This is a genomic window from Alteromonas sp. G5_S2_22_S1 (genome assembly GCF_054968525.1).
The window spans coordinates 1-115,343 of record NZ_JBQKUJ010000011.1 but is presented as its reverse complement, the minus strand read 5'-3'; the positions used below and the strand labels follow the sequence as shown (position 1 = coordinate 115,343).

Annotated in this window: 103 protein-coding genes, 1 pseudogene and 1 other annotated feature (1 of these 105 running past the window's edge); of the genes and pseudogenes, 36 read left to right on the top strand and 68 right to left on the bottom strand. The window is 44.7% G+C overall.

The features are described 5' to 3' along the window. Together ACTRWF_RS12995 and ACTRWF_RS12990 are read left to right on the top strand one after the other, a co-directional pair. Nucleotides 1-97, top strand: the final stretch of a protein-coding gene (locus tag ACTRWF_RS12995) for a YhdH/YhfP family quinone oxidoreductase (RefSeq protein WP_278385574.1). It extends 893 nt beyond the left edge of the window; only the last 97 of its 990 coding nucleotides appear in the window; its start codon lies beyond the left edge, outside the window; the stop codon is at nucleotides 95-97. Nucleotides 98-493: 396 nt separating this feature from the next. After that, entirely contained in the window at nucleotides 494-922 is a 429-nt protein-coding gene (locus tag ACTRWF_RS12990; protein ID WP_278385573.1) for a ferritin-like domain-containing protein, read from the top strand. Nucleotides 923-1,049: 127 nt separating this feature from the next. Here the strand turns inward: ACTRWF_RS12990 and ACTRWF_RS12985 are convergent, their stop codons facing one another. From ACTRWF_RS12985 to ACTRWF_RS12975, 3 genes are all read right to left on the bottom strand, one after another. After that, entirely contained in the window at nucleotides 1,050-1,952 is a 903-nt protein-coding gene (locus ACTRWF_RS12985) for an SDR family oxidoreductase (RefSeq protein WP_278385572.1), read from the bottom strand. A gap of 404 nt (nucleotides 1,953-2,356) precedes the next feature. Further along, nucleotides 2,357-4,426, bottom strand: coding sequence for a catalase (locus ACTRWF_RS12980; protein WP_462835672.1), 2,070 nt, complete (start codon nucleotides 4,424-4,426; stop codon nucleotides 2,357-2,359). Nucleotides 4,427-4,705: 279 nt separating this feature from the next. After that, on the bottom strand, nucleotides 4,706-5,719 hold the full coding sequence (locus ACTRWF_RS12975) for a zinc-binding alcohol dehydrogenase family protein (RefSeq protein WP_015067517.1): 1,014 nt from the start codon (nucleotides 5,717-5,719) through the stop codon (nucleotides 4,706-4,708). A gap of 100 nt (nucleotides 5,720-5,819) precedes the next feature. On the opposite strand from ACTRWF_RS12975, the gene ACTRWF_RS12970 reads away from it, so the two are divergent. After that, a complete protein-coding gene (locus tag ACTRWF_RS12970) occupies nucleotides 5,820-6,737 on the top strand; it encodes a LysR family transcriptional regulator (RefSeq protein ID WP_015067518.1) in 918 nt (305 codons plus the stop codon). A gap of 28 nt (nucleotides 6,738-6,765) precedes the next feature. On the opposite strand, the gene ACTRWF_RS12965 is transcribed toward ACTRWF_RS12970, so the two are convergent. The 4 genes from ACTRWF_RS12965 to ACTRWF_RS12950 form a co-directional block, all read right to left on the bottom strand. Next, nucleotides 6,766-7,245, bottom strand: a complete 480-nt coding sequence (locus ACTRWF_RS12965) for an invasion associated locus B family protein (RefSeq protein ID WP_015067519.1) — start codon at nucleotides 7,243-7,245, stop codon at nucleotides 6,766-6,768. A gap of 56 nt (nucleotides 7,246-7,301) precedes the next feature. Further along, the gene (locus ACTRWF_RS12960; protein WP_015067520.1) at nucleotides 7,302-8,555 is read right to left on the bottom strand and encodes a nidogen-like domain-containing protein; all 1,254 of its coding nucleotides are present in this window, start codon (nucleotides 8,553-8,555) and stop codon (nucleotides 7,302-7,304) included. 174 nt (nucleotides 8,556-8,729) lie between these two features. Next, nucleotides 8,730-10,325: a S10 family serine carboxypeptidase-like protein gene (locus ACTRWF_RS12955; protein WP_462835671.1), complete on the bottom strand. Its 1,596-nt coding sequence runs from the start codon at nucleotides 10,323-10,325 to the stop codon at nucleotides 8,730-8,732. Nucleotides 10,326-10,501: 176 nt separating this feature from the next. Then, entirely contained in the window at nucleotides 10,502-11,107 is a 606-nt protein-coding gene (locus ACTRWF_RS12950; RefSeq protein WP_015067522.1) for an acyl carrier protein phosphodiesterase, read from the bottom strand. 166 nt (nucleotides 11,108-11,273) lie between these two features. Between ACTRWF_RS12950 and miaE the strand changes: the two genes are divergently transcribed. Then, nucleotides 11,274-12,056 carry a tRNA isopentenyl-2-thiomethyl-A-37 hydroxylase MiaE gene (gene miaE, locus ACTRWF_RS12945; protein ID WP_015067523.1) on the top strand — a complete coding sequence of 261 codons (783 nt, stop codon included), beginning with the start codon at nucleotides 11,274-11,276 and terminating at the stop codon, nucleotides 12,054-12,056. 206 nt (nucleotides 12,057-12,262) lie between these two features. Continuing rightward, on the top strand, nucleotides 12,263-12,862 hold the full coding sequence (locus ACTRWF_RS12940) for a Yip1 family protein (RefSeq protein ID WP_015067524.1): 600 nt from the start codon (nucleotides 12,263-12,265) through the stop codon (nucleotides 12,860-12,862). A 59-nt stretch (nucleotides 12,863-12,921) separates the two neighbouring features. Here the strand turns inward: ACTRWF_RS12940 and purF are convergent, their stop codons facing one another. The 11 genes from purF to ACTRWF_RS12885 all read right to left on the bottom strand — a co-directional run bounded on the left by purF (nucleotide 12,922) and on the right by ACTRWF_RS12885 (nucleotide 27,820). After that, nucleotides 12,922-14,445 (bottom strand): amidophosphoribosyltransferase, encoded by a 1,524-nt coding sequence (gene purF, locus ACTRWF_RS12935; protein WP_462835670.1) that lies wholly within the window; start codon nucleotides 14,443-14,445, stop codon nucleotides 12,922-12,924. Between the two features lie 14 nt (nucleotides 14,446-14,459). Continuing rightward, nucleotides 14,460-14,948: a CvpA family protein gene (locus ACTRWF_RS12930; RefSeq protein ID WP_015067525.1), complete on the bottom strand. Its 489-nt coding sequence runs from the start codon at nucleotides 14,946-14,948 to the stop codon at nucleotides 14,460-14,462. A 130-nt stretch (nucleotides 14,949-15,078) separates the two neighbouring features. Then, nucleotides 15,079-15,690, bottom strand: a complete 612-nt coding sequence (locus ACTRWF_RS12925) for an SPOR domain-containing protein (protein ID WP_278385566.1) — start codon at nucleotides 15,688-15,690, stop codon at nucleotides 15,079-15,081. A gap of 48 nt (nucleotides 15,691-15,738) precedes the next feature. After that, complete coding sequence (folC, locus tag ACTRWF_RS12920) at nucleotides 15,739-17,070, bottom strand: bifunctional tetrahydrofolate synthase/dihydrofolate synthase (RefSeq protein ID WP_462835669.1); 1,332 nt, start codon at nucleotides 17,068-17,070, stop codon at nucleotides 15,739-15,741. Beyond that, complete coding sequence (gene accD / locus ACTRWF_RS12915; RefSeq protein WP_012518833.1) at nucleotides 17,070-17,915, bottom strand: acetyl-CoA carboxylase, carboxyltransferase subunit beta; 846 nt, start codon at nucleotides 17,913-17,915, stop codon at nucleotides 17,070-17,072. The genes folC and accD overlap by 1 nt, the downstream gene beginning before the upstream one ends. A gap of 281 nt (nucleotides 17,916-18,196) precedes the next feature. Beyond that, on the bottom strand, nucleotides 18,197-19,009 hold the full coding sequence (locus ACTRWF_RS12910) for a substrate-binding periplasmic protein (RefSeq protein ID WP_012518834.1): 813 nt from the start codon (nucleotides 19,007-19,009) through the stop codon (nucleotides 18,197-18,199). Between the two features lie 27 nt (nucleotides 19,010-19,036). Then, nucleotides 19,037-19,831, bottom strand: a complete 795-nt coding sequence (gene truA / locus ACTRWF_RS12905) for a tRNA pseudouridine(38-40) synthase TruA (RefSeq protein ID WP_012518835.1) — start codon at nucleotides 19,829-19,831, stop codon at nucleotides 19,037-19,039. A 155-nt stretch (nucleotides 19,832-19,986) separates the two neighbouring features. Beyond that, complete coding sequence (locus ACTRWF_RS12900) at nucleotides 19,987-24,126, bottom strand: FimV/HubP family polar landmark protein (protein ID WP_462835668.1); 4,140 nt, start codon at nucleotides 24,124-24,126, stop codon at nucleotides 19,987-19,989. A 443-nt stretch (nucleotides 24,127-24,569) separates the two neighbouring features. Continuing rightward, a complete protein-coding gene (locus ACTRWF_RS12895) occupies nucleotides 24,570-25,586 on the bottom strand; it encodes an aspartate-semialdehyde dehydrogenase (RefSeq protein WP_012518837.1) in 1,017 nt (338 codons plus the stop codon). A gap of 29 nt (nucleotides 25,587-25,615) precedes the next feature. After that, nucleotides 25,616-26,824 (bottom strand): DUF3410 domain-containing protein, encoded by a 1,209-nt coding sequence (locus tag ACTRWF_RS12890; RefSeq protein WP_462835667.1) that lies wholly within the window; start codon nucleotides 26,822-26,824, stop codon nucleotides 25,616-25,618. 240 nt (nucleotides 26,825-27,064) lie between these two features. Beyond that, nucleotides 27,065-27,820 (bottom strand): class II aldolase/adducin family protein, encoded by a 756-nt coding sequence (locus tag ACTRWF_RS12885; RefSeq protein WP_039225270.1) that lies wholly within the window; start codon nucleotides 27,818-27,820, stop codon nucleotides 27,065-27,067. A gap of 176 nt (nucleotides 27,821-27,996) precedes the next feature. Between ACTRWF_RS12885 and ACTRWF_RS12880 the strand changes: the two genes are divergently transcribed. After that, entirely contained in the window at nucleotides 27,997-28,686 is a 690-nt protein-coding gene (locus ACTRWF_RS12880) for a cyclic nucleotide-binding domain-containing protein (RefSeq protein ID WP_462835666.1), read from the top strand. A 41-nt stretch (nucleotides 28,687-28,727) separates the two neighbouring features. Here the strand turns inward: ACTRWF_RS12880 and ACTRWF_RS12875 are convergent, their stop codons facing one another. Both ACTRWF_RS12875 and ACTRWF_RS12870 read right to left on the bottom strand, forming a co-directional pair. Beyond that, nucleotides 28,728-29,024, bottom strand: coding sequence for a type II toxin-antitoxin system RelE/ParE family toxin (locus tag ACTRWF_RS12875; RefSeq protein WP_462835665.1), 297 nt, complete (start codon nucleotides 29,022-29,024; stop codon nucleotides 28,728-28,730). Next, on the bottom strand, nucleotides 29,021-29,251 hold the full coding sequence (locus ACTRWF_RS12870; protein ID WP_012518842.1) for a type II toxin-antitoxin system ParD family antitoxin: 231 nt from the start codon (nucleotides 29,249-29,251) through the stop codon (nucleotides 29,021-29,023). The genes ACTRWF_RS12875 and ACTRWF_RS12870 overlap by 4 nt, the downstream gene beginning before the upstream one ends. Nucleotides 29,252-29,713: 462 nt before the next feature. On the opposite strand from ACTRWF_RS12870, the gene ACTRWF_RS12865 reads away from it, so the two are divergent. After that, nucleotides 29,714-31,435: a serine hydrolase domain-containing protein gene (locus ACTRWF_RS12865; RefSeq protein ID WP_012518843.1), complete on the top strand. Its 1,722-nt coding sequence runs from the start codon at nucleotides 29,714-29,716 to the stop codon at nucleotides 31,433-31,435. Between the two features lie 116 nt (nucleotides 31,436-31,551). Here the strand turns inward: ACTRWF_RS12865 and fabB are convergent, their stop codons facing one another. Further along, a complete protein-coding gene (gene fabB / locus ACTRWF_RS12860) occupies nucleotides 31,552-32,766 on the bottom strand; it encodes a beta-ketoacyl-ACP synthase I (RefSeq protein ID WP_012518844.1) in 1,215 nt (404 codons plus the stop codon). Between the two features lie 701 nt (nucleotides 32,767-33,467). Here fabB and ACTRWF_RS12855 point away from each other — a divergent pair. Both ACTRWF_RS12855 and mnmC2 read left to right on the top strand, forming a co-directional pair. Beyond that, nucleotides 33,468-34,742, top strand: coding sequence for a Kelch repeat-containing protein (locus ACTRWF_RS12855; protein WP_462835664.1), 1,275 nt, complete (start codon nucleotides 33,468-33,470; stop codon nucleotides 34,740-34,742). A gap of 3 nt (nucleotides 34,743-34,745) precedes the next feature. Then, nucleotides 34,746-36,971, top strand: coding sequence for a tRNA (5-methylaminomethyl-2-thiouridine)(34)-methyltransferase MnmC2 (mnmC2, locus tag ACTRWF_RS12850; RefSeq protein ID WP_462835663.1), 2,226 nt, complete (start codon nucleotides 34,746-34,748; stop codon nucleotides 36,969-36,971). A gap of 108 nt (nucleotides 36,972-37,079) precedes the next feature. Here mnmC2 and ACTRWF_RS12845 read toward each other — a convergent pair whose 3' ends face one another. The 7 genes and pseudogenes from ACTRWF_RS12845 to ACTRWF_RS12815 form a co-directional block, all read right to left on the bottom strand. Continuing rightward, nucleotides 37,080-37,820 (bottom strand): FlgO family outer membrane protein, encoded by a 741-nt coding sequence (locus tag ACTRWF_RS12845; protein WP_020746178.1) that lies wholly within the window; start codon nucleotides 37,818-37,820, stop codon nucleotides 37,080-37,082. 10 nt (nucleotides 37,821-37,830) lie between these two features. Then, nucleotides 37,831-38,595 (bottom strand): FlgO family outer membrane protein, encoded by a 765-nt coding sequence (locus ACTRWF_RS12840; protein ID WP_020746179.1) that lies wholly within the window; start codon nucleotides 38,593-38,595, stop codon nucleotides 37,831-37,833. Nucleotides 38,596-38,599: 4 nt separating this feature from the next. Continuing rightward, nucleotides 38,600-39,265, bottom strand: coding sequence for a FlgO family outer membrane protein (locus tag ACTRWF_RS12835; RefSeq protein WP_012518851.1), 666 nt, complete (start codon nucleotides 39,263-39,265; stop codon nucleotides 38,600-38,602). A 411-nt stretch (nucleotides 39,266-39,676) separates the two neighbouring features. Then, nucleotides 39,677-40,096 (bottom strand): GNAT family N-acetyltransferase, encoded by a 420-nt coding sequence (locus ACTRWF_RS12830; RefSeq protein ID WP_024016517.1) that lies wholly within the window; start codon nucleotides 40,094-40,096, stop codon nucleotides 39,677-39,679. Beyond that, nucleotides 40,093-40,471: pseudogene (locus ACTRWF_RS12825) on the bottom strand (VOC family protein). The gene ACTRWF_RS12830 and the pseudogene ACTRWF_RS12825 overlap by 4 nt, the downstream one beginning before the upstream one ends. Before the next feature lie 47 nt (nucleotides 40,472-40,518). After that, complete coding sequence (locus ACTRWF_RS12820) at nucleotides 40,519-40,956, bottom strand: GNAT family N-acetyltransferase (protein WP_012518853.1); 438 nt, start codon at nucleotides 40,954-40,956, stop codon at nucleotides 40,519-40,521. A gap of 86 nt (nucleotides 40,957-41,042) precedes the next feature. Next, entirely contained in the window at nucleotides 41,043-41,528 is a 486-nt protein-coding gene (locus tag ACTRWF_RS12815) for a DUF2938 domain-containing protein (protein WP_278385402.1), read from the bottom strand. Between the two features lie 91 nt (nucleotides 41,529-41,619). On the opposite strand from ACTRWF_RS12815, the gene ACTRWF_RS12810 reads away from it, so the two are divergent. Next, nucleotides 41,620-42,033 carry a helix-turn-helix domain-containing protein gene (locus tag ACTRWF_RS12810; protein WP_012518855.1) on the top strand — a complete coding sequence of 138 codons (414 nt, stop codon included), beginning with the start codon at nucleotides 41,620-41,622 and terminating at the stop codon, nucleotides 42,031-42,033. Between the two features lie 67 nt (nucleotides 42,034-42,100). Here ACTRWF_RS12810 and ACTRWF_RS12805 read toward each other — a convergent pair whose 3' ends face one another. The 3 genes from ACTRWF_RS12805 to ACTRWF_RS12795 form a co-directional block, all read right to left on the bottom strand. Continuing rightward, nucleotides 42,101-43,279, bottom strand: a complete 1,179-nt coding sequence (locus ACTRWF_RS12805) for an alcohol dehydrogenase family protein (RefSeq protein ID WP_020743865.1) — start codon at nucleotides 43,277-43,279, stop codon at nucleotides 42,101-42,103. Between the two features lie 130 nt (nucleotides 43,280-43,409). Continuing rightward, a complete protein-coding gene (locus tag ACTRWF_RS12800) occupies nucleotides 43,410-44,477 on the bottom strand; it encodes a YcbK family protein (protein WP_023559756.1) in 1,068 nt (355 codons plus the stop codon). Nucleotides 44,478-44,491: 14 nt separating this feature from the next. Next, a complete protein-coding gene (locus ACTRWF_RS12795; RefSeq protein WP_462835662.1) occupies nucleotides 44,492-45,877 on the bottom strand; it encodes a L,D-transpeptidase family protein in 1,386 nt (461 codons plus the stop codon). A gap of 351 nt (nucleotides 45,878-46,228) precedes the next feature. On the opposite strand from ACTRWF_RS12795, the gene ACTRWF_RS12790 reads away from it, so the two are divergent. After that, the gene (locus ACTRWF_RS12790; protein WP_462835661.1) at nucleotides 46,229-47,707 is read left to right on the top strand and encodes an ATP-binding cassette domain-containing protein; all 1,479 of its coding nucleotides are present in this window, start codon (nucleotides 46,229-46,231) and stop codon (nucleotides 47,705-47,707) included. Between the two features lie 109 nt (nucleotides 47,708-47,816). Here ACTRWF_RS12790 and ACTRWF_RS12785 read toward each other — a convergent pair whose 3' ends face one another. Together ACTRWF_RS12785 and ACTRWF_RS12780 are read right to left on the bottom strand one after the other, a co-directional pair. Further along, nucleotides 47,817-49,124 (bottom strand): short-chain fatty acid transporter, encoded by a 1,308-nt coding sequence (locus ACTRWF_RS12785; RefSeq protein WP_012518862.1) that lies wholly within the window; start codon nucleotides 49,122-49,124, stop codon nucleotides 47,817-47,819. 74 nt (nucleotides 49,125-49,198) lie between these two features. Continuing rightward, a complete protein-coding gene (locus ACTRWF_RS12780) occupies nucleotides 49,199-53,254 on the bottom strand; it encodes a hybrid sensor histidine kinase/response regulator (RefSeq protein ID WP_012518863.1) in 4,056 nt (1,351 codons plus the stop codon). A 326-nt stretch (nucleotides 53,255-53,580) separates the two neighbouring features. On the opposite strand from ACTRWF_RS12780, the gene ACTRWF_RS12775 reads away from it, so the two are divergent. Further along, the gene (locus ACTRWF_RS12775; protein WP_012518864.1) at nucleotides 53,581-53,928 is read left to right on the top strand and encodes a carboxymuconolactone decarboxylase family protein; all 348 of its coding nucleotides are present in this window, start codon (nucleotides 53,581-53,583) and stop codon (nucleotides 53,926-53,928) included. A gap of 53 nt (nucleotides 53,929-53,981) precedes the next feature. On the opposite strand, the gene ACTRWF_RS12770 is transcribed toward ACTRWF_RS12775, so the two are convergent. The 4 genes from ACTRWF_RS12770 to ACTRWF_RS12755 all read right to left on the bottom strand — a co-directional run bounded on the left by ACTRWF_RS12770 (nucleotide 53,982) and on the right by ACTRWF_RS12755 (nucleotide 59,071). Further along, complete coding sequence (locus tag ACTRWF_RS12770) at nucleotides 53,982-56,735, bottom strand: insulinase family protein (RefSeq protein ID WP_462835660.1); 2,754 nt, start codon at nucleotides 56,733-56,735, stop codon at nucleotides 53,982-53,984. Nucleotides 56,736-56,920: 185 nt separating this feature from the next. Next, nucleotides 56,921-57,214, bottom strand: a complete 294-nt coding sequence (locus ACTRWF_RS12765; RefSeq protein WP_012518866.1) for a YfcL family protein — start codon at nucleotides 57,212-57,214, stop codon at nucleotides 56,921-56,923. 88 nt (nucleotides 57,215-57,302) lie between these two features. Next, complete coding sequence (locus ACTRWF_RS12760; RefSeq protein ID WP_287148586.1) at nucleotides 57,303-58,451, bottom strand: ATP-NAD kinase family protein; 1,149 nt, start codon at nucleotides 58,449-58,451, stop codon at nucleotides 57,303-57,305. Beyond that, nucleotides 58,448-59,071, bottom strand: coding sequence for an elongation factor P hydroxylase (locus ACTRWF_RS12755; RefSeq protein WP_348680961.1), 624 nt, complete (start codon nucleotides 59,069-59,071; stop codon nucleotides 58,448-58,450). The genes ACTRWF_RS12760 and ACTRWF_RS12755 overlap by 4 nt, the downstream gene beginning before the upstream one ends. Nucleotides 59,072-59,224: 153 nt before the next feature. Between ACTRWF_RS12755 and ACTRWF_RS12750 the strand changes: the two genes are divergently transcribed. From ACTRWF_RS12750 to ACTRWF_RS12740, 3 genes are all read left to right on the top strand, one after another. Then, nucleotides 59,225-59,935 (top strand): DUF8198 family protein, encoded by a 711-nt coding sequence (locus tag ACTRWF_RS12750; protein WP_015067548.1) that lies wholly within the window; start codon nucleotides 59,225-59,227, stop codon nucleotides 59,933-59,935. A gap of 66 nt (nucleotides 59,936-60,001) precedes the next feature. Continuing rightward, nucleotides 60,002-60,448: an acyl-CoA thioesterase gene (locus ACTRWF_RS12745; protein WP_348680963.1), complete on the top strand. Its 447-nt coding sequence runs from the start codon at nucleotides 60,002-60,004 to the stop codon at nucleotides 60,446-60,448. Next, on the top strand, nucleotides 60,448-61,665 hold the full coding sequence (locus tag ACTRWF_RS12740) for a retropepsin-like aspartic protease family protein (protein ID WP_348680965.1): 1,218 nt from the start codon (nucleotides 60,448-60,450) through the stop codon (nucleotides 61,663-61,665). Before ACTRWF_RS12745 ends, ACTRWF_RS12740 begins: the two co-directional genes overlap by 1 nt. A gap of 61 nt (nucleotides 61,666-61,726) precedes the next feature. Here the strand turns inward: ACTRWF_RS12740 and ACTRWF_RS12735 are convergent, their stop codons facing one another. The 3 genes from ACTRWF_RS12735 to ACTRWF_RS12725 form a co-directional block, all read right to left on the bottom strand. After that, nucleotides 61,727-62,086, bottom strand: a complete 360-nt coding sequence (locus ACTRWF_RS12735; RefSeq protein WP_012518873.1) for a HopJ type III effector protein — start codon at nucleotides 62,084-62,086, stop codon at nucleotides 61,727-61,729. A gap of 143 nt (nucleotides 62,087-62,229) precedes the next feature. Next, nucleotides 62,230-64,272: an NADPH-dependent 2,4-dienoyl-CoA reductase gene (locus ACTRWF_RS12730; protein ID WP_333969852.1), complete on the bottom strand. Its 2,043-nt coding sequence runs from the start codon at nucleotides 64,270-64,272 to the stop codon at nucleotides 62,230-62,232. A gap of 224 nt (nucleotides 64,273-64,496) precedes the next feature. Next, entirely contained in the window at nucleotides 64,497-65,336 is an 840-nt protein-coding gene (locus ACTRWF_RS12725; protein ID WP_462835659.1) for a crotonase/enoyl-CoA hydratase family protein, read from the bottom strand. A 137-nt stretch (nucleotides 65,337-65,473) separates the two neighbouring features. Between ACTRWF_RS12725 and ACTRWF_RS12720 the strand changes: the two genes are divergently transcribed. After that, entirely contained in the window at nucleotides 65,474-66,079 is a 606-nt protein-coding gene (locus ACTRWF_RS12720) for a TetR/AcrR family transcriptional regulator (RefSeq protein ID WP_015067554.1), read from the top strand. A gap of 2 nt (nucleotides 66,080-66,081) precedes the next feature. On the opposite strand, the gene ACTRWF_RS12715 is transcribed toward ACTRWF_RS12720, so the two are convergent. Beyond that, nucleotides 66,082-67,734, bottom strand: a complete 1,653-nt coding sequence (locus tag ACTRWF_RS12715; protein WP_462835658.1) for a choline dehydrogenase — start codon at nucleotides 67,732-67,734, stop codon at nucleotides 66,082-66,084. A 214-nt stretch (nucleotides 67,735-67,948) separates the two neighbouring features. Here ACTRWF_RS12715 and ACTRWF_RS12710 point away from each other — a divergent pair, with 214 nt between their 5' ends. Next, a complete protein-coding gene (locus ACTRWF_RS12710) occupies nucleotides 67,949-68,674 on the top strand; it encodes a DUF1439 domain-containing protein (protein ID WP_015067556.1) in 726 nt (241 codons plus the stop codon). An 18-nt stretch (nucleotides 68,675-68,692) separates the two neighbouring features. On the opposite strand, the gene ACTRWF_RS12705 is transcribed toward ACTRWF_RS12710, so the two are convergent. Genes ACTRWF_RS12705 through ACTRWF_RS12695 form a run of 3 tightly spaced genes read right to left on the bottom strand, consistent with a single transcriptional unit; the run spans nucleotide 68,693 to nucleotide 72,047 of the window. Continuing rightward, a complete protein-coding gene (locus ACTRWF_RS12705; protein WP_015067557.1) occupies nucleotides 68,693-70,132 on the bottom strand; it encodes a wax ester/triacylglycerol synthase domain-containing protein in 1,440 nt (479 codons plus the stop codon). A 10-nt stretch (nucleotides 70,133-70,142) separates the two neighbouring features. Further along, nucleotides 70,143-70,808, bottom strand: a complete 666-nt coding sequence (locus ACTRWF_RS12700; protein ID WP_012518880.1) for a TetR/AcrR family transcriptional regulator — start codon at nucleotides 70,806-70,808, stop codon at nucleotides 70,143-70,145. A 30-nt stretch (nucleotides 70,809-70,838) separates the two neighbouring features. Then, on the bottom strand, nucleotides 70,839-72,047 hold the full coding sequence (locus tag ACTRWF_RS12695) for a DUF445 domain-containing protein (RefSeq protein WP_020746194.1): 1,209 nt from the start codon (nucleotides 72,045-72,047) through the stop codon (nucleotides 70,839-70,841). A 404-nt stretch (nucleotides 72,048-72,451) separates the two neighbouring features. On the opposite strand from ACTRWF_RS12695, the gene ACTRWF_RS12690 reads away from it, so the two are divergent. Together ACTRWF_RS12690 and ACTRWF_RS12685 are read left to right on the top strand one after the other, a co-directional pair. Continuing rightward, nucleotides 72,452-73,912, top strand: coding sequence for a DUF3336 domain-containing protein (locus ACTRWF_RS12690; RefSeq protein ID WP_462835657.1), 1,461 nt, complete (start codon nucleotides 72,452-72,454; stop codon nucleotides 73,910-73,912). A gap of 78 nt (nucleotides 73,913-73,990) precedes the next feature. Next, complete coding sequence (locus ACTRWF_RS12685) at nucleotides 73,991-75,424, top strand: hypothetical protein (RefSeq protein WP_020746195.1); 1,434 nt, start codon at nucleotides 73,991-73,993, stop codon at nucleotides 75,422-75,424. Between the two features lie 62 nt (nucleotides 75,425-75,486). On the opposite strand, the gene ACTRWF_RS12680 is transcribed toward ACTRWF_RS12685, so the two are convergent. The 4 genes from ACTRWF_RS12680 to fadR form a co-directional block, all read right to left on the bottom strand. Further along, a complete protein-coding gene (locus tag ACTRWF_RS12680) occupies nucleotides 75,487-76,281 on the bottom strand; it encodes a hypothetical protein (protein ID WP_462835656.1) in 795 nt (264 codons plus the stop codon). A gap of 164 nt (nucleotides 76,282-76,445) precedes the next feature. Beyond that, nucleotides 76,446-76,805 carry a phasin-related domain-containing protein gene (locus tag ACTRWF_RS12675; RefSeq protein WP_012518884.1) on the bottom strand — a complete coding sequence of 120 codons (360 nt, stop codon included), beginning with the start codon at nucleotides 76,803-76,805 and terminating at the stop codon, nucleotides 76,446-76,448. Nucleotides 76,806-76,976: 171 nt separating this feature from the next. After that, nucleotides 76,977-79,154: a prolyl oligopeptidase family serine peptidase gene (locus ACTRWF_RS12670; RefSeq protein WP_462835655.1), complete on the bottom strand. Its 2,178-nt coding sequence runs from the start codon at nucleotides 79,152-79,154 to the stop codon at nucleotides 76,977-76,979. A gap of 407 nt (nucleotides 79,155-79,561) precedes the next feature. Next, nucleotides 79,562-80,272, bottom strand: a complete 711-nt coding sequence (fadR, locus tag ACTRWF_RS12665) for a fatty acid metabolism transcriptional regulator FadR (protein ID WP_012518886.1) — start codon at nucleotides 80,270-80,272, stop codon at nucleotides 79,562-79,564. Between the two features lie 431 nt (nucleotides 80,273-80,703). Between fadR and nhaB the strand changes: the two genes are divergently transcribed. Genes nhaB through ACTRWF_RS12650 form a run of 3 tightly spaced genes read left to right on the top strand, consistent with a single transcriptional unit; the run spans nucleotide 80,704 to nucleotide 83,360 of the window. Then, nucleotides 80,704-82,278, top strand: a complete 1,575-nt coding sequence (gene nhaB / locus ACTRWF_RS12660; RefSeq protein WP_462835654.1) for a sodium/proton antiporter NhaB — start codon at nucleotides 80,704-80,706, stop codon at nucleotides 82,276-82,278. Nucleotides 82,279-82,281: 3 nt separating this feature from the next. Then, a complete protein-coding gene (gene dsbB, locus ACTRWF_RS12655) occupies nucleotides 82,282-82,809 on the top strand; it encodes a disulfide bond formation protein DsbB (RefSeq protein WP_020743882.1) in 528 nt (175 codons plus the stop codon). Continuing rightward, nucleotides 82,806-83,360, top strand: a complete 555-nt coding sequence (locus ACTRWF_RS12650; protein WP_020746197.1) for a GNAT family N-acetyltransferase — start codon at nucleotides 82,806-82,808, stop codon at nucleotides 83,358-83,360. Before dsbB ends, ACTRWF_RS12650 begins: the two co-directional genes overlap by 4 nt. A gap of 31 nt (nucleotides 83,361-83,391) precedes the next feature. Here ACTRWF_RS12650 and ACTRWF_RS12645 read toward each other — a convergent pair whose 3' ends face one another. The 12 genes from ACTRWF_RS12645 to ACTRWF_RS12590 all read right to left on the bottom strand — a co-directional run bounded on the left by ACTRWF_RS12645 (nucleotide 83,392) and on the right by ACTRWF_RS12590 (nucleotide 95,491). Then, nucleotides 83,392-84,678 carry an alginate export family protein gene (locus ACTRWF_RS12645; protein ID WP_462835653.1) on the bottom strand — a complete coding sequence of 429 codons (1,287 nt, stop codon included), beginning with the start codon at nucleotides 84,676-84,678 and terminating at the stop codon, nucleotides 83,392-83,394. A gap of 141 nt (nucleotides 84,679-84,819) precedes the next feature. Continuing rightward, nucleotides 84,820-85,314 carry a YcgN family cysteine cluster protein gene (locus tag ACTRWF_RS12640; RefSeq protein WP_462835652.1) on the bottom strand — a complete coding sequence of 165 codons (495 nt, stop codon included), beginning with the start codon at nucleotides 85,312-85,314 and terminating at the stop codon, nucleotides 84,820-84,822. Next, nucleotides 85,311-85,979 carry a fumarylacetoacetate hydrolase family protein gene (locus ACTRWF_RS12635; RefSeq protein ID WP_462835651.1) on the bottom strand — a complete coding sequence of 223 codons (669 nt, stop codon included), beginning with the start codon at nucleotides 85,977-85,979 and terminating at the stop codon, nucleotides 85,311-85,313. Before ACTRWF_RS12635 ends, ACTRWF_RS12640 begins: the two co-directional genes overlap by 4 nt. Continuing rightward, nucleotides 85,979-87,043 carry a lytic murein transglycosylase gene (locus ACTRWF_RS12630; protein WP_015067568.1) on the bottom strand — a complete coding sequence of 355 codons (1,065 nt, stop codon included), beginning with the start codon at nucleotides 87,041-87,043 and terminating at the stop codon, nucleotides 85,979-85,981. Before ACTRWF_RS12630 ends, ACTRWF_RS12635 begins: the two co-directional genes overlap by 1 nt. Before the next feature lie 8 nt (nucleotides 87,044-87,051). Then, nucleotides 87,052-87,348 (bottom strand): YcgL domain-containing protein, encoded by a 297-nt coding sequence (locus ACTRWF_RS12625; RefSeq protein ID WP_012518894.1) that lies wholly within the window; start codon nucleotides 87,346-87,348, stop codon nucleotides 87,052-87,054. Nucleotides 87,349-87,406: 58 nt separating this feature from the next. Further along, nucleotides 87,407-88,564 (bottom strand): ribonuclease D, encoded by a 1,158-nt coding sequence (gene rnd, locus ACTRWF_RS12620; protein ID WP_462835650.1) that lies wholly within the window; start codon nucleotides 88,562-88,564, stop codon nucleotides 87,407-87,409. 61 nt (nucleotides 88,565-88,625) lie between these two features. Beyond that, on the bottom strand, nucleotides 88,626-90,278 hold the full coding sequence (gene fadD / locus ACTRWF_RS12615) for a long-chain-fatty-acid--CoA ligase FadD (protein WP_015067570.1): 1,653 nt from the start codon (nucleotides 90,276-90,278) through the stop codon (nucleotides 88,626-88,628). Between the two features lie 121 nt (nucleotides 90,279-90,399). Continuing rightward, nucleotides 90,400-91,239 (bottom strand): alpha/beta fold hydrolase, encoded by an 840-nt coding sequence (locus tag ACTRWF_RS12610; RefSeq protein WP_015067571.1) that lies wholly within the window; start codon nucleotides 91,237-91,239, stop codon nucleotides 90,400-90,402. 96 nt (nucleotides 91,240-91,335) lie between these two features. Beyond that, nucleotides 91,336-91,992: a Slp family lipoprotein gene (locus ACTRWF_RS12605; protein ID WP_012518898.1), complete on the bottom strand. Its 657-nt coding sequence runs from the start codon at nucleotides 91,990-91,992 to the stop codon at nucleotides 91,336-91,338. Between the two features lie 385 nt (nucleotides 91,993-92,377). Beyond that, nucleotides 92,378-92,671: a hypothetical protein gene (locus ACTRWF_RS12600; protein ID WP_012518899.1), complete on the bottom strand. Its 294-nt coding sequence runs from the start codon at nucleotides 92,669-92,671 to the stop codon at nucleotides 92,378-92,380. A gap of 111 nt (nucleotides 92,672-92,782) precedes the next feature. Continuing rightward, nucleotides 92,783-93,493: a tRNA (adenosine(37)-N6)-threonylcarbamoyltransferase complex dimerization subunit type 1 TsaB gene (gene tsaB, locus ACTRWF_RS12595; RefSeq protein WP_462835649.1), complete on the bottom strand. Its 711-nt coding sequence runs from the start codon at nucleotides 93,491-93,493 to the stop codon at nucleotides 92,783-92,785. Between the two features lie 78 nt (nucleotides 93,494-93,571). Further along, a complete protein-coding gene (locus tag ACTRWF_RS12590; protein WP_462835648.1) occupies nucleotides 93,572-95,491 on the bottom strand; it encodes a DNA repair helicase YoaA in 1,920 nt (639 codons plus the stop codon). A 410-nt stretch (nucleotides 95,492-95,901) separates the two neighbouring features. On the opposite strand from ACTRWF_RS12590, the gene ACTRWF_RS12585 reads away from it, so the two are divergent. Continuing rightward, complete coding sequence (locus tag ACTRWF_RS12585) at nucleotides 95,902-96,567, top strand: EF-hand domain-containing protein (RefSeq protein ID WP_462835647.1); 666 nt, start codon at nucleotides 95,902-95,904, stop codon at nucleotides 96,565-96,567. A 144-nt stretch (nucleotides 96,568-96,711) separates the two neighbouring features. Beyond that, a complete protein-coding gene (locus tag ACTRWF_RS12580; RefSeq protein ID WP_012518903.1) occupies nucleotides 96,712-97,314 on the top strand; it encodes a phosphatase PAP2 family protein in 603 nt (200 codons plus the stop codon). 115 nt (nucleotides 97,315-97,429) lie between these two features. On the opposite strand, the gene ACTRWF_RS12575 is transcribed toward ACTRWF_RS12580, so the two are convergent. The 4 genes from ACTRWF_RS12575 to ACTRWF_RS12560 all read right to left on the bottom strand — a co-directional run bounded on the left by ACTRWF_RS12575 (nucleotide 97,430) and on the right by ACTRWF_RS12560 (nucleotide 100,597). Further along, complete coding sequence (locus tag ACTRWF_RS12575; protein WP_462835646.1) at nucleotides 97,430-97,762, bottom strand: hypothetical protein; 333 nt, start codon at nucleotides 97,760-97,762, stop codon at nucleotides 97,430-97,432. A 200-nt stretch (nucleotides 97,763-97,962) separates the two neighbouring features. Beyond that, nucleotides 97,963-98,181, bottom strand: coding sequence for a hypothetical protein (locus ACTRWF_RS12570; RefSeq protein ID WP_012518905.1), 219 nt, complete (start codon nucleotides 98,179-98,181; stop codon nucleotides 97,963-97,965). 118 nt (nucleotides 98,182-98,299) lie between these two features. Then, nucleotides 98,300-99,604, bottom strand: a complete 1,305-nt coding sequence (locus ACTRWF_RS12565) for an alpha-amylase family glycosyl hydrolase (protein WP_278383559.1) — start codon at nucleotides 99,602-99,604, stop codon at nucleotides 98,300-98,302. An 84-nt stretch (nucleotides 99,605-99,688) separates the two neighbouring features. Then, on the bottom strand, nucleotides 99,689-100,597 hold the full coding sequence (locus ACTRWF_RS12560) for a TSUP family transporter (protein WP_462835645.1): 909 nt from the start codon (nucleotides 100,595-100,597) through the stop codon (nucleotides 99,689-99,691). 151 nt (nucleotides 100,598-100,748) lie between these two features. On the opposite strand from ACTRWF_RS12560, the gene ACTRWF_RS12555 reads away from it, so the two are divergent. The 3 genes from ACTRWF_RS12555 to ACTRWF_RS12545 all read left to right on the top strand — a co-directional run bounded on the left by ACTRWF_RS12555 (nucleotide 100,749) and on the right by ACTRWF_RS12545 (nucleotide 102,363). Next, nucleotides 100,749-101,231 (top strand): DUF2244 domain-containing protein, encoded by a 483-nt coding sequence (locus ACTRWF_RS12555; RefSeq protein WP_462835644.1) that lies wholly within the window; start codon nucleotides 100,749-100,751, stop codon nucleotides 101,229-101,231. A 148-nt stretch (nucleotides 101,232-101,379) separates the two neighbouring features. Further along, the gene (locus ACTRWF_RS12550) at nucleotides 101,380-101,625 is read left to right on the top strand and encodes a DUF6482 family protein (RefSeq protein WP_157316303.1); all 246 of its coding nucleotides are present in this window, start codon (nucleotides 101,380-101,382) and stop codon (nucleotides 101,623-101,625) included. A gap of 165 nt (nucleotides 101,626-101,790) precedes the next feature. After that, on the top strand, nucleotides 101,791-102,363 hold the full coding sequence (locus ACTRWF_RS12545; protein WP_012518910.1) for a lipid-binding SYLF domain-containing protein: 573 nt from the start codon (nucleotides 101,791-101,793) through the stop codon (nucleotides 102,361-102,363). Here ACTRWF_RS12545 and ACTRWF_RS12540 read toward each other — a convergent pair. Together ACTRWF_RS12540 and ACTRWF_RS12535 are read right to left on the bottom strand one after the other, a co-directional pair. Further along, complete coding sequence (locus ACTRWF_RS12540; RefSeq protein WP_462835643.1) at nucleotides 102,360-104,105, bottom strand: TonB-dependent receptor domain-containing protein; 1,746 nt, start codon at nucleotides 104,103-104,105, stop codon at nucleotides 102,360-102,362. The genes ACTRWF_RS12545 and ACTRWF_RS12540 overlap by 4 nt on opposite strands. A 170-nt stretch (nucleotides 104,106-104,275) precedes the next feature. Then, nucleotides 104,276-104,521 (bottom strand): hypothetical protein, encoded by a 246-nt coding sequence (locus tag ACTRWF_RS12535; protein WP_012518912.1) that lies wholly within the window; start codon nucleotides 104,519-104,521, stop codon nucleotides 104,276-104,278. Nucleotides 104,522-104,753: 232 nt separating this feature from the next. Next, nucleotides 104,754-104,871, top strand: a sequence feature (His leader region). A 51-nt stretch (nucleotides 104,872-104,922) separates the two neighbouring features. Here ACTRWF_RS12535 and hisG point away from each other — a divergent pair. The 9 genes from hisG (at nucleotide 104,923) to ACTRWF_RS12490 (ending at nucleotide 113,152) form a co-directional block, all read left to right on the top strand. Then, nucleotides 104,923-105,825: an ATP phosphoribosyltransferase gene (gene hisG / locus ACTRWF_RS12530; protein ID WP_012518913.1), complete on the top strand. Its 903-nt coding sequence runs from the start codon at nucleotides 104,923-104,925 to the stop codon at nucleotides 105,823-105,825. A 13-nt stretch (nucleotides 105,826-105,838) separates the two neighbouring features. Then, nucleotides 105,839-107,143 (top strand): histidinol dehydrogenase, encoded by a 1,305-nt coding sequence (hisD, locus tag ACTRWF_RS12525; protein WP_020743894.1) that lies wholly within the window; start codon nucleotides 105,839-105,841, stop codon nucleotides 107,141-107,143. Continuing rightward, nucleotides 107,143-108,222, top strand: a complete 1,080-nt coding sequence (gene hisC / locus ACTRWF_RS12520) for a histidinol-phosphate transaminase (RefSeq protein WP_020743895.1) — start codon at nucleotides 107,143-107,145, stop codon at nucleotides 108,220-108,222. Before hisD ends, hisC begins: the two co-directional genes overlap by 1 nt. Continuing rightward, complete coding sequence (gene hisB, locus ACTRWF_RS12515; protein WP_015067584.1) at nucleotides 108,219-109,289, top strand: bifunctional histidinol-phosphatase/imidazoleglycerol-phosphate dehydratase HisB; 1,071 nt, start codon at nucleotides 108,219-108,221, stop codon at nucleotides 109,287-109,289. The genes hisC and hisB overlap by 4 nt, the downstream gene beginning before the upstream one ends. Next, nucleotides 109,289-109,918, top strand: coding sequence for an imidazole glycerol phosphate synthase subunit HisH (gene hisH / locus ACTRWF_RS12510; RefSeq protein WP_020743896.1), 630 nt, complete (start codon nucleotides 109,289-109,291; stop codon nucleotides 109,916-109,918). Before hisB ends, hisH begins: the two co-directional genes overlap by 1 nt. Continuing rightward, nucleotides 109,918-110,655, top strand: a complete 738-nt coding sequence (hisA, locus tag ACTRWF_RS12505; protein ID WP_012518918.1) for a 1-(5-phosphoribosyl)-5-[(5-phosphoribosylamino)methylideneamino]imidazole-4-carboxamide isomerase — start codon at nucleotides 109,918-109,920, stop codon at nucleotides 110,653-110,655. The genes hisH and hisA overlap by 1 nt, the downstream gene beginning before the upstream one ends. Next, on the top strand, nucleotides 110,637-111,449 hold the full coding sequence (hisF, locus tag ACTRWF_RS12500) for an imidazole glycerol phosphate synthase subunit HisF (RefSeq protein ID WP_015067586.1): 813 nt from the start codon (nucleotides 110,637-110,639) through the stop codon (nucleotides 111,447-111,449). Before hisA ends, hisF begins: the two co-directional genes overlap by 19 nt. Beyond that, entirely contained in the window at nucleotides 111,446-112,063 is a 618-nt protein-coding gene (gene hisIE, locus ACTRWF_RS12495) for a bifunctional phosphoribosyl-AMP cyclohydrolase/phosphoribosyl-ATP diphosphatase HisIE (RefSeq protein WP_015067587.1), read from the top strand. The genes hisF and hisIE overlap by 4 nt, the downstream gene beginning before the upstream one ends. Nucleotides 112,064-112,324: 261 nt before the next feature. After that, a complete protein-coding gene (locus ACTRWF_RS12490) occupies nucleotides 112,325-113,152 on the top strand; it encodes a lectin-like domain-containing protein (protein WP_014950035.1) in 828 nt (275 codons plus the stop codon). Nucleotides 113,153-113,370: 218 nt separating this feature from the next. On the opposite strand, the gene ACTRWF_RS12485 is transcribed toward ACTRWF_RS12490, so the two are convergent. Together ACTRWF_RS12485 and ACTRWF_RS12480 are read right to left on the bottom strand one after the other, a co-directional pair. After that, nucleotides 113,371-114,231: an alpha/beta hydrolase gene (locus ACTRWF_RS12485; protein WP_020743898.1), complete on the bottom strand. Its 861-nt coding sequence runs from the start codon at nucleotides 114,229-114,231 to the stop codon at nucleotides 113,371-113,373. Between the two features lie 91 nt (nucleotides 114,232-114,322). Then, entirely contained in the window at nucleotides 114,323-115,168 is an 846-nt protein-coding gene (locus ACTRWF_RS12480) for a formate/nitrite transporter family protein (protein ID WP_015067589.1), read from the bottom strand. Between the last annotated feature and the right edge of the window lie 175 nt (nucleotides 115,169-115,343).

Genomic DNA, 115,343 nt, shown 5'->3' with positions numbered 1-115,343 from the left:
CGATTTAACTGAAGAAGTTTCGCTAGATGACGTTAGCCAAAAAATAGATGCCATTTTAAAAGGCGAACTGTCGGGAAGAACATTAGTAAAGCTTTAGTCCATCGCATGTAGAGGCTGTTATAAAGACAGCCTTATCACATTCACTACAAACAACTCGCTATTTTATAAAAAGGTTTTAAAACTTATGCTGACAGCCGAGCCCGCCTGTGCATTTATCGCAAAGATTCTGTGGTACTCACTTTCTATTGAGGCAGTTGGTGCTCATATTACCACTTACAGCTGAACGCACTGCAAAAAATAATTGGTGAAGTCATCTGACGCTACGTTGATGTAGATTATAGAACGCGAGCTGAGACCCAAGAAATTATAACAGCGCTCCAAAAGGCTAACTGACCTTGCAGTAATTGTTGGCAAAGTATAATTAAATATAGTTAATCTTCTATCACGATATGCCGGTACAAATAATTTTAACTGACATATTAAGGAGAGAACTATGTCATCTACTGCAAAAGTGATATCGGAACTATGCCAATTAGACTTTGATGCTCTTGCTGCCTACGAGGCAACGCTAGAACGCATAGAAGAGCCAAGTTTCAAGGAGACAATAGCGACGTTTAGAGACGACCACCAAGCGCATATCGAATCGCTAAACAAAATGCTAGTCCAACGAAGTGAGGATAGAGTTACTGAAGCTGATTTCAAGAAAGTACTGACGAAGGGAAAAGTTGTCATTGCAGGGCTTATCAACGATAAAGCGATTCTTAAAGCGATGGTTGTTAATGAAGAGGTCACAACTAAAGCATATGAAAAAGCCTTAGACCATGACGGTTTTACACCACAAGAGCGTGCTACGATAGAAAGGCACTGGGCAGATGAGAAACGCCATAAGCAATGGTTCTCTGACGCTGCTGAAAGATTGTAATTGCAAGCTGCGAACGCGCTTCTTAGCGCTATGTGCCGCTGATAACTTTTAACAAAAGGGGCGTTATTTTACGCCCCTTCGTTTAATAATATCTCTTTAGGAAATAAAGTCCCTTTTTAAACGATTATTACGGAAGATGTTTACCGCCTGTTACTCCTAATATTTCGGCCGTGACATAGCTAGATTCTTGAGATGCTAAATACACATACGCTGGAGCAAGTTCTGCGGGCTGCCCTGCACGGCCTATAGGCGTATCTTCACCAAACTTAGGAAGCTTGTCTGGCGCTTGTCCACCACTTTGTTGTATGGGTGTCCAAATGGGGCCAGGGGCAACGCCGTTCACTCTGATGCCTTTTTCTATCAACATTTTGGCGCACGATTTGGTAAACGAAGTAATGGCACCTTTAGTTGATGAATAATCCAGAAGGCCGGGTGAAGGCTGATAGCACTGAATAGATGTAGAATTGATAATGCTGCCACCTGGGGGCATATGTTTAGCCGCCGCTTTGGTAATCCAAAACATGGCGAAAACGTTAGTTTCGAACGTAGTTCTAAATTGCTCGGTAGTGATATCCTCAATATTTTCAATAAATTTCTGCTTACCAGCATTATTTACAAGAATATCGAGACCGTCTAAAAAAGCGTTCGCCTCTTCTACAAGGGAAATACAGAAGTCTTCGTTTTTAATGTCTCCGGCTATGCCCTTAGCTTTTACACCTGCTTCTTCTAGAATGGCAACGGTTTTATCTCCATCTTCCTGTTCAGAGGGAAGGTAATTGATGACGACGTCAGCGCCTTCTCTGGCAAAAGCGATAGCAACTGCTCTACCTATGCCAGAGTCTCCGCCAGTTACCAGTGCTTTTCGCCCCTTCAACCTATCGCTCCCTCGATAAGTATTTTCGCCATGATCTGCTGAAGGGTCTAATTTTTTATCTAATGCAGGATCAGGTTGGTCATCGTTGTAATGGGTTCCATCGTTATCATATTGAGTACGAGGGTCGGTCATTGTGTATTGGTCTTGCTTTGACATATTTGTTCCTCCTTAATGAATATACACACTCTTATGGGTGCATGACCCATGCCGAAGGGACAAGATATTAAAGATTCGCTCACTTCAACCAAAAGCATCAAAAAAGACATAGACAATTGAAATAAAACAAAAATATCCGAATTTAATTTCCATTTTTAGAATGCAGCTAACAGTAAAACTGTTTTAATATATTGTTGTCAGTAAAACATTCGTACCATTGAAAAATAAGTACAGAACCGCTGAGCCTTAGAGTTATTTGAATTGGTCTTAAATAAGTGCTCTTTATGTCAATGTATTTCGGGGCGGAATAATTTCACGAGGCGGCAATTTCAGGACGGGACACGCAATAAAAAAGGGCGCTTAAAAAAGCGCCCTCCTATTTCTAAAAAACTGCAAAGGCTGAATTAAGATCTAGCCCAATAACGAATACCACGTAATGTTTTAATAAATTCGTCTGCCGACTTTTGTTTAAGGTCCACAAAACCTTCGTCTATCATGCTATCTAAGCCAACGGCCTTGATAAGTGGCATTGCGGCATCTGTGTAGCCGATAAACTTGTTGTGAGCAAACGCATCAGAAACAAAATCTTTTGCTTCAGGCTTGCCCACTAACTTTTCGGCTCCCGACTGCGACATTAGTAACAGCACCGCATCGTATAATACTGATGGCCCACCATCGACCTTCTGCTGTGCATCTACTTTTTTACCCTTATCACAAGTAACGCCGCCAATTTGAGGCGCAACAACCTCGTACATAGCGCCTTCATTATCTAAAGCAGTTTTTACTTTCCCAAGCAATTCACCGTCAAGGTCATCACTCACTAAAATACCCAGCTTTCTGCCTTTAAAAGTATCCGGCGCATTTTTTAAGATACTTAACGCATCAGACTCAACGAGGTCTTCTCTAGTTTCCATTGCAGCCTCTGCTGGCTCTGGCATCTCTGAGAAGCCCAGCGCTTCAGCCACGGCTTTCGCAAGGTCTTTATCTACATTTAATAGATGTGATACTACTCGCTCACGAATCGACAAACGCTCTACTTTGGATAGCTCAAAAGCGAATGCGTCGCGAATATGCTCTTTCTCGGTTTCAGTTTGGCTGATATAAAACTGACGAGCTTGGCTGTAATGGTCAGCGAAAGTTTCTGAGCGATGTCTAACCTTTTCACCTGATACTTCTTCATTATGCGATTTAAATCCATGTGCTGGACACGCGCGCGGATTATTCTCATCGGCTTCCCAAGAGTTTGGCTCGTAATTAGCACGACCTTTGGGATTATGCATTGCCATATGGCCGTCTTGCTGGAAATGACGCATCGGGCATTTAGGCGCGTTAATGGGCAAGTGCGTAAAATTAGTACTACCTAATCGTTTCAACTGAGTATCTAAATAAGAGAAATTACGCCCCTGTAGTAGTGGGTCGTTGGTAAAATCTATACCAGGTACAATGTTTTGTGTACAAAATGCAACTTGCTCTGTTTCAGCGAAGAAGTTATCTACCACCTTATTAAGCACCATTTTACCTACAATTTTAACTGGTACTTGCTCTTCGGGTATAAGCTTGGTTGCGTCTAAAACATCGAAGTCAAAATTATCTGCAAACTCTTGGTCGAAGACCTGCATTCCTAACTCCCATTCTGGGAAGTCGCCAGCAAGTATTGCATTCCAAAGGTCTCTTCTGTGGAAATCGGGATCTGCACCATTAATTTTCAGTGCTTCATTCCACACGACTGACTGCAAACCTTGTTTCGGTTTCCAATGAAACTTCACATATTTCATTTCACCTTTGGCATTTATAAGCTTAAAGGTGTGTACACCAAAACCTTCCATGAAGCGGAATGAACGCGGAATAGCGCGGTCTGACATCGCCCACATAAGCATGTGAACAGACTCTGGGCTTAAGCTTGTGAAGTCCCAAAAGTTATCGTGCGCGGTTTGCGCTTGTGGAAAACCTCGGTCAGGCTCTTGTTTAGCTGAGTGAACTAAATCTGGGAACTTGATAGCATCTTGAATAAAGAAGACGGGAATGTTATTGCCAACTAAATCCCAATTGCCCTCTTGAGTATAGAATTTAACAGCAAAACCTCGTACATCGCGCGCTAAATCTGGAGAACCCTGGTTGCCCGCTACGGTAGAGAATCTAGTGAATACCGGGGTCTTTTTACCTTTTTCCTGAAAAATTTCAGCACAGGTGATGTCAGATAGTGACTCGTACGTTTCAAAATATCCGTGGGCCCCGTACCCTCGAGCATGCACCACGCGCTCGGGAATGCGCTCGTGATCAAAGTGAAATATTTTCTCACGCATCACGTGATCTTCTAGTGCTGAAGGCCCTCTTGCTCCAGCTTTTAGTGAATTCTGGTCATCGTGTACAGGACAACCCTGCGCAGTTGTCATTGTAGGGTAACCGTCGCCAGCCTTCTGATGCAATTCGCCGCCTTGTCCTTTACTTCCTTCATACTTGAATGATTCAGCCATGATTATTCCTTGTGGTTAAAGTTTAAACACACATCAATGTTTAATGCTATGCGCCACTGTTACAGCAAGTTAGATTCCAAGTAAAATTCACATTAATTTCAAAGAGTTAAATGATAAAGAATAGATTGCCGGGGCATTCTTACAAAATTAGAAGAAAGAATTACAAATAAGACAAAGCGGTCAAGGGAGCGCGATGCCGCCTAAACCGTTTTTAGTGATGCGATAAGATATAAGCCCTCTGAGAGGGCTTAGTGAGTGCCAATAGTGATTAAATGCGCCTTAAAACCCTTCTAATACCAATTTGCCTATTGCGCGCCCTTCTTCAAGTATTCTATGGGCCGCAATAAGGTTTTGTGTCGTAATCTTACCTAAGTGCTTGCCTACCGTGGTTTTTATTTTGCCTTCGTCAATTAGTGTAGCAACATGCGTTAGCAACCGACTCTGCTCAACCATATCTTCGGTTTCAAACATTGAACGGGTAAACATAAATTCCCAATGTAACGATAGACTCTTTTGTTTTAACTTTGCTACGTCCAAGCTTTCTGGGTCGTCAATTAACGCCAGTTTACCTTTCGGTTTCATCACCTCAACATACTCGTCAATGTATTGATGCGTGTTGTTTAAACTGGCTACGTGGGTCACCTCACCAATGTTGAGCGACTTAATTTGCTCGGCCAAAGGTTTACTGTGATCAACGACATAGTCTGCGCCGAGTTCTTGCACCCAGTTTTTAGAGCTTTCACGAGACGCCGTTGCTATTACCACTGCGCCGGTCAGGACTTTAAGCAGCTGCAGCATAATAGAGCCTACGCCACCGGCAGCGCCTACTACCAACACAACTTCATCGCTTTTCTCACTTTGCTGCTTCAGCGCCAAGTGATCAAATAGTAGCTCATAAGCTGTGATGGTGGTTAAAGGAAGCGCTGCCGCTTCGCTATCAGAAAGGGAACTCGGCGCCTTACCTACAATGCGCTCGTCAACCAACTGGAATTCTGCATTAGAGCCCGCCCGCGTTAGGTCTCCGGCATAATACACCTTATCACCTACCGCAAACTGGGTTACATCAGCGCCAATTTCTGCGACTTCACCTACCGCATCCCAGCCTAAAATTTTAGGATCGCCACCCTCAGGGTTTACTCGTTGACGAATTTTGTAATCTACAGGGTTTACCGCTATCGCATTTATTTTTACCAATAAGTCTCTACCCGACGCGCTGGGCTTGTCTACGTCTAAATCTATTAGTGCATTAGGTTCGTTAATGTCTAGTGAGTGGGTATAACCAATAGCTTTCATCATTCGTTTTTCCTTTTGAGTAATATTCTCATCATACTCTTGATTAAATTTCGATAAACAGCACAATATAAGAAACATTATCAAATAGTTTTTGAAAATCATGTTACTCGATGACTTGAACGTTGTGATAAAAGTAGCCGAATTTAGAAACATTACCGCTGCAGCTACCCACTTAAATATGCGTACGGCTACGGCGAGTGCAGCTGTTAAACGGGTAGAACAAGCGGTTGGTGCTGAGTTGTTTGTACGCACCACCCGATCACTTAGGCTTTCTTCTGCTGGTGAGCGCTTCTTGCCAACGTGTGAACAAGCCATGTCGATGCTAAAAAACGCCAAACAAAACTTAAAAGGTGAAACTGGCGTTATTGAGGGCGAATTACGGCTAGGTTTATCCTCTGACTTAGGCCGTAACGTCATTGCACCATGGCTTGATGATTTCATGAATGAGCATGAGAAAATAAGCGTAAAACTCAATTTGAACGACAGTAATATCGACTTCTATCGCGACCCAATTGACTTAGCTTTACGTTATGGCTCGCCTGATGATGCAAGCGTTTACGGGTTTAAGATATGTGATGTACCACGCTTACTTGTTGCTTCGCCCTCTTATATCAGCACCTATGGTGCCCCTGAACAATTTGAAGATTTACAAGCTCACAATGGGCTGTTTTATCAACTGCACGATAAAGTGTATAACGAATGGGAATTCGTGCACGACGGTAAACCGCTAAAGATTAAAATGCAGGGCAACAGGACGGCGAACGACGGTGAAATGGTTAGAAAATGGGCTGTCGCAGGTAAAGGAGTAGCTGTTAAATCAAGCTTAGACGCCTGCGATGACATTCTAAATGGACGTCTTATTACGTTATTGTCAGACTACCAACCGAAACCCACGCAACTTTGGCTAATTTGCCCAAGCCGCCAGTCTATTACGCCGGCGGTTAGGCTATTACGAGATATGTTAAAAACGCGCTGTGCCGAGTATTTAGCACAGCTTAAAAAAGCAGGTATATATTAAAACTTAGCTTAATAATGATACGTTAGCCTTATCGTTTAACTCTTGAAGTAAGCTGCGCGTATGCTTCGTCAAAACCTGCTAATGATACGGGTAAGGTAACCTGCTGGCTTTCAGACTTCTGAAATGCAATTAGCATGGTTTCACCGTTATGCATTTGCTCTAATAGCTGGCTATCGATTTTGATAATACTTTGGCACGCCTTTTCGTCACACCCGGAAAAAGGGACTTGTAAAGGTGCAAACTCGTCTATTTTTACTCCGACCCCATTTTTCGTTATCGTATTTTGAGGCAGTTTTATTATTAAAACTGGGAAACTTTTCGAATAGGAATAATCAACATTGACGCCCAGCAAGACTTTTGTAGCTTCTTCGTCTTTTGCAACTAACTGGCTAAGTGTACAAACTGATGAATCGTTGCACAGTAAACTCCAGCTACCAAAATCATTCGTTGTCACAGGCCATGCAGAAAACGATGCGAGTATCGAACTAACTAATACTAAATATTTCACTTCTACCTCTTAACGAAAATGGGGAGCTTATGCTCCCCTTATTGTACTTGTTTTTACTATTTACGCTTTCTTAATAGGAAAGTGCTGAATAGCGCACCTAGCATAAGGAACAAGGTACTAGGCGCCGGAACTTGGGTCGGGCCTGGTACAAATACAGTCACTGCATTTTGGTTCATGTTAATAACACCTGAACCATCGAACGTTAAGCCAGTTACAAACGCATCTGGCGTAGGTTCAAGCATATTCGAAACGTCAATCCCCATAATTCTGAAACGATCTACAGGTGAAGTGAAGTCGTACTCTACACCTCCTGTAATATCTGTACCTGTGTCTAACCAATCCATAAGGCCATCATCCCAAAGGAATAGGTCAAACAGGTTGTCATCATAACCTTCTGGCAAAAGAACCGAAGCGATATCTGGGCCACTATTTACAATATAGTCATAACCTACTGCTACATCCGGATCGATAAAAACAAGTTCGTCTGGATCATCGATAGAGAATTCAAATTCATAGTCTGTTGGTGATTCTGGATTAACAATTGGCAGAATAGGATTTTCTGGATTATCACCCGGTAGCACGCCGTCGCGAATAGCAAATTTCCAAATACCTGGCGTACCCGTATTGCTGTTACTTTCGTCTATATCAGCAATAGCGGCAGTCCGAGAGCCAGGTACGGTGAAAAAGTTTTCCCCATCGCCAGCGTCATAACCGGCTTGTGCAGGGATTCCACCAGATACGTCTCCCGTCGTCCAGCCGATATCTTCATATCTGAATTCAACGTCAAAGTTGCCTGCACCAGTATCTTCCCTATCAATCAAAACTAACTGAAAAGTGTTAGTTGGGTCACTGTTTTGATTGTAGTAGCCAACGTCATTCCAGGTTACCACCAGGGTATCTTCATTGGGTGAGCCGATAAATACGTCACCACATTCTGCGCAGCGTGTATCCACATCCCCCCAAAATGGCGCAATCATAGGCTGATTGCTGTTAGGAAAAGAATTAGGCGTAAATGTACCTACAGGACCATTAAACGTAATATTACCGTTGTTGTTAATGAAAAATCTATCGTATGAGGTACCAAAAAAATTTACGCCGTTATCAAAGCCGAGCGCTTCGAATGTGTCGAAAACGATAGGGCCCGAAGAACCATCGTCGTTACTATTCATCGCTAAATTGCCATATCGACTCTCCGTAGAACCTTCCCACCCGGAAAGGAGTACAGAAGCATTGGCGGTGGTACTTGAGATAGAAAATGCTAGCGCAGCACTTGCAAGCAGGGATAGTGTAAAACGCGAAGGTTTACTCACGGGCACGTCCTTGTAATTGATGTTAATAAAAATCTATTATTTGTTAGAGGGATGTCAGCAAGTTCCGGGCCAAACAATTTTCTCTATAAATATCAACAAATTAAAACAAATGCAACTTATAAAGAAAATTATATGTAAAAGAAACTGACATCCTTGTCCTGTCTTTTAGTTCTACTATCGCTTGTATTCAGCAGGTTCGCCTTTGCTCGGCGTGCTTGCTTTAATGAATTCACGTAAATCTTGGTTAGACTGTTTTAAGTCATCGCGACGCAGGTACATCATGTGCCCGCTGCGATACCCTTTAAAGCTTAAACGGTCTTTTAAGGTCCCACTTTGATCTAGCTGCCACATGGTGTATTTAGCATCGAAGTAATTCGTTGCACCATCGTAATAACCTGCTTGAATCATTACATTTAAATAGGGGTTTTGCGCCATCGCCAATCGCAAATTCTGCCCCGTTTGGTTGTTACTTCTATCCCACGGATGCACGTTTCCGAACATGTTGTATTTCATGTCGGTTTTATAGTTTAACTCCTTGCGCAGGTAGTAGTTAATAGCAGGTGTGAAGGAATGCAGCCATGACGTTAGCTCTGCCCAGTAATCAGGGCGGTCACCACTTTGCTTCGCGTCTATACCCAAATAACGGCTATCCAATCTGCCTAAGGTCTTCCCTTCATCTCGTAATAAATCTTTCCAGAAAAAAGCGGTGCTTACATCTAGGTTATTTTGAGCAATAGACGCCTCACTTAAACCAGAATAGCGCGCCATTTGTTTTAGCACCTCATGCTTTTCTTTATCGCCGATAAACCCACCTTTAGCCAGCGCCGGAATAAGCGTGTTGATAGTGAAATCTTCGACTTCGGGTAAGAGTTCAGTTAAGTCTTTATTTTGTAGCTCTGGGTCTAGCTTATTGTGATACCAGGCTGCTGCGGCAAAATAAGGTAGTCGGTTGGCGGCTTTTACTGGGCCGTTACGCTCAATACCTATATCGGTTGGCGATACCAACACGACACCGTTTAGATACATCCACTGTCGGTTTTGAAGCTCTAATGCAAGACCCGAAACCCGAGTTGTACCGTAGCTTTCACCGATAAGGTATTTCGGGGAGCGCCAGCGATTGTTGCGTGTTACAAAGGTATTCACCCAATCTGCTAAATAGCTAATATCTGCATTTACCCCAAAGAACATTTTTTGTTGCTCATCTTGCGATGGCATTGAACCGTCTGCTTTAGGAAGCACACGGCTATAACCCGTGTTTACCGGGTTAACAAATACAATATCAGCCACGTCTAAAATCGAATATGGGTTGGTTTGAATGCCATAAGGCTGAACCGGGTAGCCTTCATCATCGATATTGAGAATACGCGGGCCGGTATACGCGACATGCATCCACACAGAGGCGGAACCCGGGCCACCGTTAAATGAAATGATAAGCGGGCGCTCGGTATTCTCTTTTACGTCCGTTCGCTGATAGTAAGTATAGAACAAGGTCGCAACCGCTTCGTCTTTTGTGTTCCAAACCGGTTGCGTACCTGTGGTAGCGCTGTATTTCACGCGCTTACCCGAAATTTTTGTTTCATGCTCAGTTACCACGCTACTGTCTATTTCAACTGAACGAGCATGCGTTACGGGGCCTTCATCTTTCGCGGTAGCAACACCAGTTAAACTCGCGAAAACGAGAAGAGTAGCAGTAAACCATGAAACGGCTTTGCCTGACTTGGCACCTTTATGGTGTGATGCAGATAGCGTTGAGGGATATATTTTCATCATTATTTTTTATCTGTCTTTTATTGTGTACTTTTAGTTAAGTAATCGTAGATGTATGCCTCAGTTTGCAAGCTTTGAGGTATCATCTGCTGATAACACTATATAGCGGTTAATAATACAGCTTTGTAATCAACGATAAATCGCCGAATTTCGTCGATACTCTTCGTAATCTAGCTTACCTACTTAAATCGAGGCGCAGATTTATTTTCTGGCCCCTCATTTTCAATATGCGCAATGAGCTCTGGAAAAAATGCTAAAAACAGCTGCTCTATCTCTTCTTGATGCTCACTGATATCGTCAACGCTTTTATGAAATGTATTGGCAAAGCGAATGCGTTTAGCCACTACGGAGATAGCTTTCGCAATCCCATCTTCTCTCGCGTAATCCTCAAACCAATCGTGAGTGATCATGTGCCCTATGCTTAGCTGCATAGCTCTTGGCATAGAAGGTAGGCGCTTTTCTAATAATGCAAAACTTTGCTCCCGAAAATCATCAAAACCTTGTGGTGTAAATGTAGCCCAGTGCTTGATAAGTAAATGATCGAAATAGATATCCAGCGCTACAGGCGCAAAACGCCTGCGACTTTTATGAAATAATGTTTTCGCCGCTAGTACGGTTTCGTGCCTATCGGTAAATCTATCAACTTCGTAGTGATTTTTAAGGCCTAGCCGTACTGCATTTCCAAACGTGTTGATATCAACGCCCCTTCTAAAATCTCCCAACAAGTTACCAAAATGAGAGTCGGCAGTGGGGCGAGCAAGAAAGAGATGGGCAAGATAATTCATTTTGTAATTTAAAGGCCTCGATTTTAAGTTGTAAGGGCTTGTGGGTATCAAGTAAAATTAGCATTCATTCAGACGCCTTGAACATAGGTTTGCCGAAACGAATCACGGCAGTATGCCAAATTCATAAGTATCTGAAAATCTGTAGCACTTTAAACCGAGCTCCCACATGTCTGTAATTTCTCCTTCTGAAGTAACGTCTCTTCTTTCACCCGTCAATGCGTTTTTACATTGCGAGACCCCGCAGTCGTGGATAAATGAAGCGCAAAAAGAAGAAAACTTACGGGTTATTCTTACTGATCACTTAATTTGTGAGCTTAAAGCGGCACAATCGGCCATGTACCTGTTACGCCGCTATGTGGCCGACGAGGAAACCAGTAAAGTACTACTGGAATGGCTTAAGCCTTATGAAGATTTCACGTATCGCCATGAAGGCGATTGGCAATCCCTAAACACTAAGCATCTTTCAAAAAGTGTGTTCAATGTAGAAGGCCTCGACCCGTTCAAAAAAGACATGCTCGATAAAATGGTAATGCTGATAAAAGAAGAGCTACATCATTTTTATCAAGTGCTAGAAATTATGCACGAGCTAGGTTTCGAATATAAATCGGTGACATCTAGCCGTTATGCCAACGGCTTACTCCGTCACGTACGCACTTACGAACCAGAAAAACTTGTCGACAAGCTCATTTGTGGTGCCTATATCGAAGCGCGCTCATGCGAGCGTTTTGCCAAGCTAGCCCCGCATGTTTCCGAAGACTTAGGTAAGTTTTATGTGTCACTGCTGCGCTCAGAGGCACGCCATTTCGAAGATTATTTAACCTTAGCCAGTCAGATATCTAAAACCGACATCAGCGAGCGCATTAACCACTTTGGCAGCGTAGAAAAATCATTGATTGAAAGTGACGATAATGAACTGCGCTTCCATTCAGGTGCACCAGACTTTACTTAACAGGCTTGCCTCGTTCATAAATCAACCAATTTATATTGACGGCTTTGCGTTTCTGCTGCACACTCGATTTGTAAATGTATTGTTAATGGCAGTTTTTTAGCGCTTTGCGCTGTGTCCGTGAGTATTCGAATTTACGGCTTATTCGTGTGTTTCACTGCCTCACAACAATATTCTTAAAATAACGTTGGTGAACAAGGCAGGACTTTATGATTTTGAATCATTTAATTGGTATTTACACTCATCCCAGAGAAGAGTGGCAAACCATTGATACCAAGCACGAAACCTATTTCTACGCGCTTACCCATATTGCTTTTATAGCGCTCATTCCTTCACTCGTTGCTTACTATTCAAGTGCTCACTCCGGTTGGAGCATTGGAGCTGGCGACGTAATAAGACTAAGCGAAAATACCGCTATTATGATGGGTATAGGCATGTACTTCGGCTTAATTGGCGGTGTAGTCGCCCTAGCCGTCCTCATTCATGAGTTAGCGAAAGCATTTGACGCTACGCCAACTTATACCCAATCTTTAGAGCTTGCCGCGTATACCGCAACGCCACTTTTCATGGTGGGTTTTGCCGGTCTTTACCCCGAGCTATGGGTTGTGATGACAGCGTTATTAGTAGGCATCAGCTATTCGGTGTACCTACTGTATTCAGGCGTTCCCATTTTAATGCACATGCCAGAAGACAAAGGGTTTATTTATTCAAGCTCGGTGGTAACTTGTGGTTTAGTGCTGCTTGTTATTCTTATGACAGGGTCAGTTCTGCTGTGGGGCGTAACTGGCGGGCCAGTATTTGTTCACTAATACCTGTAAAAAAGCCGCTTCTTAAAGCGGCTTTTCTTTATTAGGCATATCAACTGTAATTAGTCTGCTGCGTCAATGTTGTGTACATCAAGATTACTTAGCTCAGCCTGAACAACAGGCGCATTTCGCGACTGCTCCCCGCGCGACATGTCGATGCGCTCAAGGTACTCTTGGTCAATGTCGGCAGTGATGTAGTTGCCATCAAAAACAGACGTTTCAAAGCGATGTATTGATTCATTTTCTTCACGAACTGCTTCAACCAAGTCAGAAATGTCTTGGAAAATGAGCCCATCCGCCTGAATAAGCTCGGCAATTTGATCGATTTCACGGCCGTAGGCAATAAGTTCGTTAGCCGAAGGCATATCGATACCGTATACGTTCGGGAAGCGAATTTCTGGTGCAGCTGATGCGAAGTACACTTTCTTCGCGCCAGACTCTCGGGCCATTTCAATAATTTGCCCTGATGTTGTGCCACGAACGATAGAGTCATCGACAAGTAATACGCTTTTGCCTTTAAATTCAGATGAAATGGCGTTGAGCTTACGGCGTACTGATTTCTTACGCATGGTTTGGCCAGGCATAATAAATGTACGCCCTATATAGCGGTTTTTAACAAAGCCTTGGCGATACGGCAGCTCTAGTGTATTCGCAATTTGAAGCGCGACGTCCATGGATGTTTCAGGAATAGGAATAACCACGTCGATATCGAGGTCAGCCCACTCACGTTTTATTTTCTCACCAAGTTTACGACCCATGTTTACACGTGACGCATAAACTGAGATACCGTCAATAAAGCTATCTGGACGTGCAAAGTAAACAAACTCAAAGATACAAGGTGAAGTGACTGGGTTTTCAGCACACTGTCTGGTGTGTAGCTGACCTTCTTCGGTAATAAATACCGCTTCACCCGGCATAACGTCACGTACAAACTGAAAGCCTACCGCATCAAGTGCAACGCTTTCAGAGGCGACCATCCATTCTTCACCCAGTTCGCTCATACGCTTGCCCAGCGCTAATGGGCGAATACCGTGCGGGTCGCGAAACGCCACAATACCTTGACCAATAATGGCAGCCACTACGGCATAGGCACCACGTATTTTCTTGTGAACTTTAGTTACCACTTCAAATATGTGTTCAGCACTTACGCTTAAACCCGCTACCTGCTGAAGCTCATGAGCAAGAATGTTTAGTAGAAGCTCTGAATCTGAGGTGGTATTGATATGGCGACGAGCAATGCGGAAAACTTCTTCTTGAAGCTCATGGGCGTTAGTAAGGTTACCGTTATGCGCAAAGGCAATACCAAACGGCGAGTTCACATAAAACGGCTGGGCTTCAGCTGAACTTGATGTACCGGCAGTTGGGTAGCGTACATGACCAATTCCCATATTGCCCGATAGCCTTTTCATATGACGCGTATGAAAAACATCCCGAACCAAGCCATTTGCCTTACGCAAATTAAACATATTTTGGTCGATAGTCATTATGCCTGCGGCATCCTGTCCACGGTGCTGAATAACCGTTAGACCGTCGTACAGTGACTGAGCTACGGGCGTTTTACCAACTATTCCGACTATACCACACATGTGCGTTACCTATTTCAAGCGGGATTTAAAAAACTGGAGGAGTCTTTCACATAACTGAAAAACCACTCAATAATGACACCAAACTCTGGGATGAGTACCGACGCTTGCCACCACGCTGCAGTGGCTGCACTAGTAAAGGTATCCATGAAAAAGAGCAATGCGCTAACAATAAGCACGCCACGCAATGCGCCAAAAACTATACCTAAGGCTCTGTCTGTACCAGACAGCCCGGTGGCCAGTACAAGCTGGCTAATTACATAATTGATCATACCGCCCAAAATGAGCGTTGCGACAAATAGCGCGGCAATGGCAGCGCCATTTTTTAGATAGGGATCGTCAATGGCCGTGAAGTACACCGCGAGGTCAGCGTAGAAATTGCTTGAAATAAAGAGTGCAGCAAACCATACCACTAATGAGATGGCTTCTTTAACAAACCCTCTAATAAGGCTTATTAAGGTAGATACCGCAATGATACCCAGTATGGAAAAGTCTACCCAGTTCATCGTCTCTTTATTGCGTTGATGTTGCTGTCAGTTGTGAAGCAACGAGCCTTTGGCGAGATGGCGCGCATTCTAACAGAAGATAGAAATATTACTAGTCTGTAATGCTAATCGTCACACTAAAGCTAAGGAGCTACTCCACTTTAAACGTGGTGACTTTACCTTTAAGACTCGTGAGTTCTTTTAAATGTGGCAACGCTGATTCAAGCTTCTTTTTATCTAGGTCAGGGCCAACAAAAACCTTATTAAGTGGCCCCGAGTTTGTTTGGATTTTACGGCTAAACGCGCGATAGCCTGCTTTTTCCAGCTTAGCTAGTAGCGCCTTAACATTTTTTTCGTGGCGGAAACTTCCAAGTTGAATTACCCAACCCGCATCGTCGTCGGCCGTAGCACTTTTCGTATCGACAACGGTTTGACTAGCAAGCTTATCTTCTTCAATAACTTTCGTTTGTGGCGATTTCGTTACGTTTGCCTTCGAGCTTTCAGACAACTGAGCCTGTGCGGGCTCATCGTCAATCGCCTTTTCGTCTTCTAGTTTTACAGCAGGAACCGCCGCTTTTGCCACCCGCTCAGAAGGAAAAGGTTCAGGATCTACAATTGGTTTCTTGGGAGGGTTAGCAGGGACAGAGGCGAAAGGTTCTCTGTTAGTTTGCTTTTTGCCATCAAGAAAGTCTGGTAAAAAAATGACCGCTAAAGCAACGACGATAATCGTTCCTACCAGTCTATTCTTTAATGCCGATGTCACTGTGCTCTCCTGCTTGAATACACGTATTTTTACTCTACTAAGACCGTGTTAGCTTTGCTCAGCAAGCACGTCTGCTACGGTAACAAAAGAACCAAAAACGAGAATAAGTTCACCGGTTTGATAATCTGCAAGCGCGCGTTGATATGCCGAGGCCACGGTTTGAAACGTATCTATATTCTCTATGGTTGTGCCGGCATTAACAAGTGCATTTTCAAGTACTTCTGCCTCACACCCTCTCGGGCCACTTGTGGATGCTACATACCAATCAGCATTCAGCGCTGCTAAAGGGGCCAATGTTTCCGCTATAGACTTATCTTTAAGCATGCCTACCACAATACGCATCTTGCTTACATCGTATCGGTTTAGCCAGTTTTGCATCTCAGCCGTTGCTTGTGGATTATGCGCCACATCTACAACCACTAATGGCGACTCGCTAATGGTTTCCTGTCGCCCTGGCATAGTGGTGTTTTTAATAATATCTCGAACCACTTGCTCTTCAGGCAATAACTCTAGGAATTCTAATGCGGCAAGCGCAGTACTTGCATTTTGAAGTGGGATCTTTGGATAAGGTAACGATGCATAGCTGCTGTTTTTTCCTTTCCAGCTCCACTCGCTATAATCACTTGCTACTACAGTAACGAAGTCTTGTGTTGCCCAGCGCACATTCGCCTGTAGCTCGTTTACCACATCGTAAAGCGAAGATGGCGGGAATAAATCGCCCACCACCGCATTACCGTTTTTACGCATAATGCCTGCTTTTTCTCGGGCAATCTTTTCACGGGTATTGCCTAGCCAATCTTGATGGTCAAGGTCGATAGTAGTGATGATGGCCAGATCTGGGTGGATAATGTTGGTCGCATCGAGTCGCCCGCCAAGCCCTACTTCTAGAATAACCACATCCACTTCCCACGACTGCATCATTTTCATTGCCGCTAAGGTGCCGAATTCAAAATAGGTTAAGGTGATGGGGTCGCCTTCCGTTTCCTTTCGCGACTTTTCAACAAACTCGAAAGCTTTAACGAACTCATTCGCTGGCGGTAACTCACCATTATAACGAACCCGTTCTCGATAATCGGTTAAATGAGGCGAACTGTATACCGCAACACTTTTTCCTTGCGACAGCATAGCTTGCTCGAGCAAACGACACGTGGTGCCTTTACCGTTAGTACCAGCTACCGTAATAACAAGCGATTGCGATAAAGAAAGCGCCATAGACTGCGCTACAGCTTTAACTCTGTCTAGCCCCATATCAATGGCACTAGGATGAATAGATTCGAGGTAGGATAGCCACTGGCCCAGGCTTTTTTGCGTGTTTGAAGACAATGTGCCCTCTTTTGCGTTTGGCGCCGAGCCAGCTTTTAGATTGTTTTCGTTATTCACTAATTCTTATAATGCAACTTAACCAACAGGCTGTGTAATCTATCACGCATATCTCTGCGGTCAACAATCATATCAATTGCCCCCTTCTCAACAAGGAATTCACTGCGCTGGAAACCTTCAGGCAGTTTTTCTCTTACCGTTTGTTCAATTACGCGAGGGCCAGCAAAACCAATAAGCGCTTTTGGCTCTGCCACGTTGATATCACCAAGCATGGCTAAGCTTGCAGAAACACCACCCATTGTAGGGTCTGTTAAAACTGAGATGTAAGGCAGACCTTTTTTACTCATTTTGGCCAAGGCTGCTGAAGTTTTTGCCATTTGCATTAGTGACATGAGGGCTTCTTGCATACGCGCGCCACCACTTGCACTAAAACAAATAAGCGGCATGTCGTTTTCTAAACACGCATTTACTGCGGCAACAAAACGCGCACCGACAACTGAGGCCATTGACCCACCCATAAAGGCGAACTCGAAGCAGGCAACTACAACTGGCATGCCTTTAAGCTTACCCTGCATGACCACTAGTGCGTCTTTCTCGTTAGTGGATTTTTGCGCAGCTACTATACGGTCTTTGTAGCGCTTTGAGTCTTTAAATTTGAGTACGTCTTGAGGTTCGTGCTCGGCACCGAGTTCTACGCGATCGCCGTCGTCTAGGAACGCATCAATGCGGCGGCGTGCTGTAATTCGCATGTGGTGATCACACTTAGGGCAAACTTCCTGAAGTTTTTCCAGTTCGCTTTTATACAGCACAGCTTGGCACGAACCACATTTTGTCCAAATACCCTCAGGTACATTACCTTTGTGCGATGTTTGCGTGCGAGGAAGAATTTTTTGAATCCAGCTCATGGAAATTGAATCCTTTGTTTTTGTTTGCCGACCATGACGATTAATATTTATTCATACTTGTGGTCAACAACACATTAAATTTTTAAGTTTCATACTGTATTACAAAGAAAAAATGCGTAACACAATAGAACAGCTACCTAATATAACGCGCTATTAGACCACAATACAACGAAATGGAAAAAACAAAACTGGTCTTAGAAGTTAGCAGTCGACATAAGTAATGCTAACCGCTGTTAGCTTTTACTTAAATTATCACTTGCGAGATTCATAGAATGCTGGTTTCACCGAGCACCGTGACATTTAACTTTTGGAAACTGATTAACCCCTGAATGACGTTCTAGCGATAGTTGCCTTTGTCCGCTTTCGACAAAATGCTTCAGTGCGCTATCTATTTTATTTTTGAGAGAGTTTGAATCAGAACGAATAACAAACACTAAATGAGCCCGACTAACAACGTTAGGTGACTGATAGAATTCCGAAGAACAAAACGTCTTGTTAAACATAACAGCACGCGCATTATGCTCATTCATTATCGCAAAGTCACAGCGCCCTTTCGACATCATCATAGCCATTGTAAATTGGCTACTTGAGTCAACCCTCTGAATATTGACTTCTTTTCTCTCAAAGTACTGCTGTAAAACGGGATAAGTAAAGCCGTATCTAGTACAAATACTAGAAGATAAGTTTTCCTCAGGTACAAATGGCCCTTCAAAATTTGAAGTTGAGTAGATATAGCTGTCATGCTTTATCAACTCTTCGCTAAACAGAAAGTCGTTCGGTTTACTTATCCAACTTTCAGAAGATAAAAACAAATCTATCGATGATGACTTTAATAAATCTTCGCTTCTAGCACGATTCGAGTCTAAATAAACGATACGAAACTGATTCGCTAGCTCATCCGAGTTAAAAAAATCGACGACTATGCCTTCATAGCGTTTTGAATTCTCATCATAATATAAATAAGGGGCAGCGCCTGGTGTGTTAACCGCGAAGCGTACGCTAGAGATTTTATCTTTTATATCGGCACCACACTCTAATGCCGTTAAACACAGTAATAAACCAAAAATTCTTGATAATAATTGAAACGTGGTCACACGACTTCCTTGTATACGTCGACGGTGCTATGTGCAATCTGGCAGAAACAGCGGCCCCAAAGGCCCTTTAGGCAGGTTATGCTCTTCAGGGTAAGTTACGTCTACCAGGTACAAACCGTTTGGCTTCGCCGTGGCTGCAGATTTGCTTCTATCTTTTAAACTTAACAGGTGAGCAATCCAGTTTACATCTTGCTCCCCTGCCCCAATTTCAACAAGCGCGCCAGTGATATTGCGAACCATGTGATGCAGGAAAGCATTGGCACGGATATCTATAATCACATAGCGACCTTGGCGGTACACGCCTACATTGGTAACGTTGCGAAACGGCGTTTTACTTTGGCATAGCGCGGCGCGAAACGACGTAAAATCCTGCTCACCCAAAAGTGCTTGAGCAGCAAGGTGCATTTTTTTTTCGTCTAATTCGCGATGAATGTGGGTAACGCCCGAACTGAGTATGGCGGGGCGCATTTTGGCGTTGTGGATAACATAGCGATAGCGGCGATGGGTAGCTGAAAAACGTGCGTGGAAATCATCAGCCACATTTTTTGCCCATGTAACGGCAACAGAGTTTGGTAAATTAGCATTTACACCTAACGTCCATGCACGCTCTGACCGAGGTGCGTCACAGTTAAAGTGAACAACTTGGCCGGTGGCGTGAACACCTGCATCGGTGCGTCCAGCGCATTGCACCTCAATAGGCTCATTGGCCACCGTTGATAATGCTTTCTCAAGATGCTCTTGAACACTGGGTACTTCCCGCTGGCGTTGCCAACCGTAAACAGCAGCCCCATCGTATTCAATCCCTAAGGCAATTCGCCCCATGTCTGTGTTACCCCTTCGCTAAAAAGGCGCTAAGTGTAGTCATCTCATTAGCAACTTGCAACGATGTGACTACCTAAAAGCCCCATATAAAAAGACCTGTATACCGTAAAAGTAAACAGGCCGATATTCATTAATTTTTTAAAAACTATTGTCCGCTATACGATTTTAGCCAGTATGGACTCCGCTTCCTGCTTTTGCTCTTCGCTACCCTCTTTTATTACTTCGTCAAGTAACTCTTTTGCCGCTTCCACATCTTCCATTTCTATATAAGCTCGCGCCAAATCAAGGTTAGCGTTCTGACCTGCGTCTTTATCAATATCAATTACAGTATCCTCATCAGATACGCCTGTGAAATCAGATAAACTCACGTCAAGGTCTAGCATTTGGCTGTCTGGGTCTACTGTATTTCCATCATCACCGTCATCCATTAACGATTCTACGTCTAGAAAATCTTCAGCTGGCGTTTGCGAATCACCTTCACTTTCTCCGTCACTTAATAATGCTGCTAGATCTAAGTCAGGGTTATCAAGCTTCAGGTCGTTCTCTTGCGTTTCAGAGGTTTGTACTTCTTCTGACAGCGGCCCATCGGGCTCGACCTCAGATGGCGTGGCGATATCTAAATCAACGTCATCTGGAATGGCAAGATCATCTAACTCGTCTGTGTCGTTCTCAAGCTCGAAGGTGCTTTCTTCTTCGTCGTTTTGCTCTAGCTCGAAGGTATCTTCAGCCTCGTCATCATGCTCTAGCGCGAAGGTGTCTTCGGCTTCGTCATCTTGCTCTAGCGCGAAGGTATCTTCGGCCTCATCATCTTGCTCAAGCTCAAAGGTGTCTTCGGCTTCGTCATCTTGCTCTAGCGCGAAGGTATCTTCGGCCTCATCATCTTGCTCAAGCTCAAAGGTATCTTCAGCCTCGTTATCTTGCTTTGGCTCAGAATCCGTGGATTCATCTTCATCATCAATATCAGCAGGTTCAGCTAAACCGTCCGACTCAAGACTTTGAAGTAGTTCATCAAACTCTGCACTATCTAAATCGTCCAGTATTTCATTGTCGTCCACCGAATCGTCATCGTCTGAACCAGTTAACCAATCATCAAGGCCTGGTACATCGTCAAGCTCGTTAAACTCGCTTTGTTTACTATCCTGAACGCTATTTTCATCAATTGGGTTTTCTTCGTCTGAACTTGCAGCAGCAGGAATTTCTTCATCTATTGAAAGCGCATCATCTTCGACACTTTCTTCTGCTTGTGGCGCTTCATCGTCAACAACACCATCAACTTCCTGTTCAAGTTCAAAACTGTCTATGTCATCAAACGCCGCATCTAATAAACTATCGTCATATTCATCCTTATCGGAAGACGGCTCATCTTCGATAGGCGTATCTTGTTGTGAGGTTCTCTCTTGCGCTGGGCTAGTTTCTTCTTGGTCAACAGCATCAGTATCCATCTGACTAAACGATGGAATATCATCCATCATTTCTCTTTCAAACGCTTCAATAGCATCATCTAGTGGATCGCCAGATGTTTCACCTTGTTCGTGCGCTGGTTCAATCTCTGCTTCAGCATCTGCGGCCTCGCCTGCTGATTCGTCTTCCTCGGGCGCTGGCTCTAGCTCTACTTCATCACCTGCGACTCCGCCTGCTGATTCGTCTTCCTCGGGCGCTGGCTCTAACTCTGCTGCTTCATCTGCGGCCTCGCCTGCTGATTCGTCTTCTTCGAGCGCAGGCTCTAACTCTGCTGCTTCATCTGCGGCCTCGCCTGCTGATTCGTCTTCTTCGAGCGCAGGCTCTAACTCTGCTTCATCCTCGGCGGCTTCGTCGCTGTCCTGTACTGCGTCTGATTCGAGTTCCGCCAATAATTCGTCGGTTAGTAGGTCTACATCTTCGCTACTTTTCGACTCTTCCGCTTCCAGTTCCGCGAGTAGTTCGTCAGTTAATGGGTCGCTAAAGTCTGCTTCATTATCTTCGCTGCCTTCATTGTCTTCACTTTCGGTACTTTCGGCATTGTCCGTATCTACACCGTCTGAAATGTCTATACTTTCGTCATCAGACTCAGGACTAACCTCAGGCTCTTCTTCTAATTCAGCTTCAAGTTCAGCAAGTAATTCATCGGTAAATGGGTCTTCGAATTCACCATCATCGCTTTCAGACATTGGTTCCGACACATCCGAAGGGGCGCTTTCTTCTGACGGGGCGTCAGAAGAAAGCGGCTGTTTTTCCGCTGAAGGCTGTTTTTCCGCTAAAGGCTCTTCACCATCCGGTTCAGCAGCTTCATCCTCGGCCTGTAGCTCTGCAATAAGATCGTCGGATAGTGGGTCGCTAAAATCAGCATCCAACTCTATCTCGTCACTATCAATTATCTCATCGCTATCAAATTCATCTAAATCATCAGTGATAGCGTCAAGGCTTTGAATAGACTGCGGTGAAGGAGACGTTGTCGTTATTTCTTCATCAAAATCGTCATCTTCATCATCGTCACCGAGACCGCCCATCATCTCTATCTGCTCAATTTCATTAAGCAAATCGTCGGTTATTTTGTCTATTTCTTTGTTCTGCTGATTAATCTCGTCATCAAGCTTACTCAGCATATCCTCGTTAATGAGGTCATCATTGCTATCTAATTCATCGGTAAGCCCCGCGTCAACGCCATGCTCTTCTAGCAAGTCGTCAATACTTATCTCGGGCTTATCATCCTCATCTTCCACACTCGGAAGCGAGGTTAGGCTTTCGCTTTCTTCTTTATCATCAACGTCGTTTTCAACCTCTTCCACAGAGCTTGCTAGTAACGCGTCAATATCATCTTCATCAACGTTACCTGATTCAGATGCTTCATTGACCTCATTTAAAATCTCATCAGGGTCTATATCATCGACATCCGCCAGTTCGTCGGTATCTGGCTCATTCGCTTCTTGGCTCTGCACATCGTCGAGTAAGTCATCGATATCGAAGTCTTCAACGTCATCGCTTGCTAATTCATCGTCAGATTCGCTTGATTCCTGCTCGCTACTGTCGTCGCCGCTCTCTTCGAAAACATCGTCATCGCCTGATAAGTCGAAACCTTCTAGGTCATCATCATCGTTATCATTTAAGACTTTATCTGATAAGTCATCGTCATCGAACAGGCTGTCTAACTCACTTTGGTCCAACTCGTCGTCACCGGCCTCAAATAGATCGTCGCCGCCATCATCTGGCACCAACATGTCGTCTTCAAGGTCTGCAAACGTTTCAAGTTCGTCATCCAAGCTTTCCTCTAAATCAGATGTTAGTACGTCATCAAGTAAATCATCGTCGTTAAATAAATCATCGTCTGACAACTCTGCGTTATCGTCTAAATCTGGCGCAAGAGCACTTGAAAGATCGCCGATATCCGCGTCAGGCACAGGTACATCATCACTTTCGGAAGTAATCGTAGGGCCGGGCGAAGGTTCTTCTTCCGGTTTGCTATTGCGTTTCAATAGCCACATGATTAAGCCACCCACGAGCAATAGCGAGAGCAGCGCCGAACCGGTTATTAAACTAATTGGGCTAGTTAGTGCTGAAAGAAAAGATGACTGCTTCTCTGCTTCGCGCTGTGCTTGCTCGGCCTTAATCATATCCAGCAACTCTTGCTGCAGCGCTACCTGCATATCAAGCTGTGATTTTACGTCGCCTTCAACTTGCCCTCGTAGTGATTCTAGCTCCCCATTCACTGCTTCAACGCGCTCGTACAGCCGTCTGTTTTCGTTAAGAATGGCTTCTACGTTTTCCAATGAAGCAGCAAATTGCATACGCAACTCATCGAATTGACGTGTTTGCTCTGCATCTAAACGGGTTATCTTCTGCTCAATGTCAGTTTGTGTTTGGGTAAGGTCTTGCTGATTAACTAAAGGAGACGCCGGTTTAATGTTTTTGACACTGCTGCCAGGCTGGTTAAGCATTTCTGCAAATGCCCTATCGTCCTGTTCAGCGCGCATTTGGGCTTTTTGCTTATCAATACGAGCTATGTAGCGTTCTGATGGCAGCTTCAAAACAGCACCATCAACCAATAGGTTTAAATTGCCGTTTTCAAAAGCGTTGGGGTTAAGTTCATAAATGGCAGCCATCACCTGATAAACACTCAGGTTATTATTCTGGCGGTAACGCTCGGCAATTCGCCACAGAGTGTCGTTGGCATCTATAGGGCCATATTCCAACCCTGAAAATTGGTCGGTAGCGTCCTTAGGACCTTTTAGAAAGGTAACACGTTCCTGTGCATCTACAGTAATAATAGGGCCAGACAAACATAGTGTGAGTAAAAGTAAGCCCGTCAAATGCAATTTCATAGCAGTCCTATATGCCCTCAAGCGTCTTTACCACCCGTGACCTGTGGGCGGATTTTTTAGCCAATCAGTACTGAAGAAAATATTGGCTTTTATTTTTATTCTGAAGCCACCTTGTCGTGTTTCTCATCAAGTTGGCGTTTAACAGTTGTTATGACCTTGGCGGTAAGATTTTTTTGCGCTTTTAAGTGTTCTTACACTTTGCCTAAGTGTCTGACTGTCTATTGTTTTTTAACGTTGTTTTGTTCCTAACTTTACAAACTATAAACCAGTTATCAAGGGTGATCTAGTTTGACGACAGTATTGCCTTACTATGCCCCTTAAGTTAACCGTCTATGTTACTTCAATAACAGCCCTTTCATTGCGTATCGGCAAGCACAGAAAAATATTTACCTTTTCCTGTGCTTAGCCGAACAAGCGGCTAAAAAATTAACCGCTTTTACTAACTATAGATAGTCGCGAATCAAGGTCTCTGCGATTTGAATGCTGTTTGTCGCTGCGCCTTTACGGATGTTGTCAGAAACAACCCATAGGTTTAAACCACATGGATGGCTAATATCGTTGCGAATTCTTCCAACGTGCACGATATCATTGCCGCTCGCGCTGCTTACCTGAGTAGGAAACTGCTCGTTTCCGTCATAAACAGTAACGCCGGGAGCATCAGCTAATAGCTCTTTGACATGCTGCGCATCAATGGGTGAGCTAGTTTCTAAATGGATTGCCTCAGCGTGCCCATAAAACACGGGTACACGTACCGCTGTCGCGTTCACCAAAATACTTTGATCGCCCATTATCTTCTGCGTTTCCCACACCATTTTCATTTCTTCTTTGGTGTAGTCGTTGTCTTGGAAGACATCGATTTGAGGGATAACGTTAAACGCAATCTGACGGCTGAACGCTTCATTTTTAACTTCTCGAGCGTTTAGCAAGCCAGCGGTTTGTTTAGCCAGTTCTTCCATTGCTTCTTTGCCAGCACCCGATACTGATTGATAGGTACAGACGTTAATGCGGTCGATACCTACAGCATCTTGAATAGGCTTTAACGCAACCATCATTTGAATGGTCGAGCAGTTAGGGTTGGCAATAATGTTTCTATTGCGAAATTCTGCCAGTGCATGTGCGTTAACTTCTGGCACTACAAGAGGGATATCTGGCTCGTAACGAAACTCTGAAGTATTGTCGATAACAATACAGCCTTCCTCTGCGGCTAGCGGAGCAAATTTTGCAGAAATGCTGCCACCCGCTGAGAAAAAGCCGAACTGCACTAATGACCAATCGAAGTCATCAGCATCTAACACTTCAATGTCTTCGCCTTTAAACGATACGGTACTACCAGCTGAACGTTTACTGGCAAGCGGATACAAACGGTTTACCGGAAAGTCTCGCTCTTCTAATAGTTCAATCATGGTTTGGCCCACTAAACCTGTGGCGCCAAGTACCGCGACGTCAAACGCTTGCGACATAATGCTTTATGCTCCTAATTTATATATAACTAAACCAAGCTTACCTGAAAGCCAAGCTCGGTGAATGTGTTTTGAATTTGCTTACTGGTGTTCTGTGGCAAGTGTAACGCATAGGCGCTGCACTCGCGACGCACTCTGTATTGCTTGCGCAGTGCCGAGAACGTATTCGCAATGTGTGCGTCTGGCGTTTCATCATGGCCTGACGTTAACGCAAATGCGTTTCGCGTTATCTCATCGTCTATGGCAATGTCATACACATTGTGGAATACGGCAATGAGATCATCAACCGACAACCGCGTTGCCTCTGGCGAATTTAACGCAGCTTTGATCGGGTTGGTCTTCTCTAAAAAGTCGCTAAGCGCTTTGTTTGGTGCTGTACCCACTACCTCACAAATTTGTTCGTAAATCATTTGCGTACCGCGCACTTTTCCTTCTACAGAATGACCCGCAATATGTGGCGTAACAAACCAAACATAATCAAATAGTGCTGTGTTTATGGCAGGTTCATTATCGAATACATCGAGTACTACCGTTGGCGATTTTTCCCCTTGAAGTACGCTAAGCAGTGCTGCTTCATCGATAACCTCGCCTCGGCATGCATTGATAAGCAGTTGGTTTGACGTTAATCCTTCCAGAAATGTCTTGTCGATCATCTGATAGGTGGGATAATCGCCGCCTTTAATAAAAGGCACGTGAAGCGAAATAACGTCGCACTGTGCTATTTGTGCTAAATCTACAAATGACTGCCCGTTATGCTTCGTTTTACCAGTACCGGCTAACGCTTGCTGTAGCGGAGGGTCGTACAAGCAGTGTTCAATGCCAACTGCCGTTAAAATACGTGATAGTGCAGTCCCCACATTACCAGCGCCTACTATTCCCACTGTCGCATTATATAAATCAAGCTTTTGGGCTTTTTGCGCGTGCAGCAAAACACTTAACACATACTCGGCAACTGCAACGGCATTACAGCCTGCTGCGCTGCTATGTGCAATACCGACCTTGTCCAAATGTATTTTATCTAGATGATTGGTTCCCGCCGTTGCCGTAGTAACAAACTTGAGCTTGTTAGCCTTAGTCAGCAGTTCAGGGGTAACCTTAGTAGTAGAACGTAGCGCAAGAATATCTACATCGCGCAGCATTTCAGGCACAAGAGATTGCCAAGCATAGGTTTCAACCTCACCTACGCTATTAAGGTAATCGGTGCCAAACGGAATGGTATCTTCAAGAAGTATTTTCATGGCGCTAAGTGTACCTCAAGTCAGGCTTTTAGTAACCCAGCGACCTTAATTTATCTTGTCAGTAATTGGCTCTTATTTACGTCATTTTGATACACGTTTGGCCGCTACATGTAAGTTACGGCCGAAATACACACAACCTTTTAAGACGGGAGCTTTCAAGACAAGCGCTCTTAAGCTCGTTCTTTTTATTCACCTCCTTTTTTGCGAGCACCGCGTTAGATAACGTTCAACTTCAAACCGTTACTTATCGTACCCAGGGAAGCGACGCTCAACGCGACGTTTGATACCCGGCCACGCCAATGAACCACCTGCCTGCCGGGTGACTTGATCGGCCTGTGTACGAATGCCATCAAGAATAGCCGAGTGAATTGGAATAAGCGGTTTACCTGTTGCCTGCGCTTTTAACTGAATTTCACAGGCGCGCTGCATAATAAACATAAACAAGAATGCATCGGGAATATTGTCTGCACAGGTTAAAAGCCCGTGATTGCGCAAAATCATAAATTGGGTATCGCCAAGGTCGCGAACCAATCGCACTTTTTCTTCTGGGTTTAGCGCCACGCCTTCGTAGGCATGATAGGAAAGCGACGCCAGCGGAAAAAGCGACTGTTGCGAGTATGGCTGCAACCCTTCTTCTAAAATGGATACCGCCACACCTTCTGCTGTGTGCAAATGCAACACACATTTTGCATCGTCTCTAGCCTCATGAACAGCGCTATGAATAGTAAAACCTGCTGGGTTAATGTCGTACTCACTTTCCATTACCTTGTTACCGTGAAGATCAACTTTAACCAAGCTTGATGCAGTAACTTCATCAAACATTAAACCGTAAGGATTAATCAAGAAATGATGGTCAGGCCCAGGAACACGGGCAGAAATATGGGTGAAAATAAGGTCGTCCCAACCATACATAGCAACTGCGCGATAACATGCGGCAAGGTCAACACGGGTTTGCCATTCTTCACTGCTAACTTTCGACTTTACTGAATCTGTCATAGCTTTACTCTTTTAATGTACAAATTAATTTCATTTGAGGCGGGAGAGCCCTAGGTGGAAGGCTCGCTACCTTGAGCGTTTCAATAAAACTTCCACTTACTTTTTCTTACCGCCTACATTACGCGCAGTAATTGCTATACACTGTCGGATATACGACATTGTAAGAAATTTGTTAAATGGAAAAATTTAAACCTGTTCTCGCTAGCTCTACATGGTTCGGCGCGCTCCCACCCTATTTGCAGGAAGCCATGTTCGACAAGATGCGTCTAAAACACCTAAAAGCTGGGCAGCAACTGCATGCCAAAGGTGAAGACGGTGTCGGTTTTTATGGGGTATGCGAGGGCCGTTTAAGAGTTGTTACAGTGGGCGTAGATGGTCGAGAGATGCTATTTGCGCTACTGGGCCCCGGCACCTGGTTTGGTGAGATATCGATGTTTGACGACCTCCCTCGTACTCACGACAACTTCTGCGAGACAAATTGCACCGTGGCGATTATTCAAAAGAACGCGTTTAAAGCACTGCTTGAGCAATATCCTGAACTCTACCCGCATTTTACTCGCCTTTTATGCACACGGGTGCGCAGTGCTTTTCAGTTTATTGACTCGAGCGCAGGGCTTAGCCTTAAGCACCAACTGGTAAAACGGCTTTTAATGCTTACCACCAGCTACGGTCAGCACTTACCAAGAAACAATGCGATTACCCTCACCCTTTCGCAAGAGTCTTTAGCGCAAATGATAAACAGCAGCAGGCAAACGGTTAATCAGCTTTTAGGTGAACTAGAAAATGAAGGTTTACTGAAACGGCATTACGGCAAAATCACTATTCCCGAACCAGATACCTTGTTTAGTCGTTATCAGTTTATTTGACTTGACGCTTCCGCCACATTACTGGGTCTTTCCTTCGTATTTCAATAGCATAGATGTATAGAGTATTTCATCTGTTGATGGAGTACCCTAATGACGAAAATACCATCATCGACTTTTTTATAGAAGACCATGTGCCTATGAACTGGCAGTTGAAAGTAAGTCTTTCTAATATCCTCCGCTGAAGTACCGATACTAGGGTTTTCCGCCAAAATAACGAGAGCTTCGTGTAGGGCAACAAGATAGGCTTCAGCTTGAGTTACGCCATGAATATTGGCTGAATAATCGTAAATCCCGGAGATATCTTCCTCTGCTTTATTAGAGAGGGTATATTTATTCATTCTGAGGCTCGGGTTTTCTTAGCTTGAATAATATCTAAAACATTCTTATCACTTTTCCCACTCAATTCACCTTCTATGAGAGCTAAGCTAATTGCCTCTCGCTCACTCTGATTGCGACGTACTAAATCGCGAATATAATCACTAGCATTAGCAAATTTGCCAGTTTTTACTTGTTCATCAATCCACGTACGCATTTCGTCAGGAAGCGACACATTTAAAGTTGCCATTGTCTATTTCCGAATGTTCACCACCCTCAAATTATGGCAGATATTGGCAAAGACTGCCAATGAAGTGATAAAAGTTTGGCTTAACAGGTGGCTCCAGAGCACTTCGTTAAACGACTAGTTTAGCGCCACTCGAAACACTGCACTTAATCAAAATCCGACCTTCTGCTTCACGTACACGTCGGCCCCTCAAAATCACTGGCTTCAAAAGACAAAAAGTGGCCTAACACTCAAATCAGCCATGACCGGTATCGAGCAATCTTATGTTGTTTGAGAAGTAGCAAGTAGCAAGTAGCAAGTAGCGCAAGGATTGCGTAAAAGCAGCTGTCGAACAAAAATCGTGTGTTATATTTGAGTCACTGCCTTATTATGCGGTTTAATAGCTTTTGCGTTTTTCTACAGCGTATTGACGTTTGCTCTTCGTCGGAAAAAATTGAAAATAAGTGATAACAAGGAATCGTTAAAATGCCTAATCTTGCAGCGCGTCTAGTCATTAGTTTACTACTATTGATTGGTTTAAGCGCCTGCCAACCATCTTCAAAACCTGAAAAGCCTCTTAATGGCCCTTCACAACAAACACTCGAGTTTGACCGGCTATTTACCCAATTCGATGATATTAATAAGCCAGGGGCCTCAGTTGCAGTAATGCAGGATGGAGAGATTATATTTTCAAAAGGTTATGGCAGCGCAAACCTAGAATACGATATACCTGTTACGCCAGAAACTATGTTTCACGTTGCATCTGTATCGAAGCAATTTACCGTATTCGCCATTCTTCTACTTGCTGAAGAAGGTAAGTTAAATTTCGATGATGACATACGACAATACATTCCAGAAGTACCGGATTTTGGTCACACTATAACCTTACGACACTTAGCATCACATACAAGCGGCATGCGTGATCAATGGAATTTGTTGCGTATGGCTGGTTGGCGATTAGATGACGTAATCACTACCGAACACGTACTAAAAATGGTAGCAAAACAGAAAGAGCTAAACTTCAAACCGGGAGAAGAGTTTCTGTACTCAAATACCGGGTTCACACTATTAGCAGAGGTTGTTGCACGTGTTAGTGGTAAATCTTTTGCTCAATTCACACAGGAAAGGCTGTTCACGCCATTGAATATGAGTAACAGCTTGTTTTACGACGACCATCAAAAGATCGTTAGCAATAGGGCCTACTCATACGAACGCAGCGGCAATGGTTACAAAAAAAGTGTGCTGAACTTTTCAAATGTAGGTGCAACAAGTTTGTTTACGACAGCAGAAGATCTGCTGAAATGGTCGGCTAATTTCACCGAACCGACTGTGGGTAGCCCTGCCGTAATCGAGCAAATGAATACCCTTGCGTCCTTAAACAACGGAGAAACATTTGGTGGTGCATATGGGCAATTTATTAGCTACTACAAAGGTACCAAATATATTCAGCATAGCGGCGGAGACGCAGGATTTCGTTCGTATTTGGCTCGATTTCCTAAACAAAATTTAGCAATAGCAATATTGAATAATGGCGCAGATGCAAGACCTTGGGAATTGGCTCTGCAAATTGCTGACAGGCTTATAAAGAAAAACAACCCTCCCCCTCAGAACGCGATTGCTGACGCATTTCTGGAGTCAATCTCACCTAAACAAATATCTGATTCTCTTGAGTTAAGTGAAGACATACTAAATGCCTTTGTGGGTCACTATTGGTATGAACCAGAAACGTACTCACGAGAGATATATTTAGAAAACGGTAAATTAATGTATTCAAGGGGCCAAGACGACGTAAGCGCCCTCGCTCCTATCAGCAAAAACACATTCAAGATGCTGAATGTAGAGGGAGAGATTTATGTTAAATTTACTAAAAATGACGAGAAAAGCTTAATGACAGTGAAAGTAGACAATGTCGATACGTATGTGTCGGTTGCCTATACACCAGTCAAAATAACCAAAACCTGGTTATCGCAATTCGCCGGCAGTTACTTCAGCCCTGAACTTTCTTCCACTTATCACTTTTCACCAGAAAATAAACAGCTGAAAATTTCTCATCACCGTCTAAGCGACCATTATATTGCGCCAGTCAAAGATGACTTTTTTAGCTCACAAATTGGCGATATCCTATTTGAGCGTGATGTTCACGGCAAGGTGAATGGCTTTAGGATATCTAACGGTCGTGTTCGCAATCTTTACTTTAGAAAGCTATAGATAACACCAATAAAAAAGGGCATAAACACAAACACTCGTGGTGTTCGGGTTTACGCCCTTTTTGTTTTCAAGCTTCTTAAATGAAGCTAAAAACTTATTAGTTCTAACGGTTTTGCTTAACCATTATAACGCTGCATAACCAGCGTTGCGTTAGTGCCGCCGAAGCCAAAGCTATTTGACATCACTGTGTTCAGCGTTGCTTCACGTGCTTGGGTAACAATATCTAAGCCTTGTGCCGCGTCGTCCAGCGTGTCTATGTTAATTGATGGCGCGATAAAGTTATTTTCCATCATTAACAAGCTATAAATAGCTTCGTTTACACCCGCTGCGCCCAGTGCGTGGCCCGTTAATGATTTGGTTGCACTAATAGGTACGCCCGCTTGGCCAAACACTTCTTGAATCGCCGCAAGTTCTTTCACATCGCCTACAGGCGTAGACGTGCCGTGGGTGTTCAAGTAATCGATTGGAGCATCGATATTTTGCATCGCCATCTTCATACAGCGAATTGCGCCTTCACCCGATGGTGCAACCATGTCGAAGCCATCTGATGTAGCACCGTAACCTACTACTTCACCGTAGATTTTTGCACCGCGTGCTAGTGCGTGCTCAAGTTCTTCAACAACGACCATACCGCCGCCGCCAGAGCTTACAAAGCCATCGCGTGCTGCGTCATAAGTACGTGATGCAACCGCTGGGTTGTCATTATATTTCGAGCTTAGCGCGCCCATCGCGTCGAATTGGCTTGATAGTGACCAATGTAGCTCTTCACCGCCACCGGCGAATACTACGTCTTGCTTACCAAGTTGAATAAGCTCTAGTGCGTTACCTATACAGTGGGCACTGGTGGCACACGCAGAGGCAATTGAATAGTTCACGCCGCGAATTTTAAACGGTGTCGCTAAGCAAGCTGATACCGTCGAAGCCATACAGCGAGGCACCATGTAGGGGCCCACACGCTTAACGCCTTTTTCGCGAAGAATATCCGCAGAAAGCACTTGGTTTTCAGAAGACGCGCCACCTGAGCCAGCAATAATACCTGTACGCTCGTTTGAAATATCGCTTTCTTCTAGTCCAGAGTCTGCAATGGCTTGCTGCATTGCCACGTATGCATAGCCTGCTGCATCGCCCATAAAACGCATTGCTTTACGGTCGATGTGCTCTTTTAAATCGATTTCGATGTCGCCCCAAACTTGGCTGCGAAGGCCCATTTCGGCGAACTGTTCTGAAAATGTAATTCCAGACTTACCCGCTTTAAGTGAAGCAAGTACGTCTTCTTTATTTACGCCGATGCTTGATACGATACCAAGACCGGTGATAACTGCTCTTCTCATAGTTTACCCTTTGCGTTGTTGCGGCTTATGGTAACGATTTTGAATGGTAAAGTGGTCTGCTCTGCCAATAGCCAAGCTCAAGTTAGCCAAACTTCAGCGTTGCAGTACCTGTTTCAATTCTGGGCTTAAGTGTACAAACAGGTGGTTTACCACTTCCCTTCTTTTTCGTTTTTACCGTCTTTGTCTAAGCTTTCTTGTTCTTAATATTTCCAATGTAGCATGAATGCACAGGGTCATGACTAGCGTTAATTTATACCTTCACAAAACCTTCAAAATAGCTTTAGAGGTTCCTTTTATTGACTAAATTGGGCTCTAAGTTTGTTCTTAAATATTTTGCCCGTATCTTCTCTTGGCAGAGTATCGTGTATTTGCAACATTGCTCAGCAAGTGCATGTGCAATGATACGTGCACGAGCATCCATTTCGTCTCTAGTGCGTTTGCAAATGCTTTGACCACATTGGTGAAACACGCCCGCCATACCTTCTCCCTGAACTGCCTTCAATAGACTCACAGTTAAATTTAATAAATTACTTACAACAGCAATTCAATAAACGTATTGTTTTTACTGATAGATTGTTATTTACAGAAGCAATAAGAAAAGAAGAGTTTTAAGCAGGTACAAACTTTTGCGGAAAAACAAAAAGGTGACAGGTAGAATACGCGGCTAAACGTTCGAAATTTAAATAAAACTGAAGATTGCTGTGTTATTAAAAAAGCCAAGAAACATTGCTCTACGCATTTTCCTAAGTGCGGTGCCCCGACTTTCTTTCGTGGTGGCTGCCTTTATCATTGCTTCTGCAGCGACTGTCTCAGCAACAGCTGCGCCTATCGCCCTCCCCGCGCTACCAGAGCCAGTTTCAAACAATGCCGTAGCTTCTGTCACTATAAACGACACACAATATGTATTTAGTTTTATGGGACTGGGCAAAGGTAAAACCCATAACGATGTTCACAACCGTGCTTGGCAGCTTGTTATCAACAACAAAGATAAACCTTTGCAGTGGCAAGCCCTTCCCCCAGTTCCATCCAGCCTTGCGCTAAAAGGCCGCTTGGCATCCGTAGCCGTGGGTGTTAAAGACAGCGTTTATATTTTTGGCGGCTACACGGTGGATGAACATCACAATGAAATTAGTACGCCAGATGTTTATAAATATTCGCCCACAACTGGGGAATATACGCTATTGGCGCCTATGCCCGTCCCTGTTGATGATGCAACTGCACTGGTTTACCAAGACCGTTACGTGTACTTAGTTTCTGGCTGGCACAACGATGGCAACGTAAATCTTGTGCAGGCCTACGATACGCAAACCGGCCAATGGCAACAGGCGAGCCCATTCTTAGGTAATCCGGTATTCGGACAAGCTGGCGGCATCGTTAATAACACTATGGTAATTTGTGACGGCGTATCGGTAACACCGCACAGCGATAAACGCCGCAGCTTTGCTGCTGAAACCGCCTGCTTTAAAGGTGTAATTGATAATAAAAACCCTTTGAAAATTGATTGGCGTACACTTAAGCATCCAACGGGTACTGCGCGCTATCGAATGGCGGCAGCTGGCGACAAGGCAACGAACAAAATCTATTTTGTGGGTGGCTCGACTAACCCCTACAACTACAATGGCATTGGCTATAACGGCGAGCCTTCAAATGCGGATAGCGCAATTTGGACCTTTGATATTGCAGAAGAAACCTGGGTTATTTCAAAAACAGAAGCTGTAGCGCCTACCATGGATCACCGCGGATTAATCGACATTAACGGTACATGGGTCACCATTGGCGGTATGCTTGGCGCACAGCGCGTTACTAGTAAAGTCACCTCGCACTTTTCAGCACTCGCAGAGGCGTCTTGTTCACTAACACAACAGGCTAGCTCTGACGTTTCAAGTCAATCGTCGGATGGGCAAGCTGATGAACGAGTAAAAACAACCCCCAATTTAGAGTGCCAACACCAAAACAACATAAACGGAGAAAAATAAACAGTGAAATCTAAGCATGCACAGGTTCATTTTAATGAGAGCGGTACGCCTGTCGCCGACCATTTTGACGACGTTTATTTTTCTAACGACAGCGGTATAGATGAAACCCAACACGTTTTTGTAGCAGGCAACGACCTTATTGAACGCTGGCAACAGTGGCGCGCCCCTACTTTTGTCATCGCTGAAACAGGCTTCGGGACTGGGCTTAATTTCTTAGTTGCCATGCGTGCTTTTAATGAATTTAAAGCAACGAACCCGAATCATCCGCTTAAGCACCTTTACTTTATTACTACGGAAAAGTTTCCTTTGCCTCAACAGGATATGCAGCGTGCGCTAGAAGCTTTTCCTACCCTTAAAGACGAAGCGCAAGCACTCGCTTCGCTTTACCCTATGGGACTTGAAGGTTGTCATCGCTTACATTTCGATAGCCACTCTACAACGCTCGACCTGTGGATTGGTGATGTTCACGAACTTCTACCTCAATGGCATTCTCCTGTAAATGGCCTCATCGATGCTTGGTTTTTAGATGGTTTTGCTCCAAGCAAAAACCCTGACATGTGGACCGATGCTCTTTTTAGCCAAATGGCTCGCTTGTCAAAAACCGGCACAACCTTTGGCACATTTACCGCTGCGGGCATCGTAAAGCGTGGGCTTGCTGGCGTAGGATTTGACATCAAAAAGCGTAAGGGGTTTGGCCGTAAGCGCGACATGCTGACTGGCGCTTTTAACACCGCTAACGACAGTGTACAACATAAGCTTCGCCTGCCAAATGGTCCATACTACCGCTACGTTAATAGTGCAGTTACCGAGGCGAGCAAAGTTGCAGTGGTTGGTTCAGGCCTTGCGGCAGCCACGGCGTGCCTTGCGTTAGTGAAGCGCGGCATTAACACCACGCTATATTTTGATGGTGACACCCTTGCAAGTGGTGCGTCTGGCAACCCGCAAGGTGGGTTTTACCCCCAGCTTCACAGTGAAGCAAGTATTGCTAGCCGCATTCAGGCACACAGTTTTTTATATGCGCGCCAAGCCTACGACCATATTATTAAACATGTAAAAAACAATGGTCTAGCCGACGTTGCCCATGATTTCTGTGGCGTAATTCAACTAAGCTTTAACGACAAAGTAGCAGAGCGCCAAAATAAACTTGCGACAGCCGATGTATGGCCTGAAGCTTTGATTAAGCCCGTGGACAGTAAAGAAGTGAGCGATATCGCTAACCTAGCCCTTCCTTACTCTGGCTTGTACATTGGCTTGGGCGGATGGCTTTCTCCTCCACAGCTAGTTAATGCCATGATTGAAGAAGCACTTCAAAGCGGCAAACTCACGCTGAAACCCAATCACACCTATGTATCGCATAAAGTGATTGAGGGAACGCCACACAATCAAGAAGGTGGCGCTTCACCCGGCGTTCTTGATGCGGATGATGTGGAAATAGCTTCAGGCGAGGCCGTTAACGGGGCAGTAAGACAGCAAGTACAAATTCGTTTTAATGTTAGTGAGCCTGAAAAATGTGGTGGAAATGAAACGGCGTGCGCTACTGCCAATGCCGGTTTACCCCAAGAGAAGCCGGCACTCAGCGGTAATGAAAAAAACGTTATTGCCGATCACCTTATCCTTGCGTTGGGCGCAGGGGCAATAAATTCAGAAGATTTTAACAGTCTCTCTCTTCGCCCTGTTCGCGGCCAAGTAGAAGCCATTCCTACGCAACCTCCTATCGACGGTCTTAATACGGTTTTATGTCACAAGGGCTATATGACTCCGGCATTAGAGGGTAGGCATGCGCTAGGTTCAACCTACGTGAAAAACGACTTAACTACGGAGGTTCGAAACGAAGAAACTGAAACGAACCTTGCCACACATGAACAGGCACTGGCAAACACCAGCATAGTTCAGGCATTACAACACGACGGCAAAGCAAGGGCGGCTACGCGTTTGGGCTCGCCTGACCATCAGCCTGTGGTTGGTGCTCTGCATAACTTTGACGTGATCAAAAGCCAGTTCGCCATGTTAAGCGTAGGTAAACCACTGACAAGCGCGCCGTTGCTGCCTAACAGCGTGGTCAGTACCCTAACCTGTTTAGGCTCACGTGGTTTAACTACGGCGCCATTGATGGCTGAGGTACTAGTAAGCAGTTTATGCAAGGAGCCATTGCCACTAAGCAATGACCTTCTCAATGCGGTGAACACAAGCCGCTTTATGACAAGAGAGATGATAAGAAGCCAGAGCTAGGCTAGAGAATATGTTACGCACTGTATAGCGTACTTAGTTGAACGTAGATAGATAGCGGTTATGCTAAAGAAATGAGTAACGCTATTAGGTGGGCGTTACTCGATAGGATTATGGCGAGACGGCCCTCGCCATTTTGTTTAAGTCCATTACGATAAACGCAGGAATATACACGTTTGCGCTTGCCACAACTTGCTTGTTCTTTAGCGACACAATACGCGCATTAACACGCACACCGCGGTCATCCTCGATAATAGTGCCGGTTACCACATGGTCCATTTCAACCTGTTTAGCAAGGGCTGCCCCATCACGAGTTAAAACGAAATCGCCTACAGGTGTAACGGTAATCCCACCTGCCAGTTTAAAATCGACAATCGCTAATCCAAAATCTTGAAGTTCGGCAATTAAATATTCAGAAAGTTGATTCCCAAGCACTGTGCTGTTGTTGAGCGACTGATTAAGCCGAACAAAACTCGCCACACCTACCATGTCTTGTTGAGTTAACCGGGTTGTATTTTCCATTAACTCCATGGCCAGCTGCGAGGCGTAATCGTTCAGCCGCTTGTGGGTTTGGGACGGTGAGTACCCATTATGTAGCGGGTCTTTATAGCCGGGCTCTACCGCAACATGCTGCTGATATTCTCTATCTCGCGAGTCTGGTGTGTATTGTAAGCCTGAACGGCTGGGCACAGGGACCGGCTCTTCATGATGGGTAATTTCGCCATCTTCACCTAGCCAAAAAGAACCTATGGATTTGGTGCTTGTACAACCGCTAAGCGACAAACCACAAAACACCAGCGCGCAGGTCAGTCGCTTTTTAAGCGCTACATTGAGGTTACGGCTAAACATCATGTTGCTGCTCCTAGCCTCGACTTAACTTTACGCCATCGCGCATGCCGTTTTGCTGACTACCGTCACTTGGAATAAGTGCATCTACCACGTAGAACGGCACTAACATTTGTGCGGTTGCTACGACGGCACGTGACTCCATGCCTAAAATACGCGCGTTAACCAAAACGCCACCTTGATGCTTGGTCATGGTTCCGGTTAGCACATATTCAATAGGAAGGCTGCTGCTCAATTCCAAATAGTCTCGGCTTAATACAAAATCGCCATCGTCAGTAATGCGAATATACTCGGTGGCTTTGAAGTCGATAACCGGCACGCGGAATTTATGCAGTTCGTGAACAAAAGATTCCGCCATCTGACGGCCTAGCAAATCCGTTTTCTGCAAGTCAGTGTCTAACAATGCGAAATGGGTTACACCGATAGGTGTCTTGTTATTCACATATTCCATATTCGCAATTAAGTCTTGCGCCATGTTCTTCACATAGTCGCCAATGTGCTTGGTTAGAGGTCGACCTTTATACGCGCCCTGTACGCTCGAATACAAAGGAGGTTGACCAATGGCGCCATACGCGTCCATACCCTGAGATTGGGTATCATTGGTACTTTCGACTGGCTTTGAGGGAGCACGGTCAGCGGCTGTAATATCGATAACATTCATGGCCGGGCGCTGAGGCGCCTGTGCTGCTACCTCTTCTTCCCCCATCATCATAGAGCACCCGCTAACGCTTAGCAGTGAGGCACAGAGCGAAAGCGCCGCGTATTGATTTCGTCTTTTCATGGGGTTACCTCGTACCTTCAGTTCTGTATAACTTGCCGTTTCGGGTTGTTACTTGCTCTTCTCGCCAAAACAGTTCGGCAGGGAAAAAGCGTGTTGCCGCAGCGACAATGTTTTTATTTCTAGCGTTGATAATTCGAGCGTTAACCACCGCACCAGACTCTTGGTACACCATAGTGCCGGTAATATAAAAATCGACGCGCTCAATGTTAGAAAGCTGGTCGATATTGCGCGTTAACACTCTGTCGCTTTCGTTACTAACAATTATATCGTTCGAAAGCTTAAATTCTTGAGTAGAAAAGCCTCTTTTCGTCGCCTCAGTAATCATTCCCTGTTCAAGTTGATGGCCCAACAACATTAACGGGTGTTGATGGTCGGCACTGTATTTCATGGTATCGGCAGGTACAAAGCCGACTACCGCATAGCGAGACTGGCGCGCTGGGCCCACATCCTCGAAAAGCTCGTTGGCCAACATGTATGTGTGATATTCCACGTTGCCTAAGGCAGTTACCTCACTGGTATCGATTTGCGCAAATTGACTCTTAGGTTCGTCAGATGAAGAGCAACCAGAGAGTAAGCCCAAGATAAGCGCGGTATATGCCAAGGCTTTCGCGACCAAGCGACCATTTTCTGTCAGCAAAGCGTGAGAGACAGGTTTTGTCATACTTTTCATTACACGTGTCCAGTGAAAAACGTCAAATTTCTATCGGAAAGAAGCAAAAACTCATCGAAAAACAGTGATCAGCTACTACGCAAACCGACATTTTCAGTGTCTTTAAACAGGCTTTTGCAAAATTCACACCAAAGAGAGACTACAAGCAGCATTGACCGTTACATTGAAGGTTACATTGAAAAAAATTGCTGATAACCAAGTGACGTAAAGCGCCTAGTTTCAGGAGATGTACTTTTCTCAGTGTTAGAAGAACTTGATGTTTATCGTCAGGCCGTGCATGAAAAGCGGAGGCGACTTGCCGCCTTAGGACAGAAAGCTGCCGTTGTTTGAAAGACGATAATTACGATACATAGTGATTTGAATAAACTTGAGAACTCTTAAGACTTGCATGTCGCGTTAATGACCAGGTAGCTAAATAAACCTGCACATGCCTAGACCTAAACTTTCACCATCACGAGGTTCAAAACCGAACTTAAGATAAAAACTTTCTTTACCATGCGCAGCCAACAAGCCAATCGTTGCGCCAGGTGCGCAGCAAGACTCTAAATGTGTAATCAACGTGTTCATTATTTTCGATCCCAAACCTTTATTCTGATGTTCTGGATGAATAATGACGTCTTGAATGTAAAAATACATTGCGCCATCGCCAATCACCCGACCACAGCCTACAAGGTTGTTGTCGAGGTAAATTGTTGCCCAAAACAACGAGGCATCAATACTTTTTTGAACAACCGATAAACACGGGTTATTCCATCCAATCAATTTTCTTAAACTGGCAAAGTCTTCAGCTGACGGAGGACTTTCTTTAACGGTGTAATTCGTATGCATCATTCGTCATTCTGCCCCTCTTTTTCGCAAAAGCTAGCTACCTAATTCAGTAATGTGAAGTAGTTCGCCCGACGGGCCCCATAGATAGAAAATGCTTCCCCAATGTTGTTGCTCAATTGATGAAATTTTCGTTTTATGTAAAGAGCGCGAGCACAATTCAAAAGCGTCCTGAATGTCTGCCACACAGATTTGTAGCATAAAGTTATTCGCCAATTCAGGATTATAGAAGCGCTGAAGAAAGAAGAGACAATCACCATTTTCAAACAGTGTTAGATCTTCATTTACGTATTCTGCATTAAATCCAATCTCAGAATAAAATGCTTTAGAAATGTCGTAGTTTTTGCTTGGAATAAAAGTCTTAATATCTATGACGTCCATATCTTAAGATCCCTTAAGCTTCTCTGTTTCATTATTTTTAACCGTGGCTAAATGGCAATAACAGCAAGCATGTCTTCGCCATCTTCATCTAAACCCACTTCTTCGAAACCAAAACTTGAATAGAAGGTTTTGGCGACAGGATTCTTAGGGTTATAGCATATCTCAATAAATTTGAGCTCAGAAGTTTGCTTTATAAGCGTGATAGCTTGAGATAAAGCAACTCTGCCAATTCCTTTATTTTGATGGCTCTCATCAATCATAAAGCGCCAAATAGACACCTTAGTTGGCGTTTCCTGAACCCACATCAAGAATCCTACGGGCTGGTCGTTGCAATAAATGGCTTTACAGGTATGGTTATCATTATAAAAAGACTCAACCAGCGACCACATATTGCACGCAACAAGCGCTTGCTGATCTTCGGCCACGTCCAAGTCACAAACCTGCTCATAGTTAGATTTGTTTATTTCTTCCAGTGAAATTTTCATCCTGTCTTCTTTTACGCTCGTTTTATTTCAATACGCATTATACGCCGAACTTTATTCAATTAATCAACAAGCGATTATAGCCACGTCTAAAGTACGAGCCTTAGAACCAATGCCGAAAGGTACAACCCTAAGCCAAATACTGCATGGTTTAAAACGCTATGTAGACGGACAGCGTTAGGATTAGGCGTTTTCGACGCGGCAACTCCTGCGCCCATACCAGGCAGCAATATAAAGAATGGTGCAATGACGGTAGCGATACCGAGCACCACTGCTGGACCTAGTGTCGGCTCGAACAACCAAGCCTCTCCAAATATAAGGAAAAGTAACACCGCATAGCCAATACCAATCACGTAATGCGCTGTCCAACCAATGATCTTCTCACCACTCACAGCATCGGCGTTTGCAATAGAAGTATGGGAGAACCGCCCTTTTCTCATATGCCCTATCCAACGCCCTACCATGCCCCAATTTGTTGGAGCAATACTAAACAATTGTTGCCTTAGCAGCGCCCACAAATCCATCACTAGGGTAGCCCCAATACCAATTAGCACGATAAAAACAATATTCTGCATATTAACACTCAACAGCTAGTTTCAATTAGTTAGAGATGCTAGCCTACAACTTCAAGTTAACTTTAAGCCAAGCATTCCTTTGGAAAAATGTATGGAAATATCTCAAGTTGCCAAAAAATCCGGAGTTTCAGCATCCACGCTGCGGTTTTATGAAGAGAAAGGTCTTATCACTTCTATTGGTAGGCAAGGTATACGTCGCGTTTTTAGCCCGAATGTACTAGAGCGGCTTGAATTAATTGCATTAGGTCGCGCTGCAGGTTTTTCTTTAGAAGAAATTGCGGGCATTTTGGGGAACGAGGCAAAGCCTGAAATTAATCGTGAACTACTACTGAGAAAAGCCAACGAACTAGACAGAACAATAAAAAAGCTCACAGCCATGCGCGATGGTCTGAAACATGCGGCCGCCTGTACAGCACCAAGCCACTTAGAATGCCCAAGATTTCGTCGTTTGATGAACCTTGCCGGTACGGGGGCAATAAAAGGTTTAGCAACTAGCAAAAAGTAAAATGCCCGCATTTAGCGGGCATTTTAATGTCATCTAAAACAATTTAACCGTAGTTGAAACATAGTACTCATTGTTTCAAGCTATCGATAAAATCCTGTTGCGGTGGCGTTTGCTCAGGAGGCAGCAACACAATTTTACCCACGTGCTTTTTCTCAGAGAAATCTTTTTGTGCTGTTACGATATCTTCTAGCGGGTAAGTTCTCGCTAACATAGGTTTTATTTCACCGCGTTCTATATATGAAACAAGATTCGGGAAAACCGGCTCGTCCCACGCAGTACAACCAATAAAGGTAAGATCTTTCAAATAAAAGCTGCGCATATCAAGCGTGACTATTGGCCCTGCGATGGCGCCGGAAGAAGCGTAGCGACCACCGCGTTTCATTACCACTGACATTTGAGTGAATCCTTCACCTGCAACGTTATCGACAACTACATCTACGGACTTTTCTCCTAACACTTCAACTAGGTCACTGTTACGTTCGATAACGCGATCTGCACCTATTTCCATAAGCACGTCCATTTTATTTTTGCCTACAACGGCAGTAACTTGTGCACCACGGCGTTTAGCTAACTGCACAACAGCAGAACCTACACCGCCGGAAGCCCCAGTCACCAAAACATGCTCCCCTTTAGATACGCCGGCTCGGTGAACCATATTTTCAGCAGTGCCATAAGCGCAAGGTATAGTTCCGAGTTCGGCATCCGACCAATCGCACTCGACGGCGAACGCTTCACTCGCCGTTATTTTTACGTACTGGGCGAAAGCACCATCGAAGTCTGACGCCATCCAAATATTTTCTAGTGAGTCCCAAGAATCTTTACGAATGCAAGAACGTATTAAAATTCGCTCTCCGATACGTGTAGGGTCCACGCCTTCCCCAACCGCCACGATTCGACCACAACAGTCAGTCCCTTGAATAAACGGAAACGGGGTTTGTTCATTCCATCCACCGTCTAACTCTTCTGCTGCGCTTGATTTCTCTTCGTCATTCTCGTCCAACGCGTCAGTGCCTTGAGTGACTTTAGAAGAATACCAACCTAATCGAGTATTAATTTCTGTATTATTGACACCAGCTGCTAAAACCTGAACTAGCACCTCGCCAGCAAGTGGTTTTGGCATGGGGACATCGGTGTAATTTAACTGCTCATAACCACCGTTCGCCATGGTCACCACAGCCTTCATAGTCGTATCATCAGGTTTTACATCGAATCTTTGCTTGTCGCCAAGCAAGCTAGTAATACTCATAATCTCTCTTAAGTTTAGAATTAATAACAATTAGTACGCTAAAATAACGTATGCCTGTCGCTCATGCAAAGTAGCTACGCTATTCAGCTTTATATTTAAACGGTTGAACAGTCCCTTAGATTTGCTGAGCTTAAGGCTTTCTCCATCGCGCTTTGATCCCTCGGGTATCAACGTGAATAAACGGCCCCCGGTGAGGTTTTGGGCCGTATACCCCTAGACCGCCAATTAAGCCTTTATATTCACTACGTTTATTAAGCTCGGCTATCATTCTAGCCATAACGTCAGCATCTTTGATACTTACCGCGCCGTCTTTGTTTAGGTCGTCCATTCTGTAGTTACCGTCATTATCTACAAAAATGTCGGCGGCATCGCCATAGACATGTCGGCTAAATTTAACGTTGCCGATAGCTTTGTTGTACTGGGGAGTCCTGTAACCGCTCATGATCACCATGTTCGATACATTGATACTGTTCATGTTCATCTCTCTTCTAAGCATTTCCAGCTTTAACAGCAGAGACGGGCGAAGATATACAAACTTAGGGTAGCCAGAGCGCTGTTTACTGGTGAACTCCTTTAACTTGAAATGAGGAGATAAAAGTAGCTCTTGGTTTTCTTCTGTTACTTCAATAAACCCTTCAGGTTCAACATAAACATCTTTGTTTTTAATTTCACTTTCATCTGGATAAGGCCCGATATGATAATACTTTAATCGTCCGCCTTGGACTTCCTCGGCAGGAACCATAACAAACACATTTAACGACATATTGACCTGTCCGTCTTCGCTTCTTATTTCTAGGCGCTGCTCACCTGGGACATCTTTCGCCTGCCAATGCCATGTCATAGACTCGGATTTTTCAACCATTACACCGTTTTCAAACAACTGATAGGTTTTGTCCGGTTGTGGATAAATAATTTCTAGCTCGGTAACCTCTTCAGGCAATACAAATAGCGAGAAAGCGTTGTAAGGCACCACAATATTATCAATTTTTAAACTAAACTCCGCGTCTTCTAAGTGAGCTTTGTTTTCAACTACAACTGGCTCATGTGGCGCAGCACGAGCGGCCGTTTGAGAAGCTTTACCCTGAACCATTTCGACGGGTTTCGCATTTACGTTTTGCGCGGTCGAGAGCATTACCAGGGCCACTACCGAAGCTTTTAAGGTGCTCACTATCATCTTCATATCTTTCGTTACCATCATCACTTACCCTATTTTCACAAAGACGCTACCTGCGTTAGCGCTTCGGCATCGCGTCTATCGCGCTGATAAATATCGTTTCTAAAGTTAGCCTTACCGTTTTCATCGGCCCACGCGGTCCAGTACACCAAATGAATAGGCAAAGGCTCTTCAAGGTGAAAGGTTTTAGACTGACTTAGCTCGCGAGCCGAAATAACATTATCCATTAAGCTATCTACGCCCTGCTCTTCCGCTATAAGTTGGGCTAAAGAAAAAGGGTCTTCTAATCGAATGCAACCGTGAGAGGCGGCTCTGTTCGTTTCTTTGAACCATTGCTGATAAGGGGTATCGTGCACGTATACAGCGTGTCGGTTTGGAAAAAGGTATTTAACCTTGCCTAACGGATTTTTTTCGTTGGGGAGCTTTACTAAAAAATGGTCGAACTGATAAGGCTTCATGTCTTCCCAATCAATCGTATTGGGGTCAACCAACTCATCATCAACAAAACTGTCTTTGCGAATAACAATGTTGTTTTCTTCTAAGTAGTTTGGGTTATCCGCCACTTTTGGTGCTATTTCTTTCGTGGCAATAGAAATCGGGATACGCCATTCTGGGTTAACTACAAATTTTTCTATGTGATCGCTAAATGAAGGCGTCGCCCAGCTTGGCTTACCTACTACCACGTCTTTAGTGGCTTTTACTTTACCGTTACTAATATATCGAAGACGGAACTCGGGAATATTAACTAACACATAAGCGTCACTGTCTTTTTCTTCAAACATTTCCAAGCGCGTAATGTTTAGCGCTAGTTGCTGCGCTTTCTTTTTTGCTGTCACATTTAGCGCTGCAAGGGTTTTTCTTCCAACTACACCATCTACTAGAAGGCCGTGACGGCGTTGAAAATCTTTCACAGCGTTTTCAACGTCTTTATTGAAAACGCATGGCGCGGAGTTAACTGCTGTTAATGCATGGGTGCAGTTTGTATTTATTGAGGGGTATTCTCTGCCCAAACGAGAGATCAATGCAGTTATCGCTTGAGCCTGCTCTTCACTGTAAATGGGCGTTTCATCAGCCGCAGCTTTTCTTAACGCGCCATTTTTAAGAAGTAAGTCTTCATTTAAGGCTTTCCAGCCACCTTGCTGGGCGATAGAGGAATAAAAAGCATAGGCACTTTTCATTTGCTTTAACTGTGCTTGTAAGGCAGAAGCAGTACTAGCCTCTTCCAATGCTCTTGGCGTTGAAGTGGAAACGGTCGAGGCAACACCTACCAAGGGTAACCAGAAAAAAGCAGCAACAATGAGTTTTTTCGTTATGCTAGAAGTTCGCTTTTTAGGCGCTGAGAAGCGACCAGAAGCGTTCACTTCCAATTGATTACTATGGCACAATTGAACAGTATGCTTGACGGCTCGATGTTCGGTTTCCATTGTTCCTTTCCCTGAAAATACACACATACATAAGGTCGCAAAACAAGTACCAAGCAATAAGAAAAGACACAAACCATTGAAAGTTATGAGTTATTTTGAAATTTAAAAATGAAAAGAATTTAGATAACAGAAATATTATGTGTAGGTAATTCAGCTTTTCAGTAAGATTTTTACGGGAAAAGGTTAGAAAATAGCCGTAAATTTTACAATTTGTGTTTAAGCCGCCTCGCGGTTAGATAGTTATCGTTGTTGCATTCGGTAGCAAAGCGAGGTGCTGAAGCCTTATTTAACATTGACACATAAACAGAAAACTTCACAATAGTTCTACTTCTTATCCACTCGCGATCATTAATGCTGTATCTTTCTGAATTTCAAACAAAGCTTTCTAATCAATATATTACCCCTGCATTTTCGTTAGCACTAAATAATGAAAAACCACCCTCGCACTACCTTATTGCAGGTAGAAATAGTAGCGGGAAGTCGCTTCTAATTTCTGCGCTTGCGGGTAACGGTAAAGTAGAAAGCGGTGTTCGCGAGTGTAGTTCGGTTGTTGCAGAAGTATCGGTTTTTAGGCAGCAGACGTTAATTGAAGAAGAAAAGCAAAAAGACAGTGCGGATATTTTAGATGTAATCGCTGAGCCAACAAAAGTTCGAGAGTTATTCTTACGCACGAATGAGGATTATCAAAATCACCTTTATTACAACGAGCTAACCTCCGCTCTTAGAATTGAGCATTTGCTAGATAATGCGTTTCTTTCACTTTCAACAGGTGAAACCCGCAAGGTAATTATCATGCTGGCGTGGTTGAGCGATGCCGCAATTATTTTGCTTGATGAACCTTTCGAAGGCTTAGATGTTGAAGCGATTAACGCATTTAGTCGCTTTCTTGTTTCTCAACAACAAGCCGCACTGGCGTTGACCGCCAACAAGCTTGCAGACATTCCTGAGGGCCTTCATGCACAACTCATTGTTATGGATGATCTTGCTATTACGTGGAAATCTGACGGCGCACTTAATTATGATGACTTGCGCTCAGAATTAAGTACGTGGTTTGCGCTAGAGTCTGATGATATCGATGTACCTGCAGCGCTTAACGCTAATGACACAAACCGCAAGGACCAAAATCACAATAAGCAGAACAGTGAGCTTGATGCACTACCCCATACCTTAATTCAGCTGAATGACGGCTTTGTGCGTTTCGATGAACGCACTGTATTTGAAAAGCTTAACTTTACGCTTAATAAAAATGACCATTGGCAGATAACGGGCCCGAACGGGTCAGGTAAAACCTGTTTGCTTCAAATGTTTACTGGTGATAATTCCCATTGTTATACCAATGACTTAACAATGTTTGGCATAAAACGGGGAACTGGCGAAAGCATATGGGATATTAAGAAGCACATTGGCATTATGTCGAATTCGCTGCACATGCAATACAAAGTAAACGCAAGTGTTGAACATGTAATCATATCAGGCTTTCACGACAGCATTGGTCTATACTCCCGCCCAACGTTGGCTGAGCGAAACGTAGCAGGACAATGGCTTGCTGTTCTGGGTTTACAACAGAAGAAGAACACACCGTTTCAGTCGCTATCGTTTGGCGATCAGCGATTAGTACTAATTGCACGTTCTATGGTTAAGCACCCCGCCGTGCTTATTTTAGATGAACCCTGCAATGGCTTAGACGACTTTAACCGCCAAAAAGCGCTTAAGCTTATTGATAAATTGGCTAAGGCTGGCACCAGTACTCTCTTGTATGTTAATCACAATCCAGAAGAGTGCATTCCCAGCATTCGCAACACGTTAAATATGAAAGACTATAATGTTTGAGATAGTATAAGCACCACCGCACAAGGCACTTAAATCAACGGTGGTAGTGCATTAGTTACTAAACATGCCCTTTTTCATATAACACTACAACGGCTAACGCAAAGCTTCTTCACACAAATCGTAAAACCAAGGAAATAATAACGCCAGTTACGATAAGCTGAACTAAGCAAAAACCCATTATATCTTTGGCTTTTAAGCCCGCTATGGCAAGTACGGGTAATGCCCAAAACGGCTGAATTAAGTTCGTCCAGGCATCGCCCCATGCCACCGCCATTGCTACCCTATTAACTTGCGCACCCAGTTCAGCAGCAGCGGGTAGGATTACAGGGGCTTGCACCGCCCACTGTCCTCCTCCCGAGGGTACGAAAATATTTACAATGCCTGCACTTATAAAACTCCACACGGGCAACGACTCTGCAGATGCAAAACTAATTAGCCATTCTGACATGGTCTGCGCTAATCCAGATTGCACCATAACCGCCATGATCCCCGCGTAAAACGGAAACTGTATTACAATCCCGCTGCCGCCCTGAACGGCTTGCTGCAAGCTATGTAATACATTACGTGGCGTACCATGAAGGACAATAGCAAGAAAAAGAAATAGCGTATTAACGATGTTTAGGTTTAACCCGCCGCCAGAAATAAAATAGTTCGTAAGATAAGCAAGCCCAGCGAAACCGACAAGTAAACCAAGAGCTTTGCTGTTTTCGAGTCTATCAGCGGGTCTTTCGTTTGTCGCCGAAGTTAAGGCATCGTCTTGTAGCTTTGCACTATCCACAATCACGCTTTCAGATTTAGGAGGTAGCATTAAACGATTCACAAGGGGAATAACTACAAACATAATTGCCAACAACAGTAAGTTGAAGCCACTAAAAATAGTCTCGCTGGTACCAATTACGCCTATTTGTGCCTCTGAAAAATGGCCCGGTGTTGCAATAGTTAACGGTACAGAGCCCGCCAAGCCGCCATGCCATACGATAAAACCTGAATATGCGCTCGCCACCAATAGTCGATAATCTACCGACACTTTTCTTGCAAGTGCTTTGGCGAACAACGCGCCTACCACTAGCCCGAAGCCCCAGTTTATCCAACTGGCTGTAAGCGACACTAAAGTAACCAGTACAATAGCGCTTCCTGGGCCTTTAGCTAAACGGGCGAGGTTTTCCAGCAGTGTCTTGACTAGCGGCGTGCATGCCAGCATAAACCCGGTTACTAACACTAAGAGCATTTGCATTGAAAAGGTTAGCAGCCCCCAGAATCCATCTCCCCACTGTTGAACTGTGGTAAGTGGAGATTGGTCTTGAATGACCACCGCAAAGACAAGCGTTATGAGCGTTAACAATAAAACGAAAATATAGGGGTCGGGCAGATATTTTTCGACGAGTTTTACGAAGGGTTTTGATGCACGATTTAGCATTAACGCTCTCACAACTTGTTAAAAACTTGTTGCATATTAACGTATTTTTTGATTTGAGGAGTGTTTTTATTATTTTAAGCTAGCCACTTTTGTAACGTGAGGATTACTTTCTCTTGGTCAATAGGTTTAGTAAGAAAGTCGTTCATGCCCGACTGAAGGCACTTATCTTTATCACTTTGCATAGCGTTAGCAGTAATAGCCACAATAGGTATGCTTTGATAGTGCGCACCGGCTGCCCCACTTCTTATATGCTTTGTTGTTTCAAAACCATCCATTTCAGGCATTTGGCAGTCCATAACCACGAGTGAATAAGGCTTTGCCTGTTGCGGCTGCTGTAAAAACGCTAAGGCCTCTTTACCGTTGTTTGCCACATCTACTGTGAGCCCTTCACCTTCGAGTATCGTTGTTGCTACTAGCTGATTTATCGCGTTATCCTCAACTAACAGTACCCGCAAACCCTCAGGCGAATTGTGAGGTGTAGCGTTATGGCTGGCCTCCTCTACAGGCGCACTGCGCCCAAAATCATCAGCCTTATGTTCTATTTCGTTGGGGACCTTGGCCAATATGTGTCTAAGATTCTCGGTGGTGAGGGGTTTCGGGAAAATTGATGCGATCCCTCGTGTTCTAAAGTGCTGCGCACTTTCGATATCTTGAAGTTCAGTCATTACCACTATCCGAATATCGGCAAATCTTGGTTCTTCAAAAAGCGCCATAGCAAAGTCTTTACCGCACATATCTGGCATTTTATTGTCGATAATAACTAAAGTGATTGGCGATGAAGACTTCAAACTGGCCTTACAGTGTGCAAGCGCACCTTTGGATGAATCTGCCACTGAAGTTTCTACACCCCAAACATTTAACTGGCGTTTCAGGACTTCTCTATTTGAAACGTTGCTGTCAACTATTAGGCAGTGTGTATGCGGGGCAACATCTGAAGGCGCCACGCCTTTAGCGTCATTAACCTTGTTCACTTCAAAAATAACTTCAAAGCAGCTTCCCTTTCCTACTTCGCTAGAGGCCTTTACATCACCACCTAACAGTTCACAAAGCTTTTTGGTAATTGATAAACCAAGTCCAGTTCCGCCATAGCGCCTTGTCGTCGATGCATCGACTTGCGTAAACGCTTCGAACAACTGTGCTAGCTTACGCGGCTCTATGCCTATACCCGTGTCTTTGACAGCGCAGCGCAGTACATATTGCCCTTCATTTTTTGAAGGTAATAGTGCTGCGGTAATACTCAATTCGCCTTGCTCGGTAAACTTCACTGCGTTGCTTAATAAGTTAGTGAGAATTTGCTGAATTCGTGTGGGGTCGGAGTTAACTTTTGATGCGTCGACTTTAGAAACATCAACAATAACCGCTAAACCTTTTAACTGAGCCGTGTGCGCAATAGATTGCGCCAAGGTCTCGATTAAACTTCGCAAATCAAAATCAACCGATTCAATTTCAAGCTTGTTAGCTTCTATTTTTGAAAAGTCTAAAATGTCATTGATAAGTACTAGCAGAGAGCTGGCGCTTGAACTCGCTATGTTAACCCGTTGCCCTTGTTCAACGGTTAAGTCACTTTTCTTAAGCAAGTCGAGCATACCAATAACACCGTTCATCGGTGTTCTTATCTCGTGACTCATATTGGCAAGAAATTCTGATTTTAGCTTGGTTGCTTCTTCAGCTTTTTCCAGCGCGTTTTTAAGGTTGTGGGCCTGTGCTTCGAGGGATGCCGTTTTTTCTGAAACCTGTTGTTCAAGCGCATGAACAAAGCGCTTCTGTTTGGTTATTTCCGTTTGGTGTAACCGGGTGCGCAAATACACTACCAGTATTATTACGCCAATAAGTAAGGCGCAATATAGTGTGTATGCCCACCACGTTTTCCAAGGAACCGTAGCTACGTGTAAGTTCACGAACAGATGATTTTCGCCCCACTCTCCATTTGGCTTCATTGCTCTTACTAACAATGTGTAGGTACCACCGTTTAAATTGGTAAAGGAAACCTTATTGTGGTCTCCCGTATCTATCCACTGCTCGTCATAACCTTCCAGTTTGTAGGCAAAGTGCGGTTTTTGCGACGCTGAAAAATCCAGTAAAGCAAACTCTAAGGAGAAGAAATAGTCTGTATATGAAAGGTAGATATCGGTGACATAGGATAGCGGTTTACTAAGCCGTATTTCTTGGCCCATTTTATTAAAACCTGTCAGCACTATTTTTGAATCGCGAACTTCCCGCTGCCCCTTCTGATAGTTAAAATACTCTATTCCCCGCTGGCTGCTGGTAAAATAGGTATTTTGAGCCGCGTTAAGCAAGCTGTTTGAGTAGTAATTTTTTCCTGCTAACTCGGTTTTACTATTATAGTTGGTCGCTTTTTTAGTTTCGGGATCATAGAGAAATATTCCCTTGTTAGTCGTAAGCCACAAGGTGCCATTTTCACCGTCCGCTAGCCCGCGAATAAGCGTTGTCGGTAGCCCGTGCTGTTCATTGAATTGCTGAAACGTTTTGGTACTCGGTAAATAAAGATTTAACCCTTTTTGTGTAGCAATCCATATCTGCCCACTTTGGCTTTCGTGTATATCTTCAATTATGTTACCTAATAGGCTGTTTTCTCGCTCTACGTCAGCAAAATAAGTAACAAACTTGTCGCCATCACGAGGCCACACGCTGACGCCCTTGCCCGTGCCAACCCACATATTGCCAGCACTATCTTTAAAAAGGTTATGAATTTCAGGGTGAGATAAACCTTGTGCTTGCGTTAAGTGCTCAAAACTATTGTCACTGAAGCGATAAATATACACGCCATTTTTGTAGGTACCTACCCACAAATCGCCGTTATCATCTACTGCCAATGCTCTAAACTCCTGAAACCGACGATAATTATTGTCAGATTTAGGGTACTCTATACGTGTTACTTCGCCTGTTTGACGATTTAATCTCGCTAGGTAGTTGTCCTGCGCAACCCACAGGGTATCGTTATCGTCTTGGACGACTATAGGTCGTTCTATCACCCCACTTTCAGCATACCCATCAAAGGAAGCAAAAATCGAAGAAGCGTTTTTTTCTAAGCGCTGCTCGTTTACACGCCATGTGTAAATCTCTGCTTTGGCAGTAACAATGAGTACATCGCCATTTTCATCGAGCTCAATCCCATTAGGGGCAACAAGCGCATCGCTATTAATAAGCTTCACTGTGCGTCGTGGAGACAACTTAAAAATGCCGTGAACTTCACTCGTTATCCATTTCGTACCGGTGTGGTCTTCAAATATGATCCTCAGGCCATTTGTGTAGCCAAAATCCATTTTCTCGACCACGTTGCCAGTGCCTGTATGGCGATATAAACCGTTTGTTGTTACAAACCACACACTCCCTTCACTGTCTTCAAGCATAGAGTTCACTTGGCCTAACTCTTTTCCATCGCTCGTGGTTTGTGAAACAAACTCCCCGCTTTGTGGCAGAAAAAGAAAAGGCCCATCTTGTGTAGCAACAAAAAATTGGTTTGATGTGGTTAAAAGCAGGCTTCGTATTTCATTGGCGCCTGTGGCCGTATTGTTATCTTTATCTGGGAAGAAGTGGGTTGCTGTTAAGGTTTCTTTGTTCAGTAAGTTCAAGCCGAAACTGGTTGCTACCCACAAACTATTTTCGTCATTATCAAGCATGTCCCAAATACGATTATGCGATAAACCCGCTGAATTACCCTCTGTTTTTTTAACCCGCTGAAATGCGTTCTCGCCAAGATACTTATTCAAACCCTGGTCGTAAGTACCAAGCCAGATGTCGCCATTTGTATCGTGAAGTAACGATTGAATTCGATTAGAAGAGAGTGTTGTTTTGTCGCCTAGAACGTGTAAAAAGCGCTGAAATATACCGGTCTTTGGGTTGTACTTATTAACGCCGCCTCCCCAAGTTCCTACCCATATGTTACCGTCTTTGTCTAACATCAGGTTGCCAGCGTCATCATGGGATAAAGTGTTTATTTGCTCTGCGTTAGACTCGAAAAGCTTGACCTGCCGACCGTCGTAGCGCATTACGCCGTTTTCAGCTGTACCGAACCACAAAAAGCCTTGGCGGTCCTGAATAATGGAATATATCTCAGAAGAAACAAAACCATCGTCAGCGGTAAGCAGCTCGACGGAGTATTCGTTCATAAGCTTGTCGGAATTCGAGGAATAAGCGTGTGGGGTACTCACCAAATAAACGAATGCACATAGTAGAAAGTGGCGAAACAGGAGCCGATAACGCGTTATATTTTGCAAAGAAACATGCTCTTACTAGAAAAAGAAAAGACGAAGATATACGTTCGCAATATTAGATGATCCCTTTTAGCTTATCCATTCTACCAAAGGTGCATATATTGACCTAGCTTACCGTTTTTATTGATTTGAATCATGTAATCTATTCTTCGGTTTGCAAAATAATTGCTGTTTATCTGATAACACGGTAAATAACCATACCGACAACAAAAAGAGTCATCATGTCTAAATCCTACAAAGAAATCACAGAAGGCCTTAATCCTTATCTTGCAGAGGTGAAAAAAGGTGTACCTGAAGTAATGAAAGGCTTTTCGGCTATGGCTAAAGCAGCGACTGCCGACGGCGCACTGGATAAAAAAACAAAAGAGCTCCTTGCTCTTGCTATTGGTATAGCGACAAGGTGCGATGGCTGTATTGGTTTTCACGCTAAAGCGCTGGTTCATTTAGGTGCAACAAGAGCTGAAATTGAAGAAGTCTGCGGTATGTCTGTATACATGGGTGGCGGCCCCTCGTTCATGTACGCGGCAGACGCTCTGCGTGCTTTCGATGAATTTAGTGAAAGTGAGTAAGAAAAAAGGGCCGATTATTTTCGGCCCTAAAATTCAATTTAAGGTTTAGGTCGTTACAGTGAATTCATACTTTGTACACTGACAGGACCAAGCTCTGCAGCTTCAACTTCTGCTTTGATTTTTTCAGCATCGCCGATGATGATCCACGTTAGTTTATCTGGGTGCAATACTTCTTCAGCCGCTTTACTGAGGTCACCTAAAGACAAGCTGTTGTACTTTTCGACCAAAGACTCTGGGTAGTTGTATTGTCTGTTGAACCTTTCACTCGACAATAGGCTGTACAGCACCGCATTGGCTGTCTCAAACTGACCTGGCAGTGAGCGAACTTCATCAAGTCGTGCTCGTTCAAGTTCCTGTGCCATTGGCGGCTTATCACCTATGTAGGCATTAAGCTCTTTCTTAAGTTCTAGCAACGACGGGCCTGTTTTATCGGTTTGAACCGGAGCATAAACCATAAATGGACGTTGACCTCGAGCATCTTGTAAGAAAGTGTACGCACCATAAGACCAGCTTTTATCTTCACGTAAGTTCATATTAATGCGAGCAGTAAAAGCGCCACCTAAGGTTAAATTCATGGCCTTGATGGCAATATTGTTTTCAGCACCAGTCGGTGGTGCTAAATGCGCAGCAAGTATAAGAGACTGCTGTGCTCCAGGACGGTCGATAATAATTGCTTGGCCTTGATCAGGCATTGATGCTTGGGCAATTTGCTTGGTGCCCTTGTCACCTGCAACTTTCCATTTGCCAAACTCTTTTTCGAGCATTGGCTTAATCGCGTCTAATGTGGTGTCGCCAACAACAAATATAGTCGCGTTATCAGGGCGAAGCCATGTATTCTTAAAGTTAACTAAGTCGCTTCGCGTAATTGCCTTCACGTCTTGCTCGGTTCCGGTACCGGTAAATGGAATACCATAGGCATGGTCATCACCATAGATAAGCGGTGGAAGCAAAGTAAGGGCAATACTTACAGGGCGAGTTTTTTGCTGTGCTATATTACTCAAAATAAGCGCACGTTGAAGTTCAATCTCTTCTTCTTTAAACGTAGGTGATTTTAAGATATCACCGAGAAGTTCCAAAGAAAGTTCCATATTTTCCGTTAGCATCGACATGCTAACTGTCGTGGTATCTAAATTTGAGCCAGCGTTTAAATTAGTTCCTAACTGTTCAAGCTCTGCTGCTAGTTCTAAGGCATCGTATTTACCCGCGCCTTCGTCGAGCATCTGCGTGGTAAAACTTGCAAGGCCCAGCTTGCCACCTGCATCAGCGGCGTAGCCTGCGTCAAATTGCACCGCTACATTCACCAGTGGAACCGTCGAGCGTTTTGCAAACACCACATTAACGCCGTTAGAAAGCGTAGTTTCCGTAACGTCAGGGAAGCTTAACTGTGTTTCTGTATCAATTGATGGCAAACCTGAACTGCGATCAACACCTTCAGCAAGGGCTGCATGCTCAATGAAAGGTACAACCGTAATTTGGTGCCACCCTTCTTTTAGCCATTTATTCGCTGCCGCTTTAACGCCTTTAGGTGTTGCCTGTCCCAGCTCATCTAATTCGGTTTTAAAGTAATTAGGATCGCCAGCAATAAATTCACCGGTAGCAAGCGTATCGGCTTTACCGCCGAAACCACCCACTTCTTCAAGACCACGAATAATTGAAGCTCGACGTTTAGTCGACACCAATTTGACTTCATCTTTACTTGGACCTTTACGCAAAAACTCACTAATGACTTTGTCGATTTCTTTTTCCACTTTAGCCACGTCAACGCCGTCTTTCACGTCAACCGCAACGCCAAAAATTGATGCCATTTGCAGCTCGTAATTGAACACTGAAGCATTGGTTGCGATTTGTTGGTCGTAAACCAGTTCTTTATAAAGACGAGAATTTTTGCCGTCACCCAGCGCGCTTGCCGCAATAAACAAATCGGTTGCGGTTGAAGATGTATTCTCAGGCGACACCCAAAGGCGATAAATACGTGATTGAGGCACTTTGTCTTGAATAATTTCACGGGTATTTACGCTGCGTTTCGGCACCCATGCTTGCCATTTAGATAGCGCAGGACCCGGCTCAATATCCCCAAAGTACTTGTTTACCAGCGGCTTCGCTTCTTCGGCGTTAATATCACCGCTTAACACTAAAATTGCGTTATTGGGGCCATAATATTTATTAAACCAGCCCTTTACGTCGTCTAAAGACGCTGAGTTAAGGTCTTCCATTGAACCAATCACCGTGTGGTGATAAGGATGCCCAACAGGAAATAAGCCTTCAAAGATGTGGGTAAACACGCTTCCATAAGGCTGATCTTCACCTTGGCGCTTTTCATTTTGTACAACGCCACGCTGTTCGTCTAACTTCTCTTGTGTTACCGCACCTAAAAGATGCCCCATGCGATCTGATTCCATCCACAATATGCGGTCAAGGGCTGGAGTAGGAACGGTTTGGAAGTAATTTGTGCGGTCAAAATTTGTGGTGCCGTTTAAGCCAGTAGCACCGGCTTCTTGAAGCGGACCGAACCATTCGTCGTCATAATTTTCGGTGCCGTTGAACATTAAGTGTTCAAATAAATGCGCAAACCCAGATTTACCCTCAGGCTCATCTTTGGAGCCTACTTTGTACCACACCGCCACAGCTACCACTGGCGCCTTGCGGTCTTCATGGACAATTACGGTTAACCCATTATCGGTAGTAAACTTTTCGTAGTCGATATTTATGTCGTTTTTAGCAAACGCTGAGCTTACCAGCGTGCTACTTACTGCCAATACACCTACGCTTACTTTTAAGCGCTTGGTGAGGTGTTTAAGTACACTCATTTCGTCATCCTTAATCTTTTTAATTGTGCTAAATACCACAAAGCGGCGCTATGCCTGCCTTAAAGATAAATCAATCTGGCAGTTAATAAAGGATTATGACGTTGAAAACTGTAACGGATTGTAAAAAGAGAAAAAATATCGAGCGTGGAGATTTAAATGTCTAGGCTCAAGGCTAGAAGTCGCAATTATATTGCGACTAGTCGTGCCCAAAGCGCTTTAACTTGCTTTGCATCCTCGCTTTCCAGTTCATTGTTTTTAAACGCACTTTCAAGGCTTGATAGCATTTTTTCGTTTAACAATTCCAATGAAGCGTCTTCACGCATTTCTAGCTGTCGCGCTTCTACCGCGAAGTGGCCTTGCAAATAACTTGCAATGAAAAGTTCATCGTCACTGCCGTGGTTCACCACGTCATCAAGTGACGCTTCAATTTCAGCGATAGCTTTCACTACCCCTTGAGGGGCTGCAGCAGGTGGTAACACGTCTTACTCCTTCCTGTTGTTGTATATCAGTTTTCGATTTCTGTATTTCAATTCGAGATGAAATTGGTTTGCACCAAACGCCAATCGTTTAAACAGCCTGGCAAAGTACTTTGTCTTTGTAGCCGGTAATAACCGTAAACGCACCTGCCAATTCAGCGTCAAGCGCGGCGTCGCTTGAATCTAAGCGAAGCGGTTTGCCGTTTAATGCCTGTAGCTTTTGCTTTGTAGCCACAACAAGCATATTTTGTTTGCCAATTTGGCGAATAAAAGCCGGGCTTAACTGTTGATTTCCACGCCCTAAAATATGGCCCTGACCACCAATCACAGTCAAAATGACTTTGGTCGGTTTGTTTTGAGTCAATGAAACAAGTTCATCAGCGGTAACGTCACTTGCTATTAACTCTCCTTGCTTAACCACATCCACACCTAGCAAGGTGTTGTCTAAGCCAAGAAACTCCATGACAGCGCCTACCGTGGAGCCTGACCCCATGACAAAGTACCTATCGGGTTCATCATCCATAATCTCGCTTACATAGGCAGCAATATCATCAAGCACCAGTGCTTCATCTTCTTTGCCGCCCATTTTTACCGCTTGTACGTAAGTTAACTCGGCCGGCACGCGCATTTCACCATAGTGTTTGGCAATAACTTTCCCTTCGCGAAACGCGTTTTCGTCAATATCTCGGACTTCAGCGTCCATTTCGCTTACTAGTTCACCGGCGATCATTTGGCTTACTACCTGCCCCGCTGCCGCTGGTGATACACAGTAAACGCCTGAGTGAATTTTACAGCCCGCTGGCACACCTAAAACCGGTACTTGAGTGCCAACCACACTGCAAATATTGCGCGCGGTACCGTCGCCTCCGGCAAATAGCAGTAAGTCGACTTGAGCATCTACCATGGCTTTTGCCGCGCGCTCTGAATCTTCACCTTCGGTTTGTTCAGCGTCAGAGGCGTAGATTACCTTGTAAGAAACACCCAAGGATTCACACACCGTCTCACCCATGTCACCGGACGCTGTGAATACGGTAAATTGACCTGACAGCGCTTCAAGAATACTGAGCGCTTTCGCCATTTTTTCATTGGCTTTTTTCTCGGCTCCCATAGCCAGCGCTTTTTCACGAATTTCAGCACCATCGCTGCCTTTCAACGCGAGCGCGCCGCCTATACCGGCAAACGGGTTTACCACAACCCCAAGTTTAAACAAGGCTGGGCTACTACTACCAGTTTCATTCATGCCGCATCTGCTCCTGTTGGTTTAGCTTGCCTATCACCGTTAAATGTTGCCGATAAAGCCTCTATGAAGCGCTTTGCTCGTGGGGGAAAGCCGTGTTCGTTATAATGAGTACGCTGAGCCGCTACGTTTCGCGTAAAGCCTTCTCTATCAGGCTCTGCCCCATTCAAATTATCGGTACTTACCTGAAACTTTCTGCCGGCGGCTTCTGTAAAAGCCCACTCAATGGCTTGCGGCTTAATTTCCACTTTTTCAAAGTCTGCTTGTTGGGCCTCGTCTCGCCCATCGGGGCAATACCAATAGCCGTAGTCCTCGAGCTGTCGGCGCTTCTCACCGGCAATACACCAATGCGCGATTTCGTGTAACGCACTCGAGAAGAAGCCGTGTGCAAAAACTATCTGGTGGTAACCCGTATCGTCGCCTGCCGGGATATAAATGGGCTCATCGTCACCTAACACCAATCGGGTGTTGTAATCTTCAAAGGTGCTATTAAATAATGAGATTAACGTGGGAACATCATTGTCTATTTCAGCGTTTGCGATTTGTGCGCCGCCTTTTTCTTCAATGGTGATATCTTTGATAGCAATGTTTTCAGGAGAAATTTGACTACGTTGTGTGTTCATTGAGTCCAAAAAATATTAACAAGCAAGCTGAGTTGGTGGCGCAAGAGTATATCAGTAAAACTTTGTCATCTCACTTGAAAGCCGCGCTTGCATGGGTCAATCTAGGTTTACAACGGACATGAATAAAAAACGACGTACTACGGAGTGCTTCACTTGGCGCAAGATATAGCAAAACATATTCACAGGGTAAATGCCCTTCGCGATTTAGCCAATCAGTTAGGGGTGATGTCAGTTATTCATCAACTGCAACACTGGCAATGTGAGCGCCTGTTAGTATCCCACGACGACTTAGCGACGCAAAGTCGCTATCAAAAAGCCATGGGGTTCTTCGTTGAAGAGCTATACGGACCCAAAGATTTCAGCCAGCGAGATGCCGACTTGGTTCGGGTCATTCCCAAGTTAGCCAAAGTGTTGCCAGACAAAGCCATGAATGCGATGGATGACGCGTTAGCGCTAAATGCCCTGTCTTTTGATTTAGACATGGAAATGGCCCAGTACCTTCAAACACATTTTCCCGATGAGCCTATTAATCGGGATAATTACGCATTGGCTTACCGAGCCGTTGGCCGAATGGACGACCGTAAGCATCAAATCGATATCATTTCACATTTGGGCGATCAACTTTCCGATGTGATAAAAGTTCGTGGTATCGGTATGTTGATTTCACTGTCTCGCCGCCCCGCTAAACTTGCGGGCTTGCTTGCGCTTCATGAATTTTTAGAACGGGGCTTCAATGCGTTTAAAGCGCTGGGCGACGTGCAAAGCTTTATTCAACCCGTGCTGGTACGAGAAAAAGCATTAATGCAGGCGCTATTAGATGAAAACGTAGCGCTGCCTGAAGATAACCCGTTACCTAACGTGTAACAGAGTTAGTCTAATCGCTGACTTATACCGCTTTCTACTGAGAATTTTAAGCAACAAGGAAAAAATTTGAGCCACACTAACCTAAACTGGGTGTTAGAGAATCCCTACGTTCAGCAATGGCACATAGATGAGACGCACATTGACCACTATCAGCATGTGAATAATGTAGCGTACCTGTCTCAAGTAGAAAATCTGGCTTGGGCACATTCAAATTCGCTGGGCTTACACTTTGCAAATTACCAGGCGCTAAACCGAGGCATGGTGATTAAACGTCACGAACTCAATTATCACCTGCCTACTCATCTTGGCGACATCTTAGAATGCGCCACTTGGATTGTGCATTGTGATAACAAACTGACCTTGAAACGCCAGTTCCAGTTTATCTGCCCCAAGCGAAACAAAACGGTTTTTGATGCCGTGACAACCTTCGTATGCGTTAGCCTTGATACTGGCGCACCAAAGCGTATGCCGAAGCAATTTATAGATGTTTACGGAAAGGCGTGTATAAAATAATGAAAAAATGGCTGGCTGTTCTGCTTACATTATTTCTGTGTGTGTCGTTAGGCATAAACGTTTACCTATGGCTTAGCTTAAAGCAGCATAACGATACAGCTTATGGGATAGAGGCTAGCTATGAACACCTTTTAGAAGACGAATCAGCGTTAGACAGCGAAGCACACCTAAAGGGCAAGGCAGAGCCCTTCAATAAAAGACGTTCTCCCATCTCATTGTTGAATGCTAACGGCGCTAATACGCTATCAAGTGAAGGTGAAGATCGGCGCTCAACTTCAGCACAACTTAACCAAGACGATGTAGATTCACTGACTACCCTGCTCAACAACGGACAGTACGCGTTGCTCGCTACTGAGCTATCGAACTTTTTAAAAAATGACCCGTTCAACGAATCGCTGCTGTTGCTAGAAGGTGAGCTGATTGAGTTAACAAAGCCCCTCCCCACGGCGCTCGTGCATTATTACGACGTGGCTGAACTTCCTCTTTCAAACGAAACGCTATCGCTTATCGATACAAAAATAGCCACCCTTTATCAGCAGGCGCAAACTCAACTCAGTCAAGACGAACAATGGGAATTAGTCGCCCGACTAAACGAGCCCTTATACCAGCGAATACCCGATGCTAAACATTACACCCTTAATTTGGCCGAAGCGTACGCCTACCAGCAAAAACTTACGCTAATGGAGGATGTACTCGCCGCTCTGCCATTAAACGACAGAGACGCCAATATCATTCGCGATAAAGCCTATGAAATACGTGATATGGCTAGCGCAGACACCACGCCGAACGATAGCGAAATTGAACCCACAAGCCCGGGAACTGCTCGATATCAAACCCGCGTGACCTTGGAACGCATTGGCGATCAATACCGCCTTGAGGCAAAGGCCCTTAACCAAAAAGCCACGATGATTTTAGATACCGGTGCCAGTACCACCGCAATATCCTCACGGCTATTTGCTCGATTAGGGCGTATGCGTAACCTCACGTTTATTGGTAACTTCAACGTGAGAACCGCGTCGGGAACGATAGAAGCTCCACTTGTTCAAATACCGCGCTTTTACTTTGCGGGATACGAGTTCAATGATGTTTCCGCCATTGTTTTACCCGAAGACGCCCTTCCCGATACCGATGGCCTGTTGGGCATGAATGTGTTGGGTGAGTTCGACTTCGCCATACTGCCAAAGACGAATGAATTGATTTTAAGTGAGAGAAATTAAGTTTAACCAAACGGTGTACTTTCATCAAAGTACACCTATTTAAACCACACTGAAAAGTCGTTTATTTGCTAACTTCAACTAACGGAAACACCTCAAATACCACGCCTTCATGGCCTGTTTCCATAAAATTGCGGATATTGGCGTGATCGTCACCTTCGGGGTTATTGAGTACGTCTTCACGATAAAATCGCCCGAACAAGGCCAGTGTTTGTGCTTGACTAAGGTTTAAATACTGACCGAGTGCGAGTAGTTTGCATGAGCCGTTGTTCTGATTTGCATCGTTTGACACATCGCCATTGGTGAAAGCGGTTGGCGTGAAGGCAAAGGCGCTATCAACGAGCGCGATAACGTCGTTAAACTCGATAGCTTCAGGAGAATTGCTCACTGCTTGAACAAGGTCATTGGTGTTGCTGAATGTCATGGTTATCCCGATAGAAAAAGAGAAAGATAATAACAGATCTATATCACTGCAACAGATAGCAACAGCCTCACCTTCAATATTTACATAAAAAAAGCGCTTCATACTGAAGCGTTTTATACTGCTAACGTTTTGTAGCTTATAAATTAAACCGCTGCGCACACGCGCGTGCCTTGGTCGATGGCCCGTTTTGCATCTAGCTCTAACGCTTCGTCGGCACCGCCAATCAGGTGATATGGCATGTTTAAGCCTTCAACGATATCACGCATCGGCTCTTGTCCTGCGCAGATGATGATGTTGTCTACCGGCAATACTTGGCTATTGCCCTCTACCGTAATGTGTAGCCCTTCATCATCAATTTTGTCATAGCTTACGCCCGGGATCATGGTCACGCCTTTGGCTAGCAAGCCTACGCGGTGCGCCCACCCCGTTGTTTTGCCTAAACCGGCGCCAACTTTTGTGGTCTTGCGCTGAAGGAGGAAAATTTCTCTTGGCGAGGGTTCTGGCTGCGGCTTAACCCCTTCAATACCTGCGCGGGCCGAGAAGGTCATATCAATACCCCACTCTTTCATAAACGCAGGAATGTCTTGGCTTGGCGTTTCCTTACCATGAGACAGGTATTCAGCCGTATCAAAACCAATGCCGCCAGCACCGATAATGGCAACTTTATTGCCAACAGGTTTCTTTTCTTTTAACACTTCGATGTAGGTCAGTACTTTCTCATGCTCAATACCTTCAATCGCTGGCGTGCGTGGTTTAATACCCGTGGCAATCATCACTTCATCGAAACCTTCATCGTTTAGCGCAGCCGCATCAACATAAGTATTCAACTTAAGCGTAATGTTTTTATGAAGCTCAATTTGACGCTTAAAATAACGTAGCGTCTCGTAAAACTCTTCTTTGCCCGGAATTTGTTTTGCAATATTAAATTGGCCACCAATTTCGCTAGACGCATCGTAAATCACAACGTCGTGACCGCGCTCGGCAGAGGTTACTGCCGCGGCTAATCCTGCTGGGCCTGCGCCCACTACCGCAACACGCTTTTTCGTCTCAGCAGGCTTTACGTTAATTTCCAGCTCGTGACAGGCGCGGGGGTTTACCAAACAGCTAGTCATTTTACCGTTAAATACGTGGTCAAGGCAGGCTTGGTTACAGCCAATACACGTGTTGATTTCATCGGCTTTATTTTGCTGCGCTTTGCGCACAAAGTCAGGGTCAGCCAAGAACGGACGGGCCATAGACACCATATCAGCATCACCACGAGACAGCACTTCTTCAGCCACTTCAGGCGTGTTAATACGGTTTGACGTAATAACCGGAATTGAAAGCGCTTCGCGAAATTTAGCGGTAACCCACGTAAATGCCGCACGAGGTACTTTGGTGGCAATGGTTGGAATACGCGCTTCGTGCCAACCAATACCGGTATTAATGATAGTTGCACCTGCTTTTTCTATTTCTTTACCAAGCTGTACTACTTCTTCGTAAGTAGAACCACCTTCAACAAGGTCAAGCATCGACAAGCGGTAGATAATGATGAAGTGCTTACCTACGGCCTCGCGCACGCGGCGCACGACTTCAATAGGCAAGCGGATGCGGTTTTCATATTCGCCGCCCCACTCATCGTCACGGTGATTTGTGCGTTTTGCAATAAACTGATTAAGGAAATAGCCCTCAGACCCCATGATTTCAACGCCATCGTATCCAGCGCGCTGAGCTTGGGTCGCTGCAGTAATGAAATCTTCAACCTGCTTTTCAATCTCTTCAGCCTCAAGTGCTTTAGGCTTAAACGGGTTAATAGGCGCTTGTACTGCAGAAGGTGCCACAAGCTTAGGGCTATACGCATAGCGACCCGTATGCAGAATTTGCATACAAATTTTGCCACCAGCAATGTGCACTGCATCTGTCACTTCTTTATGGTTTTTAACCGCCTCGTCGGTGTCTAAACGAAACGTTGACGGATGCGTAGCGCCTTCTTCATTGGGTCCAATACCACCGGTGACGATGAGACCCACGCCGCCTCTGGCACGTTCGCCATAAAAGGCCGCCATACGTTTGTGGCCGTCGGGTAACTCTTCTAACCCCGTGTGCATAGAGCCCATCAGAACGCGGTTTTTAAGAGTAGTAAAACCTAAATCTAACGGGCGAAATAAATGAGGGTAAACGGGATGATCGGTAACGGTCTGATTCATGATACATTCCTGAAAGTCGTTTTGGCTTGGGAAAAGCCGTTAAAAAGCCTGTTTAAATATTTTTATCTAATGCGCTCTTTCTCTGAAGGCGCGTTATGATTTCACTAATTACATACAATACGTGTGTAGGTTTGAGTTGCGCACCAGCGTTCACCTTCCCTTATAGTAAAAAGGCGACCATCGGCTACCACCGTTGCGCAGTTAGCGCGCTTTCAAACCTAAACCTATGAATTCATTTTTTTGATAGCGGGATGCAATGGCGGGTACTCCGGCAACGTTTTTGTTTTCTGTGCTTCCATAGCTTTAAACACATCTTCCATTTGGAACATTCCCGCTTGCCATGTGGCCATGTACGTTAAGCTTTCAGCTACCGTATGTTCGACTGCGTAATTAATCATCGTCTTGGTGCCTGAAACCGCTAGTGGCGAATTCATCGCAATCTGCTGAGCTATTTTCATTACGGCTTCTAGCATTGAAGCCTGGTCGTCAAAAACTTTATTTACAAAACCGAGTTGCTGCGCTTCTGCGGCACCAAAGTTACGCCCGGTGTAAGCCAGCTCTTTCACAACACCAATAGGAATAAGCTTAGGCAGTCGCTGAAGGGTGCCTACGTCCGCCGTCATGCCTAACTGGGTTTCTTTTATGGTGAAAAACGCATCTTGAGTGCAATAACGCATGTCGCACGCACTAAGCAAATCTACCGCACCACCGATAGCGCCACCTTGAACCGCCCCAATAACCGGCATACGTGCCTGTTCAATGGCGGTAAAGCTATCTTGTAGCAGCATAACCATACGGCGCATGCGTTCTGCTCTGCGCGATGGGTCGCCCTTAAAATCTTCTTTCATGTTCAGAAACACCGATAAATCCATACCGGCAGAGAAATGCTTTCCTGTAGATGAAATAACGATTACCCGTGCTTCGGCTTCATCGTCTATTTCTCGAATGGCTGCCGGTAGCTCTGTCCAGAACTCTGGGATCATGCTGTTCATTGCTTCAGGGCGGTTAAGTACTACGTGGGCGATATGGCCCTCTTGTTTTACTTCTAATGTAGAGTACTTCATGGTTTGCGCTGTCTCCTTGGGCTGTTCCTGTTAACAAATTTGCAAACTAGACAGCGTCAAGATAAAAGGCTATGTTGACACTGTCAAGATAAAACGTTATCTATTCGGCTAAATTTGAAAACGGACACATTTGATATATGGCTAATGCAGTACAAAGCTATCATCACGGCGATTTGCGAAGTGCGCTGTTAGAAGCCGCCACGGCGCGGTTATCTCAGCACGGTGTTGATAGTTTATCCCTTCGAAAACTGGCAGAAGACGCCGGAGTCTCGCGAACTGCGCCCTATCATCATTTTAAAGATAAAAGCGCCTTGTTAAGCGCCATCGCGGCAAAAGGATTTAGCGACTGGCATTCAACGGCCAAGCGTATATTTGAGCAAGAAGACAAAACACCACAAGCGCGTTTTCGTGAGTTTGTTCACGAGTACATCGGCTACGCCGCCGACAACCCCGAAATGTATGAACTCATGTTTGGTCGCACTATTTGGCAGAACCAAGCTGCGACAAGCGACCTTAAAGAAGTGGCGTTTCCGTGTTTTCAGTTTCAGGTAACTATGACACGCTATTGGCAAGAAAAAGGCTTGCTGCCAAATAATCAAAATGCTCTTCGTTTAGCCCAGGTTACGTGGGGCACGTTACATGGTATTGCCAGACTGTTGATAGACGGTATTTATGCCGACAGCAGCCACATCGAAGAAATGTGCGACTGTGCTGCCGACCTTTTTATGCAAAAAACTAAGTAGCTTTACGCCGACTCCGCATTTCCAATAGAAACGGGCTGGCCCTCGTGCGCCGCTTTAATAAATTCCGCAGCGCGCTCTGCAATCATAACGGTAGGTGCGTTGGTGTTGCCGCCGATTAAGCTTGGCATTACCGAGGCATCCACAACCCTTAAACCGGCCACACCGCGAACCCGTAACTGATTATCCACTACCGCCATTTCGTCGTCATCGCTGCCCATTTTGCAGGTGCCGATAGGATGATAGATGGTCTCGGCTCGCTCTCTTAAAAACTCTAGAATTTCGTCATCGGTTTGCGCTTCCTCTCCCGGATACAGTTCGCTTCCTTGGAACCTATCAAAGTCGGGGGCGGAAAGTAGTTTTCGTGCTATACGCACGCCTTCAATCATTACTTGTTGATCTTCAGCGGCGGATAAATAGTTTGGATCGATAAGCGCTTGATCAGCCGGGTGATTACTTTGAAGCGATATAGTACCGCGACTTTTTGGGTACAAACAGCATACGTGCAGCCCATAGCCGTAACCAAAAGCCAGTTGCCTACCATGGTCGTTCAATATCGCCGGTAAAAAGTGAAATTGAATATCTGGCCCCTGCGAGGCTAAACTTGAACTAACAAAACCGCCTGCTTCTGCGATATTCGATGAAAAGATGCCATTTCGTTTGAACGCATAGTCGGCAGTGGCTTTCACATAAGAGGGTAACGCGCCAAGTGCCACCGCATAGCCTTCTCTGGCCTTACAGGTATATTGAACAATCGCATCTAAATGGTCTTGTAAGTTTTGTCCCACGCCCGGCAAATCTTGGTGTACAAAAATGCCTTTATCTTCTAGCTCATTTCTTGGGCCGATACCCGATAGCATCAGAAGTTGTGGTGAATTAATCGCACCGCCGCATAGGATGACTTCGCTTTTAGCAAAATAGCGACTTACCGCGCCTTTCTCTCGCACCTGAACACCAATGGCCCGCCCTTCTTTTAGCAGCACTTTTTCTGCTGCGACCTTGGTAAGCACGGTTAAATTATTGCGATGCTTAGCTTGGGTTAAGTACCCTTTCGCGGTTGAGCAGCGCTGACCGTTAGCTTGAGTGACGTGATAGAAGCCAATCCCTTCGCGGTCGTCGCGGTTAAAGTCAGTAAGCTGTTTATAGCCAGCAAACGAAGCGGAATTTACGAAGGTTTCAGACAAAACGCTAGTATGACGCAGCTTACTCACGTTTAGCGGTCCACCAGTTCCATGAAATTCATCCGCCCCTTCTTCAAAGTTTTCTGAACGTTTGAAGTAGGGTAATACGTCATCGAAAGACCAACCTTCAGCGCCCTCTTCACTTGCCCAGCGGTCGTAGTCTTCTTTTTGCCCTCGAATATAACACATGGCATTCACTGAACTACTGCCGCCCAACGTTTTGCCGCGAGGCCAGAATAACTCTCGGTCGTACAACTCTTTTTGCGGGGCGGTGTGGTACCCCCAGCCAATACCTTCAAAGCGACTAAGTACCGATAAGCCAAACGGTATGTGTATAAGTGGGTTAGTATCTTTCGAGCCAGCCTCCAGTAGCAAAATATCCAGCGCAGGGTTTTCAGACAAACGCGTGGCAAGCACCGCACCTGCTGAGCCGCCACCAATAATGATGTAATCGTATTTGCTGAGTACTTCGCTCATTTCGCCAGCTCCTTAAGCCGAAACCAAATAAATGTTAATAAAACGTTGTGGTACGACCAGATTAGCAAACATTGTTTCATCAAGAAAAGATTTAAATGGTAAGATTTAAAAAATCTAATAATCCTGATAACTTAAGTAGAAAATCGGTATCTACACTACGTTAAACTGTCTAGTTACAAGCCACTGCCTAGCAAAATTAGGCTAAGAATACACTTTGACCAATAACTTATCGTTTAAAGACAAATGCAAAGTCTACCTAGCACAATGGCTTGTGAAACTGGGCAAGCTTACCCACGACGATTTTACTAAAGCTGAGCTTAACGCCCTTGTAAAAGATAGCTTTCCCTATACCTTTGCTTTTGATATCCCCATCGGGGCTGGCACCGTATCCGTCCTTGAAGGCAAGGTGACGCTAGACAATGAAAGCAATCGAATTGGGCTGCAGTGCTTGTCAGCGGTAAAAATTGACGTAGCCGCTACCACTATTTATCGCGCTCACGTCGTATTTGCCCTTTCTGCCACACCGGTTTACGACAAAAACATGAGTACGCTATACCTTACCGGCCTTACCACCGATAGCGTAACGCTAGTGAACGATGATTACGCCTTAATTAAAGACACCCAATTTTTACTCACTCGTTTCTTTCCAAAAAGTGTTAATAGTCTGCTTGGTGGGTCGCTAAAATCAGCGCTCTCCTTATTTAGCGCAGGCACATCCGACATGGCGGCTGATTATTTGACACTCTATCTGTCAGGTTCAAAGCAAGCGGTGCTGGACTATCACGTTCCACACATTGACAGCGCGTTAAAAAAGCAAATTACTCAAAAAGATTTAACTCATACCATGCGAGATAACCACTGGCGCGAGGTTCTCTTTTCTAAACTCGGCCAAAACGTTCGGGTAGAAGAAGGCGTTTTACGCTTTTATCTACGTCAATAGTACTGTTTTAGCGGATGACTAATGGTCTGAGACTATGGAGACCGGTACCGTATCCACCTGCTCACCAATATCTTCTATATTCAGCCTAGGGTTATCAACACTGGCTTCAAGCATATCGAAAGCTTCTTCTACGTAGCGAGCTAGGGGCTGCAAGGATTCAATATTTTTATTGCAGCACACCAAGCCAACATTCGCAGTCCCGACGTATGTCATCAGCGTGATATTGACACCGCCACCCGGTGTCATGGTGGAAATGGGGTAACACGCTAATAGCTTGGCGTCTTTTAAATAGCGAAAATCTTTAGGCCCGGGGACATTAGATATGAGTATATTTGCTATCGGTTTTACCACGCTTGATAGCCTGAGCCATTCGAAAACCAAGGCTAGCGATTGAATAACGATGGTATAGCCGCTAAATGCTGCCGGACGGGCGTGCTGTGCTGCATGTTTCACAATGCGGTGATTCACCACAATTTGGCGTAAACGAAGGTAAGGGTCGGTTTCGCCGTGGGCAAGTTGAACCGGGACTATCGCAATTTTGTTCCCGGTGGTTTTCTCACCCGGTTTTCGCAAATTAATGGGCATATTAGTAAAGAGCGCTTTTTTAAATACTTGACCGTGGTCTTGAAGCAGTTTGTGAACACCAATGTCAAACGCACAAAGTAATACCTCATTTGCCGTGGAGCGGGTGCGCCGGGCTAACGCTTTTACGCGCTTAAAATCTAAATCCATTGTAGCCACTGCCCGACCGGCCTTTACTTGCCCTGTGAGCACGGTTTTAGTGCCGGTAAACGGTATAGGCATATAGTGAGGGTTAACTCTTAGTATCTTCATAAAAATGCGGATAAAAATAATTAAGAGATCGAATGCCGTTTTTAGCGCATAACCCACCCCCACTAAGCGCTTGTAAAAGCTTGCGGGTTCCCGTCGTTTGTTTCTTAGCCGCTTAAGTGCCCATACTGGGGTGAATTTAGATTCATGGGAATGAGACACGTACCCTGATTGAAACCAACGCACTAGCGTGGCACCGTCGCCATACATGTGGTGTACTCTTGCGTAAATGGCAAAAGAGTCGCTGTTTTCATCAAAAATAAAGTGGTACTGCCACAACGGCTTGTCAGGGTCTAAACGCGAAGCATGAAGTCTTGCCACAAACCCATCCAACGCTTCTCTGTTAGTAATATCAGCTACTTTGTGAATTTGAACGTGATAGTCCATGTTCAGTTTTTTTACCGGCGCAAAGCCTATTGGATAGCCCAATACTGTTTTTACCGCACAGTTAAACGGTGATGTAGCACGAGCAAAACTTCTTATTTCTTGAAATAAATTGGGGACATACTCAGTGCTTTTTGCTCCTTCAGGCAGTGCGAGAAGCTGCAAGCACGCAACGTGTTTGGGATTCTCGTCAGACTCTGTTATCCAAAATGACTTATCTAAGAAACTGAGCGTTTTTGCCATTTTTATTCCTTTAAGCGAAGTCGAGGGGCGAGTGAGTAGCAGAACCTCTCACAAAATCTTGAGAATTAAGGATTTGTTCTAACTGCTTTTTTTGCTCATCTGACAGTGCCAACCTAGGCAGCACACTTACCATCATAAGCGAGAGTGCATGATAGCGCTGCATTGTGCTATCCATATGACTGTTTAGCTCATCAAACTGGCAAGATTGAGTAATAATCAAAGAGATCAAATCTACCAGCAGCGCTCTGTCCGTTTTTGACGCAATTAACATGTCCCGTTGGGACAGCGAGTCAAACAGAAATGCCAGCTGTTTGTTTAAACGGGTGATAATGTGCTGACGAGGTCGCACTATTGCGGGGTATTTTTCCGCCAGATCTGCTGGGCTACGATAGAAAAAGCGAAATACGTGAATACTATCGATGAGCAGATATAGGTAGACCATGATTTCTTCTGGGTGAAGCGTATTGAGTTTGTCGCGGTTGAGTACTTTCTGCATTTGTTGTTCATGCATCTTCATTAACGCACTGACAAGGCTATCTTTCCCTTTAAAGTGGTAGTAAAGATTTCCGGGGCTAATATCTAACTCAAGCGCAATATCTACGCTGGTCACGGTATTCTCACCGTGTTCGTTAAACAAAGTAAGCGCGGTGAGTAAAATTTTTTGCGCAGTTTTCATAAGTTAGCCCATTTGAGAGGTTTTCGTTAGCTACATAAACACAAAATATAGCTGTGCGCCCCCTGCCAACATACCTAAAATCGCTCCGGTCACTATAAGTTTCCATTCGTCTTGTTGATAGGCTGGTCGCAATACGCCTTCGAACTCTTCAACGCTCAGCGCCTGCATTCGTTCACTTAAATCGTGCCCAACCTGCAGCGCGTTGTTGGCATAATCGAAGGCATACAACAAATATTTGTCTGAGTTATCGAATATCTGGCGGACCGCTAACGCTTTCATCTGATGATAATTTTCAGAGCCAACGCCAAGCGCAAAATAAGGCTGCGCTATAGCCACATAGCGTTCAATGGCGTCATTCACGTGAAGTTCAATAAGCTCTAGAAGCTGCGCCGACCCCGAGCCATGTAAAATAACATGGGTAATATTTTTGGGCGTAATCAGCTTTTTCTCGATAATGGCCGAGTAAACTTCTGACACCTCTTTTTGGCGCTTTAAAAACATTCCCTGAATTGTGACTGGGCCAATTTTTCTGGGTCGTTTGGGCTCGAAGATTATTTTTATCGCGATCCAATTGGTGGCATACCCCACGAGTAAACCGCCCAAAGGTAATATCCACAAGGCTTGAAAAAGGTACCAGAACACCATTGTCGGTAAGCCAAATAAAAAACCAAAATAAAGCCCTGAACGCACGATAAATGGAAATTCTTTGCTGCCTGCGGTGAGAAAGATTTCGTTAACTAGCTCAGGCGCATTAACTAACTGCTCTACGACCAGTTCTTTGATATCTAAAATTTCAGATACGTTGTGTTGGAAGTCGTCCACCATTTTATGAACAACATTAGGAATGTCGTTTTCTATGCGCTGATAAACCAGGTTTTTACCCTGTACGGGCAACGCTGCCCATAACTGGGGAGCCGACTCTGCCATAACGTCGTTGATCACCTTACGGATAACTTGGCTCAAGCGACGCTCGATCGCTTTCGTTAGCTCATCGGCGTCCAAGCGCTGTGCTAATTCTTCAACGCTCAGCAATTTACCTAAAACCAGCTCAACCTCAATTTCTGCCATTTGACGACGCTTTGCGGGGATAAGCCCCTGCCAGCCAAAGAAAGGTTTTATGCCAACAAACTCGATGGGGTAAAACATCATCTTTACCGCCAAATAATTTGTAAGCCATCCAACGATAGCGCTAATTAAAGGAATTGATAGCAGGCTTAGTGTTTCAACATTCCATTCCATACTGCGAACTAGGGTCCGAATTATTATTCTCTTTGTCAGGCTACTGAGTGCTTATGAATTGGTCAACGTAAAAAGTGAAATTACTGCCAATTGTTGATTGAAGACAAGTAAATGAAAGTCTAAACGTTAACTGTTAAAGGAAAGTTGAGTAGTAAGGTTTGTGACTTTCGCCAGTAAGAAGTTAGTGTGAATGTTTTTTGTATTAGGTAGTGGTTTCTAACTTTAGCCAATAGACTTAGTCAGTAATGTTGGAAGATTAGCATTCGCGGCGTGCATTGATACTGTGCACGAATCTAAGGACTTAAATATTATTGTTACCCGTTTTTAAAGCGGTATCGCGGCATGTAGACAAGGCGAATGTTCGAAGGTCTCTCGGCCGAAGTTAAACTTAATAGGTACTCTTCATGGCAGTATTCGACGTGCGGTTAAAAAAGCTTAAACATGATATTGAGCATGCGAGCAATTACGATGAGTTCGAGGCTGCGTGCTTAGCACACGACGCGCTATCTGGTGCACAAGAGTGGAAAGCAGAAGACGCTAGTGATGACTACGATTATAAGCTTATCCGCAAAAGAGTTCAGCGACTTCAGTTAGCCAGGGGAAAAGGCGATATTCACGCCCTGATGTCTATTCTTCACGAAGGGCTTCATGGCAACTTGGGCAATATTGCCAATCCATTACTCATTTTGCACTGTAAAGTGGGCACCAAGTATTTAATTGAGCATTTCATTGACGAAGTTACCCTTGCGCTAGAGCAAATTTTCCACGCTGATGAACAACAGGTAGATTTTTACGAAAAGTTATCTTTCTTTGAAGAAACTGCCCATGCGTTTGGCCGTAGCTGCCTGATGTTATCTGGTGGCGCAGGTTTAGGCTTTTTTCATGCTGGTGTTGTAAAGTCACTTAACGAAAAAAACCTTTTGCCCACCGTTGTCTCAGGTTCAAGTGCCGGCTCAATTATTGCTGCCATGCTAGGCACGCGAAATCACGACCAGTTGTTGGAAGCGTTGAGCGCTGAATTTATTTATGAAACATTTAAGCACTGGCGAAGTTTTGCAGGTTTTGGGAAAAAAGGCTTATTCGATAGCTCCGTGCTTGAGAATGCATTAATAGAACTCTTTGACCTTACTACCTTTGAAGAAGCGTTCAAGAAAACAGGGCGGCACATCACCGTAACCGTATCTCCCGCCGATTTACACCAGCATTCTCGGTTATTAAATGCTAAAACCTCACCTAACGCGATCATAACGCAGGCGGTACGTGCCTCTTGCGCCGTCCCTGTTATTTATAGTCCAGTTCAACTGCGTGCTAAAACCCCGGCCGGCGACATTGTGCCTTATATTCCTAACCGTCGTTTTGCCGATGGCTCACTGATGGCAGACCTTCCGTATGAACGTCTCGCACGGCTATACGGTGTCAATCACAGCATAGTAAGTCAGACCAACCCCCTTGCCGTACCGTTTATTTCTTCTAATCGTATCGATCCGAACTCGTTATGGGATATGTCAGCTCGCCATCTTGGACAGCTTGCTAAAACCAACAGTATCTTTGCCATTGATATTATTGAGCGGCTCACAGGAAATAAAGAGGCCAAACTGGCGATTCATAAAGTTCGTTCTATTATTGATCAGCAGTACGTCGGCAACATCAATATTTTGCCCAAACGTCAAATTAGAGATTTATCGCAAGTATTGTCTAATCCAACCCGAGACAGTATTGAACAATTGATTGTTAGCGGAGAACGAGCGTCGTGGCCGCAACTCCATGTTATTAAAAGAAATACCAAAATTAGTGAAAAATTACGGTATCATTTAGGTCAACTGAAGAAACGTGAAGCAGTAGAGCTAGGCCATGTTGTAAAATAAGACGTGCGCCCGCTAAACTGTCTCGAGTTGACCATAACCATTTAATGTCAATTTGCAGCATCATTTGAAAGGATTACGGTGAGCGCACAAAGCCAAAACCCCGATAGTATTTACACGCAACAAGTAAAACAACTCATCAATATGATATATCCTCAAGAGTCTGGCTATGGCTCTGTGTTCGAGGATGCACGCCATTACTTTTCTCTTACGCCTGCGCTTGAACAACATATCGAAGACTTAAAAGCCCAATTAAAAAAAATTGAGGGGAATAAAAATAAAGAAGTCTTAGCTGAACAGCTTACCAAACAAATAAAAAATAGCTCAGAGAAACTTGAAGAAGAGCGTTTAGCAAGGTTAGAGCGTCTGGACGCTGTAAGCACTAAAATCATTGAGCTTTGCGAAGGTGATAACTGGCAAGAAACACAGCAGCTAAGTGCGAAACTTCTGGGCACAATTATGTTGCTAACGCGAGGTCCTGAGGGTAATTTTGCTCGTGTTCATATGCGCTTCAAACCTCTCTACAAAGCCGTTTTAACATTGCGATTAGTCGATAGACTCTTAGAGCACGATACTATCGCCCACAAGTACCTCTCAAAATATCGCGAGGCCTCTTCTCGCTTTCGCGGAAACCGTTACTGGCACGACAAATGGAAAGTAGAGCTGGGCCGTCCTCTTATCACTGCCGCGCTATTACAGGATATCGGCTTACAAAGCCCTGCCGCATTAACCATTTTAAAAGGTGAAAATGGCACGCTTGATGAATTCCGCTTACTTGAAGAATCACAGCGAAAGGACCTACTCAAGCTCAACTATCATTTTACGCTCAAATACATCGTTGATGGATTAGGCCTCCCCAGCTACGTAGGAAATAACAAAGAAGAGAGAGATAGGTTTGTTCTCACGCATAAAGAAGCGAATAATTTTCTACAAAGCATAGTTAAAGATGCGTTTGTTTCGAAAACGGGACTAGGCGAAATAGTCAAAATCCCTCAGATTTACGTTTCTATTGTACTGTCTACCAAATCCGATTACTCGCGAATGAGTTTGCCTAAAGGTTATTTGCTTATTGAGCAGTTGGCGAAGAAAGGTGCATTGAACAAACAATTGGCGCAAGACTTTATAGACCTGGTGGGCTATTTTCCTCAAGGCTTTGGCGTTACTTTTATACCAGAAAACGAAAAAGGCCAAGAAAAAGACCAATACGAATGTGCCATTGTTATTGGCCTAAACCCTAAACATCCGGCGGAGCCACTATGTAAAGTGGTAACAAGAAACCAAAAATATGTCACCAGTGGTGAACAAGAAGTCATCCCGAAAAGCAGAAACCTGTACTTCCCCGCTAATAGAAAGAAGCTGATGCGTATAGGTAAAGACAGGCTCGGCGAAATAATGAGCCAACTTTCAAATAATTTCACGCCAGATGCAGTAGATGATTTAGTGCCAAGCTTCTGGGAACCTTTCGACTTTTTTGGCTATAAAAAACATCAAAATTTATGGGTTAAAAACAAATAAAAAGGCAAGTAGCTTTAATAGCTACCTGCCTGTACCCAACATTTAGTCAGGCTTCGCTCACGCTATTCACCGTCTTTTTTGACATTGTTCGAGTTCGCAGCGCTCGTCCTGCTTTTCTCAGTTGAGGTGGTTGACGAGGCGCTAGTGCTTTTAGGGGCAGCCTTAGAACCCGACGTTTTAGGCGCTGTAGTTTTAGCCGTAGTCTTATTCGCTGACGTTTTTGTAGTTGTGCTTTTACTCGTCGTCGAACTTGCTTTACTTGATGCCGTCGACTTTGAAGTAGCTGGCTTCGTTGAGGTTGAGGCTGGTTTTGACGCCGCTTTCGTTGTAGCAGCAGATGTTTTGCGAGCGCGGGGAGTGTTCGCCGCTACGCTTGCTTTCGCTGTCGCAGGCTTAGCAACCGTCTCTTTTGCCTTTACTTGTTTTGCCGCTTCTTTTGCTGCAAGAAGGGCAACTTGCTCTACAAGCAAGTCAACCTTTGCATTTAATGCTTCTAACTGCTGCTCTTTTTGCTGGCGCTTCTGTCCACCGGAGAACATCGAAAAAAGCGGTGTTGAACTTACCAATTTTTGCGCTGAATCCACAATCGCAAAGGGATTAAGCGTTTGTCTTAGCTCGCTTTCAACTTCAAGCCCTTTGGTCTGCATCGCATTAATAGTTTCGTGCGTGTCATCAATTCTTTGACTGACCATTCCTGCGACTTGATCTAACTTGGCCGACAATAAATCAGTACCTGCGTATAGCCAACCGAATAATGGAGAAGACTTGATGGGCGTTGCCGCAATGCCGTTGCGCGCAATAGAATTACTGTCTAGCGCAGACACTGACTTTGAATTAGGAGTATTTTTGTTGCTCATAACGCCTCCAACGTGGAGATTTACTAAGCTTGCCAGCACCACGCTTGTGAACAAAAGCGATACTGTCACTCATATGCAATTAGGCAAATAACGGCCTTTCTTAACCTAGCTAAATGACTAAGTGCGTCATGGGCACCTAACCGGTGCCCACAAGGAACATGGAATTACTTGTTAGCCGCTAATTTTGCTACTGCCTCTGTCAAAGCGTCAATCTTAGCTGAGAGTTCTTCAATGCGCTGATCCGCTGGCTCTGAGTCAAGGCCTAGCTTTTTGCGTACGTCAGCCACGCGATTTTCAACATCGTTAGTGGTCGATTTCACTTTGGTTTTCGCGTCTTCTTCAAGAGACTCGCCCTTGGTTACCAGCTCATCGAACATTTTGTTCGCTTCTTCGCTTAACTTTTCGTAACGACCCTGTGCTTCTTCAACACTTTTACCGTATGCGCCAAGGCCTGCTAGCCAAATTTTACGGGCCATATCTTCGGCTTCGTTAATTTTGCCTTTGATTGTGTCTGTAGTCGTCATGTTCAGCTCCTATGAATGCTAATTGAAAGTGTTTTTCAACACCATGACTAAACTTTACGCCTTACAATTAGAATCTGCATACTAAAAACACACAAAAATAAAAAAGCCCGAATAAGCATTTTGCTTACTCGGGCAATTAGTTAAATATTGCTTAACGCATTTGAACCGTTTTTAGAGCGGTACGCCCGCTAGGTATAGCACAAATGCATATTCAAGGGCCGTGGACTCGAAACGTTTAAATCGTCCGGAAGCCCCGCCATGCCCTGCTTCCATATCTGTTTTAAAGAGTAAAAGGTTATCGTCTGTTTTGTACTCTCTCAGCTTCGCGACCCATTTCATTGGCTCGAAATATTGCACTTGCGAATCGTGCAACCCTGTAGTTACCAGCATATGTGGATAATCTTTGGCTTCTACTTGGTCGTAAGGCGAGTACGAAAGCATATAGTCAAACTCAGCTTTATTCTCTGGGTTGCCCCATTCGGTATATTCGCCTGTGGTTAAAGGAATAGAAGCATCGCTCATGGTCGTTACCACATCAACGAAAGGAACATGTGCACTTACCCCAAGGTAAAGTTCAGGTGCCATGTTTACCACCGCGCCCATAAGCAAGCCACCGGCGCTTCCCCCCATAGCAAACACGCGAGTCTTATCGGCATATTGCTGTTCCACCAGTCCTTTGGTTACGTCAATATAGTCAGTAAACGTGTTCATTTTTTCAAACATCTTGCCGTCTTCATACCACTGGCGACCTAGCATTTGCCCACCGCGAATATGCGCTATAGCAACCACGAAACCTCTGTCTATCAACGACAGCCAACTACTTCTAAAGGTTGGGTCGATAGTCGCGCCGTAAGATCCGTACGCATACTGATAAAGTGGGTTAGTACCATCTTTTTTAAATTTATCTTTTCGGTAAACCAAAGACACGGGTACTTCTGCGCCATCTCGGGCTTCTATCATTACTCGCTCTGATGCGTAAGCCGATGAGTCGAAGGTGTCAGAAACTCGGGTTTGTTTCATTATCTCACTTTCTAACGTATCTAAATTAACATCGATAATGGAGCCAGGCGTCGTTAGTGAACTGTAGAAAATCCTCAGCTTATTCGTGTCCATCTGCGGGTTCGCGTTAAAATATGCACCGTAAATTGGATCTTGTGTGGGAATGACCTTTTCTTCACCTGACGTAAGGTTGTGTACCACCATACGTAGCATGCCGTTTTCTTTTTCTTTAACCACTAAGTGATTTTTAAACACCTCTATGTTTTGCAGAAAAACATTGGAACGGTGCGCCACCACCTCTTGCCATGTTGATACATCGCTAAAGCCATCGAGCGGCGCTTTCATAATTCTGAAGTTCTTTGCGTCGATATTCGTTAATACGTAGTACCCGTCTTCTGCTTTAGCGACACTGTATTCCTGCCCGTCTTTTAACGGTAAGAAGACTTCTGTCGATGCTGTCGGGTCATTCGCGTCGACTAAAGTTACACCGGTTTTATCGGTGTTATTGTGATGAATGTAAATAACGCGGCTGTCTTTACTTTTACTGATGTAGGTATAAAACGTCGGGTCGCTTTCTTCGTAAATCAAGGTATCGTCGCTTTGCGCAGTACCTAGTTTATGGCGATAAACTTGATACCCTAAGAGGGTTTGCGGGTCTTTTTTAACGTAAAAAAGGTGGGTGTTATCGTTAGCCCAAACCACCCTTCCTGACGTACCTTCCAATACATCATTTAATTTGTCACCGCTTTCGAGCTCTTTAACGAAAATAGTATAAATACGCCGACTTAATGTATCTTCAGAATATGCGAGCAATTTATTATCGCTGCTTATCGCATAGCTTCCGATGCTAAAATAATCATGCCCTTCAGACATGATATTTGCATCTAACAAGACCGAAGGTTCAGCCTCAAGGGTTGGCTTTCTTAAATAGATAGGGTATTCGTTTTCGCCCGAATAGCGGGTGTAATACCAATAGCCGTTATCGAAAACGGGCACGGTTGAATCGTCTTTCTCTATTCTAGATACCAATTCTTCATATAGCGCCTCGCGATTGCCTTTAAGCGGAGCTAGAACAGTCTCCACATAGCTGTTTTCTTCATCCAAATGCGCCAATATTTCTTTATCAGTGCGAGAGTCATCTCGCATCCAGTAGTAATTGTCATTGCGGGTGACGCTGTGGGCCGTCAATTCATGAGGCACTTTTTTCGCTACAGGAGCGCGAGTTTGAGTATTAAGCATAACGGCTGAAAGGCTACTCTCTTCTACTTGTTGAGAAACTTCTGTTTTATTTTCTACGCTACAGCCTGATATCAATCCGCCTGCAGCAAGTGCTATCCATAGATATTTCATTCTTATTCCTTTGTATGCACTGTTCAATAAAGGTTCGCTTACTGCCTGTGTTTATTCAAAGAACACAAGAGCTTAAAACGGTAATGCGCGGTTAAAACAAATGAAAACGGTTCGCGCTAAATTATCGAGTATATATAAACTGGGGGAAGGGTCTAGTGATTCTTAAGCGCTCATTAGCTTAAGAAAAGTAACGTTGCTAGAAAGATAGGTGGTGCTGTATTTTTAAGGTGGGGGTATCTCCTAATTACAGAACTACCGCATAAAAGGCATAAAAAAGCGCCGCTTGGCTATACAATTCAAAGCGACGCTTTCATTAAAATATCAGGGCAAATAATAAACCGGTGGATTAAACCTTTATCAGCTAGTTAATTCGCTTTAAACCGGCTTTAGCACTTTAACCTTGCACGCTAGTCTACCAAGTCTTTTGGCATCTCGTCGCGAATAGAAAGCCATACTTTACCGCTTTCGATACCGTAGTTTCTTACGACAACCGGCACTTTCTCGTACTCGCCTTTCTCTGCCACGTCGAGCAAATCAGCATAGTATTTATTGGCTACATCTCGTGCTTGCTGATGCGAGAAAAAGTACCCGCCTATTCGCGAGTAAAGTCCGCGAAAGCCATTCATCATCAAAACGAAGACGTTGTTGTTAGAAGCAAGCGCCAAATCATGAGACATTTGATAATCGAACTGGGCAAACGCCATTCCTTCTTGCTCAACATTTTTGTATCGAGCAATAATTTCCGCCGACTCTTGAGGGTTATTACGAATAGCACCTCTAATGAACACTGCACTTAAGTTAGTGCGTGCTGCCAACAAATTATCTACGAGTTCAGGGATACCTTCTTGGTCTAGTCTAGCTAGCGTTTCTAAGATGTTTAACCCGCAGGTTTCCCAAAAATTATTTACTTTAGTTGGCTTACCGTGCTGAATGGTTAACCAACCATCCCTAGCTAAACGCTGAAGCACTTCACGTAAAGTGGTTCGCGTTACACCAATTAACTCAGAAAGCTCTCTTTCTGCAGGCAAAATGGTGCCAGGTGGAAATCTTCCACTCCAAATTGACTCAACAATATATTCTTCGGCGAATCCGGCTGGACTCTGTGCCTTATAAATCATAACTAATCGCCTGCACGTTATTGTTATTTTGTAACTGATTGTACCAGATGCTCTTTTATTATCACAATGAATTATGTCTAGTCCACCAAAGGTTTTAACAACTCGTTAAAATTAAAGTGTTAATTCGAGAGCCTCCATATAAGGCTTTGTATATTTAATGTTCGAAATTCTAGACATTTTCAAATTCAATGATAAATATCATCAAAAAAGTGATAAATATTCAGTGACTTTCACATGGTGGGGTCTGTGAATTGCTTTCTCAAGACGTTAATATCATGTACGCTTAAATTCCGACTATAATGACAGCAACAAAACCACGGTTAAGCGAATTAAATCGCACAACACCAGCAGTTTATGTATGCAATAACCGGAACTACACAGTGTAAAGATGCGCAAAAATGCGTGCTTTGTTGTAAAAGGAACAGGAACTCATGCAAACCTCAATGATCGCGGCGATCTATAAGAACTTCCTGGGACATGCGCCCGACTGGTATAAAAAAACCATTATTGCCTTTCTCATTGTTAACCCCTTCATCTTTATGGTGGACCCATACATTGCTGGTTGGACTCTGGTTATCCAGTTTATTTTTACCTTGGCGATGGCACTAAAATGTTACCCACTCCAGCCAGGGGGGCTTCTTTTGATAGAAGCCATGTTTATCGGTATGACCTCCCCCGGTCACATGATGCACGAAATTGAAGTTAATCTTGAAGTACTGCTACTGCTAGTGTTTATGGTGGCCGGTATTTACTTCATGAAAGACTTGTTGATGTTTTTGTTTACCAAACTGGTGATAAAAGTGCGCAACAAGTTAATTCTGTCTCTTTCTTTTATTTTTGCTTCTGCATTTTTATCAGCCTTCTTAGACGCGCTAACCGTGGTGGCAGTGATTATCAGTGTAGGCTTGGGTTTCTATTCGATTTATCACAAAGTCGCTTCAGGAAAAGAGTTTCATTCAGATCACGACCATACCAGCGATGACGAGTTGGGAAGTCACGACTTAGAAGACTTCAGGGCTTTCTTAAGAAACCTGATGATGCACTCTGCAGTGGGTACTGCATTAGGCGGCGTAATGACCATGGTGGGCGAACCACAAAACCTCATCATTGCCGATAAAGCTGGCTGGGACTTCGTTGAATTCTTTATTCGAATGGCTCCGGTAACATTGCCTGTATTTGTCTTTGGTTTGCTAACCACCGTTGTACTGGAAAAAACAGGCACCTTCTCTTACGGCGCTAAGTTGCCATCTGCAGTAAGGCAAATATTGGTTGATTACAACGACCACATGGATAAAGGTCGCAGTAAGCGCGAAACCGCAAAACTGGTGGTGCAAGCACTTATCGGTATCTGGCTAATTGTAGGCTTGGCGACGCACATGGCGTCTGTGGGCTTAATTGGTTTGTCTGTTATTGTACTTGCTACGTCGATGAGCGGTGTTATAGAAGAACACGCACTAGGCAAAGCTTTCGAAGAAGCCTTGCCCTTCACCGCTCTGCTTTGTGTTTTCTTTGGCGTAGTGGCGGTAATTATCGACCAGGGCCTATTCCAGCCAGTTATTCATTGGGTACTGTCGTTTGAAGGTGAAACGCAAATGGTGATGTTCTATCTGGCCAACGGTGTGCTTTCGATGGTGAGCGATAACGTATTTGTGGGCTCGGTTTACATCACTGAAGTAACCGCAGCGCTTGAAGCTGGCCAAATTACCCGTGACCAATACGACATGCTAGCCGTAGCGATTAACACAGGCACCAACTTGCCAAGTGTTGCAACACCTAACGGTCAAGCGGCGTTCTTATTCCTGCTGACGTCTGCAATTGCACCGCTACTGCGTTTATCCTACGGGCGCATGGTAATGATGGCATTGCCTTATACCATTGTGCTTACAATCGTAGGTTTAGTCGCAACATATATTGGCCTCGCTGATGCCACACAGGTTTTATATGACATGCATCTTATTGAGCACCACACTGCTGTCGAAGCGGGTGCTCAAGTAGTAGGTCACTAGCATATGCGCGCTCTTGTTCACACTATTAGCCAATGGGCAGAGCACAAGTCTTCATGGCTTGTGCTTTTTGCCACATCCTTGGCACTTGAAATTGCTGCTTTGTACTTTCAATATGGTATGGGACTAAAGCCCTGTATCATGTGTATCTATCAGCGCACTGCTATGTATGGCATTGTGCTTTCTGCACTTTTAGTCGTAATAAAAAACAACGGCTTTACTCGAATGCTCGGGTTTGCTGGATGGGCTGTATCGGCGGGCTGGGGCTTTTTAATTGCTAAAGAGCACGTAGGCATTCTTAATGCCGCAAACCCGTTCTTCGCTAGCTGCGAAATAGTCCCTAATTTCCCGTCATGGCTTCAGCTACACGAATGGTTACCGGCCGTGTTTGCCGCTGAAGGCGACTGTTTAGCAGATTCATGGCAGTTTTTGTCTATGGGCATGGCCGAATGGATGCAAATTATTTTTGCTGGCTACTTTATTGTATTCGCACTCGTATTTGCATGTCGATTATTGGATAAAAAACCCTTTTGATCGACTTATCTATTTTACCTTCCCGCTTGCCTCCTATACATACCGAGCAGGGCCCCGTCTCAATTCAGCGCATTGCAGAAAAGCACTGCTATGCGCTATGCGAGGCGGGTCAACAGTCCATTCACCACGTAAAGCCATGGTTTGGCTCATCAGTGTGCCCTGTTACCCCGGCTTTATCGAAGCAATGTATTGCCGACATGGAAAAAGCACGGGAAACTGGTTACGGCCTAACCTACCTGCTTATTCACGATGAAAAGTGCCTGGGTATGGGTATCATCAACCATATCCATCATACCCATCTAACGGCTAATTTAGGCTACTGGTTGCGCCCCGATGCTTGCGGTAAAGGCTTAGCCAGCGCTATCTGTGAAGCATTAAAAAAACTCGCGTTTACACAGATGAACCTAAACCGACTAGAGTGTTTTGTTGAGCCAAATAACAAAGCAAGTTTACGTGTAGTTGAGCGTATTGGTGGCATAAAAGAAGGGCTCTGCCGTAAGCGAGTATTCGGCAGAGACGCACTGTTGTACGCCATTACTAACGAGAGTTAAGTTAACATACTACTCGTGTAGTGCTCACCCACTATTTAAACGTATACATAAGCCCTGTAAAAGCATAGGCCGAATTGTCGGGATAGGCCCCCGTCTCTAGCGCGTTGCCTTTAGCGAGGTACGCACCACCTAGACTGAACTGAAGCTGTGAAGAAACCTGATATTGCCAACGAAACTCTATTTGGTGTCCTAAGAAATCTTCTTCACCTTCTGGCACTTGATGAAGCCACAGCGCTTTGTAACCCACCATAATGTTATGGATATCACTTATCTTAGTGACACTTCTTAGCCCTGGTGCCAAGATATTGCTTCTTGGGAACGTCTGATAAACGTCCGTAGGACCAAAGTCAAACCGACGTAAACCGTAGAGCGAGTCAAACGCATGTATGGTCCCATCATCACTGTTACTATCACCACTTGCCGCTTCAACTTCAGCTCTTAAGAAAGTACTTTTATTCAGCTGTTTGCCTACATGGCTATGTATCATCCACGCCTTCACGTTTCTGTCTGTGACATCAGAGGCTGACGCAGACTGTCTGGCGTGACCTGTTTGCACCATAGCTTCGATGTTGTATTTCCAACTATTGAAGAAACGTTGGGTGCGGTCGACAGATAAAGTAAAAATATCTCGGTTTTTCGTGGCGAGTTCGGCTGAATCCGACTCTTTTAACCAGTAGCTATGTACTGTCCAGGCTTTATCTTCAGACTCCGCATAGAGACCAAAAAGCTTTCGATTGCTAAAACTCTTATCTAACGCCCGTTTATTATCATCAATAGATGCTGAATCTGAAGGAAAACGAGCGACTGGAAACAGGTAAAAGCCACGAAGGTGCCAACCTGTTAAACGCGCGTCAACTAGCGCACCTTCAAAGCTACTGGTTGCGTTTCTAAAGCGCGTATGTCCTATCAGACGGCGACTACCGTGATCCAGCGTCACACGCCCTACCGTAACGCTATCTATGTATTCACTAACATCATGATAAGAGATATATAGTTGAACGGGTTCGAGGGTATTAACCTGTGAAGATTTGAGTGTAGGGTCGTTGTCATCGAGGTAGGCTCGGGAGTCTTCGATTTCTGCAACCGCCCGCCAGTTTCCATAAGCGGCGTCGCCTTTCAACCTTATACGGGTTGAAATACGTTCATTGGTTTGCGTGCGAACATTGTCGCTTGTCGGAAAAATAGGGTTATTTAATGTTTCGTAGCGTACTCTTAGCGAGCCACTGTAATTGAACGCTAAACTCTCAGCGTACACAGGTGCAGCTACGCTTGTAATTGCTATTAACGCGCCCAATGCGCTAATGCTTAACTTCCCCATCAAGAACCCTTATCTACATTGATTCAAAAAACAAAGCGGAAGTATAGACTAAGCGCATGAGCAGCACTCATGCTCTTTAGTCTAAGATAAACAACAATCTATACTGGTGTGTTTAAAGCAGTAGAAAAGGACTAGCGACTTTCAATCGAGGTCTTCGAGCGGCCAAATCGCGATATAGTCTTCAAAGTGGTTAAGATCCACATCCGACTCAAACACGGTTTTATTGCGCACTGACATGCCCTTTGCGTGCATCTCATGCTTTTTCCCCTTGTTAAGCAAAGGGTGCCAAGACGGAAGTCCCCGCCCCTCGTAAAGTCGTCGATAAGCACAGCTATTTGGCATAAAGAAGATATCTTTAAGGTTGTCTTTGGTTAGCTTTACACAGTCAGGCACAAGCTCTGTACGCCTTGCATATTGGGTACATTCACATTTTTTGGTATTTAAATACGTGCACACAATATTGGTGTAGTGAATTTTTTCATTGTCATTGATGTGATCAGTGACTTCATATTCTTCTACTGCGTCATCATCTATAAACTTCTGCAGGCAGCATTTGCCGCAGCCATCACAGAGCGACTCCCATTCCTTTTGCGTCATTTCCTCAAGAGACTTGGTTTCCCAAAATGCCACGGTCATTGTGCCACTACCTCGGTATTTACACTTAGTTGATTGCCGAGCGAGGCGAAAACCCTATCTGAAGGAGATAATTTGCCTACGCCCTTAGGCGTCCCGGTTAATATTACGTCGCCGCTATCTAAGGTAAATATAGAAGACATATGCGCAATAAGCGGTACGATTTTGTGTAACATCAATGCTGTATGGCCTTGCTGTCTCACCTCACCATTAATGGTAAGGGTAAAGCGTAAATCATCGAGGTTACCTACCGAACTTAAGGGTAAAAAGCCTGACAAAGGCGCACTGTTGTCAAAAGATTTGGCTCGCTCCCACGGCTGCCCTTGCTTTTTGAGTGTTGCCTGTACTTCGCGAAGGGTGAGATCTAGCCCTAGTCCTATTCCCCATATGGCTGACTTTACCTCATCTTCGCTGGCATTTTTTAACGAAGATTTAAGCAGTACCGATACTTCAAGCTCATTGTGGCATTCACCTTTATCGGTGGGCACCGCAATGGGCTCATGCATGTGGCACATCGCTGCCTTTGGCTTCATAAAGAGTAAAGGTGCTTCAGATACCGTAGCGTTCATTTCTTGAATGTGATCAAGATAGTTGCGACCAATGCAAACCACTTTGTTCACCGGCAACGCAATCTCATTGCCTTGCGTATCAATATGACGGTATGCCATTAGTAACCTCGCTTTATTCGTTCAGAAAGATAGCCAACCGACACCCCAAAATACGACGAGCGGTTCCACTTCATTAACGTGTGAAAATTGTTATACACCAAGTAAATACGCCCATTCTCACCGTCGGGCATGATAAGCGACGCCTTAATATCAACATTGGGTAGTTCGCTGCCGTCAAAACGCGTTACACCGTTTGATTTCCAAAAAGAAAGGGGCTTCATATTCGCTTTAGATAAACCAGACACCGGCACATCTTGCGTTAGTTTTACTTGCCTACCCCACGTGCCTTCGCTATTCCACCCTTCAGATGCGAGGTAATTCGCAATTGATGCAAATACGTCAGCCTTGGTTCCCCAGATATCTTTTCTTCCATCACCATCATAGTCCACAGCGTAATTTAGAAACGAAACCGGCATAAATTGGGTTTGGCCCATCGCACCTGCCCACGAACCTTTTAGTTCATTAACGCTGGTATGCCCTTTTGCTAAAATCTGGAGTGCAGCAAAGAAGTTGTCTTTAAACAGCTTTTCCCTTCGCCCTTCATAAGCTAGCGAAGCGAGCGCAGAAAGCACACTATAGTTGCCTTGAATTTTGCCAAAGTTCGATTCATTCCCCCATAGCGCCACAATGAATCTGGATTGCACGCCGTATCGCTGCGCAATTTCTTCAAGCAACGCTTTATGGTCTTTGTACTGTGCTACTGCCTGCTTAACTTTCCAGTCGGGCACTCGTGTAGCGAGGTAGTCATCTAGCGTTATCTTTTTTTCGGGCTGATTTTTATCAGACTTCACAACCGTGGGCCTAAAAGCGATGTCGGCAAACGCGGCGTCGAGAAGTGGTCTATCAATGCCTTTCGATAACGCTTCTTCCTTTAACTGTGCCACATAAGCATTAAAACCACGTTCCGTTAATTCAGAGTTAGTCGCGGCCTCTAATGAAGCGGAAAGCAACAGAGTTAGCGTGATAAAAATCAATGGGACTTTACTTGCTATCAAGCGCTTACTTGAGCACTTTGCTGTAATACAAGCGCGCTTGCATAAACGATTTACAACATTAAACAACATGGTACTTCTTAGAATTTCTTATCAGGCGTTTTAGAAAGGCCAAGCGACTCGCGGTGCGTTTCAAGCAAGTTCTCTTCCTTTGGAGGCATCTGCAAGTAAAATCCTTTCTCGGTAAGTTCATCAATTAACTTTTGCTTATCGACTAAACCTAAACGCTCACGCTTATCGAGTGCAAGAATCGTCACTAGCTCTGGACGACCAAACATTTCCATCAAAGGTTCGGGGACATCTGCAAAATTGTCTTTTTTGGGCAAGTATAAGTACATGCCCTCTTTTTTTCGCGTTTTATAAACAGCGCATAACATAATTTAATTACTCTATTCGTTGTTAGCTAAAAGCAGGTAAATATTTGCCCACCTAGCGTTATTGTGTCGGTTCGTCGCCAAGTAAACGTGCTACATGTGGGCGAAACAAAGGCGCTCTCCACGTGGAGAGTAAATCGGGTTTCAAGCCCTGTACCCGCGTCTCATCTACAGGTAACCAATACCACTTCAACAGCTGATTAAGTTGCTTTTTAGACGCAATAACATCTGTGGTTACGCCGTTATCTTTGGCAATTTGTTCGCTTATGGTTTTAAGTTCAGCAAGGTACTTTTTATATTTCGCTATATCGATAAGCCGCTGTACGATTGGCAGTCTAAGTTTTTCCGGCGTCTGCGCATATCTTGCTCTTGCCTCTTCAATCAGCGTTACGATAGTGTCGCCATAACGCCTAACCGACTGATGATTTACGCCATTTATCCGTGATAAGCCAGACTTGTCGTCTATCAGTCGCTGCGCAGCCTCAAATAAATGTCCTTCTTTGAATACAAAGTTCAGCGCTAGGTCTTTCTTTCTCGCCGTGTTTAATCGCCATGCCGCCAGCGCTTGCAATACGGTGAGCTGTTCACTGTTTAAACGCCAGCTATTCTTAATGCTTAAGTAAGCAAAATCTTCTGGCATTTGCGCACGCTTTTTCTCAACCAAAAGCGCCACTTCTTCATATATCCAGTGCACTTTTCCTAGCGCCTGAACGTTAGACGCCAGCTGCTGATAACAGGGTAAAAGGTAAAGAACGTCGTTCGCCGCATAACTCAGTTGAGCTTCCCGGAGCGGCCGTGCTAGCCAATCCGTTCGCGACTCGCCTTTGTCTAAGCTGATCTCGCAAAGCAGCTCCACTAACTTGGCATAGCCCAGAGAGGGGCCCATATCCAAGATACTACCGGCAATTTGCGTATCGAACACAGGCGTTGGCACCGTATCAAAGGCGGTAAGAAATGCCTCAAGATCTTCAGAACACGAATGCAATACTTTAACGACTTCGGTATTTTCCAACAACGCAACAAATGGCTGCATGTTATCGATAGCGAGGGGGTCTATAAGTACTAGCTGGTGTCCATCGTATAGCTGAATAAGGCCAAGATGGGGCGTAAGGGTTTTAGTCCTCACAAATTCAGTATCAAGGGCAACTGCCTCTTGACGTTGTGCGGCTTCGCACACTTTTTCTAGATGTTCAAATGTTGTAATTAATTGATATTGCATATTTTTGCACAGTAATAAAAAAGCCGGCTAACGCCGGCTTTCAAAAACTATTTCAAAGAAACTAGTCTCGAAGCTCCCGACGCAGAATTTTACCTACATTGGTTTTTGGTAAGTCGTCTTTGAAAACAACTTGCTTAGGCACTTTGTAACCCGTTAAGTGGTTACGGCAGTGCGCGATAACGTCTTTCTCGGTCAGCGCGTCGTTGTTTTTGACCACAAACAACTTCACAACCTCGCCGCTAACCTCATGAGGAACCCCAACCGCAGCCGCTTCAACGATGTGATCGTGCATAGCAGCGACTTCTTCGATTTCGTTAGGGAACACGTTAAAGCCTGAGACTAGGATCATATCCTTTTTACGGTCAACAATATAGAAGTAACCTTCATCATCTACGGTAGCAATATCGCCAGTGGCTAGCCAACCCTCTTTTAGAATATCTTCTGTTGCTTCAGGGCGGTTCAAATATCCCTTCATCACCTGCGGGCCTTTTACCCACATTTCGCCTGGCTCACCTTTTTCAACTGGATTGCCATCGTCGTCTAATAACTTAATATCAGTAGAAGGTACCGGCATACCAATTGCGCCTTTATAGGCTTCAATTTGAGGTGGGTTTACCGCTACCACAGGCGAACATTCAGTAAGGCCATAGCCCTCTAACAACACCGTGCCCGTAACCTTTTCCCACTTTTCGGCAACAGGACGCTGTACCGCCATGCCGCCACCTAGACCAAATTTGAACTTGCTAAAATCAAGCTCATCAAACCCTGGTGTATTCAAAAGACCATTAAACAAGGTGTTTACGCCAGGTAAAATGGTGAACGGGTATTTGCTTAGTTCGTTTACAAACGCCGGCATGTCTCGCGGGTTAGTAATAAGCAAGTTGCGACAACCGTATTTAACGAACATCAGGCAGTTAGCCAGTAACGCAAAGATGTGGTAAAGCGGTAGTGCTGTTACAACAAAATCTTCACCTTCTTCAATTACGGTTTCTAAAATACCCGAGACCTGCTCTAGGTTTGCCACCATATTGCGGTGTGTCAGCATTGCGCCTTTCGATACGCCCGTTGTCCCACCTGTATATTGCAAGAACGCGAGATCGCCGCTATCAATCTCAGGTCGCGTGTATTTAAGCGACTGACCTTTTTTAACTGCCGACATGAAAGAAGTAGTTTCAGGCAAGGTGAAGGAAGGCACCATCTTTTTGACGTATTTAACTACTGCATTAACAATCCAGCGCTTCGGTGCAGGCAACATGTCGCCCAGTGCGGTCAAAAAGACTTCTTGAAGGTTTGTATCTGCAATCACTTCTTCAAGAGTACATGCAAAGTTTTCAACAATTACAATGGCTTTAGCATTGGCGTCGTTAAGTTGATGCTTTAGTTCTCTGGCCGTGTAGAGCGGGTTTACATTCACCACCACCATACCTGCGCGCAAAATACCAAACATGGCGACAGGATATTGGAGAAGGTTAGGCATCATAATTGCCACCGCATCACCGCGCTTAAGCCCGCTTGCTTGTAAGTAAGCAGCAAATTGAGCTGAAAGCGTATCTAGCTCCTCAAACGAAATTGAATGCCCCATGTTAATGAAGGCTTCTTTATTTTTAAACTTCTTTACCGACTGCTCGAAAATGTCTACTACAGATGCGTAACGATCGGCATCAATTTCTGCGGAAACGCGAGGGTCGTAATGCTTAAGCCAGGTTTTTTCCACCAAAACCTCCTCTACTTTATTCTTATACTATTTTATGAGCACATGGAAAGGCGCACTCATACAACTGGTCTGATAACTTGCGAATAGTATAGGATGTGTAAAAAAAAATAAACGGTACAATTTACAATTGCTCAACAAATTGACGTATTAACACCCCTATATCGTCAGTATTTTCCATGTGAATATGGTGACCGCCTACAAATTGCTCATATTGTGCATTTAAAAACCACGCCTTTCGTTTAGGGAAAAGGGTTTCGAGGTTTTTAAAACTGTTAGATGCACCAATAAAAAGTATAGGGCATACAATAGCACGCATAAGCGCTTCTGCCTGCTTTTCTGTAAGTCTTAGCATCGATTTTGTGCGAAGTTTTGGGTCGCTAGACCAAAAGCAATGCCCACCCGCATCTTGGGTAAGGTTGCGGGATAAGATTGAGCGTGCGTGCGCTTCGGGAATATCTGAAATTTTACATCGGGCTTTTACGGCGTCTTCAAGTTCAACAACCCGCAACTTATTACGTGATTTTGCATGACGACTGAGTATTGCATCTCGCATTTGTGCCACAGTGGTATCTTCGTCCTCAGTTAGCGGTCCACACGCATCTATACTGATTACGGCACTAACTTTTTCAGGAAATAGAGCAGCAAACAAACTCGCTAAAATGCCGCCAAGAGAATGGCCTAATAAAATTACCTCGTCCCAACCTTGAGATTCAATTAGCGCATAGAGGTCTTGCAAATAGTCAGCTTGATTGTAGTGAGCCCCTGCAGTGCGATGACCAGAACGACCATGCCCAGCAAGGTCGATAGCAACAAAGCGGTGAGTTTGCAGGTAAGGTGCTAACAACCTTAAGCTTTCAGCGTTATCTAAATAACCGTGCAAACCAATAACAACGCTACCGCTTCCTTGGTTATCTAATGCGGCTAAGTTAAGATTTCCAATGTTAAATTCTGTCTCAATCATAACGTTCCCTTTGGCAACTTATTGCCAGCTTTAGTCCATACCTGCCTTTAAAATAGAAAAAGGCGGCAATAATATGCCGCCTGCAAGCAATATTGTTTACTTCTGTTTGTCTTTTCGAAGCGGCTGACTCGTCGACTTAGTACTGCTTTTACTTGCACCGCTGTTGCGAGTAGGAAGTTTGGCTTTACTAGGTCCATTCTCGTAGCGAATTACCCGTGTACGATTAAAGTGAGGGTACATCCACGGCCCGTTAAACCGATAGAAAGGCGAATACCAGCCCGTATGGTAGTTAAAGAAATAAGTGTTTACATCGTAAACCTGCTGTTTTCTCCACATGTGGTAATCGTCGGCAATAATCGTCGGATAAATATAAGGTTGTTCGCCCACCATACCCGCTGTTGGCGCCGTTATAGTACCGAGGAACGTTGCCGAACGGCCTTCTTCAAAGACAATAGGATCGACAAAGCCGTCAATTTGAACCTTAAAGCGTCCAGAGGTCTCGCCATTTGTTCCCGGCTTACCGTAGTGATTTAGCGGAAAATGAGCAAGTTCGATAAGCGTTTGGTTCGGCTTGTTCTCAACCCCCACAATTAAACCGCCCCAGCGCGCTTTTTGGCCTTGAGCACTGGCGCCTGATGTGACAGCTTTGGAATAGCTCACTAATTGTGTGCCTTCTGGTACATCAATACTATCAGGTACAATGGTACAGCCTGCGAATAAAAAGACTGCTAGTAAAACAAAATAACGAGACATTAAAGCGCTCCTCTGAACCCTAGAAAAATGCTGCATTTATATGGCAATCAGCCAAAACATACCATGGGTATAACGATAAAGACCAACGTAATTTCTTTAATAAACTTACACGCACTTTGTCGTATCTCTTTAAGCTGAAAAGAAAAAACAGACTTTAGTAACCTAAACATTAGCACTTATACGAAACGACAACCACTGTCGTTCAAGTACAATGTGTACATAATTTGGCGTAGTTACCTTTAGAGATATCTTAAGTGAGTTTGTTCAATAAAAGCGTCGGGGTTTAACGAATTGTTAGATTTTTCGAAGAGATTAAGTGTAGTTGCCTAACCAAACGTGAAGATACAGGTTACCGAGTATTCGCCAGACTTTTATTTAGCAATGGCTAAGCGTAGATATCTACCCCGAACATAGACTGAATAGACTCGCGCTGCTGTTGCTTTTCAAAACTGGTGTAAGAGGCTATAGCATTTTGCGAATAGGTATTGCCCTCTTCGCGAATAAATTGTTGGTAAGCCTGAGCGTTATTTGTACCTTTTTCATCAGGCGCGACAACAATCGCCCTAGCAGACGCTTCATTTTGCCCTTTACTTTGTTGTTCAGGGTCTTTGTTAATTTTAGCGACACGGCCTTGCGATGGCTCGGAAGACGGTAACGCGAAATTATTATTAATAATCATACAATTTCAGTGAGGCAAAAATCGTACCACTGGTTTTTTTATACGAACCTGGCTATGGGCGGGCTGGAGGCTAGGCTATCGCTCGCCGTTTCCACCACGCCCGCTGTCATTTTACTCTCTGCCCGGCAGCTTTTTCCACGTCACTTTATCACGCAAGTAAACGGGCTCTACATTGACGGCTTCAGATACATTGCCATTCTCACTTGCTGTCACCGCTAACGTAAGCATGTACTGCGCGTTTGGTAGCGTCACTTCTTGCGACATTGCTACAGCGCTATTCGAACGCCATTCGGTAAGCTTATCGTATGCTGCCCACCCGGTACCGGCTGTAATGACGCTAACGCCGTGCCCAAGTGCATTAAGTTGGTCAATAGCCACCTCTGGAGGACACACCTGCTCATCATGACGCAGAGTTACCCCCTTGTCTGTTTGCGAATAAACGGCGAAATACACTTCGTCCATACGGGCGTCAGAGGCCACAGCGATTAGCGCATCTTTGTCCATGCTTTTCGTCGCAGCTTCACAAGCCATGGCTTCTAGCGTACTAACGCCAGCAACCTTTAGACCTGTACCTAAAGCTAAACCTTGAATCATGCCTGTCGCAATGCGAACACCGGTAAAACTGCCGGGACCTCGTCCAAAAGCCAGCAACTCTATGTCGCTCAGGCCGACATTAGCTTCTTTCAATACGTCATCGACCATAGGAAGTAAACGTTGGCTATGTTGCTGTGGGCATATTTCAAAACGGGTAATTACACGCTCGTTATATTGCAGCGCAACCGAACACGCTTCGGTTGCAGTGTCTATCGCTAAAATATTCATGTATTTCTCTTGTGTTGTATAACCTAAGTTCAAGCATTGTGTTTCAACACACGTAACACTCAAGCTTAGGGCTTTAACTTAGGCTTCATCAATGCCGGCTAAAAATTTTTCTACTTCGTCTAAATTTCTGGTGCGCTTCATGTCAGGCAGACTGCCGACAAAGGTTTTCGCGTAGGGCTTGGTAACCAAACGGTTATCACAAATAACCAGTACGCCCTTATCTGACGGGTCTCGAATTAAGCGCCCTGCTCCCTGCTTTAGCGTAATAACGGCCTGAGGGATCTGTATAACACCAAACGGGTTTGCGCCACGCTTTTTAACGTCTTCCATACGGGCCTGAAGCAGCGGATCGTCCGGTGATGCAAAGGGCAATTTATCAATCATGACACAAACAAGGTCATTACCGCGTACGTCTACCCCTTCCCAGAATGCCCCCGTGCCCATTAACACCGCTTTTTCATCAGCAAGATAGGCATCCAACAGTGCTTGTTTTGTTGTAGTACCTTGTACTAGCAGCGGGTTGTCTACCTCATCCTCCAGCTTTTGTGCAATTTCTCTAAGCATCGCATGGCTGGTAAACAGTAAGAAGCAGCGACCACGACTTGCTTTAATCAACCGCTTGGCCGTTTCGAGAAGCGTTTCCCGCATGGCATAACTATTGGGCTCTGGTAAATAACGAGGCACACAAAGCATGGCTTGTTCGGGGTAGTTAAATGGGCTGTCTAACCCTAAGGTTTCAGCATCCTCTAACCCCATTCGACGCTGGAAGTGATCAAATCCACCATTGACCATTAGCGTTGCCGAGGTAAAAATCCACCCGCGAGGGGGAGATGACACAAACCGTCTAAATTTGGCCGCTATCGACAATGGCGTGAGGTGCATGATCAAATGACGTTGCGTAGTTTCATACCATAAGCTGACATTTTCTTGCTTATTGTCACTGAGCGCGTCTAGCTGCTCTCTTGCAGCCACAACCCGTTCATACATATTGTCTAAATCTTTATCGCGCCCGATATGCAGCTTACACACCTCGTGCAGCACGCCAAGGGCTTCAGCAAGTTTACCTACCTGCATACGCACATCATCTCGGTCTAATGCCTCTGCCCAGTTGCCGCGCTCTGCGGTATCGGGAAACAGCAACCGTAAGTCAGAAGCAATCATTCTGCACTTATCGGCGGCTTTATCTAGTTGACCCGCATCTTTCAATACGGTCCTAAACAACAAGGTGATGTCTTTCGCGATATCGTGAATTTGCCGTGTTGAAAGCGATTCACCAAAATAGTCGCTGGCAATATCTGGAATTTGGTGCGCTTCATCAAAGATGATGGCATCGGCCTCGGGAATAAGTTCTCCAAAACCGGTATCTTTTAGCGCCATATCGGCAAAGAAAAGGTGGTGGTTAACCACGATAATGTCGGCATCCAGCGCCTTTCTGCGCGCTTTAACCAAATAGCAGTCTTCGTAGTCAGGGCAGTCCCGGCCTAAGCAATTATCCACGGTAGACGTCACTAACGGCAGTACTCGGGCATCTTCTGGCAGCGTTTTTAACTCGCCCATATCCCCGGTCTTCGTGGTGCTCGACCAACGCTTAACTTCTGAAAGCTGCCCCAACACGTCTTTTTCAACCAGCGTAGAATTGCCGCCGTGCTGCGCAAGCCGGTGAAGACAAAGGTAATTGGCGCGGCCTTTTAACAGTGCGGTTTTACGCTTACTGCCAAGCGCTTTTTTAACGAGGGGGAGATCGCGATGAAAGAGCTGTTCTTGAAGGTTTTTCGTGCCGGTCGAGACAATCGCTTTGCCATCGCTCAATAAAGCAGGCGCCAAATACGCAAACGTTTTTCCCGTACCTGTACCTGCTTCAACAATTAAACTGCCCGTGGTTTCAATGGCATGCTTAACGGCTTTAGCCATTTCAGTTTGTGCTTCGCGAGGCACAAAGCCTTTAATAGCACTGGCAAGAAGGCCATCTGAAGAAAATACATTGTTTATTGTGGGCATGGTTTAAGCGCTGTCATTACTTTTCTATTCTAAGCCGCGCATTATGCCAAAAAGCCTATTGAATGCCCATTAAAGGTTTTCACTTTACATTAAAGTGGTCTGCTTAACCGCGCATTTTCTAAAACGCGAAAAAACACACGCGCTTAACAGGTTCGTTGGGCCTCATCAGCAAAAAAGCATTCAGCTTTCGATAAGCGTTAGCGTTTGATTTTTTGTTAACAACTACCGGGTAACTTTTTCACAACATGCTATAGAACTCACAAAGTTGTTTCTTCACACTCCACCACAAAAAACCGCTAAGCAATTGTTATACATTGAATTAGTGCACATGGTACGCGCCGTGAATAGCCTATTATGAACGCTTTCCTCCGTTTTAACGCAGTATGGAGGCCACAAACAAGGAGTAAGATATGAAAAAGTTAACGATTGCTACATTGATAAGTACAGCCCTTTCTGCTGGCGCTTTTGCGGGTGAAGAACTTGATAAAATAGACACAACATTTGCAGATTTAGATAATGACGATAATGGGTACATCTCTCGCGAAGAGGCTGACGACGATGAAATATCTGATCATTTCGCAAAAATAGACGCTAACTCAGACATGCAGCTTTCTGTAAAAGAATTCAACACCCATGTTAAGAAGCATCCTCAGCATTTCGACGATGAAGTTGTTGCTTCTGCACAGTCAATGAAAGCGAGTATGAGAAGCCAAGGTACGATGGAAACCGATGTTAACGTTGACACAGATGTAGATGAAGTGGTTGCTGCCACGAAAGACAAGAGACTCACGCATGAGCTTCGCGCTAAGAGTGAATTAAAAGCGAATGGCGAACTGATGGAGAAAAACGTTGACGTTGCCGCTGACAATGCAGTGGCTGCCGACAAAACAGTAATTGCCGTAAATCAATTCGAAATGATGGATGCAAACAGTGACGGTGAACTGACGAAAGCAGAAGCATCTCGTAGTGGTGTAACGCGCAACTTCGACAAGATTGATGCGAATGACGATGAGCTCATCACCCGTACTGAATACTCTCAATACCAAACTGAGACGAAGGATAGTTCAGATGAGTAGTTAAAAAGAGCAATGAGTTGTTGGAATAGGCCGCAACTGCGGCTTATTCCGCATCCATAAACTATTACTTGTCATTTCAATATTCACCGATTCGACCTACAGAAGTTTATAACGACTTCGATACAAAACGTTTAAGGAATACATATGTTAGCGTCCACAGGAATGAAGAGTTGGCTTGCTTATAAGACGTTGAGAAAGCTAAACACACGAAGCGTCTCGTCCCCCTCAAGCCAAGATAGTCTCATTGCTTCAAGTACATTGAGCAAAGTGACAACGCCACCGTCAGTAGCAGCCGCAACAGGCGCGGCTTATACGCTATCAAAACTAACGAATACGCCGAAACTTCAGCGTTTTTTGTTGAAATCCACCCTGTCAGCTTCAGCCGCAGGGCTGTTAAACGCAGGCCTTAAAAGGTTAATTGGCCGAAAGCGCCCACGCGCTGATTCAGGGACGGAATTCAAAGGCCCAGCGCTAAAAGATAAATTTAACGCGATGCCCTCAGGCCATGCCTCTGCCGTAGCGGCGGTAGCAGGCAGTATACCTCGCTCGTCAGGCCCATTGCTATTGGCGTCAGCCGCAGGCTTAGCTGCCACCGCGGTAATAGGAAAGTCGAGGACTAAACGAGACGCGCACCATTTGTCAGATGTTTTAGTCGGGAGCTGCTTGGGCTTTGGTGTAGCCTATGCCGTTTCCAAGTTGGAAAAGCCTGTGGAAAACGAGGTTAAGCGGCTTACTGAAACACATTAACAATGGGTTTCATCGCTAGCGCTGTATTCATGTATTGGTTTATTACTGTGCCCTATCTATATGGTAGGGCAATGCTACGCGAACCAGGTTTTATGCGTCTTATCGAGCAAAATGGTTAGCGCTCAAAAAACTCATCAACTAAATCCGCCAGTGCTTCTTCTAACGACTCTTCAAAGGTCTCTTTATCAATATCAAACCGTGCAAGGTATTTTTCAGCATTTTCTTGTGACACCATCGCGTTTTTCATCTGGTATTCAAGCTCGGGTAATGACTTATCGTACCGGGGTTTAATAGTCCAGCGTAAACAGTGGCCATGATGGGCTTTGAGTTTTTGCTTAGCAAAGACACAAAACTCTTCTACATAGTCGGCACCTTGTGGGCCAAGACAACCCGGCTCAATACGATACATAACCAGTAATTTTTTATAAAGCGGAAGCCGATTTTCCATTTTATCTCTGCATAAATTAAAGGCTTAAGTATCGGAAATATTTGCTGAATTTGCCACCTTTTAGTATCTGACGTTAACATTTCTTTACCTATCGGCCGAAGGCTTTAGCTTCTTTCTGATACAAAAAAAGAAAGAAGCCCAAGGAAAATGCGCGTGATTGTATAAAGGAAAGCGAGGAAGCGTAGCGCGTAGGTTCCGCGCTAAGACTCAGGGGTTGCTTCGATGACATCGACAATTTCGCTATTTCCGCTTAATCGTGCGAGATCAATTAAATAGCCCTTCTCTAGTTTGTCCAAAGACTTGCCGTTAAGCCTTGCCTTTACTTCAGCCACATCGCCATTGGCTATTGAGGTTTTTAGCGCGGCAAAATTACCTAATGAGCGGTCTGTTTCATGTTCATCCGTTGTGTTAGCTGCCATGGTTTCTCCTTAAATAGAACTTGTTAAATGAAGCAAGATTGTATTGCTTTGTTTTTTGTAGTTCTGTTTGGCGCTTCTCGATCAAACTTCCGTTCGCCCTGTGGTGAAGTCGACTTGCTTAGGCGACCCAAATGTCAAACTGCCAAGGCCCTAATTCAAGTGTTGTTTGCGACGAAAACTTGCACGTAGCGCTGCCTTTCCAATAACAATATTCGCCTTCAAACAATGGCTCTTCGAAGGTGACATTGACCGCCTCTTGTGAAAAATTAATAATAACGAACACTTTTTCATGCTCGTTATGGCGCACGAAGCTGAACACCTTATCCATTTTGGAGTTAGGAACTTGGGTCATTCTTGCACCAAATTCTCCGTTTCCTAATACACTTTTAGATTTTTTGAGCGCGATTAATTCGCGGTACAAGTCGCCAGTTTCATGGTCTTGCCATTCGATGGGGTCGCGCTCAAAAAAGGCGAGCCGCTTGTTTTCTCCCGCTTCTTGACCATTGTGGATTAGGGGCATGCCCTCTCCTATGACTGAAAGCGCGATACAGGCATCTAATGCTTCACCAAACTGTTCGTGCTGTGTACCGTCCCACGCATTCTTGTCGTGATTACTTACGAAAGTCATTCTGTAGGCTGACTGAGGCCAGCTGCGCTCGTTCCAAGAGTAGTACTTGCGCAACCTGTCTAGAGAGCATCGGCCATGGGCAAGTTCATGCAAGGTTTCATTCCAGCTCCATGCGTAGGTCATATTGAAGGCATGCTCGTGAAGGTCGCGGTTTTCCCATTCTGCAAGCATAAACACCGGTCTAATTGCATTTAAAGTAGATACGGCCTGTTGCCAAAAGTCATTAGGCACATAACCCGCTACATCACATCGAAAGCCATCGATATCGAACTTTTCTACCCAATAACACAAGGCGTTGATCATGTATTTGCGCAAACCGATTTGTTCAAAGTCGAACTCGATGATATCACTCCAGTCCCACCAGGGTGACGGGCGAAAGTCGCCCTTATAATCTTTGGCATACCACTCGGGATGCTCTGACGCTAATGGGTTGTCCCACGCACTGTGATTTGGCACCCAATCAATAATCACTTTAAGCGATAAGCGGTGCGCTTCATCCACTAACGCGCGAAAATCCTGTTCACTGCCAAATTCAGGGTTAATACCTAGGTAATCTTTCACCGCATACGGGCTGCCAAGCTCACCTTTTCGATTTTGCTCACCGATTGGATGAATGGGCATTAACCAAACAATATCTGCACCGAGAGACTTAATATGCGCTAACCCTTTCCTCACCCCCTCGAAGTTTCCTTCTTTTGAAAACTGCCGCGTGTTCACTTGATAAATCACGGCGTGGGATGACCACTCAGGCTGCATGACTTTGTAGCGCTGCTGGGGTTGAGGATTGATGTCCATACTATCTTTCCTTCTTTAAATTAATTAGCTCTTTTTAACGCCTTGCCTACCGAGAAGTCATCTTCAGATAAAGGCAACGCTCGCTTAGAAGATAGGTAAACTGGTAATACCTAACATTAGTACCCATATGCCGAAAAAAAGTTTTAGGCGCTGTACAGAAAATGCTAACACCACATATTTAGCAATCATGCCGCCAACAATGGCGCCCGCGCCGGCAAATAACACCACCTGCCACACAATGGACTCGCCAATGAACGCGTGGTAAGGCAGCGCACTCCATACCGTAAACGCTGACAAGACGACCGCGATAGCAATGGACATAGTTATGTTAAAGCCCCGAATAATGAGGTATACCGCAACTAACTCACCCACGCCAACAGAGAGCCACGCGGTAATAACGCCACCTAAAAAACCAATAAAGGGCAACCCTAGCAGGTCTTTATTTTGCAGCTCTTTTTCAAAGTGCGTGCGTTTCATTAACGGAATCGAGGCAAAGATAGCCAAGGCTAACACGATAGAAAAGCTGCCAAACGCAATGTGAAGGTTATTTGCGCCTCCCCATAAGTGCTCAAGTAGCAGGTTACTTTGGGAGGAATATTGCGCAAACCCTACTCCACATATAGAAGTGGGGATAGTAAGCATAAGTGCGCTTGGTAATGCCTTCCAATAGTTGTCATGGCTATGTTGCTTTTTGTAATAGTGGGCCCACGTCAATGCGCCTGCTGTCATGCCGCAGCATTGAATAGCAAAACTGGTGGCAACCACGCTTTGGGGCGAAAAGGACAAATAATTAAAAAAGGGGACAAACACCACGCCGCCGCCCGCTCCTGTGGCGTTGGCAAATATGGCCCCTATCACACCTAACCCGCTAAAAAGTCCAAATTCTTTTATAAGCTGGAACGGCGTGGGCTGAGACAGTAATAAGCCTAACCATACGCACAAAAGTAAAGCCACTATAAACTTTACTGCATTTTGTTTTTTAAAAGAGATCACACTTTTCCTACGAATCATCATCACACATTGACAATTTTTGAATGCTTAACACTCGACAACGTCTAGCATGTGTACAAAGTTCGAACTATTGTTAAAAATCTGCGTATAAGCTTTTGCTTACTCGCTTAACCTACACAACATTTCGAAAAACATGGTTGAAGTATCTACATTTGAGCAACAGGTGCAACTGCATCTTTCGCCGAATCGCTCAGCAACATGGCAACAAACCAAATACCTTATAGCTGTATTTGCACTCTTTATCAGCACTATCGCTATTGCATGGGCAATTGTTGGTGCTTGGGTCATACTGCCCTTTGCAGGTGCAGAGGTCGGTCTTCTGGCTTTCATCATGTACATGGTGTCGAAAGCCACCTACCAATGGCAAACTCTATTAATATCCCAACAAAGTATCACCGTGTACTGCTCAAACGGAGTGCAGTTGTGCTTTTCTCGTTACGATACCTCGCTATATTTTTTTGAAGACCTTAGCAAGAAGCGTTTGCCGCGCTTAGTGCTACAAAGTCATCTTCAGCAGTTTGAAGTGGGCGCATTTTTAAATTCAAGTGACAAGCAGCAGGTGCACGAACGTTTAAAACAAGCGGGCGTGTTGATATGTACAAACAAGTGGTGGTAAACACCGGCTCATTTATTCTCACCTTATGTGTAATTTATTAATTTACGCGCCCATGTATGACACAAAATTAATGATCAATACACCGGATTTCGACTAGTTAATTATAGAGCGCTCGCAACGTTAGCAGCGACACTAAGAGGGCAACCCCATGAATTTATACATCGAGTCATTAGAAGGTGGTAATTATCTTGCTTCAACGGGAATGGGCGCTACGCGAACATTAGTCCGAGATAAAAAATCTCAACCCAAAACCTTTCACTGCCTCAACGAAATTAGAGAGCATTTTCATACGAAGTCCTTTGAACACGTGTGGCTACGTCAAAGCACGCCCTATGAAGAGATGGTTGGACAGACCGATCATCCGGGAGCATTAGAGCTTGAAATTGAGTGGTAACTTTATTTCGTTGTCCGCGGGTAATAATTTAAATACACGACTTAGCATACTTTTTGCGTAATAAGCATGTAATTTAAAAAAACATCGGGGTTTTATTGAATTTTAAACGGTGAAAGCGGTCTTTCATCATAGAATAGGAAACACCGGCATGCTTAGGAGAATTGCATGAAAATAAGTAAGTTAGCTATTAAATCAGTATTTTTAGCCGCGGTATTAGCGCTAACCGCATGCGCGTCAATGGGAGATGGTACTGTTGCTGAAAAGCAACAAGCTATTCTCGATATGCAGGAGAATGCCTTAGCTCGCCTTTACACTGAAAAACCTGATACTCGCTCTCAAATAAGAGATGCGGCGGGTTACGCCGTGTTTACCAATGCTAATATTAACGTCTTTTTCGTGGCGGCAGGCACGGGGTACGGCGTAGTAAATAACAATGTAACTGGCGAAAAAACCTATATGAACATGGCTGAAGGTGGTGTTGGACTTGGTTTAGGCGCAAAAGACTACCGTGTTGTCATGGTGTTCCATACGCAAAAAGCAATGAAGTATTTCATTGAAAATGGCTGGACCGTAGGCGGTAATGCAGACGTTGCCGCAAAAGCGGGGAATAAAGGGGCCTCTGCTGAAGGTGAAGGGTATTTAGGAAACGTAACGGTTTATACCATGACTGAAAGCGGCCTAACGCTTCAGGCTACGGTAAAGGGTACCAAGTTTTGGGTTGATAAGACGCTAAATTAGGCTGCAGTGAACGCGCCCGCAACATTTGCGCTTATGATTTTCGCAATGGGCCTGGTCAGCGCAAGTAACTTTATATTCCTTGTGAGTTTCGTGTTATAGCCAATATCGAATACACCTACACCCGGAGAAAGTATAGAGCGTGATGATACAGACGTAAGGGCAGTTTCTTCGCCCCTCACTGTCCAACGCGACCAAATTTCTCCCGTTTCAGAAAGTCGGTAAGTGGTATTAAGGGTAAATAAATGTTTAGGTTGCTGAACTAACGGCAGGCCCTCGTTAGCCCCCGTTTTTTGCTCTGAGCGAGTGTAACTGTAGGCGCCGTTAAACGACCAGTTTCCTATATTGTATCTGGCAGCAAGCTCTGCACCGTAAGACTCAGCCTCATCTATGTTAATGTTGTAGCGGTCGGTGTCATCTAAGCAAACGTCCAATTCGCATGTAGCTATCGCAATCTTATCGTCAAAGTCGTTGTGAAACGCGGTGATACTATATTCAAAACCATCGTCACCTGAGAAGTAGAGTGCAATTTCTTTGTTCACCGTGGTTTCCGGTGATAAAGCTGGGTTGCCGTAAATGTTCCCGCCCCGGCTTTCTTGTACCCATCCTTCAGCCATTTCACGCAACTCAGGCGTGCGATAGCCCGTTGATACTCCGCCTTTTAACACCCAATTATCGTTAATATTGTAAACCGCATAAGCACGGGGACTTACCTGAGAGCTAAATTGCTCGTTATCATCAAGTCGAAGCCCGAGAGTAAACGCAAGTTTATCCGTAAGTCGCCATTCATCTTCGCCGTACACCGACCACTGGCTGTTTTCAATATTTGTTGCATCGCCACTGTTTGTATCGAAGTCATCGAGCGACTCTTCTAAAAACTCAGCGCCAAGGGTAACCATATGGCTTTCATTGAGTATTAAAGACCATTGGGTGTTCGCAACAAGGTTATCGATAGTGATATTCCGCCCTACATTCTCAACCGATTCTTGCTGCACATAACTTCGAGAGGTCAAGTCTTTATACTTACCTTCGTGGGTCAACGCATAGGAATGACGCTCGCTCTCTGTTTCTGACAACGAGTTGCGCTCTGGTAGCGATTTACCCGGTGTTGAGGTACGCGTCTGGTCTTGAAGAATATATTCAAAAGTCAGGGTGTCTGTGGTGTTTGGGGTTAAGTGAAACGCGGTTCGCATATTGCGCAATTCTTTTTCTGCATAACCGCGCTCAATATCATCTTCTTCACGCTTTTGGTACAAACCACTGGCAGTAATGCTCAATAGGTTTTCAATTAACGGGCCCGAAAACGCAAGTTGAATTTGGCTATCGGCGCCACTATCGGAGTTTTCTTGAATTTTGGTTTCAGCGCGTAAATTACCACTCCATTTCCTGTAGTTTTTACGCGTAATAATATTAATTACGCCGCCCATGGCATCTGAACCATAAAGGGTAGACATAGGGCCACGCACAATTTCAATTCGCTCAATACTATCAAGAGGCGGTAACCAGTCTTGTTCATATCCCCCACTACCATTTGGCTGTGACTCTCGCCCGGTCTGCTTTTTGCCGTCTACCAAAATAGTGGTGTACTGAGCGGGTAGACCGCGAACACTTATGTCTTGTCGGTAGCCACCGCCTGTCACCGTAACGCCCGGTACATCGCGAAGCGCGTCGGTAATATCTTTGTACGCGTGCTGCGCTAGTTGTTTTCTATCAATCACACTCACCGACGCAGGTGCTTGAGACAAGAGTTGCTCGAAGCCCGAAGCAGTGACGGTGATATTTTCAATCTTATCTTGACCCGTAGCTTGCGCTAATGCCTAACTCGCCTTGAGCATCCAACATAATGCTGTATATAAATAGGCAGCGATAAAAAGTCCGCCCGCACCCTTAAGGCCCGTGGTAAGGAAGGAGCAAACTAAACATCTACATCGATGTGTTTAAGAAACCCCTTATCGTTGTCTTGGTCTTTGTTTTTTTCTTTCGTGTTGTTATTCGTGCTTTCTACAATCTCAGTTCGCTTTATATCTGGCAACTGATCATGGTCGTCTTCAGACACATGCTCTGTTTTTTTTGTCTTTTGCACTTTTTTCACGCGCTCATCGACTTCCACCGGTACTTTCGTATTGCGAGGTAAAATAGGAAACAGTAAGTCATTACTCATGCACCCTCCTAAAGATAGTAGTTTGCTCTATTAATTTTATCGGCCTTTTTGTGCCGGTCTTTACAGATCAAAACTAGTTCATAACGAATAGTTTTATTATATATATATTAATTTAGAGTTAATGTACCAAAAGAGTTCATTTTTGCCTTGCAAATCCATGTCCAAACCGCTAATGTTTCAGCCGTTCGAAATTAGGATTTAAATTTTTCAAAATGATTAACTGCGCGGCGAAACACCACCATCACCACAAAGCATAACCTTTCAGGTTCGTGCTGGAAGGTCTATGTATCCTTCCAGTGGCGCAGATAGCAAAATTCTCGACCCTCGGAAGGAAACTTCCGGGGGTTTTTCGTTTTAGGCGCAACCAGAAAGTTAAAACACAACGTGTAAGGAACGTTTCAATGAGTAACAGCAACAGACTTCGAATTGCCGTACAGAAATCAGGCCGCTTAAGCGATGACAGCATCGCGCTATTAAAAGCTATCGGCATCAAACTGAACATTCGTGATCGCCTGCTGATTGCGCATTCGACGAACCAGCCTATCGACTTACTGCGCGTACGTGATGATGACATTCCCGGCCTTGTTATGGACGGCGTGGTAGACTTAGGTTTCATTGGCGAAAATGAGCTTGAAGAAAAAATGCTAGAGCGTAAAGCGGCAGGCAAGCCTTTTGAGTATGAAGTATTGCGCCGCCTAGACTACGGCGGCTGTCGCTTATCAATCGCCGTACCTAACGAGATGGACTACGACGGCATCCAGTCGCTAGAAGGTAAAAAAGTAGCAACTACCTACCCATACCTGCTTGAGCGCTACTTTAAAGAACAGGGCATTAATGCGAAAGCTGTGATGCTGCAAGGTTCTGTAGAAGTCGCCCCCCGCGCTGGCGTGGCTGACGCTATCTGTGATCTTGTATCTACAGGCGCTACCCTTGAAGCGAATGGCCTTGTAGAAAAAGACGTTATTTTCCGCAGTAAAGCAGTGTTAATAAAGCGTGCGGATGGCGAGCTAAGCGATGAAAAAGAAACGCTGGTCAACCGCCTTATGCCGCGTGTTGACGGTGTACTTTTAGCAAAAGAAAGCAAGTACATTATGCTTCACGCCCCTAAAGCTTACTTAGAGCAAGTGAAGAGCCTTCTTCCGGGTGCTGAAAACCCGACGGTGCTTCCTCTTGCTGGTAATGAAGAGCAAGTTGCTATCCACGTTGTTTCTACAGAAACCTTATTCTGGGAAACCATGGAAAAGCTTAAAGCCCTAGGTTGTAGCTCTATTCTTGTAATGCCAATCGAAAAAATGATGGGCTAAAAGGCAGGCAATTATGATTACTTGGTCATCTCTTTCAGTAGATGAGAAAAAACAGGCGTTAGCACGCCCGGCTATGGCCAATAGCCAACAGTTAAAGCAAACGGTGGGCGAGATCATCGCCCGCGTAGAGGCAGAAGGCGATACAGCAGTACTCGACTACACCCGTAGGTTCGACTGCCCTGACTTAACTAACCTTGTACTTTCACAAGAGAGCATCGATATTCTGGCAGCGAAAGTCACGCCAGAGGTTGCAAGTGCTATCGATACCGCGTTTGATAACATTAAGACCTTTCACGAAGCGCAAAAGCCCAGTGATATAGCGCTTACCACAACGCCGGGTGTGAAGTGCGAGCTACGCTTTACCGCGCTTGATGCGGTAGGCCTTTATATTCCAGGAGGCAGCGCACCGCTTCCATCAACGGTACTAATGTTAGGCGTACCTGCATTGGTTGCGGGTTGCGAAAACAAACTGCTGTGTACGCCCCCAAATAAAGCGCAGCTAATTGCTCCTGAAATTGCTTATGCAGCAAGAAAGTGCGGTATCGACAAGATATACTTATGCGGTGGTGCGCAGGCAGTAGCCGCTATGGCACTAGGCACTGATACTATCCCGCAGGTAGATAAAATTTTTGGCCCCGGCAACAGCTTTGTGACCGAAGCCAAGCAACAGGTAAGCCAGCGGGCTGATGGCGCGGCCATTGATATGCCAGCAGGCCCATCAGAGGTGTTGGTACTTGCAGATGAATTCGCAAACCCTGAATTCGTGGCAGCAGACCTGCTTTCTCAAGCCGAACACGGCCCAGATTCCCAGGCTATTTTAGTTTCGAACAGTGCGACGCTGATTGAAGAAGCAAAAGCCGCGGTTGAGCGTCAATTAGCCACGCTATCTCGTGCTGAAATTGCTCGCCCTGCTATGGAAAATGCCCGCTATATTTTGGCTGATAGTATCGAGCAAGCCATTGAAGCTAGCAATGCATACGCGGCTGAACACTTGATTGTACAAATTGAAAATGCCCGTGACTATTTGCCGAAAATTAAATACGCAGGCTCTATTTTCTTAGGCCCATGGTCGCCGGAATCTGCCGGTGATTACGCGTCAGGTACTAACCACGTGCTGCCCACTTACGGGTACGCAAAAAATTACTCTAGCCTTGGGCTCTTAGACTTTATGCGTCGCTATACCATTCAAGAGCTAAGTGAAGACGGCATGCGCAATTTAGGCCCGGCTATTATGGCCTTAGCTGCAGCAGAAGGATTAGACGCCCACGAACAGGCTGTTGCTCTTCGTATGCAGGCACTTAAGCAAGGAGACGCCTAATGTCGGCGCTTATCGATAATTTAATAAACGACAACCTAGTACCGCTTAAGCCATATGAATCAGCGCGTCGTTTGTTTTCAGGCGGTCAAGACTGGCTTAATGCTAACGAGTCACCCTATGCGAACGAATACAGCGTGGACAGTAGCAATTTTAATCGCTACCCGTCTTGTCAGCCTGAAGCGGTTGTGAGTGGTTACGCAGATTATGCAGGCCTTGATAAGTCTCAGTTAATTGTGACACGAGGCGCTGATGAAGGTATTGAATTGCTTATCCGTACTTTCTGCACGCCCGGCAAAGATAACATTCTTATTTGCCCCCCTACCTACGGCATGTACGCCATTAGCGCAGAAACCTGCGATGTAGGTATAAAGAAAGTACCGCTTAACGATGATTTCAGCCTAAATGTGAACGCGGTTTGCGCTGAAGATGACGTAAACGTTATTTTTATTTGCGCGCCGAATAACCCAACTGGGACTCCGGTTGCCCGCGAAGACATCAAAACCGTGCTCAGTCATTTTGCTGATAAAGCCCTTGTGGTAGTAGATGAAGCTTACATTGAATTTGATGCTGAAAATACATGGGCAAATGAGATTAACAATTACCCGAATTTAGTGGTGCTTCGTACTTTGTCAAAGGCCTTTGCGCTAGCCGGCCTTCGCTGTGGTTTCACCCTTGCCCAGGCACCAATAATTCAGGCGCTACTAAAAGTCATTGCACCCTACCCGATTCCAGAGCCAGTTGCACAAATAGCAGCGAAAGCGCTATCGGCTGAATCACTGACGTTATTAGAACTTCAGGTCGCTACGCTTAACCGCGAAAAAGAAACGCTAGCCGAAGCGCTTCAAGCGCTAGACGGTATAGAGCTGGTAGGAGATAGAAAGGCGAATTTTGTTTTATTCCGCTATGAAAAAGCACCGGCTTTAATGCAGTATTTAGTAAGTCAGGGCATGCTTATTCGCGATCAGTCTAAACAGCTTAATTTACACAACTGTTTACGGGTTAGCATTGGTACTGAAGAGCAGAATCAACGCTTAATGCAGTTAATTAACGAATTTAAAAATAATGAGGACGCGGCATGAGTCAGCAAGCCATTTTATTTATCGACCGCGACGGAACACTTGTTGAAGAGCCGCCAATTGATAAGCAGTTAGACAGCTTAGAAAAACTGGTTTTTGAGCCTAACGTTATTCCCGTGTTGCTAAAGCTTAAAGCCAGCGGCTTCAGGCTGGTAATGGTGAGTAACCAAGACGGCTTAGGCACAGACAGCTTTCCGCAGGAAGACTTCGATAAGCCACACAATGCCATGATGGCTATCTTTGAGAGCCAAGGTGTAACCTTTGACGACGTGCTTATTTGCCCACACTTTGATGAAGACAACTGTACGTGTCGCAAGCCAAAGCTGGGCTTGGTGCAAGAGTACTTGCAGAAAGGTAAAGTCGACTTTACCCGTTCATTTGTAATTGGCGACAGAATTACCGACGTTCAGCTTGCTGAAAACATGGGTATTCGCAGCTTTCAATACAATCGCGAAAGTTTAAACTGGAATGATATTCAGAAAAGCCTGTTAGCATCGTCACGCATTGCAGAGGTCGTGCGCACGACCTCTGAGACCGACATTAAAGTGCGTGTTGATTTAGACTCGCAAGCCAAGTCGACCATTCAAACTGGCATGGGCTTTTTTGATCACATGCTAGATCAGATTGCTACCCACGGCGGGTTTGAACTTAACCTAACCACAAACGGCGATCTACACATTGACGACCACCACAGTGTGGAAGACACCGCCCTAGCATTAGGTGAAGCGCTTAAAAAAGCACTAGGCGACAAGCGCGGTATTGGCCGCTTTGGTTTTGCCCTGCCGATGGATGAGTGCCGTGCTGAATGTATCATGGATATTTCAAACCGCCCTCACCTTAAATTCGACGCTGAATTCAGTCGTGATCAAGTGGGTGAAATGGCTACTGAAATGGTGCCACACTTTTTCTATTCACTGGCGCAAAGTATGGGGCTATCGCTTCACCTTTCCACTAGCGAAGGGAACGCTCACCACCAAGTAGAAAGCTTGTTTAAAGTATTTGGGCGCGCGCTTCGTCAGGCGATTACTCGCCAAGGTGATGCGCTACCAAGCAGTAAAGGAGCCCTGTAATGTCAGTGGTAAACACCAGCCAGCGACAAAAAATAGTAATTGTAAATACTGGCTGCGCGAACATCTCATCGGTACGCTTTGCCCTTGAACGTTTAGGCGTTGAAGTTGATGTATCAGATGATGTGAAGGTCATTAAAAGCGCAGACAAAGTGTTCTTACCTGGCGTAGGCACTGCGGCTGCGGCTATGGCTAGCATTAAGCAAAAAGCCTTGGTTGATACACTACAGACGCTAATTCAGCCCGTGCTAGGTGTATGCTTAGGCATGCAGCTAATGGTAGAAACCAGTGCAGAAGGTGGGTTTCAGGGCGCAGGCAACATCGACTGTTTGAACCTTATGCCAGGTCATGTGGCACGCATGGAATCAAAAGGCGTGCGCTTACCTCATATGGGTTGGAACACAGTCGCTCATAAAGAAGAAAGTTTATTTAAGGGCATCCCACAAGATACCTACTTTTATTTTGTTCATAGCTTTGCTGTGCCGGAATACGAGCACACGCTAGCTAGCTGCACCTATGGCAATACGTTTTCTGCGGCGATAAATAAAAACAACTTTTACGGGGTGCAATTCCACCCAGAACGCTCTGGCGAAGCCGGAGCCCAACTACTGACTAATTTTGTGAATCTATAATGATTATTCCAGCGATAGATCTTATTGACGGACACGTAGTACGCTTATATCAAGGTGACTACGAGCAAAAAACCCAATACGAACTGGACCCTGTAGAAGTGGTTCACGACTATGCCGACCAAGGCGCAACCTGGCTACACATTGTTGACCTTACTGGCGCTAAAGACACCAGCAAACGTCAGCTAGAGTTGATTAAATCCATGGTGGATACCAAGCGCATGCAGTTTCAAGCCGGCGGCGGTATTCGCAGTGAAGAAGAAGTTGCGCAGCTGCTTGAAACCGGTGTGAGCCGCGTAGTAATTGGCTCGCTAGCGGTAAAACAGCCAGAACTTGTAAAGTCTTGGGTAGAGAAATATGGCCCTGAGCGCATTGTGCTGGCCCTTGATATCAATATTAACGAAAGCGGTGAAAAGCTTATTGCGACGCACGGCTGGCAGGAAAACTCAGGCGTAGCCCTTGAAGGCTTGCTTGAAGACTTCGCTACAGTTGGCGCAAAGCATGTGCTATGTACTGACATTAGCCGCGACGGTACGCTACAAGGCGCGAACACAGAGTTATACCAAGAGATGGCGGCGCGTTTTCCTAATGTAAGCTGGCAAGCTTCTGGTGGTATTGGCAGCATTAACGACATCGAAGCACTTAAGCCCACTAACGTTGGTGGCGTAATTTTAGGTCGCGCCTTACTTGAAGGTAAGTTTACCGTGAAGGAGGCTATCGCATGCTGGCAAAGCGCATAATTCCCTGTTTGGATGTACGCGACGGTAAAGTCGTTAAAGGCGTTCAATTTAGAAACCATGAAATTATTGGTGACATCGTGCCTCTTGCCGAGCAATACGCGAAAGCGGGGGCCGACGAGTTGGTATTTTACGATATCACTGCAAGCTCTGATGCCCGCGTGGTAGATAAAAGCTGGGTGAGCCGTATTGCACAGGTCATTGATATACCGTTTTGCGTAGCGGGCGGTATTAAGAGCATTGAAGACGCTGGGCGCATTTTGGAAATGGGCGCAGATAAAATCTCGATTAACTCCCCTGCCCTTAATAACCCCGAGCTTATTAATCAGCTTCATGATGTGTACGGTCAGCAGTGCGTAGTAATTGGTATCGATAGCTTCTACAACGAAGCGACTGATCAATACGAAGTGTACAAATTTACCGGTGATGAGGCCCGCACACAGAAAAGCCAGTGGCAAACCATCGATTGGATAAAAGAAGTGCAGTCACGGGGCGCAGGTGAAATTGTGCTTAACTGCATGAATCAAGATGGCGTGCGCAAAGGCTATGACGTAAAGCAGCTGAAAGCCGTGCGTGACGTATGTGAAGTACCGCTAATCGCCTCTGGCGGCGCTGGCGAAATCGCCCATTTTACTGATGTGTTTCAGCAAGCTGATGTAGATGGGGCGCTAGCCGCTTCAGTATTTCACAAAGGCATCATCAACATTGATGAGCTAAAAGCAGAATTAACCAGCAATGGCGTTGCCATGCGTAAGCGTCACGGTTTAACGGCGCAAGCAAAAGGAGTAAACCCGTGATCATTACTAATGAGAACAGCAATAAATTAGCGTGGGACAAAATGGATAACCTGCTACCTGCTATTGTGCAAGATGCACTATCTGGCAAGGTATTGATGCAAGGTTACATGGACCAAGACGCATTGGCGAAAACCCTTGAAACGGGCAAAGTGACATTCTTCAGCCGTTCAAAACAGCGTCTTTGGACCAAGGGTGAAACATCTGGTAACACGCTAGATTTAGTGAGCGTTGCTTGTGACTGCGATCAAGATTCACTGTTGGTACTTGCCAACCCTAACGGCCCGACATGCCACACTGGTGTTGAAAGCTGTTGGTTCGACGGCAACACACCAGCCTTTACGTTTCTTGCAGATTTAGAGCGTGTATTGGCTGCCCGTAAAGACGCTGACCCTAAAAGCAGCTATACCGCTAGCCTTTACAATAAAGGCATTAAGCGCATAGCGCAAAAAGTGGGTGAAGAAGGCGTAGAAACCGCACTTGCGGCTACAGTTCACGACAAAGAAGAGCTTAAAAACGAAGCCGCTGACTTGTTGTACCACTTAACCGTATTGCTTCAAGCCAGCGATATGTCGCTAAACGATGCACTTGATGTGTTGCGTGAGCGCCATAAATAGTAATAGCGACAGCGATCTACGCAGAAGTTAACATCAAGGCCTCTAAACGTTTTCGTATTAGAGGCCTTTAGATTCAAATATATCTCTCCCAACGCTCCTCGAAAAACTACGCATCACTCAAAAATTGTCCACTTTTTTTACAATGAGTTCGTATTCGCAGAAAAAATCTCATACTTTCAATGTGATTACCTGAAGGCATGGATAATGCTTACACTGTGATTGTTTAATTAACAATGTTCACTAACCACATAAGGATATGTAATGAAAAAAGTACTTTCATGCTTTTTGCTTTTAGGAAGCTTCTCGTCTTTTGCAACAGTCATTCAGTACAATGATTTCTCCGACACTACGGGGCTTACGCTAAACGGCAACACGCAGGTAGTAAATAACAACCTGCAGCTAACGAATAATATTGCGTGGCAAGGCGGTTCAGTTTTTACCACAAATGCAATCTCTCTCATCAACGACTCTTCATTTGCGACAAGCTTTTCTTTCAAAATAGACAATAACAGTTTAGGCGGTGATACTGACGGCTTAGGAGCAGACGGTCTTGCTTTTGTAATACAGACACAAAATGCAAACGTGGGCGGTGCTGGTGGTGGTTTAGGATATCAGGGTATAAATAATTCAGTTGCGGTTGAGTTTGATACCTTTAATAACACCAGTTGGGATAATAATAACGGCAACCACGTTGGCATAGGTATTAACGGCAACGTTAATACCTCTAATAACGTCAATGAACCATTCCGATTCAATGAAGGCGATGTTTGGAATGTTCTGATAACTTTCGACGGAATTAGCAAGCTTTTCGATGTTTCTTGGTCCATGGAAACCGATTCAACGAAAGGAGGTAGCATTTCACGAATTTTAGATGTGGCCTCTATTTTAGGTTCAACCGATGCATTCTTGGGATTCACATCCGGAACAGGCTCCTATGCAAGTACTCATGAAATACTTTCGGCCACGTTCACAAATACATCCTCAATACCAACAAACACTCCTGTAAACGCTCCAGCAACCTTTAGCTTAATGATGAGTGCTTTAGCTTTTTTAGTTTTTCGAAGAAAAAAGCAAATTTTGAGGTCTTAACTCTCAAAGTGCAGTAATGTTTCTACTTTCAACAACTCGGTAACTAGCGTACTGATTAAGGCGTTGATTTAAATTACATTCTTATATAAAAATGCCCTTCTCGTTTTCTACGCGAAGGGCATTTTTGTATCGCAGAGCTTTGCACTTTATTGAAATAAACACTGCTTAGCCTGTCTAACAATCGAACAAAAAGTGAGCCCTCGGTGAAAGAAACGCGACTAGCGCGGCGTTCCCAATATCCAATCTATTCCATGGATAGCAACGGTGGGAAATACGGTCGCATGCGACGCGCCGCCGATAACTTGCAATTGTAGTGTTATGTTTTGATCTGCCTTAGCGCTGATTTTACTTGCTAATGCTTTGCTCCCCGCAACGATATCTTGACCCTCGCCAAACTCAGGCGTTTCTAAGCTTCCCACACCGATGTAAACACGCTTGGGCGATTGAGTTTCAGCCATTTCTAAGGTTAGTAAGTAATCGTCATTAAACCACACTGAAGGGCTAACAAGCACATAGTTAGAAAAGGTTTCAGGAGATTGCATGAGCACGTAGCCGCCAAATAGCCCGCCTAATGAATGCCCAATAAAAGTCCGTCGATTGGCGTCTACTCGATATGTAGACTCAATAAATGTTAATACATCTCGTCTAATAAATGACAGATACTCAGCAGCAAGACCGGTTTCCAGTTTCCAACTATCGGCTATGGCAGGAGTGTAGTCCCTTACTCTACTCTCTACGCCTTTTGATTCTAGGGAATAAGACAACCCCACTATGACCGCTTCTTCCATTTGGCCTACGTTTACTGGCATTCGCATAGAGCCTACGATAATAGGAAAACTGTAAGGCGCATCTGTTGTGTATATTACGGGGTAATCCTTGGAAGGAGATGTGTTATAGCTTTTTGGCAACTGTACAAATAACGTATATTTACGTGCAGTTTCCGTATCTTCTATTGTCACCATTTTGCTTCTAGGTAACGAAACAGACGCTTCAGAAATGATAGGTTTAATGATTGATTCAGCAAAAGCACATGAAAATGCACTTCCGACAAGAATTATTGCTGTTAGAAAGCGAAGCACCGTAACCCCTTAGTGGTTTAAACGGCATGTTATAACGCAGCTAATTTCAATTAACCACTGTTTGCACACCAAGGGTCACCTTTTGACTTCTCTATTTCTCGATTTCCCTTACCACTTGGCCATAAGCCAGCAGCGCGAACAGCCCCGTTCCGCCCACAATATTTCCTAATAATGTTGCACCAATGATTGAAAGTGTTTCAAGAACGCTTATTTTATTTTGCAGTGCTAACAAGAAAAGTTCTGTTGAGCCGGCTATCACGTGCGTAAAATTTCCTATAGCAATTAAATAAGTAAAAATAACTATCATCAATATTTGAGAATGCTTAACCGATGGCTTCATCCATACAATAGCGGCAATGATAAACCCGGACGTAATGCCGTATGAGAAAGCGTCTGATGGTGATAGCTTGGCATAATGTTCAGAAATAGCGGTCATCCCTTCAACCAGCTCTGGTGGAACAGATTGCAGCGAAAAGCTGAAAAACGCAGCCAAAAAGGTGCCGAACATATTGGCGGTGAAAACGATGAACCACAGGCGCGCAATGCAAAAGCCCATATTGAACGAAGGTTTACTCAACAAGGGTAGAATGACCGAAAGCGTATTTTCGGTGAACAATTGAAGTCGACCAACAATCACCAGCACGAAACCAACCGTATAGCCCAGGTTTTCGATAACAAACTGATTGGGAGAATTTGCAAAGAGGTGATGCAAAATTCCTTCAGCAAGAATTGAAATCGAGATGCCAATGCCTGCCGCCACACCAGACCACCACAATGACATCATAGGACGCTGAAGTTCTTCTAACCCTTCCCTGTGGACAATGGCGTACAAAGAAACAGAATTTAAGCTCTGATTATCTCGTACATCTTTTTCTTCAGTATGACTAAGGGCAACGTCTTGCTCTTGGCGCCCAGACTCCTTTATTTTTTCCGTCACTCATGTCTCCTGCAACTCTTTGCTTAACTAGGACGTTTGCCTCAATTACATAGTATTTGGTCTACGACACAGTTATTTAACAGGCACTAACAGACCACCCTATTCGGTTACGTTGATTAAGCACGTTTTTGGTCACAATAATTTTGCCTATTTCAGATATAGCACTCATTTTAAT

What these genes read in the sequence shown, in the direction of transcription:
- ACTRWF_RS12610 (WP_015067571.1), bottom strand. Translation starts at nt 91,239, where the DNA reads ATGATTGAGACAGAATTTAACATTGGAAATCTTAACTTAGCCGCATTA.
- ACTRWF_RS12780 (WP_012518863.1), bottom strand. Translation starts at nt 53,254, where the DNA reads ATGAACGAATACTCCGTCGAGCTGCTTACCGCTGACGATGGTTTTGTT.
- ACTRWF_RS12980 (WP_462835672.1), bottom strand. Translation starts at nt 4,426, where the DNA reads ATGGCTGAATCATTCAAGTATGAAGGAAGTAAAGGACAAGGCGGCGAA.
- ACTRWF_RS12870 (WP_012518842.1), bottom strand. Translation starts at nt 29,251, where the DNA reads ATGGCAACTTTAAATGTGTCGCTTCCTGACGAAATGCGTACGTGGATT.
- ACTRWF_RS12840 (WP_020746179.1), bottom strand. Translation starts at nt 38,595, where the DNA reads ATGAAAAGACGAAATCAATACGCGGCGCTTTCGCTCTGTGCCTCACTG.
- ACTRWF_RS12985 (WP_278385572.1), bottom strand. Translation starts at nt 1,952, where the DNA reads ATGTCAAAGCAAGACCAATACACAATGACCGACCCTCGTACTCAATAT.
- ACTRWF_RS12895 (WP_012518837.1), bottom strand. Translation starts at nt 25,586, where the DNA reads ATGTCGCAAGCGTTTGACGTCGCGGTACTTGGCGCCACAGGTTTAGTG.
- ACTRWF_RS12640 (WP_462835652.1), bottom strand. Translation starts at nt 85,314, where the DNA reads ATGACCGTGGCATTTTGGGAAACCAAGTCTCTTGAGGAAATGACGCAA.
- ACTRWF_RS12865 (WP_012518843.1), top strand. Translation starts at nt 29,714, where the DNA reads ATGCCTAATCTTGCAGCGCGTCTAGTCATTAGTTTACTACTATTGATT.
- ACTRWF_RS12590 (WP_462835648.1), bottom strand. Translation starts at nt 95,491, where the DNA reads ATGCCCACAATAAACAATGTATTTTCTTCAGATGGCCTTCTTGCCAGT.
- ACTRWF_RS12645 (WP_462835653.1), bottom strand. Translation starts at nt 84,678, where the DNA reads ATGGGGAAGTTAAGCATTAGCGCATTGGGCGCGTTAATAGCAATTACA.
- ACTRWF_RS12555 (WP_462835644.1), top strand. Translation starts at nt 100,749, where the DNA reads ATGGTTGAAGTATCTACATTTGAGCAACAGGTGCAACTGCATCTTTCG.
- tsaB (WP_462835649.1), bottom strand. Translation starts at nt 93,493, where the DNA reads ATGAATATTTTAGCGATAGACACTGCAACCGAAGCGTGTTCGGTTGCG.
- ACTRWF_RS12680 (WP_462835656.1), bottom strand. Translation starts at nt 76,281, where the DNA reads ATGAGCAACAAAAATACTCCTAATTCAAAGTCAGTGTCTGCGCTAGAC.
- ACTRWF_RS12630 (WP_015067568.1), bottom strand. Translation starts at nt 87,043, where the DNA reads ATGTTGTTTAATGTTGTAAATCGTTTATGCAAGCGCGCTTGTATTACA.
- hisD (WP_020743894.1), top strand. Translation starts at nt 105,839, where the DNA reads ATGATTACTTGGTCATCTCTTTCAGTAGATGAGAAAAAACAGGCGTTA.
- ACTRWF_RS12735 (WP_012518873.1), bottom strand. Translation starts at nt 62,086, where the DNA reads ATGACATTCAGCAACACCAATGACCTTGTTCAAGCAGTGAGCAATTCT.
- hisG (WP_012518913.1), top strand. Translation starts at nt 104,923, where the DNA reads ATGAGTAACAGCAACAGACTTCGAATTGCCGTACAGAAATCAGGCCGC.
- ACTRWF_RS12775 (WP_012518864.1), top strand. Translation starts at nt 53,581, where the DNA reads ATGTCTAAATCCTACAAAGAAATCACAGAAGGCCTTAATCCTTATCTT.
- ACTRWF_RS12715 (WP_462835658.1), bottom strand. Translation starts at nt 67,734, where the DNA reads ATGAGCGAAGTACTCAGCAAATACGATTACATCATTATTGGTGGCGGC.
- ACTRWF_RS12975 (WP_015067517.1), bottom strand. Translation starts at nt 5,719, where the DNA reads ATGAAAGCTATTGGTTATACCCACTCACTAGACATTAACGAACCTAAT.
- ACTRWF_RS12690 (WP_462835657.1), top strand. Translation starts at nt 72,452, where the DNA reads ATGGCAGTATTCGACGTGCGGTTAAAAAAGCTTAAACATGATATTGAG.
- ACTRWF_RS12795 (WP_462835662.1), bottom strand. Translation starts at nt 45,877, where the DNA reads ATGGAAACCGAACATCGAGCCGTCAAGCATACTGTTCAATTGTGCCAT.
- ACTRWF_RS12535 (WP_012518912.1), bottom strand. Translation starts at nt 104,521, where the DNA reads ATGAGTAATGACTTACTGTTTCCTATTTTACCTCGCAATACGAAAGTA.
- ACTRWF_RS12490 (WP_014950035.1), top strand. Translation starts at nt 112,325, where the DNA reads ATGAAAAAAGTACTTTCATGCTTTTTGCTTTTAGGAAGCTTCTCGTCT.
- ACTRWF_RS12815 (WP_278385402.1), bottom strand. Translation starts at nt 41,528, where the DNA reads ATGCAGAATATTGTTTTTATCGTGCTAATTGGTATTGGGGCTACCCTA.
- ACTRWF_RS12885 (WP_039225270.1), bottom strand. Translation starts at nt 27,820, where the DNA reads ATGACAGATTCAGTAAAGTCGAAAGTTAGCAGTGAAGAATGGCAAACC.
- ACTRWF_RS12570 (WP_012518905.1), bottom strand. Translation starts at nt 98,181, where the DNA reads ATGGCAGCTAACACAACGGATGAACATGAAACAGACCGCTCATTAGGT.
- ACTRWF_RS12990 (WP_278385573.1), top strand. Translation starts at nt 494, where the DNA reads ATGTCATCTACTGCAAAAGTGATATCGGAACTATGCCAATTAGACTTT.
- ACTRWF_RS12550 (WP_157316303.1), top strand. Translation starts at nt 101,380, where the DNA reads ATGAATTTATACATCGAGTCATTAGAAGGTGGTAATTATCTTGCTTCA.
- ACTRWF_RS12725 (WP_462835659.1), bottom strand. Translation starts at nt 65,336, where the DNA reads ATGAAGTACTCTACATTAGAAGTAAAACAAGAGGGCCATATCGCCCAC.
- ACTRWF_RS12700 (WP_012518880.1), bottom strand. Translation starts at nt 70,808, where the DNA reads ATGAAAACTGCGCAAAAAATTTTACTCACCGCGCTTACTTTGTTTAAC.
- fadR (WP_012518886.1), bottom strand. Translation starts at nt 80,272, where the DNA reads ATGATTTATAAGGCACAGAGTCCAGCCGGATTCGCCGAAGAATATATT.
- ACTRWF_RS12545 (WP_012518910.1), top strand. Translation starts at nt 101,791, where the DNA reads ATGAAAATAAGTAAGTTAGCTATTAAATCAGTATTTTTAGCCGCGGTA.
- ACTRWF_RS12890 (WP_462835667.1), bottom strand. Translation starts at nt 26,824, where the DNA reads ATGAAAATACTTCTTGAAGATACCATTCCGTTTGGCACCGATTACCTT.
- ACTRWF_RS12755 (WP_348680961.1), bottom strand. Translation starts at nt 59,071, where the DNA reads ATGAACACACAACGTAGTCAAATTTCTCCTGAAAACATTGCTATCAAA.
- hisA (WP_012518918.1), top strand. Translation starts at nt 109,918, where the DNA reads ATGATTATTCCAGCGATAGATCTTATTGACGGACACGTAGTACGCTTA.
- ACTRWF_RS12955 (WP_462835671.1), bottom strand. Translation starts at nt 10,325, where the DNA reads ATGATGAAAATATATCCCTCAACGCTATCTGCATCACACCATAAAGGT.
- hisF (WP_015067586.1), top strand. Translation starts at nt 110,637, where the DNA reads ATGCTGGCAAAGCGCATAATTCCCTGTTTGGATGTACGCGACGGTAAA.
- ACTRWF_RS12600 (WP_012518899.1), bottom strand. Translation starts at nt 92,671, where the DNA reads ATGATTATTAATAATAATTTCGCGTTACCGTCTTCCGAGCCATCGCAA.
- hisH (WP_020743896.1), top strand. Translation starts at nt 109,289, where the DNA reads ATGTCAGTGGTAAACACCAGCCAGCGACAAAAAATAGTAATTGTAAAT.
- ACTRWF_RS12770 (WP_462835660.1), bottom strand. Translation starts at nt 56,735, where the DNA reads ATGAGTGTACTTAAACACCTCACCAAGCGCTTAAAAGTAAGCGTAGGT.
- ACTRWF_RS12720 (WP_015067554.1), top strand. Translation starts at nt 65,474, where the DNA reads ATGGCTAATGCAGTACAAAGCTATCATCACGGCGATTTGCGAAGTGCG.
- ACTRWF_RS12930 (WP_015067525.1), bottom strand. Translation starts at nt 14,948, where the DNA reads ATGAACTGGGTAGACTTTTCCATACTGGGTATCATTGCGGTATCTACC.
- ACTRWF_RS12565 (WP_278383559.1), bottom strand. Translation starts at nt 99,604, where the DNA reads ATGGACATCAATCCTCAACCCCAGCAGCGCTACAAAGTCATGCAGCCT.
- ACTRWF_RS12950 (WP_015067522.1), bottom strand. Translation starts at nt 11,107, where the DNA reads ATGAATTATCTTGCCCATCTCTTTCTTGCTCGCCCCACTGCCGACTCT.
- ACTRWF_RS12940 (WP_015067524.1), top strand. Translation starts at nt 12,263, where the DNA reads ATGATTTTGAATCATTTAATTGGTATTTACACTCATCCCAGAGAAGAG.
- ACTRWF_RS12695 (WP_020746194.1), bottom strand. Translation starts at nt 72,047, where the DNA reads ATGGAATGGAATGTTGAAACACTAAGCCTGCTATCAATTCCTTTAATT.
- accD (WP_012518833.1), bottom strand. Translation starts at nt 17,915, where the DNA reads ATGAGCTGGATTCAAAAAATTCTTCCTCGCACGCAAACATCGCACAAA.
- ACTRWF_RS12810 (WP_012518855.1), top strand. Translation starts at nt 41,620, where the DNA reads ATGGAAATATCTCAAGTTGCCAAAAAATCCGGAGTTTCAGCATCCACG.
- dsbB (WP_020743882.1), top strand. Translation starts at nt 82,282, where the DNA reads ATGCGCGCTCTTGTTCACACTATTAGCCAATGGGCAGAGCACAAGTCT.
- ACTRWF_RS12670 (WP_462835655.1), bottom strand. Translation starts at nt 79,154, where the DNA reads ATGAAATATCTATGGATAGCACTTGCTGCAGGCGGATTGATATCAGGC.
- ACTRWF_RS12790 (WP_462835661.1), top strand. Translation starts at nt 46,229, where the DNA reads ATGCTGTATCTTTCTGAATTTCAAACAAAGCTTTCTAATCAATATATT.
- ACTRWF_RS12820 (WP_012518853.1), bottom strand. Translation starts at nt 40,956, where the DNA reads ATGAAAATTTCACTGGAAGAAATAAACAAATCTAACTATGAGCAGGTT.
- truA (WP_012518835.1), bottom strand. Translation starts at nt 19,831, where the DNA reads ATGGGGCGAATTGCCTTAGGGATTGAATACGATGGGGCTGCTGTTTAC.
- ACTRWF_RS12970 (WP_015067518.1), top strand. Translation starts at nt 5,820, where the DNA reads ATGTTACTCGATGACTTGAACGTTGTGATAAAAGTAGCCGAATTTAGA.
- ACTRWF_RS12635 (WP_462835651.1), bottom strand. Translation starts at nt 85,979, where the DNA reads ATGGCATACCGTCATATTGATACGCAAGGCAATGAGATTGCGTTGCCG.
- ACTRWF_RS12625 (WP_012518894.1), bottom strand. Translation starts at nt 87,348, where the DNA reads ATGTTATGCGCTGTTTATAAAACGCGAAAAAAAGAGGGCATGTACTTA.
- rnd (WP_462835650.1), bottom strand. Translation starts at nt 88,564, where the DNA reads ATGCAATATCAATTAATTACAACATTTGAACATCTAGAAAAAGTGTGC.
- ACTRWF_RS12785 (WP_012518862.1), bottom strand. Translation starts at nt 49,124, where the DNA reads ATGCTAAATCGTGCATCAAAACCCTTCGTAAAACTCGTCGAAAAATAT.
- fabB (WP_012518844.1), bottom strand. Translation starts at nt 32,766, where the DNA reads ATGAGAAGAGCAGTTATCACCGGTCTTGGTATCGTATCAAGCATCGGC.
- ACTRWF_RS12800 (WP_023559756.1), bottom strand. Translation starts at nt 44,477, where the DNA reads ATGATGGTAACGAAAGATATGAAGATGATAGTGAGCACCTTAAAAGCT.
- miaE (WP_015067523.1), top strand. Translation starts at nt 11,274, where the DNA reads ATGTCTGTAATTTCTCCTTCTGAAGTAACGTCTCTTCTTTCACCCGTC.
- hisC (WP_020743895.1), top strand. Translation starts at nt 107,143, where the DNA reads ATGTCGGCGCTTATCGATAATTTAATAAACGACAACCTAGTACCGCTT.
- ACTRWF_RS12805 (WP_020743865.1), bottom strand. Translation starts at nt 43,279, where the DNA reads ATGAGTATTACTAGCTTGCTTGGCGACAAGCAAAGATTCGATGTAAAA.
- ACTRWF_RS12705 (WP_015067557.1), bottom strand. Translation starts at nt 70,132, where the DNA reads ATGGCAAAAACGCTCAGTTTCTTAGATAAGTCATTTTGGATAACAGAG.
- nhaB (WP_462835654.1), top strand. Translation starts at nt 80,704, where the DNA reads ATGCAAACCTCAATGATCGCGGCGATCTATAAGAACTTCCTGGGACAT.
- ACTRWF_RS12585 (WP_462835647.1), top strand. Translation starts at nt 95,902, where the DNA reads ATGAAAAAGTTAACGATTGCTACATTGATAAGTACAGCCCTTTCTGCT.
- ACTRWF_RS12880 (WP_462835666.1), top strand. Translation starts at nt 27,997, where the DNA reads ATGGAAAAATTTAAACCTGTTCTCGCTAGCTCTACATGGTTCGGCGCG.
- ACTRWF_RS12845 (WP_020746178.1), bottom strand. Translation starts at nt 37,820, where the DNA reads ATGATGTTTAGCCGTAACCTCAATGTAGCGCTTAAAAAGCGACTGACC.
- ACTRWF_RS12740 (WP_348680965.1), top strand. Translation starts at nt 60,448, where the DNA reads ATGAAAAAATGGCTGGCTGTTCTGCTTACATTATTTCTGTGTGTGTCG.
- purF (WP_462835670.1), bottom strand. Translation starts at nt 14,445, where the DNA reads ATGTGTGGTATAGTCGGAATAGTTGGTAAAACGCCCGTAGCTCAGTCA.
- ACTRWF_RS12835 (WP_012518851.1), bottom strand. Translation starts at nt 39,265, where the DNA reads ATGAAAAGTATGACAAAACCTGTCTCTCACGCTTTGCTGACAGAAAAT.
- ACTRWF_RS12760 (WP_287148586.1), bottom strand. Translation starts at nt 58,451, where the DNA reads ATGAATGAAACTGGTAGTAGTAGCCCAGCCTTGTTTAAACTTGGGGTT.
- ACTRWF_RS12605 (WP_012518898.1), bottom strand. Translation starts at nt 91,992, where the DNA reads ATGTCTCGTTATTTTGTTTTACTAGCAGTCTTTTTATTCGCAGGCTGT.
- ACTRWF_RS12580 (WP_012518903.1), top strand. Translation starts at nt 96,712, where the DNA reads ATGTTAGCGTCCACAGGAATGAAGAGTTGGCTTGCTTATAAGACGTTG.
- ACTRWF_RS12875 (WP_462835665.1), bottom strand. Translation starts at nt 29,024, where the DNA reads ATGAATAAATATACCCTCTCTAATAAAGCAGAGGAAGATATCTCCGGG.
- ACTRWF_RS12575 (WP_462835646.1), bottom strand. Translation starts at nt 97,762, where the DNA reads ATGGAAAATCGGCTTCCGCTTTATAAAAAATTACTGGTTATGTATCGT.
- ACTRWF_RS12900 (WP_462835668.1), bottom strand. Translation starts at nt 24,126, where the DNA reads ATGAAATTGCATTTGACGGGCTTACTTTTACTCACACTATGTTTGTCT.
- ACTRWF_RS12730 (WP_333969852.1), bottom strand. Translation starts at nt 64,272, where the DNA reads ATGAATCAGACCGTTACCGATCATCCCGTTTACCCTCATTTATTTCGC.
- ACTRWF_RS12830 (WP_024016517.1), bottom strand. Translation starts at nt 40,096, where the DNA reads ATGATGCATACGAATTACACCGTTAAAGAAAGTCCTCCGTCAGCTGAA.
- hisB (WP_015067584.1), top strand. Translation starts at nt 108,219, where the DNA reads ATGAGTCAGCAAGCCATTTTATTTATCGACCGCGACGGAACACTTGTT.
- ACTRWF_RS12675 (WP_012518884.1), bottom strand. Translation starts at nt 76,805, where the DNA reads ATGACGACTACAGACACAATCAAAGGCAAAATTAACGAAGCCGAAGAT.